Genomic DNA, 115,343 nt, shown 5'->3' on the forward strand with positions numbered 1-115,343 from the left:
ATCGCGGGACAAGCCCGCTCCCACAGAAGCATGTTCCCTGCCATGGGATAAGTGCCGCTGTGGGAGCGGGCTTGTCCCGCGATGGGGCCGGCAGCCTCCCAACAGATGGAAGCAATGACCACCACCCTCCCCCTCGTCCTCGCCGGCCCCGTGCTGCGCCGCCTGGAACCGCAACGCCTGGCCATCTGGCTGGTCGGCTCGCGCCCGCTGAACCCTCGATTCGTGCTGGACGGCGCGCAGGTCAGTACCCACCTGGAGTGTCGGGTCGTTCCGATCGGCCAGCATGCCTTCGTCCATCTGCTGGAAGTGCACATCGACCAGGCACTGCCCGAGGACGTCGCGCTGGGCTACGACCTGCACCTGGACAATGGCCAGGGCATCGCCGACTGGGCACCGCACCTGCTCTACCCAGGTGCCTGCCGCCCGAGCTTCGTTCTGCGCAAACGTATCGATCCGTTGCTGCACGGCTCGTGCCGCAAACCCCATCACCCCGCCGCCGACGGCCTGCTCTGCGCCGACCGCCTGCTGCTCGACAATCCCCCTCCCGAACAACGCCCGGCACTGCTGATGATGACCGGCGACCAGGTCTATGCAGACGATGTCGCCGGCCCCACGCTCAAGGCCATCCACGGGTTGATCGAACGCCTGAAGCTATTCGACGAGCCCCTCGACGGCGCGCTGGTCGACAGCAGCCAGGCGCTCTATCGTCACCCCGCCTGCTACTACCATCGCGCCGACCTGCTGCCCGCCCAGCAGGGCAATGAGCCGCTGCGCCAACGCTTCTTCCGGGGCAAGCGCAAGCCGATCTTCTCGTCGAGCAATGCCGACAACCACCTGGTGACCTTTGCCGAGGTCATGGCCATGTACCTGCTGGTCTGGTCGTCCACGCCCTGGACACTGGTGGAGCTGGAGGCGCCCGAGGGGCTCACTGCCGCGCGCCAGCAGCGCTATCAGAACGAACTGCCGCTGATCGAGGCGTTCCGCGACGGCCTGGGTCAAGTGGCGCGCGCCATGGCCCACCTGCCCTGCCTGATGATCTTCGACGACCACGACATCACCGATGACTGGAACCTGTCGGCGCAATGGGAACAGACCGCCTATGGCCACCCCTTCTCGCGCCGGATCATCGGCAACGCCCTGCTCGGCTACCTGCTGTGCCAAGGCTGGGGCAATGACCCCGAGGGCTGTACGACGCTGGTCGAAGGGTTGCAGGCACTGACTGCAAATGCACCGCAGGGCGCATTGGACGGTGAGGCCCTGGATACACTGATCGGCGACCTGCTGCGTTTCCAGGGCTGGCAGTACGACCTGCCCAGCAACCCACCGTTGCGCGTGCTGGACACCCGCACCCGGCGCTGGCGCAGCGAAAGCAAGCTGGGCAAACCGTCCGGGCTGCTCGACTGGGAGGCGCTGTGCGAACTGCAGCAGGCCCTGCTCGATCATCCATCGGCAATCATCGTGTCACCGGCGCCGATTTTCGGGGTCAAGCTGATCGAGACGGTGCAGCGGGTGTTCACTGCGCTGGGCTACCCGCTGCTGGTGGACGCCGAGAACTGGATGGCCCATCGCGGCTCCGCGCAGGTGATCCTGAATATCTTCCGTCATTCCCGCACGCCAGGGCACTACGTGATTCTGTCCGGGGATGTGCATTATTCATTCGTCTACGAGGTGCTGATCCGCCACCGCCAACGCAGCCCACACCTGTGGCAGGTTACCAGCAGCGGGATCAAGAACACCTTTCCAGTGCGCCTGCTGGATGTGCTCGACCGCCTGAACCGCTGGCTGTACTCACCACGCTCGCCACTCAACTGGTTCACAAAGCGCCGATCGATGGAGGTGGTGCCACGCGTGCCAAGCCGAAGCAAGGCCGGGGAGCGACTGTGGAATGGCGCGGGCCTGGGGCAGGTATTCTTCGACGAGCAGGGGCGGCCGGCGCGGGTTGTCCAGCTGAGTGCCGAAGGAAGTGAAGCGACTGAGTTCGTGCGCAGTCATGAGGTGGAGCGCTAGCGGATACAGGGCGCCATTGGCACCGAATCAGGAGCGCTCCAGTGCACTCACCAGATCACGAAACGCTTCGCGGTTGGAGTCGTTCAGGCCCATGAGGATCTTGTGCGCCTCCAGCACCTTGGAGCGCACCACTTCTTCGTTCTGATCCTGCGATGGCAAGTCGCTCAGGCAATCCGGGCATGGCAGCGGGCGGTCGACGATGTTGAATACCTGGTCGAACCCCATCGACTGCAGCAACCGGGAAATGTCCGGGTTGGTGGTGACCACGGTCGGCAGCAGGCCAACCTTCTGCCGCGACAGGATCGACAGCTTGGCCAGCAGGCCCAGAGTAGTGCTGTCGATGCTCTCGGTTTCGGTCAGGTCAATGACGATGGCCGAGAAGTTCAGTGCGGTGAAGATCTTCTCGATCGTCGCATCCAGCGCCGAACACAGGGTCAGGCGCACTTCACCGACGAATTTCAGTACAAAGGTACCGCTCTGCTCGGCGAACTGGATTCTACCGGTACTCATTGAAGGTTCCTGCTCAACACCAATAGGGCGATATCATCCGGCATCTCCCCAAGCGTAGCCAATCCGAATCGTTGGCGCAGCCCGTCCAGGCTGCCCCCCGCGGTCTTGACGATTTCCGGCAAGGCCGCTTCCTTATCTTTGAGTGTATCCCCGGGCAAAAGGTCCAGAATGCCATCGGACATGAGCGTGAGGCTGAAGCGCGGCGGCAGCTCGAGCACATGGTCCTGGTAGGTGGCTTCATCGAACAGCCCCACCGGCAGGCCACGGCCTTCCAGGTAGCGGGCCTGGCCCGGGGTGTAGAGCACCGGCAGCGGCAGATGGCCGCCAACGCTGTAAGTCATCAGGCCGGTCTCTTCGTCGATCACCCCGCCGACCATGGTCACATGCTTGCCCAGCTTGCAGTTGATCAGGCCACGGTTGATGTGCGCCAACACCTGCGACGGCTTGAACTCGCGCATCTTGCCGTTGCGTTTGAATTCGAACAGCAGGCGGGTGGTCATGAACTTGAGCAGCACGGTGACGAATGCCGAGGACGCCCCATGGCCGGATACGTCGGCCAGGTAGAAGGCGATGCGGCGCTCGTCGACGCGGAAATAATCGGTGAAATCGCCGGAGAGGTAGAGCGAGGGAATGATCTGGTGGTCGAACGACAGGTCGCCCGCGGTCCACGGCTTTTCCGGCAGCATGTTCATCTGCACCTGGCGGCCGGCGGTCTGGTCTTCCTGCAACAGGTGCAGACTGGCCTCCAGCTCCCGGTTGGCAGCTTCGAGCTTGTCGCGGTAGCGCTGGTTCTCGAGCACCAGGCGCGAACGATCGAGCGCACGGCGCACCGAGTGCTCGAGCACGGCAAGGTCTTCCAACGGCTTGATCAGGTAGTCGGCCGCGCCCAGGCGCAAGGCCTCGACCGCATCGCTCATGACGCCGGCACCGGACACCACGATCACGGGCAACTGCGGAGCGTGCTCGGTGATCCGGCGGATCAGTTCGAGGCCGCCCATCTGCGGCATGCGCAGATCGCAAATCACGAGGTCGGGCTGGTGTTCTTCGAAGACCTGGAGCCCCTGCTGGCCATTACCGGCCTGGAGGACGCTGAAGCCACTGTCTTCCAGATAGGCGGCGAGGCTTGCACGAACCACGTCGTCGTCATCGATGATCAGCAGCGTTGCACTGGTTTTCTGCATGTGGGCGAACGGCGCCGATTGGTTGGCGTAGCGGGCATCGGCAAGGGCGACGGACGGCTACTGGAATACTCTGTGACCACTTCTCTTTGAGGTGTAGGACAAGAAAACCTGTCCAGCAAATCGCAGTGGTGCCCTGTAAGGCGCAGACGGTACTCCCATCCGCGGGGCGTTTCAAGCATACGAGGGTCGAGTTCGCTGTGCTAATCACCAGCGGTTATTTGGCGGGGCCGTTTGGCGTACGGTTGGGCATAGAAAAGCCCTTGAGCGGCCAGACAATTACAGGATGTAAATGCCTGGAGCCACTCGAGGGCAAGTCTTGAAAGGATCAGGGTTCAGCGACGACCGATGTTCGACGACACACTCCACAGGTCGACACCACCATCGGTGGCATGACGGTCGATGGCGGCCAGCTCGTCGGCGGTGAACTGCAGATTGCCCACGGCATCGAGGGAGTCGTCGAGTTGCGCCAGTGTGCGAGCGCCGATCAGCGTCGAGGACACCCGCGAGTCACGCAGCACCAAGGCAATCGCCATCTGCGCCAGGGTCTGGCCGCGGGCCTGGGCGATGTCATTGAGGCTGCGGATGCGCGCCAGGTTGTCATCGCCGAGCATGCGCGAGGGCAGCGAGCCGCCACGGGTGGCGCGCGATTCACTCGGCACGCCCTGCAGATACTTGTCGGTGAGCATGCCCTGGGCCAACGGCGAGAAGGCGATGCAACCCACGCCCAGATCGTCGAGCGTGCCGAGCAACCCCTGCGATCATGTCCTGGGCACGGTTGCACCGAAGCGGATACCGGCATCGAAGCCTTCGGCAACGATGTCGAGCATGCGGTCGTCCATCACCAGGTCGAGGTGCACCTGGGGAAAGCGCGACAAAAACTGATCAAGCACCGGCAGGATCAGCAGGCGCCCGGCGTCATGGGGAATGTTCAGACGCAGGCGGCCGACTGGCGCCTTGCGGTAGTCTTCGAGGTTATTGAGGCCGTGGCCGATGGCCTCGAAGCCTTGGGCCAGGGACTGCATGAGATCGCTGCCGGCGGCCGTCAGTGCCACCGAAGGTTGGTACGATTGAGCAGGCGGACTTCAAGGCGATCTTCGAGCTTCTTCATCGTGTGGCTCAACGCCAAGGCGGTCAGCCCGAGTTCGTTGGCGGCATCGACGAAACTGCCGCGGCGAGCAATGGTGAAGAACACGTTCAGGTCCGCCAGATCGGAGCGCTTGAATGCCGCCATGGGGCCAGCCACCCTTGAGAATGAGAACGACCGCCATTGTGCCGCCAATCGGAGAGAAGCTGAACGCACCAGGCGTGAAAAGGATTCAGTGCCCCAATGCCCCATTCTCACATTGCGCCAAAACGAAGAAGGCGACCCTTGCGGTCGCCTTCTTCTGTTCGCCTGACTCAGAAGTCGTCTTCGACTTCGCCGTCCTTGACCTTGAACTCGCGGTTCTGCAGGTAGGCGTTGCGGATGAAAATGTACTTGTCGCCCTGCATCAGCTTCTCTGCCGACAGCAGGCTGGCGCGGGTATCGATCACGTTCAGGGCGAAGATCGAGTTGCGGGTCGGTACATGATCGATATAGCGGTAGGGTTCGGTGAAGGAGTCCGGGTACTTGGACAGGCCGTCACGCACCGTGCTTGGCCCAAGCAGCGGAATGACCACGTATGGCCCGCTGGGCACGCCCCAGTAGCCGAGGGTCTGGCCGAAATCTTCGTCGTTGCGCTGCAGCCCCATGCGGGTGCCGACGTCGATGAAGCCACCCAGGCCGAATGTGGTGTTGACGATCAGCCGCGCCGTGTCGATGCCTGCGGCGCGAGGCTTGAGCTGCAGGACATTGTTGACCAGGTTGCCGACGTCGCCCAGGTTCAGGAAGACATTGTGAATGCCGTCCTCGAGGAACTGCGGGGTGACGGCCTGATAGCCCTGGGCCAACGGCTTGAGGGCGTAGGTATCAATGGTGTCGTTGAACCTGAAGATCGGTCGATTGACCACTTCCCAAGGATCTTCCTCGGTCGCCGCCTGGGTGGCGACCACAGGCGCCAGCAACAGGCTGGCACAGACACAGGCCTGGGTGATTCGCTCGATCACACCGGCACCGATCCTCTGCATAGATGTTTCTCCATCGGATTTCACGGTGGCAGCCGCCTGAAGGCGGTGCTGGATAGTGCGCCAGTATAAAGGCAATCTGGCAGGCAGCCAGCATTACACACCTTTGTTCAACATTTTGTGAACAAGAGTTTCATCTTCCAACTGTCATCCGACCGTCATGAAGGGCGTTTAGCCTGCGGTGTATTTCAGGGATGTTGCCATGCACGAAGCACCTGCCCTCACTGCTGTGCTGTTCGGCCTGCGCGGCTGCCTGGTCCAGACCGCGAACGGCAGCCCCCTGCCCGCCCCTGGCGCCCTGGACACCCTAGAACAGCTGCGGCGCCAGCAAGTACCCTGCATCTGGCTGGACGATCTGCACAACCATCAAGGCGAGCGTCTGGCCAGCGTGCTCCCGGACTGGCTGCCCGGCCAGGTCGCCAACGGTTCGCCATGGCCTTCACCGAATGCCTGCTGGCATGCCTTGATGTCATTGAACAGTGATCGCCTCGACGGCTGCGTACTGGTCAGTGGCGAGCCGCGCCTGTTGCAGTCGGGCCTGAACGCCGGATTGTGGACGGTCGGCCTCGCCGCCTGCAGCCCGTCGTGCGACCAGGCATCGAATCTGTGGCAAGCCATGAGCGTACAGGAGCAGGAGTTGGCCCGCGGCAAAGCCACCCTCGAGCTGTTCGGCCTGGGCGTGCATTCGGTGATCGACCACCTGGAATCACTGGAAACCTGCCTCGCCGACATCGCTCAGCGGCGGCGCAAGGGTGAAAAACCCTGACACAGCGTCGTTGATGCCGGTCATGCAAAGCGCCGGCAAGTGGATTACGCTTGAAGTCAGGCCAGAACCTTTGCCGCTTCGCCGAGGTCCATGGCTTGCCAAGTCATTGATGGAGAACAGCCAATGCCCGCCCGCGAATTGCAAGAGCGCCTCAACAGCCTGCGCGAGCAACTGGATCGAAACGTACCGCTGTCGGAAGAAGAACTCGCCAGCCTGCATGAAGAAGCGCGACAGATCGAAGCGCAACTGAAGCTCGAAGAGGCCACGCCAGACAACAACCTGGTCGATGGCGTGAATCTGGCCATCGAGCGCTTCGAAGCCGATCACCCGGACCTCACGGCGACGCTGCGCAGCATTGCCAACTCGCTGCACAGCATGGGGATCTGATTTCACCGCCCGGCGCCGCCCTGCAGTCAGCGCACGCTCTGCAGGAGCAGCCTCGCGCTGGTTGGGGCGCCAAGCATTGACCTTACTGCCGCACCAACCGCCCGTTGCGCGCACTGATCGGCCCGTTGCTGCGGTACGGGTTGATGTCCAACCCACCCCGGCGCACATAACGCGCATACACCGTCAGATGCTCAGGCTTCAGCAGGCGCAACAGGTCCAGGTAGATCCGCTCGACGCACTGCTCATGGAAGTCGGCATGCTGGCGGAAGCTCACCAGATAGGTCAGCAGGCTGGCATGATCCAGCGCGCTGCCCTTGTACTCGACCACCACACTCCCCCAGTCAGGCTGGCCGGTGACTGGGCAGTTGGACTTGAGCAGGTGGCTGTGCAGCGTTTCTTCGACGATACGCTCCGAGTTGCAGCTCAGCAGCTCAGGCTGGGGTTGCTCGTAGTTGCTGATGCTTACATCCAGCGCATCGATGCACTGGCCCGGCAAGGCCACCACCCCCTGCTGCTCGACTTCACCCAGCGTTCGAACCTGAACACTCACAGGCTTGCCTGCCGCAGCGGACAGGTCCTTCTCCAGGCATGCCTGCAGCTCGCCGATCGATGCGAACACCGTCTGATTCAACGAGTTGAGGTAGAGCTTGAACGACTTGGACTCGATGATGTTCGGCGAGTCGGCCGGAATGGCGAACTCGCCGATGGCCACCACCGGTTTGCCGGAGGGCAGCAACCACGACAGTTCGAAGCAGTTCCAGTAGTCCACGCCCTGCCACGGCAGGGTCTGTGCGGTCACACCCAGCTCGGCCCATTTGGCCGTGCGTGGGATCGGAAACAGCAGCGACGGAGTGTAGGTGGCGATGTATTCGCTGGACTTGCCCAGCGGGGAGTGTTCGGCGGCGGGATGCATGTATCTGACCTGAAAGCGCGGGAATGGCGCCATTCTACCGGTTTTGCAGCCCGCCTTGGGGATGAAGTCACTCGATGATCAACTGACCGACCATGCCCGCCTGATAGTGGCCCGGCACATTGCAGGCGAACTCGATGGGTGCCGACTTGCGGAAGGTCCAGGTCAGCTCGGCGCGCTGCCCGGGCTGGACCAGCACAGTGTTGCCCTGATCATGCCCGTTGCCGCCATGGCCCATCTGGCTGTGGTCCATCCCGGCCATGTTGCCATGGTCCATGCCCGCCATGGCCGCCATCTCCTTCTGGTGCTCGACGTGCATGGCCTTGTCACCCAGGTTGAACTCATGAGCCAGCTTGCCTTCGTTGATCACCACGAAGCGCACCGTCTCGCCGGCCTTGACCTGCAGGCTCTTGGGCTCGAAGGCGATATCCTTGAGCACCACATCGACGGTACGGGTGGCCTTGGAGGCCGGCGCCGGTTCGCCGAAGCCGAAGGTCTTGGCGCCATCGGCGAAGACCGGCAGGCTGACCACGGCGAGGGTAGCGGCGAGAATCAAATGTTTCATGGCAACTCCGGTTTGTGCGCTAGAGATGGACCCACTCTAGGGCCATAGGACTGGCGGCTGGCTGACAGGCAGATTACAAGTTTGTCAGCTTGGGCGCGCTTGCCGATCGTCACGTATCATTTGAGCCAATGCTGCGGCACGACACTCCGGGCTGTTCTATGAAAACTGGAGTGCTTGTGCGCTTACCTTTTTGACAATGGACAGTGCATGAAACTGCTGATCGTCGAAGACCAGGCCAAGACCGGCCAATACCTGCGCCAGGGCCTGAGCGAAGCCGGTTTTGCCACGGAGCTGGCCGGCGACGGCGAAACGGGTCAATTCCTCGCGCTCACCGGCGACCATGACCTGCTGATCCTGGATGTCATGCTGCCGGGCCGGGATGGCTGGCAGATCCTCCAGGCTGTGCGCCAGGCCGGGCTGGACACGCCGGTATTGTTCCTTACCGCGCGTGACGCTGTCGAAGACCGCGTCCATGGCCTGGAGCTGGGTGCCGACGATTATCTGGTCAAACCCTTTGCCTTCTCCGAACTGCTGGCCCGGGTACGTAGCCTGCTGCGCCGCGGTGCCAGCCCCTCCCAGGACACCACCCTGGCCCTGGCCGACCTGCGCCTGGACCTGATCCGTCGCCGCGCCGAGCGCGCCGGCAGCCGCATCGACCTGACCGCCAAGGAATTCGCCCTGCTCGAGTTGCTGCTGCGGCGCCAGGGCGAGGTGCTGCCCAAATCGCTGATCGCTTCGCAGGTGTGGGACATGAATTTCGACAGCGACACCAACGTGATCGAAGTTGCGATCCGTCGCCTGCGCCTGAAGATCGACGACAACCACGCCAACAAGCTGATCCATACCGTGCGCGGCATGGGCTACGTGCTCGAGGAGCGCCACGACTGATGCCCCGACTCTCCCTCGGCGGGCGCCTGGCCCTGCTGTTCGCCGCCTGCACCGCCGCCGTTTCGCTGAGCGCCGGGTTGCTGTTCAGCCATGCCAGTGAGCGCCACTTCGTCGAGCTCGACCAGCAGTTGCTCAGCGCTCGCCTCTCGCAATTGCGTGCGCACCTGGCCGATGTCGACTCCCGCGCAGCCTTGGACGACCACCTGCCGGCGCTGCGCAGCGAGCTCAGCCACCAGTCGGACCTGGCCCTGCGCATTCGCGGCAACGACGGTACGCTGTGGTTCGACAGCCGCGCAGGCTTGCCGCAGGAGCACCGCCAGCCGGGCCTGGCCACCCTGCACAGTGACGGCATGGACTACCGCAGCCTGTGCCAGGCCTTGCCAAACGCTCAGATCACCTTGTTTCTCGACATCACCCACCATCAGCACTTTCTGCAACGCATGCAGCAGCTGATCTGGCTGACCGTCGGGCTCTGCGCGCTGGCCACAGCCCTCCTCGGCGCCTGGGCTGCACGCCGAGGCTTGCGACCGCTGCGCCAGATGGGCGCGGTGGCCGCCAGCGTCAATGCGCGCTCGCTCACCACACGCCTGCCAGTGGCGCAACTGCCTGAAGAACTCGCCGAGCTCGGCCAGACCGTCAACGCCATGCTGCAACGCCTGGATGATGCCTTTCAGCGCCTCTCGGCGTTTTCCGCCGACATCGCCCATGAACTGCGCACGCCGCTGTCAAATCTGCTGACCCACACCCAGGTCACCCTCACCCGCCCCCGCAGCCTGGAGGAATACCGCGAAGCCCTTCACGGCAACCTCGAAGAACTGCAGCACATGGCGCAGATGGTCAACGACATGCTGTTCCTGGCCAAGGCCGACCACGGTCTGCTGATGCCCAGCCGTCAGGCCCTGGACCTGGCGACCGAGACCGACGCACTGCTGGAGTACTACGCGCCACTGGCCGAGGATGCCGGCATCACCCTGCTGCGCCGCGGCGAAGCGCAAACAGCGGGCGACCGGCACATGCTGCGCCGAGCCCTGTCCAACCTGCTGGACAACGCGCTGCGCTTCACCCCGCCTGGTGGGACCATCGAGGTGACGCTGTCACCGGGATTGCACATAGAGATCGCCAATACCGGCCCCGCGATAGCAGCGCAGGCGCTGCCGCGCCTGTTCGACCGCTTCTATCGGGAGGATCCGATGCGCCATGAAGGAAGCAGCGAGCATGCGGGGCTGGGACTTGCGATCACCCGATCCATCGTACTGGCCCATGGCGGGGGGATTCAGGCTCGCTGTGAAGGGGGATGGACGCGCTTCGTGATCGACCTGCCCCAGACAGGCTGAGGCAGGCTGGCGTGGGCCACAGGTCACTCGTAGCGCAATGCCATTGCAGGCTCGATCTGCGACGCGCGATAGGCCGGATACAACGTGGCCAGGAAGCTCATCACCAAGCCCGCGGTACAGATGATCGCGACATCGCCCCACTGCAACTGCGACGGCAGGCTGCTGATGAAGTACATGTCGGAGGTGAAGATATGCTGGCCGCTGGTGCGTTCCAGCCAACCGACGATGGCGCTGACGTTGAGCGCACCGATCACGCCCAACACCCCGCCGATCAGGGTGCCGACGATACCGATCAGGCTGCCCTGGACCATGAAGGTGCCCATGATCTGCGCCGGCGTCGCCCCGATGGTGCGCAGAATCGCGATGTCGGCGCCCTTGTCGTTCACCACCATCACCAGGGTGGCGATGATGTTGAACGCTGCCACGGCAATGATCATCAGCAGCAGCAGTCCGATCATGGTCTTTTCCATCTTCATCGCACTGAACAGGCTGCCCTGGGTGTGCGACCAGTCATCGGCGCGGTAGGCATCGCCCAGGCCCGAAGCGATCGCCTTGGACACCTGCGGTGCAGCGTACAGGTCGTGCAGCTTCAGGCGTACGCCCTGCACCTGGCCCGGCGCCCAGCGTTGCATCTCGCCGGCGTCGGCCATATGGATGTAGGCCTGCGAACCATCCAGCTCGGCACCGACCTTGAAGATGCCGACCACGGTCAGGCGCTGCATGCGCGGGGTGATACCACCAGGCGCACTGCTCACCTCCGGGACGATCAGGGTGACCTTGTCGCCGGTGTTCAGACGAAAGCGACGGGCCGTCAGTTCCCCGAGCACCACGCCATACTCACCCGGCTGCAGGGCTTGCAAGGCCCCCTGGACGATATGCTGGCCGACGATGGAGACCTTGCCCTCCTGCGCCGGGTCGATACCGCTGACCTGGATCGGCTGCATCGCGCCCTTGTAGGAGAGCATGCCTTCCATTTCCGTCAGAGGCGCCGCGGCGATAACCGCCGGATTCTTCAGCGCGGCCTCGGCAACACTTTGCCAGTTATCCAGCGGCTGTACGCCAAGGATGCTGGCATGGGGCACCAGCCCCAGCACGCGCGAGCTCATCTCACGCTGGAAACCGTTCATCACCGACAACACCACGATCATCGCCAGCACGCCCAGGGAAAGGCCGATCATCGAGGTCATGGAGATGAACGAGATGAAGTGATTGCGGCGCTTGGCACGGGTGTAGCGGGCACCGATGAACAAGGGCAAGGGTCTGAACATGTACGCGAACACCCAGTTGAACAGTAGATTGGGGCCGCGCAGGCAGCCCCATGCAATCAGATCGAGACCAGACGACCGTCTTCCAGGCTCAGCACACGGTCCATCTTGCGTGCCAGGCTCAGGTCGTGGGTCACCACCAGGAACGCCGTGCGCGACGCCGTCGACAGTTCCTGCATCAGTTCCTGGATCCCCAGGGCGGTGTGGTGGTCGAGGTTGCCGGTGGGTTCGTCGAGCATCACCAGGCCCGGCTGGTTGACCAGCGCACGGGCAATCGCCACGCGCTGGCGCTCACCGCCGGACAGCTCGGCAGGTTTGTGATTCAGTCGATGGCCAAGGCCTACACGCTTGAGCAGCGCCTCAGCCCGCTGACGTGCTTCCGGGATGGGTGTACGACCGATCAGCAGCGGCATGCAGACGTTTTCCAGTGCCGTGAATTCTGCCAGCAGGTGGTGGAACTGATAGACGAAACCCAGGGCGCGGTTGCGCAGCAAGCCGCGATCACGCTCGCCAAGCGCCGAAAGTTCTTCCCCGGCCAGCCAGACGCTGCCCTGGGTTGGCGTGTCGAGGCCGCCAAGCAGGTTGAGCAGCGTGCTCTTGCCAGAGCCGGAGCTACCGACGATGGCCACCCGCTCACCCGGGTGCAGTTCCAGGCTCAGGCCCGACAACACCTGCACCGACTCCGGGCCCTCGTCATAGGACTTGCCCAGGTTGCGGCAACTCAGTACGGCTTTATCACTCATGCGCGACTCACTCATAACGTAGCGCCTCTGCAGGCTGGGTGCGCGCTGCACGCCAGGCCGGATACAGGGTGGCGAGGAAACTCAGGACCAGCGCCGCACCGCAGACCATCCACACGTCCTGGGCGATGATCTGCGACGGCAGGTAATCGATGAAGTACACATCGGCATTGAGGAACTTGTGCCCGATCAGGGTCTCGACGCCAGCGATCGCCGCACTGACGTTGAGCGCGGCGATGATCCCGACCACCGCGCCGATCAGTGTGCCGACCACGCCGATCACCGTGCCCTGGACCATGAAGATCGCCATGATCTGCCGGGGCGTGGCGCCAAGCGTACGCAGGATGGCAATGTCGCCACGCTTGTCATTGACCACCATCACCAGGGTGGAAATGATGTTGAACGCCGCCACCGCGACGATCAGCAGCAGGAGCAGGCCGATGATCGACTTCTCCATGCGAATCGCCTGGTACAGGTTGCCCTGGGTGCGGGTCCAGTCGCGGGCGTAGTACTGGTGCTCGCCCAGCTGCTGGACGATGCTCCAGGCCTCACGCGGCGCCTTGAACAGGTCATCGAACTTCAGGCGCAGGCCTTGCACCTGGTCGGCCTTCCAGCGGTGCAGGCGCGAAAGGTCGGAGAGGTTGGTCAGCCCCAGGTAGCCGTCGATCTCGCCGGCGCCGACATGGAAGGTGCCGACCACGGTAAAGCGCTTCATGCGCGGGAACATCCCGGCCGGGGTGATGCTCACCTCGGGCGCGACGAACGTGACCTTGTCGCCGACCTTCACACCCAGCTTGGTGGCGGCCTTGTCACCGATGAGGATGCCCCATTCGCCGGGCGCCAATTGGTCGAGGCTGCCCTGCTGCAGGAAGTTGTCGATGATCGACACCTCACGCTCGCGATCCGGCTGGATGCCGTTGAGCAGCATCTTCTGCACCTTGCCGTCATGGGTGAGCAGCCCCTGCATCTGCGTGAAGGGCGCGACCGCCTGCACGTGCGGATTCTGCTTTACTTGTTGAGCAAGGGCCTGCCAGTCGCCGATGGGCTGGTCGCCCTCGATGGTGGCGTGGGGAACCATGCCAAGGACGCGGGTGCGCATCTCGTGATCGAAGCCATTCATCACCGACAGCACCACGATCATCACTACCACGCCCAGGGCAAGGCCGATCATCGAGGTCAGGGAAATGAACGAGACGAAATGGTTGCGTCGCTTGGCACGGGTGTAGCGCGTACCGATGAATACGAAGAGAGGTCTGAACATGTCGGGGCTTGTTCGGATGAAAGGGAACGTCTTGGTGGCGAGGCGCCTACGGCGGCTTTACACTCGGACCACCGCCGCAACCATGGGTTCGCCATGACGACATTAGACGAAGAAGATCGCCGGGAATACTACCGCATCGAAGACAGGATCGCACTGGAAATCAGCCCCTTGAGCGCCGCCGAAGCCCTTGAGCCAGAACTGTTGCAGGATGATTCACCGCTGTTCAACCTGCTCAGCGAGCTGCACCTGTCGGACTTCGAATCCCAGCACTTGCTGCGCCAGCTCAGCGACAAGGACCGTACCCTGGCTGCCTTCCTGCGCGCCCAGAACAAACGCCTCGACCTGCTCAGCGCGGTAGTCGCGCACACGCTGATCGGCGAGATCGGCCAGCCGCAGCGGGTGATCATCTCCGAAGGCGGTGTCGAGTTCGCTCAGGCGCAGCAGATCGCGCCCGGCACCCGGGTCAAGGTGAAGATGGTGCTGATGCCACGCGCCCACGGCCTGTTGCTGCGTGGCCGCGTCACCCACTGCGACCCGCGCCCCGAAGGCGATTTCGAGGTTGGCACCGAGTTCATCGACATGACCGATGCCCAGCGCCAGCTCCTGGCCCGCTACATCCTGCAGCGCCAGCAACAGCAGCGGCGTCAGCAGATCGAACAGAACAATCCGCAATCCTGAGCCTTTTCCCTTTTGACCTGAAGGAACGAACGTGACCCTGATCTACGGCCATCGCGGCGCCAAGGGCGAAGCGCCCGAGAATACCCTGACCAGCTTCCGCCAGTGCCTGTCGCACGGCGTCGACCGTTGCGAGCTGGACCTGCACCTGTCGGCCGACAACGAGCTGATGGTGATCCATGACCCGACCCTCAAGCGCACCACTGGGCGACGCGGCAAGGTCGTCGAACACTCGGCAGCGGACCTGGTCACCTACGACGCACGCAAGGGCGGCCCCGGACATGTGCAGCCCTGTCCTATTCCGCGCCTTGAAGAGCTGTTTGAGAAATGCGCCTTTGCCCACTGGCAGCTGGAGGTCAAGAGTGCTTCGCGCACCCGCGCGGCAAGCACGGTGCTGGCGATTCGCGAACTGGCCCAACAGTATGGCCTGCTCGACAAGGTGACCATCACCTCGAGCTCGCGGGAAGTGCTGGGGGCAGCGCAGGAACTGGTGCCCGACATTGCGCGCGGGCTGGTTGCCGAGTACGCCTGGCTCGACCCGCTGAAAGTCGCACAGAACTATGGCTGCGAGATGCTCGCGCTGAACTGGACACTGTGCACCCCCGAACGCCTGCTCAAGGCGCAGAAGCAGGGTTTGCATGTGTCGGTGTGGACGGTCAACGAGCCGGCGCTGATGCGCCGACTCGCCGATTTTGGCGTGGACAGCCTGATTACAGACTTTCCCGGTTTGGCCAAGACCACCCTCGGGTAGGGCTGAAATCGGTCTCCCCGACCGGCTCAGGCCACCGGCCGGAGCCGCTCAAAAAAGCCGGTTAAGACCGTCGTAGGCAGCTACCCGATAGGCTTCGGCCATGGTCGGGTAGTTGAAGGTGGTGTTGACGAAGTACTTGAGATTGTTCAGCTCACCCGGCTGGTTCATGATCGCCTGGCCGATGTGGACAATCTCCGAAGCCTGGTAACCGAAGCAGTGCACGCCAAGGATTTCCAGGGTTTCGCGGTGGAACAGGATCTTCAGCATGCCCTGCGGCTCGCCGGCGATCTGCGCACGCGCCATGCTCTTGAAGAACGCCTTGCCCACTTCGTATGGCACCTTGGCCTGGGTCAGCTCCTGCTCGTTCTTGCCGATCGAGCTGATCTCCGGAATGGTGTAGATGCCGGTCGGCACGTCGTTGACGAAGCGCCAGCTGCCGTTGTCGACGATGCTGCCGGCCGCCGAACGGCCCTGGTCGTGGGCGGCGCTGGCCAGGCTCGGCCAACCGATCACGTCACCGGCACCGTAGATGTTCGGCACACTGGTGCGGTAGTTCTCGTCGACCTCGATCTGGCCGCGGCTGTTCACCTTGATGCCGATGTTCTCAAGGCCCAGCTTGTCGGTGTTGCCGGTACGGCCGTTGCACCACAGCAAGGCGTCGGCCTTGATCTTCTTGCCCGACTTCAGGTGCAGGATCACCCCGTTGTCCAGGCCCTCGACACGCTCGTACTCCTCGTTATGGCGTACGGTGATGTTGTTGTTGCTGAAGTGGTAGCTCAGCGCCTGGGAGATTTCCGAATCCAGGAAGCTCAGCAGTTGGCCACGGTTGTCGACCAGCTCGACCAGCACACCCAGGCCACTGAAGATCGAGGCGTATTCGCAACCGATCACCCCGGCACCGTAGACGATCAGCTTGCGCGGCGTGTGGCTCAGGCTGAGGATGGTGTCGCTGTCATAGACGCGCGGGTGGTGGAAGTCGATGTCGGCCGGGCGATAAGGGCGCGAGCCGGTGGCGATGATGATGTGCTTGGCGTTGAGCTTCTCGACCACGCCGTTGGGGCAGACCACTTCGACGGTCTGCTCGTCGGCGAAGCTGCCAGTGCCGACGAACACGTCGACGCGGTTGCGCGCGTAGTAGCCGGTGCGCGAGGCAACCTGCTTGGAAATCACCTTCTCGGCGCTCTTGAGCACGTCGGGGAAGGAGAACCAGCGCGGCTCACCAATAGCGCGGAACATCGGGTTGGTGTTGAACTGCATGATCTGCCGCACCGAGTGACGCAGTGCCTTGGACGGGATGGTGCCCAGGTGGGTGCAGTTGCCGCCGACCTGGCGACGGCTGTCGACCATTGCGACCTTGCGCCCCGCTTTGGCGGCGTTCATTGCCGCGCCTTCTCCGGCCGGGCCGGAACCCAGCACCACTACGTCGTAGTTGTAGACAGCCATGCGTACTCCTTCAGAACTGGCCCGCCGGCCGGCTGGCCGCGGGGCTCATCATGCCGCCGGGGCGCCATGAAAAAATTCGGGTGCAGTCTAATCAAGCGTGAACGCCGCGCACATTAACCCTTGGTCGCGTCGTAGGCCATCTTTGCCTGCACTACATGTCATTTCGCCGTTTCCGTGGCCGCGATCATCCGTGCCCTGCCTTTCACCCGCCTTTCAACACCCGCTGGAAACCTGGCGTGGAACGGGAGACGAAACCACCCTCGACCCGGGTCACCAATACGGCAGCGATGCCGTGGGCCACAGCAAAATCCCAGCCGCGCTCGGGCCCGAGAATCAACAGCAGCGTCGAGTAACCGTCGGCGATCAGCGCCGAGCGGTCCAGCACGGTGACCGCAGCCAGATCGTGCACCACCGGACGCCCCAGGCGGGCATCGAAGGTGTGCGAATAGCGCCGGCCATTGTCCTCGAAATAGTTGCGGTAGTCACCCGAGGTCGACACCGACAGGCCATCGATGGCTATCACCTGGCGAGCGATCTGGCGATCCTCGCGCGGCAGCTCCAGTGCAATGCGCCAGGGGCTGCCATCAGGCTTGCGGCCTGCGGCCTGCAATTCCCCGGTGGCTTCGGCGACAAAGCTGTCGATACCCATCGTCCGCAGGCGCTCGGCGATCAGATCGACTGCGTGACCGGCAGCGATACTGTTGAAGTCCAGCTCCAGCGCGACATCCTTGCACAGGCGCTCTCCATCGATGTGCAGGTGACGATAACCTACGCGCTGACGGGCCAAGGCCAGCGCCTGAGGGTCGGGCACCTGCTCCTGACGCGCCTGCGGGCCGAAACCCCACAGGTTGAGCAGTGGCTCGACACTGAGGTCGAACGCCCCCTCGCTCACATCGGCCAGGTGCTGGCCGAAGGTGACCAGCTCGAGCATGCCCTGCGGGATGGTCAGGCATTGATTGGCCGGCAATTGGTTGAAACGGCTGACGACCGAATCATCACGGTAGGTCGAGTAATACGCGTCGATGCCATGCAGGATGGTTTCGACTGCCTCGCGCACCTGGCTCGGCGCCGGGCCGCCGGGGCTGCGAACATACTGGATGCTGTAGCTGCTGCCCATGGTCGGGCCGCCCAGGCGCTCCAGCGTGGGTTGCTGGTCGCAGGCCGATAGCAGCATCAGGATAAGCAGGAAGGCTTTGCGCAAGATTCAGATTCTCGGTTGCCTGTGCCGCCTCTGTGGCGGGACGAACGTTTACCTTTGCCGGGCCGGCACAGACACAACATAAAAAAAACGGGAACCCGAAGGTTCCCGTTTTTTCATCGCCTTACAAGCCTATCAGCGTGGAAACGCTGGCGGGTTCACACCGGCCATTTCTTCCATCACGCGAACGACCTGGCAGCTGTAACCGAATTCGTTGTCGTACCAGACGTACAGGACAACACGGTTATCGTTGCAGATGGTCGCTTCGGCATCGACCACACCGGCGTGGCGCGAGCCGACGAAGTCGGTCGAAACCACTTCCTGGGAGCTGACGTAGTCGATCTGCTTGTGCAGTTCCGAGTGCATGGCGGTCTGGCGCAGGTACTCGTTGAGCTCTTCGCGGTTGGTGGCCTTTTCCAGGTTCAGGTTCAGGATGGCCATCGACACGTTCGGTGTCGGTACGCGAATGGCGTTGCCGGTCAACTTGCCCTTGAGCACTGGCAGTGCCTTGGCTGCGGCAGTGGCGGCGCCGGTTTCGGTGATGACCATGTTCAGCGGCGCGGCACGACCGCGACGGCTGCCCTTGTGGAAGTTGTCGATCAGGTTCTGGTCGTTGGTGAACGAGTGAACGGTCTCGACGTGGCCGTTGACGATGCCGTACTGGTCGTTGATGGCCTTGAGCACCGGCACGATGGCGTTGGTGGTGCAGGACGCCGCGGAGATGATCTTGTCATCGGCGGCGATATCGCCATGGTTGATGCCGTGCACGATGTTCTTCAGCGCACCCTTGCCAGGAGCGGTGAGGATCACACGGGCAGCGCCCGGGCAGGCCAGGTGCTGGCCCAGGCCGTCGGCATCACGCCAGACGCCGGTGTTGTCGACGATCAGTGCGTTTTCGATGCCGTACTGGGTGTAGTCGACTTCGCTCGGGCTCTTGGCGTAGATGACCTGGATCAGGTTGCCGTTGGCGGTGATGGTGTTGTTGGCTTCATCGATGGTGATGGTGCCATCGAACGGGCCGTGGACCGAATCGCGGCGCAGCAGGCTGGCACGCTTGACCAGGTCGTTCTCGGCGCCCTTGCGCACGACGATGGCACGCAGGCGCAGGCCGTCGCCGCCACCGGTCTTCTCGATCAGGATGCGCGCCAGCAGGCGGCCGATGCGGCCGAAGCCGTACAGGACGACGTCGGTGCCCTTGCGCGCCGAAGCGTTCTGCTGGCCAACCACATCAGCCAGCTCTTCACGGACGAACTGCTCGGCAGTGCGACCGTTGCCTTCCTGCTTGAACTTGTTGGCCAGCTTGCCCAGGTCGACCGAGGCGGCGCCCAGTTTCAGCTCGCTCATGGCTTTGAGCAGGGGGAATGTCTCGTGTACGGACAGTTCGGTCTCGTCGGTCTGACGGTGACGTGCAAAGCGATGCGCTTTGAGGATCGAGATAACCGAACGGTTGATCAGGCTGCGGCCATAGATCGAGCTCACCACATTGTTGTTGCGGTAGAGCTGACCGATAAGCGGGATCATCGCTTCAGCCAGGGCTTCACGATCGATCCACTCACCAAGACACTGGTCGGGCTTCTGAGTCACGGGAACCTTCCACATGTAGGGACAGAAAAAAGGGGCTACATTATGACGCCCCGATGCGTATCGGGCAATGAGCGCCTGTCGCTACCCGCAAAGCCAGCCGCCATGGCCTTTCGAGCCTGACAGCGAGCAGCGTCGCCGGTACAATTGACCTCTTTGCCGCAACGCTTGGAGTCGGATCTTCCGTGTCAGTTCTGCGCCTTCCGCAACTGTCGGCCACGGCCGGCAAACAAACCTGGGGCAACCTGCCCGGTGCCGCCCTCAGTCTCGCCATCGCCGAGGCCGCCAGCAGCGCCGGGCGCTTTACCCTGCTGCTGACTGCCGACAGCCAGGCCGCCGACCGCCTGGAACAGGAGCTGCGTTTCTTCGCCCCGCAGCTCCCGGTGCTGCCGTTCCCCGACTGGGAAACGCTGCCCTACGACCTGTTCTCGCCGCATCAGGACATCATCTCCCAGCGCATTGCCAGCCTCTACCGACTGCCTGAGCTGGACCACGGCATTCTCGTAGTGCCGATCACCACCGCCCTGCACCGCCTGGCCCCGACCCGCTTCCTGCTGGGCAGCAGCCTGGTGCTGGACGTGGGCCAGAAGATCGACGTCGAGCAGATGCGCACCCGCCTGGAAGCCAGCGGCTACCGCTGCGTCGACACGGTCTACGAGCATGGTGAATTTGCCGTGCGCGGCGCGCTGATCGACCTGTTCCCCATGGGCAGCAAGGCGCCGTATCGCATCGACTTGTTCGACGACGAGATCGAGACCCTGCGCACCTTCGACCCGGAGACCCAGCGCTCGGTCGACAAGGTCGACTCGATCCGCCTGCTGCCGGCCCGCGAATTCCCTATGCACAAGGATGAGGTGACACGCTTCAAGGCCCGTTTCCGAGAGCGCTTCGACGTCGACTTCCGGCGCAGTGCGATCTTCCAGGACCTGACCAGCGGCATCATCCCGGCCGGCATCGAATACTATCTGCCACTGTTCTTCGAAGAGACCGCGACACTCTTCGACTACCTGCCGGCAGATACCCAGGTATTCTCCCTGCCCGGTGTCGAACAGGCCGCCGAACACTTCTGGAACGACGTACGCGGGCGCTACGAAGAGCGCCGCGGCGACCTCAGCCGCCCCTTGCTGCCACCGGCCGAGCTGTTCATGCCGGTCGAGGACTGCTTCGCCCGCCTCAAGCAATGGCCGCGCGTGGTGGTCAGCGCCGACGAACTCGAGCCAGGCGCGGGCCGCGAGCGCTTCCCGGCCCGCGCCCTGCCCAACCTTGCCATCGAGGCCAAGGCCAACCAGCCGCTGGCTGAGCTGTCGAACTTCCTCGACCAGTTCCCCGGCCGCGTGCTGTTCACCGCCGAATCGGCAGGCCGCCGCGAGGTACTGCTGGAGCTGCTCGAACGCCTGAAGCTGCGCCCGCACACCGTCGAGGGCTGGGACGATTTCATCACTGGCAGCGAGCGCCTGGCGATCACCATCGCCCCGCTCGATGACGGCCTGCTGCTGGATGACCCGAGCCTGGCCCTTGTGGCTGAAAGCCCGTTGTTCGGCCAGCGCGTGATGCAGCGCCGACGTCGCGACAAGCGCGGCGAAGCGGCCAACGACGCAGTGATCAAGAACCTCACCGAGCTGCGCGAAGGCGCCCCTGTGGTGCACATCGATCACGGCGTGGGCCGCTATCTGGGCCTGGCCACCCTGGAAATCGACGGCCAGGCCGCCGAGTTCCTCACCCTGGAATACGCCGAGGGCGCCAAGCTCTATGTGCCGGTGGCCAACCTGCACCTGATCGCCCGCTATACCGGCAGCGACGACGCCCTGGCGCCACTGCACCGACTTGGCTCCGAAGCCTGGCAGAAGGCCAAGCGCAAGGCCGCCGAACAGGTGCGCGACGTGGCCGCCGAGCTGCTCGACATCTATGCCCGCCGTGCTGCGCGCAAGGGCTACGCCTTCGCCGACCCGGCCGCCGACTACGCCACCTTCAGCGCCGGCTTCCCGTTCGAGGAGACGCCCGACCAGCAGGCCGCCATCGAGGCCGTGCGCCTCGACATGCTTGCGGCCAAGCCCATGGACCGACTGGTCTGTGGCGATGTCGGCTTCGGCAAGACTGAAGTGGCCATGCGCGCAGCCTTCATCGCGGTGCACAGCGGTCGCCAGGTCGCGGTCCTGGTCCCCACCACCCTGCTCGCCCAGCAACACTACAACAGCTTCCGCGATCGCTTTGCCGACTGGCCGGTGACAGTCGAAGTGATGAGCCGCTTCAAGTCCGCCAAGGAAGTGGCCGCCGCCGCCGCAGACCTTGCCGAAGGCAAGATCGACATCCTCATCGGCACCCACAAGCTGCTGCAGGACGACGTACGCTTCAAGGACCTGGGCCTGGCGATCATCGACGAAGAGCACCGTTTCGGCGTACGCCAGAAAGAACAGCTCAAGGCGCTGCGCAGCGAGGTGGACATCCTCACCCTCACCGCCACGCCAATCCCGCGCACCCTGAACATGGCCGTGGCCGGCATGCGCGACCTGTCGATCATCGCCACTCCGCCGGCGCGACGCCTGTCGGTGCGCACCTTCGTCATGGAGCAGAACAAGAGCACGGTCAAGGAAGCGCTGCTGCGTGAGCTGCTGCGTGGCGGTCAGGTCTATTACCTGCACAACGATGTGAAGACCATCGAGAAATGCGCCGCCGACCTCGCCGAACTGGTGCCCGAGGCCCGCATCGGCATTGGCCACGGGCAGATGCGCGAGCGCGAACTCGAACAGGTGATGAGCGATTTCTACCACAAGCGCTTCAACGTGCTGATCGCCTCGACCATCATCGAGACCGGTATCGACGTCCCTAGCGCCAACACCATCGTCATCGAACGTGCCGACAAGTTCGGCCTGGCCCAGTTGCACCAGCTGCGCGGCCGGGTCGGACGCAGCCACCACCAGGCCTACGCCTACCTGCTCACCCCGCCCCGCCAACAGATCAGCGGCGATGCCGAAAAGCGCCTGGAGGCGATCGCCAACACCCAGGACCTGGGCGCAGGCTTCGTGCTGGCCACCAACGACCTGGAGATCCGCGGCGCCGGCGAGTTGCTCGGCGAAGGCCAGAGCGGGCAGATCCAGGCGGTGGGCTTCACTCTCTACATGGAAATGCTCGAACGTGCGGTCAAGGCGATCCGCAAGGGCACCCAACCCAATCTCGAGCAACCACTGGGCGGCGGCCCGGAGATCAACCTGCGCTTGCCGGCGCTGATCCCCGAAGACTACCTGCCCGATGTGCACGCCCGCCTGATCCTGTACAAGCGCATCGCCTCGGCGGCCGACGAAGAAGGGCTCAAGGACCTGCAAGTGGAGATGATCGACCGCTTCGGCCTGCTGCCCGAGCCGACCAAGAACCTCATGCGCCTGACGCTGCTCAAGCTGCAGGCCGAGAAGCTTGGCATCAAGAAGGTCGATGCCGGCCCCAATGGCGGCAAGCTTGAGTTCGAGGCCGAAACACCGGTCGATCCGCTGACCCTGATCAAACTGATCCAGGGCCAGCCCAAGCGCTATAAGTTCGAAGGCGCGACCCAGTTCCGCTTCCTGGTGCCGATGGAACGCCCGGAAGAACGCTTCAATACCCTGGAGGCGCTGTTCGAGCGCCTGGCCCCACAGTCAAATTAAGGAAGCTCCATGCGCGCCATTCGTTGCCTGACCTTGTTGCTGACGCTCATCGCGCCAGTAACGGCCTTCGCCGAAGGCCCTTATCAGGTGGAAATCCTCCTCCTGCGGCAGAACGCCGTGCCTGCCGTGACCAGCCCGTTCGCCCCCGAAAACTGGAGCGCCGGCGCGCCGCGCCTGGCCAAGGACGCCGAGCGCCCGCTGGCACTGGCTGACGAAGCCACCCGCCTGCAAGCCACTGCCGACTACACTGTGCTGCTGCACAAGGCCTGGCAGCAGCAGGTGGGCAGCGAGCCCAGCCGCATTGCCGTGGGCGCAGGCGACGAGCAGTTCGGGCACTTCCCCATCGAGGGCAACCTGAGCATCGCCGAGGGCCGCTTCACGCGCATCGAGGCCAACTTCTGGGTCAACGAACTGGACGGCAACGGCAGCGTGCTGCGCAGCGAGCAATTCAAGCAAAGCAACAGCAATGTGAAGAACGGCCAGCTGACCTTCCTCGACGGCGGGCACCTGGCGCTGTTGATCAAGGTTGCACCGGCCGGGATGCGCAAGCTGCCGACACTGGATCCGGAAATGATGGAGCAGTGACACGTGAGTGACGTGCAGAAGCAGGTTGCGGAAAATCCAAGCTGGAAGCGCGAATTCGACGCCGGTGCCCTGCAGCGTGGTGAACGCTATGCCGAGCAAGGCAGGGTAGAGATCCTCTCCCACGGCGATGCGCGCATCGAGGCAACCTGCAGCGGCAGCGGCGACAGCCGTTATCGTCAACGGATCATCATCACCTTCACCTCCGCCGGACACTGCCATGTTCGCGGTCAGTGCACCTGCCCGGTCGGCGAGAATTGCAAGCACTGCGCCGCCGTGCTCTACACGCTCGCCCACCGCCATACGGCACAACCGGCGGCCAGCGATCACCTGCCCCATCACCTGCAACACTGGCTGCAGGGCCTTGAGCAACGCCCCAGCACCCACCAGCCTGGCGAAGACAAACGCGGACGCATGGTCTGCTACCAGCTCATGTTGCTGGGCGATCAGGGCTGCGCCCTGCGCGTTCGCAAGGGCACTCGCAGCGATGACGGCATACGCTACAGCCGGGTGCACTCGCTGTACGAACTGCTCTACGAGCCGCCCAAGTTCGTCAAGGAAGAAGATCTGCGCATCCTGCGCCAGTTGTCGGCACAGAACGCACCCTACGGCCAGGAGCGCGGCTACGTGCTCAAGGGCCAGGAAGGCGGCGAGCTACTGCAACGGGTGCTGGAAACCGGACGCCTGATGTTCATGGAAGAATTGCCGCTGCTGCGCCGCGGCCAGGAGCGCCAGGCGGAATTTCGCTGGGTGCGCCTGGACAGCGGCGAATACCGCGGCATGTGGTACAGCGCCGACAAACCGCTGCTTTGCGTCCTGCCGCTGGTGCCGTTGTTTTACTTCGATGTCATGACCAGAGAAGTCGGTACCGTCGTCCACAGTCTCGACCCGCACACCGCCATCCAGCTGTCGCTCGCACCCGATGTACCGGAACACCTGATCGTGCCACTCAGCCACAAACTCAACGCCCTGAACCACCAACTGCCAACCCCAACAACGGTGAAGCAGGAACTGCTCGACAACATCGAGCCCATCCCCCACCTGACCCTTGGCAGCCTCGAATTCAGCGCCTACATGCCCAAGACCGGACGCATGCAGCGCCAAATGCAACACCGCGCCGCGCTCTCGTTCGACTACGACGGGTTGCGCACCAGCGGCCCCGACGACAAGCCGCTGAGCCGCCTGGTAGACAGCACCAGCCAACGCATTCGCCGCCAGCCGCAGCATGAAAAACGCCTGCGCGACACCCTGCGAAAGCTCGGTTTCAAGCCTGCCACGCGCCAGAGCAAGGCGCTGCCCGACAGCGCCGGCGAGATGTTCCAACTGCCCGACGACGAAACCTGGCTGCGTTTTGCCCGCGAAGAGCTGCTGCGACTACGCGAGGCAGGCTGGAAGGTGGATGTCCACCGCGACTTCGCCTTCAACCTCCACGACGTGGAAGACTGGTACGCCAACATTCAGGAAGCCCCCGGCCACGAATGGTTCGACCTGGAACTGGGCATCGTCGTCGACGGCCAGCGCCACAGCCTGCTGCCGATTGTCCTGCAGTTGCTGCGCAGCAGCCCCGAACTGCTGCGCCCCAGCGAACTTGCGCGGCGCGGCGACGATGAACACCTGTTGATCGACCTCAACCGCGGCCGCCTGGACAGTCCGGCCATGCGTGTCGCCTTGCCCTACGGGCGGATCAAGGCAGTCATGGGCACCCTCGGCGAGCTGTACCTGCACGAGGATGGCACCGGCCCGACGCTGCGCATGGAACGCGCCGATGCCGCACGCCTTAACGATATCGAGCACCTGCCCCTGCAATGGGAAGGTGGCGAACAACTGCGTGACCTGGGTCGACGCCTGCGCGATGCGCGCGATTTGGAGGTCGAGCCACCCAAAGGCCTGGCCGCGACCTTGCGCCCCTACCAGCAGCAGGGCCTGAACTGGCTGCAGGCCCTGCGCGAGATGGGCACCGGCGGCATCCTCGGCGACGACATGGGCCTGGGCAAGACCCTGCAGACCCTTGCCCACCTGCTGCTGGAAAAAGAAGCCGGGCGCCTGGCCCATCCCGCCCTGGCAGTGATGCCCACCAGCCTTGTGCCCAACTGGCTGGACGAAGCCCAGCGCTTCGCACCCGACCTGCGTGTCCTGGCCCTTCACGGCCCGGGCCGCACCCGGTTCTTCGGCGCACTGCACGAGTACGACCTGATCCTGACCACGTACGCCCTGCTGCCACGCGACCTCGAGCAACTGCAGGCCCAAGCCTGGCACGTGCTGGTGCTGGACGAAGCACAGAACATCAAGAGCAGCACCAGCAAGGCCGCCCAGGCCGCCCGGGAGCTGCAGGCCAACCAGCGCCTGTGCCTGACCGGCACGCCCATGGAGAACAACCTGGGTGAGCTATGGTCGATTTTCCACTTCCTGATGCCCGGCTGGCTGGGCGATCAGAAACGTTTCAACCAGGATTACCGCACCCCCATCGAACGTCATGGCGACCGCGAGCGCCTGGCCCACCTGGCCAGCCGGGTCCGCCCTTTCCTGCTGCGCCGCAGCAAGGAGCAGGTGGCCCGCGAGCTGCCGGCCAAGAGCGAGATGGTTCACTGGGTGGACCTCAGCGATGCACAGCGTGACACCTACGAAACCGTGCGCGTGGCGATGGACAAGAAGGTGCGCGATGAAATCGCCCGTAACGGCGCCTCACGCAGCCAGATCGTCATCCTCGATGCCCTGCTCAAGCTTCGCCAGGTGTGCTGCGACCTGCGCCTGGTCAAGGGCGTGGAAGCCAAGGGCAATCAAGCCGACAAGGGCAAGCTGGGCAGCTTGATGGAAATGCTCGAGGAACTGCTCAGTGAAGGCCGCCGAGTGTTGCTGTTCTCCCAGTTCACCTCGATGCTCGCACTGATCGAACAGGAGCTGGAAAAGCGCGACATTCGCTACAGCCTGCTGACCGGAGACACCCGCGACCGCCGCGCGCCGGTTCAACAGTTCCAGAGCGGCGACAGCGAAGTGTTCCTGATCAGCCTCAAGGCCGGCGGTACTGGCCTGAACCTGACCGCTGCCGACACGGTGATTCACTACGATCCCTGGTGGAACCCGGCCAGCGAGAACCAGGCAACCGACCGCGCCTACCGCATCGGTCAGGACAAGCCGGTGTTCGTCTACAAGCTGATCACCCGCGGCACGGTGGAAGAAAAGATCCAGCAGTTGCAGCAAGAGAAAGCCGCCCTCGCGGCCGGCCTGCTCGATGGTGGGCAGGCCGGTCAGTGGCGGCTCGGGGATGACGAGATCGAAGCACTGTTCGCGCCGTTGCCGGGCAAGCGAGGGCGCTGAATACGGGGCGCCTACTTCGCAGACACCCCGGTCAATCCACCAACTGCGCGTCCTTCAAAGCCCCCAGCGCCTCGAGCCAACGCGGCTGCTGCCGGTAGTCGGTGCGCGCAAAGCCCCGCCCGCGCATGCCGGCGATACGTGGCGAAGGCCGCACCTTCAAGCGCTGCGCCGCGCTCAGTGCAAGCTCCGCCGCCGCCCGGTCATTGCACACCAGGCCCATGTCGCAACCGGCGCTCAACGCCGCCTCGATGCGATTGGCCGCATCGCCCACCACATGCGCACCGGCCATGGACAGGTCGTCACTGAAGATCACCCCCTCGAAGCCCAGCTCACCACGCAGGATGTCCTGCAGCCAGCGCCGCGAGAAACCTGCCGGCTGGTTGTCGACCTGGGGGTAGATCACATGGGCCGGCATCACCGCTGCCAGTTGCCCACTGAGGCGGGTGAACGGCACCAGGTCAGCCTCGCGCAATTGCGCCAGGCTGCGCTCATCGGTCGGGATCGCCACGTGCGAGTCGGCCTCGGCCCAACCGTGCCCCGGGAAGTGCTTGCCACAGGCCGCCATGCCTGCGGCGTTCATGCCACGAATAAAAGCACCGGCCAGTTGCGTGGCGCGCTGTGGATCGCCCTCGAAGGCACGACTACCAACCACCGCGCTGCGCTGGTGATCGAGGTCCAGCACCGGCGCAAAGCTCAGGTCCAGGCCGACCGCGAGAACTTCGGTCGCCATCAGCCAACCGCATTGTTCGGCCAGGTAATCGGCGTTGGCGTTGTCGGCGATGGCACGCATGGCGGGCAAACGTACGAAGCCCTGGCGCAGACGCTGGACCCGACCACCTTCCTGATCGACCGCCAGGATCAGGTCAGGACGAATAGCACGGATCGAGGCGCACAGCTCGCGCACCTGGCGTGGGCTATCGATGTTACGGGCAAAGATGATCAGACCGGCCACTTCGGGCTGGCGCAGGAGGTGACGATCCTCGGGGGTCAACCATTGACCGGCGATATCCACCATCAGGGAGCCTTGCAGGCTGGCAGTCATAGGGTGTCCTTCATTAAATATCCAGAGAGGCCCATTGCGGGCAGGCAGCCTCGTCTATGCGCACCGGACAATGGAGCGGTACGCGCTCGAACAGATCCGACAGCTCGCGGTTGCGCAGGCGCACGCAGCCATGGGACAACGGCACGCCCAGCGGTTCGCTGTCCGGCGTGCCGTGCAGGTAAATGTAACGACTAAAGGTATCGACTCGACCCAGGCGGTTGACGCCCGGTTCGCAGCCACTGAGCCAGAGGATTCGGGTGAGGATCCAGTCTCGGCCTGGAAATTGCTCATGCAGAGCGCACGACCAGACTTCGCCGGTCCAGCGTCGGCTGCGGAGCACAGCCCCTTGCGGCAATCCAGCGCCGATCTTCGCCCTGACCTGATGCAGGCCACGCGGTGTGCAGCCGGAACCCTTGAGTTCACCCGCTCCCAGACGCGCAGTGGAAACATCCAGGCGCACGCACAACGTCCCCCGGAAAAATCCGTAAAGACGTTGGTCTGCGAGGGAGATGTGCAGGAAATCAAGGTCGGGCATGGGCGCTAGCTTAGCCGAAGCGCCCTGCTGCGCCCAGTGCTCAAGCCTTGGCTGGCGCAGCGCTGACTGCGCTCTTGCTGCGTGGTCGCAGTTGCGCGGCCGCCATGGCCTCGTCGGTCACCCCGGTATCGGCACGCATGCCGGCGGCGAGGAACGGCACCATCAGGCGCATGACCTGCTCGATCGAAGTGTTGATGCCAAAATCGGTTTCAGCGATGGCGCGCAGCGCCTTGATACCGGACATGCTGAACGCCGCGGCACCCAGCATGAAATGCACGCGCCAGAACAGCTCGATGGGGGGAATACGCGGAGCAGCTTCGTTGACCAACAGCATGTAGCGCCGGAACACCTTGCCGTACATGTCTTCAAGGTAGCGGCGCAGGTGGCCCTGACTCTGACTGAAGGCCAGACCCAGCAGACGCATGAAGATCGACAGGTCGTTGTTGCTGCGCGGTTGCACGGCCAGGGCCTGCTCCACCAGCATCTCCAGCAGCTCTTCGAGCGTCGGCTTCTGCTCCGGGCGCGCCTGGCGGCGCTCGAGCTCACGCTCCAGGCTGGCGCAGAAAGGACCGAGGAAGCGCGAGAATACCGCCTGGATAAGCGCCTTTTTGGAGCCGAAATGGTAATTCACCGCCGCCAGGTTGACCCCGGCCTTGCTGGTGATCAAACGCAACGAAGTTTCCGCGAAACCTCTTTCCGCGAACAGCTGCTCGGCAGCATCGAGAATGCGTTCAACGGTTTCCGATTGGGCCATGACTTATCCGCCTGACAAACAGTTGTTTGAAACATACGTTTCAAGCACGCGCATGTCAAGGTTCGGTGACCCGACGGTCGCCCTTTTTAAAGCGCCGGGGCTCAAGCTGCAAGCCACAAATATCAAGGGCTGGGCACAACGCCTGGCAGATCGCGGCGATTTTCTTGAAGCGTGGCGCTTGCAGCAGCCCCTGTACTGTATATAATCCCAGTCACTGTATAAAAAGACAGAGCCACTCGCCATGCTGAAACTGACGCCACGCCAAGCCGAGATCCTGGCCTTCATCAAACGTTGCCTCGAAGACAACGGTTTCCCGCCTACCCGCGCAGAAATCGCACAAGAGCTAGGGTTCAAGTCGCCCAATGCCGCCGAAGAGCACCTCAAGGCCTTGGCGCGCAAAGGCGCCATCGAGATGACGCCTGGCGCCTCCCGCGGCATTCGCATCCCTGGCCTCGAAGCCAAGCCTGACGACAGCGGCCTGCCGATCATCGGTCGTGTTGCAGCAGGTGCCCCGATCCTCGCCGAGCAGCACATCGAGGAATCCTGCAACATCAATCCAGCCTTCTTCCATCCCCGCGCCGACTACCTGTTGCGCGTCCACGGCATGAGCATGAAGGATATCGGCATCGTCGACGGCGACCTGCTCGCCGTGCACACCTGCCGCGAAGCCCGCAACGGCCAGATCGTGGTCGCCCGCATCGGTGACGAAGTTACCGTCAAGCGCTTCAAGCGCGAGGGCAGCAAGGTCTGGCTGATTGCCGAAAACCCCGAATTCGCCCCCATCGAAGTCGACCTGAAAGATCAGGAGCTGGTGATCGAGGGCTTGAGCGTCGGCGTCATTCGCCGCTGATCCAGGAGGCGTCATGCAGCAGTCCGCCCATTTATCGCAGCCCGCACAATTGCCATTGTTCGAAGCCTTTCTCGCACAGCCGGTACTGCCAGGCCTGAAAAGTCGAGAGGAACCGCGCAAGCCCGGCCAACCTGAACTGTTCAGTGAACTGTCGCTGCGCGGCGCGCCAGGGCACTGCCAGAGCCTTTTGGCCCCTATCCTGCGCGAGCTGAGCGAAGAAGATGATGCGCGCTGGCTGACACTGATCGCACCGCCGGCCAGCCTCACCCAAACCTGGCTGCGTGAGGCGGGCCTGAATCGCGAACGCATCCTGCTGCTGCACCCCGGAAGCAACCAAAGCGCCCTGCAACTGGCCTGCGAAGCGCTACGCCTGGGCCATAGTCACACCGTGGTCAGCTGGCTCGGCAACGTCAATACCAGCATCCGCCAACAGCTCGTTCGTGCCGCCACCTGCGGAAACGCACAAAGCCTGAACATCCGCCTCGGCTGATGTTCAGGCTTTGCCTGTACGATCTGCAATGATGACTCAACTGGCGTGTTCAATGCAGAACACGCGGCCCCTCATCACGCTCGAAGTCGCCTTCGATCAATTTACCTGCCATCTGCACACCAACGCTGAGCATGGCTTTGGCCACTTCTACATGCTGCCCTTGAAGAAATGCCTTGGCATCTTCGGAGAAATCCAGGGTAACCAGCGAACCCTCGTCCTCGGCACGGCGCAGTTCGATCCGGCCATCAGGCAATTCGACAATTTCTAGAAAGGACGTTGACATAAAGGGCCTGCTGTTCACGAAAGGCGAGTAGTGTACCAGCCGCGCAGATTGTCAGCACTCACTCAACGCTTCCCGGAAACGTCTTACAAGCCCTTTGAGGTTCTGCCGCCACTCTTCCAACTGTTCCCGAGACAGCACGATTTCCTCGACTTCATCGAGATTGACGGCCTGAATCAACGGCTGGGTGACATCGGTCTTGGCGACTTTCTTCGCGACCGGTGGTTGGAACAAATCGGCATAAGCCTTGATCAACTGCGCCAGCCAGGTTTGCGGCTGGCGTGCCAGCTCAAGCATCTCGGCCATTTCCGGAATGGCAACGGTCTTCAGCGTTTCATCGTCAAGCAACAGCTCCGCACGGGACGCCTTCGCCTGCGGCAGGCGATAGAAACCAGCAATCTCGTGACACAGCCCGAGCAACGCCCCATACAGATGGAACAACGCCGCTTCGCGCTCAGCTTGGATCAGGCCCTGGGCGTTCATGGCCTGGCTCTGCCCTGCCTTGGCCATGGACTCGAGGGCCAGGCCTGCAAAGAACAGTTTCTGGTTGGTGCGGGTGTAGAGTTCCTGGGCCATTTCGGATGACCTCCCATAGGCAGCAAGGCGAATAGCTGCATCATAAATGATTAGGGCCGCAAAGCGGCCCTGATCAAAACACCGAAGAATCAGCGCTTGTCTTCGACCTTCCACGCCTTGCCGTCGTAGAACGCCTTCCAGCCTGTCGGCTTGCCGTCTACCTCGGATTGCACGTACTGCTCCTTGGTCTTGCGGCTATAGCGGATCACCGCCGGACGACCGTCCGGATCCTTCTGCGGCGCATCGCAGAGGAAATGGTACTTGGGGTCGATCTCGTGCTTGTGCGGGATGATCTCAAGCACCAATGGCGCACGGGTCTCGCGATTCTTCGGGAACTGGCTTGCCGCCAGGAACAAGCCCGAGGCACCGTCACGCAGCACGTAGGTGTCATCGACCTTCTCGCACTTGAGCTCCGGCATCTCCACCTTGTCCATCTTCGGTGGCGCCGCCTCACCGCTCTTGAGCAGCTTGCGGGTGTTCTTGCACGCCGGGTTGGTGCAACCGAAGAACTTGCCGAAGCGGCCGGTTTTGAGCTGCATCTCGCTGCCGCACTTGTCGCACTCAAGGCTCGGCCCTTCGTACCCCTTGATACGGTAGCTGCCTTCCTCGATCTCGTAGCCGGCACAATCCGGGTTGTTACCGCAGATATGCAGCTTGTGCTTCTCGTCGAGCAGATAGGCATCCATCGCCGTCGAACAGATCGGGCAGCGGTGCTTGCCGCGCAGCACCAACGACTCGGACTCACCTTCGTCATCCGCCGCGATTTCGTCGCCCGGCACCAGGTTCACAGTAGCCTTGCAGCGCTCTTTCGGTGGCAGGCTATAGCCCGAACAGCCGAGGAACACTCCGGTGGACGCGGTACGGATCATCATGGGGCGACCACATTCCTTGCATGGAATGTTGGTCAGGGTCGGCTGGTTGGCACGCATGCCATTCTCGGCGGACTCGGCCGCCAGCAGCTTTCTGCTGAAATCGCCGTAGAACTCATCGAGCACGTTCTTCCAGTCACGCTCACCCTGGGCCACATCATCGAGGTTCTCCTCCATGCCGGCGGTGAAACCGTAGTCCATCAGATCAGAGAAGCTTTCCGACAAACGCTCGGTGACGATGTCGCCCATCTTTTCGGAGTAGAAGCGGCGGTTGTGCAGGGTCACGTAACCGCGGTCCTGGATGGTGGAAATGATCGCTGCATAGGTCGACGGACGACCGATACCGCGCTTTTCCATTTCCTTGACCAGGCTCGCTTCAGTGAAGCGCGCTGGCGGCTTGGTGAAATGCTGGCTCGGATCGAGCTGGATCAACTTGAGCGTCTCGCCCTGCCCCATTTCCGGTAGCACGTCGTCCTCGCCCGGCTTGGCCTGCTGAGGCAATACGCGGGTGTAACCGTCGAACTTGAGAATACGCCCCTTGGCACGCAACTCGAAGTTGCCAGCCGCCACGGTGACGCTCGTGGACAGGTACTGCGCCGGTGGCATCTGGCAGGCCAGGAACTGGCGCCAGATCAGCTCGTACAGGCGCTCGGCATCGCGTTCCATGCCGCTGAGTTTGGTCGGATGGGTGTTGACGTCGGACGGACGAATCGCTTCGTGCGCCTCCTGTGCCCCTTCCTTGCTGCCGTAGACGACCGGAGCGGCCGGCAGGTACTGCTTGCCAAACTCGCTTTCGATGTAGCTGCGCGCCATTTCAACGGCATCGGTCGACAGGTTGGTCGAGTCGGTACGCATATAGGTGATGTAACCGGCTTCATACAGACGCTGGGCCATCATCATGGTCTTCTTTACCCCGAAGCCCAGGCGATTGCTTGCCGCCTGCTGCAAGGTCGAGGTGATGAAGGGCGCCGACGGCTTGCTGCTGGTCGGGCGATCCTCACGCTTGATCACGCTGTAGCTGGAAGCCTTGAGCTTCTCCAGCGCCGCCATGGCCTGCGCTTCGTTCAACGGCTTGAAGGCTTCGCCGTTCTCGCGCGCCACTTCGAAGCGCACCTTGGCGTTCTTCGCAGTACCCAGGTCAGCATGGACCTCCCAATACTCCTCGGGATTGAACGCACGGATCTCGCGCTCACGCTCGACCACCAGTTTCACTGCTACCGATTGCACACGACCGGCAGACAGGCCACGGGCGATCTTGGACCACAGCAGCGGCGAAACCATGTAGCCCACCACGCGATCGAGGAAGCGCCGCGCCTGCTGGGCGTTGACCCGAGCGATATCCAGGTCGCCAGGCTGCGAAAAAGCCTCCTGGATGGCCTTCTTGGTGATTTCGTTGAACACCACGCGCTTGTAACGGCTGTCATCTCCCCCGATGGCTTCGCGCAGGTGCCAGGCAATGGCTTCCCCCTCGCGATCCAAGTCGGTTGCGAGATAGATGGTGTCGGCATCCTTGGCCAGGCGGCGCAGCTCATCGATCACCTTCTCCTTGCCGGGAAGGATCTCGTACTTGGCTTTCCAGCCGGCCTCCGGGTCGACTCCCATGCGCGCCACCAACTGGCGCCGGGCTTTCTCCTTTGGCGTCAGCGCCGGAGCCTCACCCGCGGTCTTGCCGCGCTTGGCCGCCGGTTCCTTGGCCGTACTGGCCGAACCGCTGGTGGGGAGGTCTCGGATGTGGCCGATACTCGACTTCACCACGTACTGGCTGCCCAGGTACTTGTTGATGGTCTTGGCCTTGGCCGGGGATTCCACAATGACCAGCGATTTGCCCATGGATCGGAGTATTCCTGAATCTGAAGATGAAAAACGCGTCAGGTGCCGGACGCGGCACCGCTATATATAGTGGCAAAAGAGTGAGGTCAAGCGCGGTCGATCACTCGCAGGGCTTCCCGGCCAGTGCCGCAAGCCCCTCTTCGGCCTTGACCAAAGCAAAGCGTGGCACCTGCTCGCCGTCAACCTCGACCGACTCCTGGAACATCGAAAGTGGACGTACCCAGAACCCATAGTCACCATACAGGCATTGGTAGAACACCATCCACTCTTCGCTCTCCGAGTGCCGCGCAACGCTGAAGACACGGTACTCAGGCCCTTTGTAATGCCGGTATACGCCTGGTTGTATCTGCATGCTGCTCACCCTCTTGAACAAATCCTGTAAAAAACAAAAAACCGGGGCACAAGGCCCCGGCTGCTGTCCCGCGAAGCGATCAGACGCGTTCGAAGACAGTGGTGATGCCCTGACCCAGGCCGACACACATGGTCGCTACACCCAGCGTACCGCCATTCTGCTTCATGACGTTGAGCAGGGTGCCGGAAATCCGTGCACCGGAGCAACCAAACGGGTGGCCCAGGGCGATGGCGCCGCCGTGCAGGTTAACCTTCTCATCCATCTTGTCGAGCACTTTCAGATCCTTCAGCACTGGCAGGGCCTGTGCGGCGAAGGCTTCGTTGAGCTCGAAGAAATCGATGTCGGCGATGGTCAGACCCGCGCGCTTGAGGGCTTTCTGAGTCGAAGGCACCGGGCCATAACCCATGATCGCCGGATCCACACCGGCTACTGCCATCGAACGAATCACGGCCAATGGCTGGATACCGAGGTCCATGGCACGCTGGCCGGACATGACGATCATGCACGAGGCACCGTCGGTGATCTGCGACGAGGTACCGGCGGTGACAGTGCCACCCTTGGGGTTGAACGCCGGCTTGAGCGCAGCGAGGCCCTCGAGGGTGGTCTCGGGACGAATGGTTTCGTCGTAGTCAAAGACCTTGAGGAAGCCGTTCTCGTCATAGCCCTGCATCGGGATGATCTCATCCTTGAACTTGCCTTCGACGGTGGCCTTGTGAGCCAACTGGTGCGAACGCAGACCGAACAGGTCCTGCTGCTCACGGGTGATGCCGTGCATCTTGCCGAGCATCTCCGCAGTCAGGCCCATCATCCCGGAAGCCTTGGCGGCGTGCAAGGACAGGTGCGGGTTCGGGTCGACGCCGTGCATCATGCTGACGTGCCCCATGTGCTCGACACCACCGACCACGAATACATCGCCGTTGCCGGTCATGATCGCCTGGGCAGCGGTGTGCAGCGCGCTCATCGACGAGCCGCACAGGCGGCTGACGGTCTGGGCGGCGGAGGTGTGCGGGATCGGGGTCATCAGCGACGCCATGCGCGCGATGTTCCAACCCTGCTCCAGGGTCTGGTTGACGCAGCCCCAGATCACATCCTCGACTTCCTTCGGATCGACCTTGTCGTTGCGCTCCAGCAGCTTGCTGATCAGGTGCGCCGACATGTCTTCGGCGCGGGTGTTGCGGTGCATGCCACCCTTGGAACGGCCCATCGGCGTGCGACCGAAGTCGACAATCACCACGTCTCTTGGATTCAGGCTCATATCAATAATCTCGCTCTAGCTCGTGGCCGTTCAGTTGAAGAAGCGCTGGCCGTTCTTGGCCATTTCACGCAGCTTCGCAGTCGGGTGGTACAGCGGACCCAGATCGGCGTACTTGTCGGCCAGGGCAACGAACTCGGCAACACCGATCGAATCGATGTAGCGCAGCGCACCACCGCGGAAGGGAGGGAAACCGATGCCGTAGACCAGGCCCATGTCCGCCTCGGCTGCAGTTTCGACGATGCCATCTTCCAGGCAGCGCACGGTCTCCAGGCACAGCGGCACCATCATCCAGTTGATGATGTCCTCGTCACTGACTTCACGCTGCTCGAAGATCACCGGCTTGAGCACGTCCAGCACGGACGCGTCGGCGACTTTCTTCGGTTTGCCGCGCTTGTCGGTTTCGTAGGCATAGAAGCCCTTGCCGTTCTTCTGTCCCAGGCGATTGGCTTCGTACAGGGCGTCGACGGCGGAGCGGCGATCGTCCTTCATGCGATCCGGGAAGCCTTCAGCCATCACGTCGCGACCATGGTGGCCGGTGTCGATGCCGACCACGTCCATCAGGTAGGCCGGGCCCATCGGCCAGCCGAACTTCTCCATGACCTTGTCGATGCGCACGAAATCGACGCCTGCGCTGACCAGCTTGGCGAAGCCGCCGAAGTACGGGAACAGTACGCGGTTGACCAGAAAGCCCGGGCAGTCGTTGACCACGATCGGGTTCTTGCCCATCTTCTTGGCGTAGGCCACGGTGGTGGCGACCGCCACTTCACTGGACTTCTCGCCACGAATGACTTCGACCAGCGGCATCATGTGCACCGGGTTGAAGAAGTGCATGCCAACGAAGTTTTCCGGACGCCTGAGGGCCTTGGCCAGCAGGTTGATCGAAATGGTCGAGGTGTTCGACGCCAGAATCGCGTCTTCCTTGACCTGCCCTTCCACCTCGGCCAGCACCGCCTGCTTGACCTTCGGGTTCTCGACCACGGCCTCGACGACGATGTCGACGTTGGCGAAATCGCCATACGACAAGGTCGGGCGAATGGCGTTGAGTGCCTCGGCCATCTTCGCCGGGGTCAGGCGACCTTTCTCGACGCGCTTGCCAAGCAGCTTGGACGCTTCGTTCAGGCCCAGCTGGATGGCTTCTTCACGGATATCCTTCATCAGGATCGGCGTGCCCTTGACCGCCGACTGGTAGGCGATACCGCCACCCATGATGCCGGCGCCGAGTACGGCAGCCTGCTTCACGTCACGGGCGATCTCGTCATGGGCCTTGGCTTTGCGCTTGAGCTCCTGATCGTTCAGGAACAGGCCGATCAGGCTCTCGGCGACCGAAGTCTTGGCCAGCTTGGCAAAGCCTGCGGCTTCGACTTCCAGGGCCTTGTCACGGCCAAAGTTGGCGGCCTTCTGGATGGTCTTGATGGCTTCGACCGGAGCCGGGTAGTTCGGGCCGGCTTGACCGGCGACAAAGCCCTTGGCGGTTTCGAAGGCCATCATCTGCTCGATGGCGTTGAGCTTGAGCTTCTCGAGCTTGGGCTGACGCTTGGCCTTGTAGTCCAGCTCTCCGCTGATGGCGCGCTTGACCAGGTCCAGGGCACCGGCCTGCAGCAGCTCAGGGGCGACCACGGCATCGACGGCGCCCACTTTCAGGGCGTCTTCGGCGCGGTTTTCCTTGCCCGAGGCGATCCACTCGATGGCATTGTCCGAGCCGATCAGACGCGGCAGGCGAACGGTGCCGCCAAAGCCCGGGTAGATGCCCAGCTTGACTTCCGGCAGGCCGATCTTGGCGCTGCTGGACATGACGCGGTAATCCGCCGCCAGGCACATTTCCAGGCCGCCGCCCAGGGCGATGCCGTTGATGGCCACGACGGTTGGCACCGCGAGGTCTTCGAAGTCGCTGAAGATACGGTTGGCTTCCAGGTTGCCGGCCACCAGCTCGGCTTCGGGCAGCTTGAAATTGTCGACGAATTCGGTGATGTCGGCACCGACGATGAACACGTCCTTGCCGCTGCTGACGATCACACCCTTGATGGAGGCGTCGGCCTTGATGGTGTCTACGGCCTGACGCAGCTCGTTCAGGGTAAGGCGGTTGAATTTGTTGACGGACTCACCCTTGAGGTCGAACTTCAGTTCGACGATGCCGCTTTCAAGAGCCTTAACCGTGATGGCTTTACCTTCGTAAATCATCAACTGATCTCCACGATATGGAAGCTGAACTGTACACGCCGATCACTGGCAGGAAGGCCGGCTTTACGCCCCTCCCCCAGGCACACCCGTCAGCGCGCTAGTCGGGATTCTGTACGAGCGATGTGAACATACAAACGCTCAATTCATACGCCCGTTTGATTTGGGTACGCACACATTCTCCGAAAAGGTCGGCGTTGTCAAATGCTCGAAAGCACCCGGAAAACGCGACTTTCCAGTCATTTTGTAACACCAGGGGATAAAACATGATGACAGTGATTGTCGATCATTCATGTCGACGATCGGCCAATGGCTGGGGGTCAGTTGCGCTGCCAGCCTGCTGATTTTTCATGCGCACATTGGAGACAAGGGTCTACACTGCCCTCGAATCGAATGTTTTCCCGGCCTGCCTGGCCAGCTTCACCACTGTGGGATCAGGGTTGCCCTGCTCCCACTTTTTTTTTGCGCATGCCTCAGGCGAGGGTTTCGAGGGTGTGGGCAATATCCTGCAATACAGATTTTTCGCCGCGCTCGCTCCAGTACAAGGCGATCATGCGGGTATCGGCCTCCACCTTGTAGACACTGGCCGGCAACCGCGCAAAACACTCCGCCAGACGTGGCTCCTGGCAGGGTTCGCGCCATTTGTTCCACCACACGCCCGGGCTGACCTGCCAGTAGCACCAGCTATCCTCTCGCCCCTTGCGCCGCCCGCGGTGGTACTGTGGGCACGGGCTTGGCGGTTGGTTTTCCAGCCAGTGCGGCCACTCCTGGGGCGCCAGCTGCATGGCCAGACCCATGCGCAGCCCCTCCAGGCGCAGGCTCATCTGTTCGCTCTGCTTGCGCGACGGTCGCAACCAGGCCAGCGGGCTGAGAATCAGCGCAAGGATTGACACCACCAGCCATACCGTCATATCTGTAGTTCCTATAAAGCGTTGCAAATGAGCGGGTTAGTCTTTTTCACGCAAGGCCTGCCAGAAAGCGACCATACTTTCACTATTGCGATTGTCAGGAGTGCCGCTCATGTCCTACGAACATCTTCTGGTTGCCGTCGACCTGACCGAAGAATGCGACCCAGTGATCAAACGTGCCATGGCACTGGCGAAACCGTCGAACGCCAAGGTCTCGCTGGTGCATATCGTCGAGCCGATGGCCATGGCATTTGGTGGCGACGTGCCGATGGACCTGTCGCAACTGCAGCAACAGCAGTTCGACCAGGCCAAGGAACGCATGGATCGCCTGTTCAACAAATATCCAGACATCAATCGCGGCGATTCGCACCTGACCTACGGCCAGCCGCGCCAGGAAATCCACCAACTGGCCAAGGATCAGAAGTGCGACCTGATCGTGGTCGGCAGCCATGGCCGCCATGGCCTGGCGCTGCTACTGGGCTCCACGGCCAATGACGTCCTGCATGGAGCACCGTGCGATGTGCTGGCGGTGCGGTTGCAGAAGAAAGAATGATATAGCCCGAGCCGGCCCTATCGCTGCGACTTGTCCCGCGATAGGGCCGGCTCGATCGACTCAACCTTCCAGCTCGGCCCAGCGCTCGACCAGCACATCCAGCTCAGCCTGCAACGTCTCGAGCTTGGCCAGCACGTCCGACGTTTCGCCAATCGGCCGCTGATAGAAGCCAGGCGCATTCACCTCTTCCTGCAGCACCGCCATCTTCTGCTCCAGCGCATCGATCTGCCCAGGCAGCATCTCCAGCTCACGCTGCAGTTTGTAGCTCAGCTTTTTCTTGCTGCTGTCGGCCACCACAGGCGCCACGGGCTCCGGGGCGACCTCTACCGCAACCTTCTCGACCACCGCACTGTTGAGCTCGGACTTGCCGCCCTTGCTCTCGGTCACGCCCAGCAGCTTCGGCGAGCCCCCCTGGCGGATCCAGTCTTCATAGCCACCCACGTACTCACGCACCTTGCCCTCACCCTCGAACACCAGGGTGCTGGTGACCACGTTGTCGAGGAAGGCCCGGTCGTGGCTGACCATCAGTACCGTACCCTTGAAGTTGGACAGCACTTCCTCAAGCAGCTCGAGCGTCTCGACGTCCAGGTCGTTGGTCGGCTCGTCCAGCACCAGCAAGTTGGCCGGTTTGCTGAACAGCTTGGCCAGCAACAGACGCGCACGTTCACCACCAGACAGCGCCTTGACCGGCGTGCGTGCACGCTGGGGGCTGAACAGGAAGTCTCCGAGGTAACTCAACACGTGGCGATTCTGACCATCGATCTCGATGAAGTCGCGACCTTCGGCGAGGTTGTCGATCACCGTCTTCTCGAGGTCGAGCTGGTGACGCATCTGGTCGAAGTAGGCCACCTCCAGCTTGGTGCCGCGATCGACCTTGCCGGCGGTCGGCTCCAGGTCACCCAGCATGAGCTTGAGCAGGGTGGTCTTGCCGGTGCCGTTGGCGCCGAGCAGGCCGATGCGGTCCTGGCGCTGCAGGACCATGGAGAAATCCTTGACCAGCTTCGGCCCCTGAGGGTGCGCGAAGCTGACGTTTTCCAGTACCATCACCTGCTTGCCGGACTTGTCGGCGACCTCGATCTGGATGTTCGCCCTGCCCTGGCGCTCGCGACGCTCGCTGCGCTCCACGCGCAGGGCCTTGAGGGCACGCACACGACCTTCATTACGGGTACGCCGGGCCTTGATGCCCTGGCGGATCCAGACCTCTTCCTGGGCCAGGCGCTTGTCGAACAGCGCATTGGCGGTTTCCTCGGCGGCCAGCGCAGCCTCCTTGTGCACCAGGAAGCTGGCGTAGTCGCCGTTCCAGTCAATCAGCCCGCCGCGGTCCAGCTCGAGGATCCGCGTGGCCAGGTTCTGCAGGAACGAGCGGTCGTGAGTGATGAACAACACGGCGCCGTTGAAGCCGCTCAGGGCCTCTTCGAGCCAGGCGATGGCACCGATGTCCAGGTGGTTGGTCGGTTCGTCGAGCAGCAGCAGGTCAGGCTCGGACACCAGGGCCTGAGCCAGCAGCACGCGACGGCGCCAGCCGCCGGACAGCTCGGCGAGGGTCTTGTCGGCCGGCAACTGCAGGCGGCTCAGGGTGCTCTCCACGACCTGCTGCAGACGCCAGCCGTCGCGGGCCTCCAGCTCGTGCTGGACATGCATCAGCTTGTCCAGGTCGGCATCATTCTGGATGTTCTGGCTCAGGTGGTGATATTCGGCGAGCAGCGCACCGACGCCGTCGAGGCCCTCGGCGACCACATCGAACACACTGCGATCGTCGGCCACCGGCAACTCCTGCGGAAGCTCACCGATCTTCAGTGCCGGCGCACGCCAGATTTCCCCTTCGTCGGGTTTCTGCTCACCCTTGACCAGGCGCAGCATGCTCGACTTGCCGGTGCCGTTGCGGCCGATGATGCACACCCGCTCGCCACGGGCGATCTGCCAGGACACTTTGTCCAGCAGCGGCATGGCGCCGAACGCGAGGGACACATCGCTGAATTTGAGCAGGGTCATGATCATCTCCAAAAACCGGGCGCGCATTCTACCTGACTTTCACGCCTACTTCGCCCCTGCGTGACATTCCAGATGCGATGACGGCGCGCGCTTGGCGACGCGTGGTCGGCGTTAACGATTCGATACAAGCCCAATGCTTTCATCCACCGCAGGCAAACGGCTAAGCTAAGGAAACAAGATTTCAACAGTGCTGGCTTCGCCGTCACTTTTCATGGTTCAACTGCCCGGACGTATCATGCGCAGCCGCCTGTTCCAATTCGTTTCCTGCCTGGTGCTCACCGCCACGACCGCGAGTGCTGCACAGGCCATCGACATCACCCAGCAGCGCCAGTACTACGACGAGGCCAAGCGTGCCCTCGCCAAAGGCGACAAGGGCCCCTACCTGCGCTATGCCCAAGCGCTCAGCGACTATCCGCTCACACCCTACCTGGCCTACGACGAACTCACCGCGCGGCTGAAGACTGCCAGCAACGAGGAAATCGAAGGTTTCCTCGCCAAGCACGGCGACCTGCCCCAGGCCAACTGGATGAAACTGCGCTGGTTGCGCTGGCAGGCCGAACGCGGCGACTGGAAGACCTTCGCCAAATACTATGACCCGAAGCTGAACTTCACAGAACTGGACTGCCTCAACGGCCAGTACCAGTTGACCAACGGGCTGCGCGCCGAAGGCTTCGCCACCGCCGAAAAACTGTGGAACGTCGGCAAGTCGCAACCTGCGGCCTGCGATACCCTGTTCGGCCTGTGGGCCGCAGAAGGCCAGCTCACCGAGGCTCGCCGCTGGCAGCGCGCCAAACTGGCGGCCGAGGCGCGCAACTACAGCCTGGCCAACAACCTGGTGCAAACGCTCACCACACTCGGCCCACAGGGCAAGCTGCTGGTCGACGTGGCGCAAAAGCCCGAGCTGCTCAAGCAGCCTTCGCGCTTCACCCCGGTCAACGAGGCGATGTCCGATGTGGTCAGCCTCGGCCTGCGCCGCCTGGCGCGGCAGGATCCCGAGCAAGCCATGGCACTGCTCGACGACTACGCACAACGCATGCATTTCTCCCGCGACGAGAAGGTCGCCATCGCCCGCGAAATCGGCCTCACGCTGGCGCGGCGCTACGATCCGCGCGCCCTCGACCTGATGACCCGCTACGACCCGGAACTGCGCGACAACACCGTCAGCGAATGGCGCATGCGCCTGCTCCTGCGTCTCGGGCGCTGGGAAGAAGCCTACGAACTGAGCCGCCGCCTGCCCCAGGATCTGGCCGACAGCAGCCGTTGGCGTTACTGGCAGGCGCGCAGCCTGGAGCTGGCACAACCGAACAACCCGCAGATCCCACTGCTCTACAAGAATGTCTCGCGTGAGCGCGACTTCTATGGCTTCCTTGCTGCCGACCGCGCGCAGACACCTTACCAGCTCAACAACAAGCCTCTGGTGCTAAGCCAGCAGTTGATCAACAAGGTGCGCAACACCCCCGGCGTGCGCCGCGCCCTGGAGTTCCACGCCCGTGGCCAGATCGTCGAAGGGCGCCGCGAGTGGTACCACGTCAGCCGCCACTTCAACCGTGACGAAATGGTCGCCCAGGCCCGCCTGGCCTACGACCTGCGCTGGTACTTCCCGGCCATTCGCACCATCAGCCAGGCCAAGTACTGGGACGACCTGGACATCCGCTTCCCGATGGCTCACCGCGATACCCTGGTACGTGAAGCCAAGGTCCGCGGCCTGCACTCCAGCTGGGTGTTCGCCATCACCCGCCAGGAAAGTGCCTTCATGGACGATGCCCGCTCGCCGGTGGGCGCCAGCGGCCTGATGCAACTGATGCCAGGAACCGCCAAGGAGACCGCGCGCAAGTTCAGCATCCCCCTGGCCTCACCTGCGCAGGTGCTCGATCCGGACAAGAACATCCAGCTCGGCGCCGCCTACCTGAGCCAGGTACACGGCCAGTTCAACGGCAACCGCGTGCTGGCGTCGGCCGCCTACAACGCAGGCCCCGGTCGCGTACGTCAGTGGCTCAAGGGCGCCAAGCACCTGAGCTTCGATGTCTGGGTCGAGTCGATTCCGTTCGACGAGACACGTCAGTATGTGCAGAACGTGCTGTCCTACTCGGTGATCTATGGCCAGAAACTGAACGCACCACAACCGTTGGTGGACTGGCACGAGCGCTACTTCGACGACATGTGACCCGACCAAGGCCCTGCCGGAACAACCGGCAGGGCCTCATGTCGAACCGGGTTAACTTTCGGTTAATCAGCCTGCTCCAGCATGGTGCACTCAATGCACTGCCAAGGCGTCGACATGCGTGTTCTCCTGCTCTTCCTGACATTCCTGCTCGCCGGCCCGCTCCAGGCCAATCCCTTCGCTCCCAAGTCGGATTTCCTGCCGGTGAACCAGGCTTTCGTCCTGAGTCAGGATCGCCTGCCCTCCGGGCAGATGCGCCTTTATTTCCAGATCAAGGACGGCTACTACCTCTACCAGAAGCGCCTCAAATTCGACGGCATTCCCGTCGATCAGCAACCGCAACTGCCTCCTGCCCTCAACCATCACGATGAGTTCTTCGGTGATAGCGCCGTCTACCGCACCGAACTCCAATTGCTGCTGCCCGCCAATGCCACTGGAGAACTGCGACTGGGCTGGCAGGGCTGCGCCGATGCCGGGCTGTGCTATCCACCGCAAACTACGGTGATCGACCTGGGCGGCCAGCCTGCGCTCTCTGCGCCAGCCGCAGCCGACAGCGGACAAGCCAGCGACCAGGCCCTGGCCAGCGGCCTGCAACACAGCAGCCTGGCCTGGAGCCTGCTGGCCTTCTTCGGCCTGGGACTGCTGCTGGCGTTCACCCCCTGCTCCCTGCCGATGCTGCCCATCCTCGCCGGACTGGTCATGGGCAATGGCGCAAGTGCCCGACGCGGCTGGGTGCTGGCCGGGGTCTATGTATTGAGCATGGCGCTGGTGTACGCCGCCTTGGGTGTGGTCGCGGCATTGCTCGGCGCGGGCCTCCAGGCGTGGCTGCAACAACCTTGGCTGTTGGGCAGCCTGGCGGGTCTGTTCGTGTTGCTCGCCCTGCCGATGTTCGGCGCCTTCGAACTGCAACTGCCCGCCGCCGTGCGTGATCGCCTCGATCGTGCAGGTCAGGGAACACGTGGCGGCAACCTGTATGGCGCAGCGTTGCTTGGCGCGCTCTCTGGCCTGCTGATGGGGCCGTGCATGACCGCGCCACTGGCCGGTGCCCTGCTCTATATCGCCCAGAGCGGCGATGTGGTGCAAGGCGCACTGGTGCTGTTCAGCCTGGGGCTGGGCATGGGCGTACCGCTGCTGCTGTTGGTCACCCTGGGCAACCGCTACCTGCCACGCCCCGGAGCCTGGATGAACCTGGTCAAGGGCGTGTTCGGCTTCGTCTTCCTGGCCATGGCCCTGTACACCTTACGCAGCCTGCTGCCCGAGCCGCTGCTGCTGGCACTGGTCGGCGCCTGGCTGATTTCCCTGGCCTGGGCGGCCTGGCCTGCCCTGAAGCGTCTACCGGCGCTGCGCGCCCTACCGTTACTCGGTAGCCTCTGGGGTGGCCTGCTGCTGGTCGGTGCCGCCGCAGGAGGCAACGATCTCTGGCAACCGCTGCAGCCCTTCACCGGCGGTGGCACGACAACCGCCGGAAATGTCCACGATGCACGGGTCATCACCGTCAACACCCCACAGGACCTGCAGCGTGAACTGGATGCCGCCAAGGCACGCAACCAGTGGGTGCTGGTCGACTACTACGCCGACTGGTGCGTATCGTGCAAAGTGATGGAGAAACAGGTGTTCGCCCGCGGCGATGTCCAGGCCAGCCTCGACGGCGTGCAAATGCTGCGCCTGGACGTCACCGCCGACACCCCTGCCAGCCGCGAATTGCTGCAGCGCTACCAGGTTCCAGGCCCGCCCAGCCTGATCTGGATCGGCCCGGAAGGTGACGAGCGGCGCGCCCGACGCATCACTGGTGAAATCGACGCCGCTGCATTCCTGCAACACTGGGCCCAGACCAGGAGTCAAGGCTGATGCTGACGGTAACCTTGGGGCCGCTGACCATGGCCTTGAACCACCTGCTGTTGCTTGCAGCGTTGGGCATCGCCTGCCTGGTCGGCTGGTGGGTCGCTCGCCGTGGCGGCGAGAGCCCCGAATCGGCGCTGTTCAACCTGTTTCTGGTCGGGCTCCTCTGCGCCCGTGCGGGCTTCGTCCTGGAGTACTGGGCGATGTACCGCGATGACCCTGTGCAGATCATCGACATTCGCGATGGCGGCTTCCAGCTCTGGAGTGGCCTGGCGGGACTCATCGCTGCTGCCTTGTGGCAGGGTCGCCGCCGACCGGGGCTGCGCCGCCCGCTGGGCTGGGCGCTGTTCAGCGGCGCACTGTTCTGGGGGCTGGCGAGCCTGGGCAGCCACCTGTACAGCAAAGGCACAGAGCTGCCCGAACTGAGCCTGCAAAACGCCAGCGGCGAATCGGTGGCCCTGCACAGCTACCGCGGCACACCACTGGTCATCAACATCTGGGCCACCTGGTGCCCACCGTGCAGGCGTGAGATGCCTGTGCTGCAACAGGCCCAGAGCGACTACCCCGACGTGACCTTCCTGTTCGTCAACCAAGGCGAAACACCAGAGAGCGTCAGTACCTTCCTGGCCACGACCGGCCTGAGCCTTAATCACGTGCTGTTCGACGGCAGCGGGCAACTGGCGCAACGGGTCGGCTCCATGGCCCTGCCCACCACCCTGTTCTACAACGCCGAGGGACGCCTGGTCGGCAGCCACCTCGGCGAGCTATCCCGCGCCAGCCTGCACAACGCCCTGGAGCCTTTAGAGCGAGCCGTAGCGCCCGCCCCCGCCGTACAAGGAAAATGACATGCGACTGACTGCTCTCCTGCCCCTCTCCCTGGCCCTGCTCGTCGCGCCCCTGGCGCAGGCCGAGCCCTGGCCAAAGGCGATCCAGCAGATGGAAGCCAAGGGCGCGGTAATCAAGGGTACTTTCGACGCGCCCAATGGCCTGCGCGGTTATGCCGCCGAGTACCACAACAACGGCATCGCCCTGTACTTGACGCCCGACGGCAAGCACGTGCTGGTTGGCAGCCTGTTCGATGAACAAGGCCAGGACCTGAGCGCCGAACCGTTGGACAAGTTGGTCTACACACCGATGAGCAAGGAAATCTGGGCGAAGATGGAAAAGACCGCCTGGATCCAGGACGGCAAGACCGATGCGCCACGTATCGTCTACCTGTTCAGCGACCCCAACTGCCCGTACTGCAACATGTTCTGGCAACAGGCGCGGCCCTGGGTCGAGTCGGGCAAGGTGCAACTGCGCCATATCATGGTCGGCATCATCCGCCCGGACAGCCCGGGCAAATCCGCAGCGCTGTTGTCGGCAAAAGACCCTGCCAAGGCACTGCAAGACCACGAAAGCGCCGGCAAGGCCAGCACGCTCAAGGCACTGGACACAATTCCCGAAGCCACACAGAAGCAACTCGCAGCCAACCAGGCGTTGATGGAAGAAATGGGGTTGGGCGCGACGCCCGCGATCTTCTACCAGGATGAACACGGACAACTGCAGAGCCAACAGGGCGCGCCGCGCCCGGAAATGCTCGGCAAGATTCTGGGCAAGCGTTAACCTGATAAATCTGTCAGGTGCAAGACCGACGCAGCCTCCCTAGACTCGCCTTATCGAACGCTCGCGTCTGCGCGATCGGTGAACTGGAGGCGATGAGACGAGGGATTGCCGATGCCTGCCATCAACGCTGCGCGCTACCATGCCGAAACTCCGGACGTAACGGTGCTGTCCAGTGCCGCAGGCGCTACGGTGACGCTGCGCCTGCTGCGCTCCCCACAGGATGGAGCAGACATACCCGCAGCAAAACTGCTGCGTAACCGCACCCATGCAGACCCACTGACCCGCACCGTCCGCCAGTTCGGTGCCCGAGCGCTGCAGGTATCGGCAGGCGCACCGACGCTGGCCGATGCTACGACGGTAACCAGCCTCGGCGGCCAACAATTGAAGCTGCATACGACCGACGGCGATACCTCACTGTCGCTTGATGATGCCACTGGTCGGCCGCTGTGGACCTGCAACGCTCAGGGCACCCACCACAGACATACCTACGAAGCCCCTGAACAAGGCGGGCGCAAAAGCGCGATCTTCGAACATCCGGCCGCTGGCATCGCCCGTATGCGCGAGCGCCTGGTGTATGCACCCGCCACTGCCCCCGAACGCCAGCGCAACCTGGCAGGCGCGACGCTCAAGCATTTCGACAACGCAGGCCTGACTCTCACAGCCTTGCTATCACTGACCAGCGCACCTCTCGAAACCCGGCAACAACTGCTGCAGCCTCAAGCTGAACAACCCGATTGGGCGGGCAGCAGTGAAGATGATCTGGAAGAGGACGTACTGATTACCCTTAACCGATACAACGCAGCGGGCGATATGCTGGTACGCACCAACGCGGCCGGGGTAACGAGCTCGAAGACACTGGACGTCAGTGGCGCAGTACGCCAGATGCATTTGCGTCAGGGTGCCAAGGAGGCCGTGGCGCTCGCGGCTGTCACACGCAGGGCCGATGGCTTGGTCGTGGCGCAGATGTCTGGCAATGGTGTGGTCGACCTCTACGACTACTCGCCCACCAGTCAGCGCCTGATTCAACATCGCACGGAGCGCCCAAGTAACCATGCGCTGGGCTATCTGCTGATCAGCGACCTGCACTATGGCTACGATCCCGCAGGCAACATCCTCGCCCTCGATGACCAAGGTGCCGACCCTCAGTGGCATGACAACCAGCAGGCCGACGGCCTGCGCAAATACACCTACGACACCCTCTACCGCCTGATCGAGGCAAGCGGGCGCGAGCGCAGCCCGGTCGGCACCTACTGGTCCCCCTCCTTCGGACCGTCCGACCGCCAGGGCGGCAAAGTCTGGACACCCTACAGCGAACGCTATGAATACGACGACGGTGACAACCTGGTCACCTTGAGTCACAACGGTGGTGCCGGCCAGCGCACCCAGCACCTGCGTGTGTCGACCCAGAGCAACCGCGCAATGCCCCAGAGCCACGGACTGACACCAGAAAACGGCTTCCTGCCTGGCGGCCTGCAGAAACAATTGGTCGATGGCCGGGCACTGGCTTGGTTGGCCGATCACCAGTTGGGCCAGGTGCCGCTGGTCAAACGCGCCAGCGGTGCGGCAGATGATATCGAGCAATACCGATACGCCAATGGCGGCACCCGACGTCGCAAGATCAGTACTGTGCACACGGCCAACGGAATTCAGACCACCCTGACGACCTACGTCGATGACGGCGAAGTACGCCTGCGCACGCTCGAAGGCCAGCCCCTGGCACTCAAGCATGTGGTAATTATCGAAATAGAGCAGGTGCGTTGGATTGAAAATCGCCTGAATACCGATGTTAACCTGCGCTATGGGTTTAGCGACCATCTGGGCAGCAGTGCGGGAGAAACGGACGAGGTGGGAAACATCGTCTCGCGTGAGGAATACACCCCCTATGGCGAAACAGCTGGCCTGGATGAGCAAGCAGCGGAAGTCGACGGATTAACCCAACGTACGTCGCGTCATGCCGGCAAGGAGCTCGATGCCAGCGGTCTTTACTACTACGGCTGGCGATACTATCAGACGGGGTTGGGCCGATGGCTGAGTGCCGATCCCGGTGGGCTTATTGATGGCCCGAATCTGTATCGGACGAATAGAAATAATCCCCTGCGCTTTCGTGACGCTACGGGGATGTCTCCAGCAGAGACCCTTATGACTGTATTCTTAGAAATATTTGCCATCTGGCTGCTTCTGCTGAACATAGCGACGCTTATTACGAACAACCAACCCCTCTACTACCAACTCAAAGATGCAGAGAGAAACGGAACATCACTGACAGCTCCCTTATGGAAGCACTGGAGAGAATCGGGTGGCCGCCTCCATGTTGCATCCAGCGGACTAAGGGTGCTTAACATCTTTATTGTGATTACTTTAATGTTCTTGGGCTGGATCTCCCCCAATGATTCCTCCGTGCAATATTTAACCATGTTTTCCTCCATGACATCGGTCGGGACCCAACAATTTGCACAATATCGGCTGTTTAAGAAACAACGTGAAGCTGAACAAATTCGCCGTACTCAGTTGGAATCTGACGAGGCTCCCCCGTTCGAAAATGATGCTCAATCACCCGATAATCAAAACCCCGCGGGGGGCGAAAACTTCGTTCACCAGAACGCCATTAGCAGACCACACTCTCCCAGACATGGGGAACAGCGCCCGAATACGCACGACGCTATAGAGATGGCCGCCCTGCCTGCTCCATCGGCACATACCAACGCAGAAGAGGACTTCTCTGCACCGCAGCACCTCGCCATCAATATTGACGACCCCGATACAAATGATACTCAACAAGGGACGACACTGGCTCGCACGCACAGCACATCGAGCGAAGAGAATACTCTCAACCTGGAGACACTATTTCCTGACACCCCCAACGATGATTCAAACTCCAGTCGGCGCTCAAGCCTATCCAGTAGCTCTTCAACGCTGTCAAGTAACTCTTCGACGGTAAGAAAAAGACTGGGCGATTCCAGGCGTAGCATGCGTAGAAATAGCATCAACAACGCATAGCGTTAAATACAGCACGACACCAGCGCGGCTTGCCCGCGCTGGTGTCGTGGCCTGTTACGAACCTTCCAACTCCGCCATCAGATCACTCAACCGATCCACCTTATCCTCATCCAGCGCACTGCCCTGCAACCCTTCGACATACACCGCCAGCTCTTCCACGGTGCTGCACTCGAACATCGCCCGCAGCGGCACATTCAGTTGCAGACGCTTCTGCACGCGTGAGGCAATCTGCGTGGCCAGCAACGAATGCCCGCCTAGTTCGAAGAAGTTGTCGCGCACCCCGACCCGCTCAGCCTTGAGCACCTCGCCCCAGATAGCGGCCAGGGTCTCTTCCAGCTCGCTGCGCGGCGCCAGGTAGTCCTGGCTGTGCTGGCCACCGATCTCGATGACCGGCAGCGCCTTGCGATCGAGCTTGCCATTGGCATTGTGCGGCAGGTTATCGAACCAGGCCCAGTGCAGCGGCACCATGTACTCCGGCAACTCGGCACGCAGACGCTGCTTGATCTGCTCGAGCAGACCCGCATCGGCCACCACGCCCTGGTGGGCGACCAGGTAGCCAACCAGATGCTTGCCATTGGCGCCCTCCTGGACACCGACTGCCGCATCGCGAATCTGCGGCTGCTCATGCAGGCGCGCTTCGATTTCGCCAAGCTCGATACGGTAGCCGCGGATCTTCACTTGGTGGTCAATACGCCCGACATATTCGAGCACACCATCGGCACGGCGCCGCGCCAGGTCGCCGGTGCGATACAGGCGCTCGCCCGGCGCGCCATGCGGATGCGGGATGAAGGCCAGGGCCGTACGCACCGGATCGCCAACATAACCACGACCGACACCCGTGCCGGCCACGCACAGCTCGCCTACCGCGCCCAACGGTACCAGCGTCTGCTCTTCGCCGTAGAGGTACAAGCGGTTGTTGTCGGTCGGGGTGCCGATGGGCAGGTAGCTGCCGCGGGTCGAGTCGGCATCGACACGGAAGAACGCCACATCGTCCGAACATTCGGCCGGACCATAGGCGTTGACCAGGCCGATCTGCGGATAGCGCTCCAACCACTGGGCGGCCAGCTCCGGTGGCATCGCCTCGCCGGTCGGCAGCATCCAGCGCAGGCCATCCAGCGCCTGGTGGTCGTTGGCCAGCATGCCCTGGATCAACGAAGGCACGCTTTCCAGCACAGTGATGCCACGGGCCTGGACATGCGCCAGCAAGCCCTGTGGATCGTGGGCAATGGCATTCGGCACGATCTCGACACTGGCCCCGAACAGCGGTGCTGCCAGGAATTGCCACACCGAGATGTCAAAGCTCTGCGAGGCGGTCTGGGCGATCACGTCGTGTTCGTCCAGCGCCAGGTACGGCACCTTGCTCAGCTGGTTGTTGAGCATGCCGCGCTGCTCGACCATCACGCCCTTGGGCAGCCCGGTGGAGCCTGAGGTATAGATCACATAGGCCAGGTTGTCCGGCCCGCTGTAGATACCGGGGTTGTGGCCCGCGACCTGGCTGGCCTGGATATCCTCCCACACCAGCAGCTTCGGCCGTACCGCCCCGCTCAGCTCGTCGAGCAACTGACCCGCCTGCTCGGCACAGGCGGCGCTGCACACCAGTACTGGCGTGCGGCTGAGCTCGACGATACGCTGCAGACGCGCCGAGGGCAGGCCCGGATCCAGCGGCAGGTACCCCGCACCGGCCTTGAAGCTGCCAACGATCATCCCCAGCAGCGGCAGGCCACGCTCGGCCAGCAAGGCGACGGGCTGATCGATGTTCACACCGGCCGCGACCAGGGCATGCCCCAGGCGGTTGGCGGCCAGGTTGAGCCCGGCATAGTCGTAGGACGCCTCCAGGCAACGGGCAGCGATACGCTCGGGGTGCGCTGCGACGCGCGCCTCGAACAGCTCGACGTAACTCTGCTCCAGGGTATAGGCGTGCTCGGTACGGTTGCAGTCCTCGAGCAGGAAGCGCTGCTCCTCGGCCCCCAGCAGTGGCAGTGCCTGCACCTCACCCTCGAAACCTTCGACCAGCGCCAGCAACAGGCGCTTGAACTCGGCCAGCAGGCGCTCGACGGTCGGGTAGTCGAAGTAACGCTGGTCGAACGACAGGTGCAGGCCCAGGTCATCGCCCGGGTAGCACACCGCCGTCAGCGGGAAGTTGGTGTGGGTACGGCCCGAGTCGGAGCTGGCGTTCAGGTGTTGGGCGTGGTCGAGCACATTGCTCTCGACCGGCGCGTTTTCAAAAACGAACAGGCTGTCGAACAGCGCCTGCCCCTTGGGCAGCTCGCTGCATTCCTGGATCGCCACCAGCGGCAGGTACTCGTATTCGCGCAACTGCATGTTGCGATCGAGCAAGCCCTGCAGCCACTGACGCACGCTCTGGCGCTCGCCGGCCGCTGGCAGTTGCACGCGCAAGGCGATGCTGTTGATGAACAGCCCGACCGTGCGTTGCATCTGCGGCATGCTCACCGGGCGCCCGGCAACGGTCACCCCGAACACCACGTCGCGCTCGCCGCTGTAGCGGGCCAGTACCAGTGCCCAGGCCGCCTGGGCAAAGGTGTTGACGGTCAGTTGATGAGCCTGCGCCAGTTCACGCAGACGCGCCCCCTCGCTCACCTCGAGGCGGGTGTAGCAATCGCCGACGATCATGCCGTCCCCGGCGTGGTCATGGCGCAGCGGGCGGTCGCTGGGGATCGCCGTGGCGCGTTCGAAGCCGGCCAGGTTGGCCTGCCACCACTGGCGTGCTTCGTCCAGGTCCTGGCGCTGCAGCCAGCCGATGTAGTCGCGATAGCGCGGCGGCACCGGCAGCTGCGCGGCACGACCTTCGCCCAGCGCCTGGTAGATCTCGAAGAAATCGTTCATCAGCAACGAGCGGCACCAGGCATCGATGAGGATGTGATGGTTGCTCATCATGAACCAGTAGCGCTCATCGGCCACGCGCACCAGGCGCAGGTGGAACGGTGCCTCGCGCAGCAACTCGAATCCGGCTTCGCGCTCCTGCTTGTGCAGGGCCTGCAGGCGTTGCTCCTGGCTGGCGTCGTCCAGCTCGCGCCAGTCCTGGTAGTCCACCTGGGTCTTGCCCGCCTTGTGGATGATCTGCAGCATCGCTTCACCCGCGTTCCAGCTGAACGATGCGCGCAGCGCCTCATGGCGTGCGACCACCGCCTGCCAGGCCTGGGCGAAGCGCTCGGGGTCCAGCGCACTGTTGATGCGGTAGCGGTCCTGCATGTAGTAGATGCCGGTGCCCGGTTCTAGCAGGGTGTGCAGCAGCAGCCCCTCCTGCATCGGCGTCAGCGGGTAGACATCCTCGATTTCGGCTGCCGGCACCGGCAAGGTATCGATCTGCTCCTGGGTCAGTTGGGCCAGCGGGAAGTCCGACGGCGTGAAGCTACCGTTGCCCTCGCCCAGACAGTGGGCGACCAGCGCCAGCAGTTCCTGGCGATAGGCTTCGGCCAGCTCGGCGATGGTCGTTTCGTCGTAGCGCTCGGCACTGAAGGTCCAGCGCAGTTGCAAGGCACCACCATAGACCTGGCCATCCACGCTCAGCCAGTTGGGCAGTGGAGCATCCAGGTCATGGGCCAGGCCCGCCGGGGTATCCAGCGGCTGGAACACGGCATTGGTGTCGAACTGCTGATCGAACTGCCCCAGGTAGTTGAAGGTGATGCGTGCCTGTGGCAACGCCGCCATGCGCTCACGCCCCGCAGTATCGGCCAGGTAGCGCAGCACGCCATACCCCAGCCCTTTGTGCGGCACCTGGCGCAGTTGTTCCTTGATGCCCTTGATCGAAGCACTGCGCGCGGCATCGTCGTTACCGGCTGCCGGGCTCAGGCTCAGCGGATAGGCGTTGGTGAACCAGCCGACGCTGCGGGTCAGGTCGATGTCTTCGAACAGCCCTTCGCGACCATGCCCCTCAAGCTGTACCAGCACCTGCTCATCGCCGCTCCAGTGGCTCAGGGTGCGGGCCAGGGCGGTCAGCAGCAAGTCGTTGACCTGGGTGTGATAGGCCGCTGGTGCCTGCTGCAGCAGTTGGCGGGTCTGCTCGGTGTCGAGCTCGATAGCCAGGGTGCGGGCATGGCGGTGCAGGTTGCCGCCCTGCGGGTGATCGCACGGCAGTTCGCGGCGCACACGTCCCAGTTGCCCCTCCCACCAGTCCAGCTCGTCACGCAGCGAGTCGCTGCCGGCATAGCTGGCCAGGCGCGCCGACCAGTCGCCCATGGCATGGGTCTTGGCCGCCAGGGTTTCACCGCGATACAGCGCCTGCAGGTCTTCGAGCAACACACGCCAGGACACGCCGTCGACCACCAGGTGGTGGATGGCCAGCAGCAAGCGTTGCTCGCCTGCGCCATCGGTCAGCAGCAGGCCGCGCAACAGGGGCCCTTGCTGCAGGTCGAGGCTGCGCTGCACGTCGGTATAGAGCGCCTGGCAATCACTGAAGTCAGCGACTGTCGCCGTCCACAGCAGCGGCTGGGCACTCGCCTGGTCGTATTCGCCCTGCCAGCGATCTGCGGCCTGGAGGAAGCGCAGGCGCAGACTGTCGTGATGCTGCACCAGCGCCGCCAGTGCAGTCTCCAGCCGTTCGGCGTGCAGCGGCTTGCGTGCTTGCAGCAGCACCGCCTGGTTCCAGTGCTGTGGCTGCGGCACCTCGCTGTCGAAGAACCAATGCTGGATCGGGGTCAGACCGATACGGCCCTGACGCGCCCCCTGCTCCACATGCGTCGGCGCCGCGCCATGGGTGACCACGGCTGCCAGGGTCTGGATGGTCTGGTGCTGGAACAGGTCGCGCGGGGTGAACTGCAGGCCCAACTGACGGGCGCGGCTGACCACCTGGATCGACAGGATCGAGTCACCGCCCAGTTCGAAGAAGTTGTCCTGTACCCCCACGCGGGAAACGTTGAGCACCTCACACCAGATCTGCGCCAACTGTGTCTCCAGCTCATTGGTCGGCGCCTGGTAAAGCTGGTGTGCCTGCGCGAGGTCCGGCGCTGGCAGCGCCCGCCGGTCGAGCTTGCCATTGCCCATCAGCGGCAGGCGCTCGAGCAGCACCAGGTGCGCAGGCACCATGTAGTCAGGCAGGTGCTGGCGGGCATGGGCCTTCACCGCCTCGCGCAGGTGCGCCTGGGCCTCGCTGCCACCTTTGGCCTGATCACAGACCAGGTAGCCCACCAGTTGCTTGCCGCCCGGCAGGTCGAGGGCCAGGACCACGGCCTCCTCGACATCGGCGTGCTCCTGCAGGCGGCTTTCGATCTCGCCCAGCTCGATGCGGAAACCACGGATCTTCACCTGCTGGTCAGCCCGGCCGATGTACTCGACCAGCCCGTCGGCGCGCAGGCGCACCAGGTCGCCGGTGCGATACAGCCGGCCACCGTCATGGCTGAAGGGGTCGGCGACGAAGCGTTCGGCCGACAGCCCCGGACGGTCGTGATACCCCTGGGCGAGGCCCGCGCCACCGACATACAGCTCACCAATGCCACCCTGGGGCAACAGCGCCAGGTCCTCGTCGAGAATGTAGCCGGTGCGCGCCCCGATCATGCGGCCAATCGGCACGCTGCCCGCATCGGCTGACGAGGTTTCGGGTGCCAGGCATGCCAGCGGCATGACCACGGTTTCGGTCGGGCCGTAGGCATTGAAGAACTGCTGCGGAGCAAAGGCCTGACGGATGCGCTGCAGGTGTTCGCCCGTCAGCGCCTCGCCGCCGGTGATCACCAGACGCACCGGCAGTTGCTCGCCACGCGCGGCCAGGAACTGCGCCAACTGGCTACCGTAGCTCGGGGTGAAACCGAGAATGCTCACCTGCTGCTCGCGCACCAGGTCGCAGATCTCTTCTGCGCCCCATTGCCCCTGGGCACGCAGCACCACCCGTGCACCGCACAGCAGCGGCGTGAGCAGGCGTTCGCTGGCAGCATCGAAGTTGATCGAATAGAAATGCAGCTCGCAATCGTCGCTGCGCATGCCGAAGTCGGCGATCACCGCCTGGCAGTGCATGGCGATCTCGCCATGGCTGACCATCACGCCCTTGGGCTTGCCGGTGGAGCCGGAGGTGTAGATCAGGTACGCCTGGTGCTGCGGCAGGTTGAGGTTGTCCAGTGGCGCATCGCTGTAGGCGGACAGCGATGCGGCGTCGTCCTCCAGGCTCCAGGTGAGTACACCGGCCGGCAGCTCGCCGAGGGTCGCGAGCAAGTCGCGTTGGCCGATCAGCAGGCCCAGGCGGCTGTCCTCGATCATGTAGTGCAGGCGCTCGAGCGGGTATTCCGGATCGAGCGGCACATAGGCACCACCGGCCTTGAGGATCGCCAGCAGGCCGACCACCATCTGCGTCGAGCGCTCCAGCGCCAGGCCCACCCGCACCTGCGGGCCGACACCCCGCTCACGCAGGGCACGGGCCAGGCGGTTGGCCTGCTGATCGAGTTCGGCGTAGCTCAGGTGCTGGCCGGCAAAGGTCAGCGCCAGTGCCTGGGGCGTGCGCTCGACCTGGGCGGCGAACAGCCCGTGCAGGGTCTGGTCGAGGTCGAAGTCCTGCTCGCCCTGAAGTTGACCGACCAGCTCCTGCTGCTCGGCGCCCGACAGCATCGGCAGTTCGCACAAGCGCTGCTGCGGATCGTCCAGCATCGCAGCCAGCAACTGCTGCAAGTGTTCGGCCATGCGCGCGATGCGCGGCTCATCGAACAGGTCGCGGCTGTAGGTCAGGCAGCAGCCCAGTCGGCCGTCCAGGTCGGTGACTTCCAGGTACAGGTCGAACTTGGTGGCGCTGGCGTCGTTGACCAGGTAATCCACCTGCATGCCCGCCAGTGTGCGGCTTTGCTGGAAAACCCAGCGCTGCACGTTGCACATCACCTGGAACAACGGGTTGTAGGCACTGCTGCGCGGCGGCTGCAGGGCTTCGACCAATTGTTCGAACGGCAAGTCCTGGTGCGACTGGCCGTCGATGATGGTCTGGCGCATCTGCTCGAGCAACGCGGCGGCGCTCATCTGCCCATCCAGTTCGCAACGCAGCACCTGGGTGTTGAGGAAGGCACCGATCAGCCCCTCGCTTTCCGGACGGATGCGATTGGCCACCGGCGCGCCGATACGCAGGTCGCGCTGGCCGCTGTAGCGGTGCAGCAGGGCGGCCAGCGAGGCGGTCATGGTCATGAACAGGGTCAGCCCACGCTGGCTGTTGAACGCATGCACACGCTCGACCAGCGCCGGGTCGAGGTCGAAGCGGTACAGCTCGCCGCGATGGCTCTGCACCGCCGGGCGCGGGCGGTCGGTCGGCAGTGCCAGCACCGGGTGCTCGTCGCCCAGGCGTGCTTTCCAGTAGTCGAGCTGGCGCGCGCCCTCGCCGCCTTCAAGCCACTGGCGCTGCCAGACGCTGTAGTCCAGGTACTGCACTGGCAGCGGAGGCAGCGGCGATTCGCGTTCGTCGACGAAGGCTTCGTAGAGCTCGCCCAGCTCGCGGGCGAAGATGTCCATCGCCCAACCCTCGGTGACGATATGGTGCAGGGTCAGGACCAAATAGTGCTCACGCTCCTGCACCTTGACCAGGCAGGCGCGCAGCAACGGACCACGCTCCAGGTCGAACGGCTGGTGCGCCTGTTCGTCAGCCAGTTGCTGCAGGCGTTGCTGGCGATTGTCGGCCGGCAGCGTGCTGAAGTCCTGCCAGTCCAGGTGCAGGCTGCTGTCGTCGGCCACGCACTGGTAGGGCTTGCCGTCGATGCTGGGGAAGGTGGTGCGCAGGGTTTCGTGGCGTACGATCAACGCCTGCAGGGCGCGCTCGAAGGCGTCCACATGCAGCGCGCCGCGTAGACGCGCCATGCCGCCGACGTTGTATGCGGGGCTGTCCGGTTCCATCTGCCAGAGGAACCACATGCGCTGCTGCGAGTACGACAGCGGCACGGCCTGACGGCGGTCGACTCGGGCGATCTCGCCCTGCAGGTTGCACCCACCGCTGGCGCGGATCCGCGCGATCTCGGCGCAGAAGGCGCCCAGCTCACTGGCCTCGAACAGCGCCTTGAGCGGCAGTTCGACGTCGCAGGCCTGACGGCAGCGCGAAACGATCTGGGTGGCCAGCAGCGAGTGGCCACCAAGGGCGAAGAAGTCGTCCTGCAGGCCTACCCGGGGCAGGTTCAGCACCTCGCGCCAGATCGCCGCCACCTGCTGCTCCAGCGCGGACTGCGGTTCGACGTGTTGGCGTTGCTGCCAGACCGGCGTCGGCAACGCCTTGCGATCGACCTTGCCGCTCGGGCCCAGTGGCATCTGCGCCAGGTGAACCAACTGCGCCGGCACCATGTAGGCGGGCAGTTGCGCGCCGAGGGTAGCGAGCAAGGCGGCACTCTGCTCGACACCGCTGTAGTAGCCGACCAACTGCGCGCCGACGGCGTCCCGGTGGATCAGCACCAGCGCCTGCTCGACACCTGGCTGGGCCAGCAGCACCGCCTGGACCTCTTCAGGCTCAACGCGGAAGCCGCGCACCTTGACCTGCTGGTCGAGACGCCCGAGGTATTCCAGCGCAGCGTTCTGCACCAGCCAGCGCGCGCGGTCGCCGCTGCGGTACAGGCGCTGGCCGTCGCCGTCGGGCTGCGGCACGAAGCGCTCGGCGGTCAGGCCTGGGCGCCCGAGGTAGCCACGGGCCAGGCCTGCGCCACCGAGGCACAGCTCGCCCGGCACGCCCGGTGCGGTCAGTTCGAATTCATCATCCAGCACACGGCACAGCACATTGGCCAGCGGACGGCCGATGGGCGAGCGCTCGCCATCCTCGCGCTGGCTGTGCCAGTGGGTGACGTTGATCGCGGTCTCGGTCGGACCATAACGATTGTGCAACTGCACCTGGGGCAGCAACGCCAGGGCTCGGTCGCGCAGGCTGGCAGGCAACGCCTCGCCACCGGAGAACAGCCGACGCAGGCTGGTGCAACCCGCGGCCAGCGGCTCCTGGACAAACACCTGCAACAGCGGCGGCACGAAGTGCAGCGTGGTCACCCCATGCTGCTGCACCAGCGCGGCGATGCGCTGTGGATCGCGATGTTCACCGGGGCCGGCCAGCACCAGGCGGCAGCCGATGACCAGCGGCCAGAAGCATTCCCACACCGACACGTCGAAGCTGATCGGTGCCTTCTGCATCAGCACGTCGTGCTCGTCCAGCGCATAGGTGGCCTGCATCCATTGCAGGCGTTCGGCCAGGGCCGCGTGGGTGTTGCCCACGCCCTTGGGCTGGCCGGTGGAGCCGGAGGTATAGATCACATAGGCCAGGTGCTCGCCTTCCAGGTGCAGGCCTGGGGCCTGGCTGGGCCAGGTGTCCAGGTGCAACTGGTCCAGCGCGATGGTACTGACGCCCTCGACCTGGGGCAGGCGCTCGAGCAAGTTACTTTGGCTCAGCAGCAGGCCCGCGCCACAGTCGGCGAGCATGTAGGCCAGGCGTTCGGCCGGGTAGTCGACGTCCAGCGGCACATAGGCGCCGCCCGCCTTGAGGATCGCCAGCAGGCCGACCAGCAGTTGCGGCGAGCGTTCTACAGCGATGGCCACGCATGTGTCCGGGCCGACACCCTTGTCACGCAGGTAGTGGGCCAGACGGTTGGCCTGCTGGTGCAGGCTGGCGTAGTCGAGCTGACCGCCCTCCCACACCAGGGCGATGCGCTCCGGTGTCAGGCGTGCCTGTTCGTTGAGCTGCTCGACCAGCAAGGTCTTGGCGGGCTCGACCGGCGCCTGGCCCCAGGCGAGCAGTTGTGCGCGGGCTGGCTCATCCAGCAGTTGTATCTCGCCCACAGCCAGTTGCGGCTGCGCGCAGACCTGCTCGAGCAGCGCCAGCAGGTGCTGGGCCAGACGCTTGACCGTGCTGGCTTCGAACAGCTCGGCGGCGTAGTCGAAGGCCAGTGTCAGCCGGCCCTGGTGATCTTCCTCACTGTGCAGTTGCAGGTCGAACTTGGCCTCGCGACTGTGCCAGGGCAGTTCTTCGGCAAGCAGGCCGGGCAGGCGGCGCAGCGCGGACAGGTCGCGTTGCTGGTGGTTGAACATGACCTGGAACAGGCCCTGCTCGCGAGCCTGTGGCAGCGCTTCGAGCAGTTGTTCGAATGGCAGGTCCTGGTGCGCCTGGGCGCCAAGGGTGCGTTCGCGCACCTGGGCCAGCAACTGGTCGAACGGCGTACGGCCGTCGAACTCGGCACGCATGACCTGGGTGTTGATGAAGAAGCCGACCATGGCCTGGGTCTCCAGGCGCGGGCGGTTGGCGTTGGGGACGCCGACGCGGATGTCGGACTGGCCGCTGTAGCGCTGCAGCAAGGCTTGCCAGCCCGCCAGCAGGACCATGAACAGGCTCGCCTGCTGGTCACGGGCCAGGCCCTTGAGCGCTTCGCCGAGCTTGGCTGGCACTTTCATGTTCAGGCGCGCGGCACGCTGCTCGCGCAGTGCCGAGCGCGGATGGTCGGTGCACAGGTCGAGCACCGGCAAGTCGTCGCCCAGTTGCGCCGTCCAGTATTCCAACTGGCGCGCAGCCTCGCCCTCTGCCAGCCACTGGCGCTGCCAGGTGCCGTAGTCGGCGTAACCCAGCGCCAGCGGCGCAAGGCTGGCCTGCTGGCCCTGGCAGTGTGCGGCGTAGAGCCGGGCGAACTCTTCGAGCAGGATATTCAGCGACCAACCGTCGGCGACGATGTGATGCAGGGTCACCCACAGTTGGTGCTCCTCATCGCCCAGGTGTGCCAGGGTCACGCGCAGCAGCGGGCCCTCGCGCAAGTCGAACGGCTGGCGGGCCTCATGTTCGCGACGGTTGGCGATCTCGCTGGCGTCCAGCCCCTCGAGATCGGCACGCTGCAAGGTAAATTCGGCGTGCGCCAGCACATGCTGCAGGGCCTCGCCAGCCACTTCGCTGAAACGCGTGCGCAGGGACTCGTGGCGCTCGACCAGCGCCTGGAAGCTCGCCTGCAGCGCCGCCTCGTCCAACTCGCCACGCAGGTGCAGGCCGGCTGGAATGTTGTAGGCAGCGGACTGGTGCTCAAGTTGCCACAGCAACCACAAGCGGTTCTGCGCCAGCGACTGCGGCAATGCCTTGGCGCGGTCGAGGGTGGCGATGGCACCGGTGCCCTGCCCGCCCTGCTCCAGCACGCAAGCCACCGCGGCACTGTAGTCGGCCAATACCGGCGCCTCGAACAAGGTACGCAGGCTGAGCGTGATGCCCAGCTCGTCGGACAGCCGCGCGGTGACCTGGGTGGCGGCGATGGAGTTGCCGCCCAGCAGCAGGAAGTGATCGTCCGCCGCCACCGCCTCCACCTTGAGCAGTTCGCGCCACACTGTCGCGATGCGCGCCTGCAGGGCATCGCGTGAGGTGCCTTGCTCGGCGGATGCTTCATCGGCCGGGAAGCGGGCGTAGCAATCGAGGCTGCCGTCGTTCATGCGCAGGCGGCAAGCCGAGCGCTGCAGCTTGCCGCTGGAGGTCTTGGGCAGTGCCCCCGGATTGAGCAGCAACACCACCGCCGGCGCCTGGCGGCAGGCGTCGGCGATGACCTGGCGCAGGGTCTTGATCAGCGCCTCGGGGAGCATTGCCTTCTGCACGTTGCGGCTGACTTCCACCGCCACGCCGATGCCTTCTTCGCCCCGATCGTCCACGGCGAACACCGCCACACGCCCCTTGCGCAAAACATCCACCTCACGCTCAAGGGTCTTCTCCAGATCCTGCGGATAGAGGTTCTGGCCACGCACGATCAGCATGTCCTTCAGCCGCCCGGTGACGAACACCTCGCCATCGCGCATGAAGCCCAGGTCGCCGGTGCGCAGCCAGGTCTGGCCGTCCATCTCGACAAAGGTACGCGCCGTGGCCTCGGGGTTGCGCCAGTAGCCCAGCGCAATGCTTGGGCCACCGGCCCAGATTTCACCCACCCGGTTATCGCCCAGCACAGCGAGTTGCTGCGGTTCGACGATACGCACCGCATGGCCCGGCTGCGGATAGCCGCAGCTCATCAGCACGCTGCCCTTGCCAGACTCGGCGCGGTTGGCGGCGAAGGCCTCGGCATCGAGCTCCAGCGCGCCGATGCCCTGGCCGCGTCGGCTGCCGCTGACGAACAGCGTGGCTTCGGCCAGCCCGTAGCTGGCGAAGAAGCTGCTCGCCTGGAAGCCGCAGGCGGCGAACTTGCTGGCGAAGGTTTCGAGGCTGTCCTGGCGGATCGGCTCGGAACCAGAGTAGGCCACGCGCCAGCGGCTCAGATCGAGCCCGGCCAAGGCCGCTTCGCTGACCCGCTCGCTGCACAGGCGATAGGCGAAATCCGGGCCGCCGCTGATGGTGCCGCCGTATTCGCTGATCGCCTGCAACCAACGCAGGGGCCGGGCAAGGAAGTAGCCCGGCGACATCAGCACACAGGGCACGCCGCTGAAGATCGGTTGCAGCAAGCCGCCGATCAGGCCCATGTCGTGGTACAGCGGCAGCCAGCTGACGATCACGTCGTCGGGGTTGAGGTCGATGCCGAAGCCCTGGCGGATCAACTGCTCGTTAGCCACCAGATTGCCATGGCTGACCTGCACCCCCTTGGGCAGTGCGGTGGAGCCGGAGGTGTACTGCAGGAAGGCGATGTGCTCGCCGGCCAGCGCCGGTTCACGCCAGTCGTCGGCCAATTCCGGGGCCAGGCGGTCCACCGCCAGCAGGCCTGGGGCTGCGTCCGTCGCCAGGGCGTCGAGGCCCTGCAAACTGTCATGAAGCGCTTCTACCGTCAGCAGCAGACGCGGCTGGGCATCGTCGATGATCGACAGCAGGCGCTCCTGATGGTGCTGGCGCGAAGACTCCGGCGGATAGGCCGGCACTGCGATCACGCCGGCATACAGGCAGCCGAAGAACGCCGCGACATAGTCCGGACCACTGGGGAACAGCAGGATCGCGCGGTCGCCGAATGCGGCACGGGCCTGCAGGGCGGCGGCGATGGTACGGGCGCGCTGGTCCAGCTCGCGGTAGCTGAGCACCGCCTGTTCGCGGGGATCGTCGGCCAGAAAGCGCAAGGCGATCCGGTCCGGGGTCGCCGCGGCGCGTTGCGCCAGGGCCTGGACCAGCGTGAGCGGGAGTTCGAAGGCGTCCGTCATGGAGTGTTCCTGCCAGTGTCTGGGTAAGTCGGGCCGGGGCCGGGCCAGGTGCGCAAGGCACGCAGGGCGGGCGGCAGTCGGCGGCCGGATGTACACAGGGGAACGGATGGGCCGGAGAAATAATTAGAAACGTCGCTGGCCTGCGGACGACGTTCACACAGTGGTCATGGAGGGGGTGGAGCTTAGACCGCAATCGAATAGAGACTCACTTACTTCTGTATTTGACAATCATTATCATTCTGAATAGTTTGTCGCACGTCGTAGGAAGCATCGCCAAACGGTGTGCTCCCTTTCCCCACAGAGACAAGGTGATTTCCATGGCGGAACAACTATCCACAAGTAAGTGCGATTCACCATTACTCCAGGCGTTCGTCGACAATCGCAGCATCCTCGTCAAGATTGCCGCCCGTATCACGGGCTGTCGGTCGCGCGCCGAGGATGTGGTGCAGGATGCCTTCTTCCGGCTCGGTTCCGCGCCGCAGATCACGTCCTCGTTCAAGGCCCAGCTCAGCTATCTGTTCCAGATCGTGCGCAACCTGGCCATCGATCACTACCGCAAGCAGGCGATGGAGCTGAAGTACTCGGGTAGCGAGGAAGAAGGCATGAATGTGGTAATCCAGAATGCCTCGCCAGAATCCACCCACATCAACCTTGCGACCCTCGAACACATCGCCGAAGCGCTCAACGAGCTGCCCCAGCGCACGCGCTACGCGTTCGAGATGTACCGCCTGCACGGCGTGCCGCAAAAAGACATCGCCAAGGAGCTCGGGGTCTCGCCGACGCTGGTCAACTTCATGATCCGCGACGCGCTGATCCACTGCCGCAAGAACAGCCGCCAGGCCGAGGGCTGACCGCCTCACAGGTACAGCGTACAGCACCTGCCCAGCGTGGTCGGGCCGCCCAGCGGCCCACGCCCTGCGTGCCGCTAGACCAGCGCGCAGCGATCGAAGAAGCGCTCACGCCCCAGGATCATCAACGCCGCCCGCTTGTGCGGGAAATCGAACTCTTTCTCGCAGTGGAAGCACTGATCGTGCATGTAGCCGATCATCTTGCCGTTGTCGGCGCGCGGCTCGGCGACCACCTGCTGGGTGCGCGGGTCGTCGAGGAACAGGTAGTGCACCAGCGCCGACATCCAGCTCGCCACCTTGTGCGGGCCACGGTGCGCCTGTTCGCCCACGAGCATGTGGATACCGCGGTCGTAATCATCGGCCGGATAGAACGGCGCGATGCGGTCTTCCTTGGCCCAATAGGCTTCGAAGTAGGCGAACGGCTCATCGTCGAAACAGCCGATGAGCGTCAGGGTGTGCGGGTCTGCCTCGAGCTTGCTCAGGTATTCGCGGTGCTGCTCCAGGCTGCCCTGTTCCTGCCAGAAGTGCGCGACCCGCGGCTCGTTCTGCCAACGGTTGAAGCGGGCCAGGTCCTGCTCGACTTCCAGGGTGCGCAGCGACACCCACGCCCCCAGGCGCGCATCGAAACGGCGATACACCTCGCCCCGGGGCTTGGGCGCGCGGCGCGGATGGCGCTTGCCGTTGCTGATCTGCATCTGCTGCGGGTAGACACCGCTCTGTACCTCGCCAAGCCAGGGCTGCGGCAACTGCCAGAACAGCGCCCGCTCGCAGATCAATACGTCCACTTGCTCGCTGGCGACCAGCAAGCCGCTCGCCAGCAGCGCCGGCAGCCACGCTGGCGTCTTCGGCAAATGCCAGGCCAGGCGCTGGCAGGCGGGATCGCGCGACAGCAGCCAGTAGCAGGCGGCCCACAGGGCCTGGGCGCCGCGATCCGGGCAGACGGTTTCCAGGTGAACCTGCACGGGGTCGGCGGGCACCAGGCGCACCTGGATCAGCGGGCGGCCCTCCAGGGTCAGACTCAACCGGGAAGCGGTCTCGTCGCCTTGCAGGCTGTGCCATCGCGGAAGGGAAAGCGGCGTCGAAGCGGCATCGAAAGGCATGGTCATGGCTCACGGAAAAATGGGATCACACTCAAGTGTCTGAACGTGATCGCAGCCCGGGAATTTAATTGCGCGGCGTTTGCACGGTGATCCGATAAGGGCCGAAAAGCGCCGCCAGCTCACCGCTGTCGCGCAGGCGCTGCATCAGTTGGGCGAAGGCTTCGGCGCGGATCGGCGCGTCAGGGCGCAGCAGTGCGTAGTGATGGTAGACCTGATCGACCCGCTCCGAGGCCAGCAGCTCGCTGTCCTTGGTCGGGTTGCGCTTGAGGTAGTCACTCAGGTACGAGCGGGTCACCAGGGCAATGTCCGCGCGCTCGCGTTGCACCATCGACAGGTTGCTGTCGTGGGAGTACGAGAGGATGGCCCGGAAGGTCTTCTTCAGGTACTCGGGGTCGGGATTGAAATCGGCAAACGCGTAGTGATAGCCGTTGAACAACGCCAGGCGCTTGCCTTTGAGGTCATCGAAATAATGCTGGTCACGCCCGGCCTGACGATGGGCGACGAAGATCTCGGCATCTTCCAGGCCCATGTCGACCGCCGTGTGCGGGATCTGCTGCCAACCCCATTGCGGGTTCTCGAAGATCGCCATGTCGGTGCGCGCTTGCTGGAAATCACCGAAGCGGCGCGGGATCGAGGTTGGCACCAGAACGAAACGGTAACCAGCCTGGAGCTGGTTCAGCGCCTCGGCGAACTGCGGCAGCAACCCTGTATCGGCACCCTGCTCCGGACGCACCGTGTAAGGCGGGAAATGCGCGGCCCCGATCCGCACCTCCACCACGTCGGCGGCACAGGCCGGCCCGGCCAGCCACAGTGCAGCGAGCATCATCAGGGATGACAGGGCCTTGAGGGCGGGCGGTGGCGTCAAGTGAGGCACTCAAATCACGGGTTTGGACCTTGATGCGCCTAAGCTAGGCGTTTTCCTGTCAGGGCACAACCGCTGGTTATGCCAAAATAGCGGCATTCTGCCAGGGGATGCCGTAAGGGTTCTGGATTGGCTACGCTCTAGGGGCCCGCGGCCCTGCTCTCTCGTCCGACGCCGCGGACCACAGCGTCTTGCAAGGGAGCCTGGTATGGGCCATTGGCTGGTCATCGACCTGGAAGCCACCACCGACGACGGTGGCTGGCCGGTCACCGAGATGGAAATCATTGAAATCGGCGCAAGCCTGGTCACCCGCGAAGGTCGCGAGGTCGATCACTTCCAGCGCTTCGTCAAGCCGCGGCGGCGTCCGCAACTGACACCCTTCTGCCGTGAGCTGACGCACATCGGCCAGGCCAGTATCGACAGCGCGGCGTCGTTCGCCGAGATCTGGGAGCAGTTCGAGCGCTGGTTGGGCCATCATCGGGCGCAGTTGCAGGCCTGGGTCAGTTGGGGCGACTACGACCGCCAGCAGTTGCTGCAGGAATGGCAGCAGCACCAGGTCAACAGCCTGCTGGCGCAATTGCCGCACATCAATCTCAAGCAGCGCTTCGCCAAGGCCCGTCACCTGCAGCGTCCCACCGGCCTGAACGGTGCACTGCAACTGGCCGGCATGCAGTTCGTCGGGCAACAGCACCGGGCGCTGGAGGATGCACGCAATACCGCACGGTTGCTGCCCTTGAGCCTCACCTGAAAGCAGATGACGACCGCGCAGGGCTTGGGCATACTGGCCAGCCTTTTTTCAGCCCTTCTGTTCAGGAGTCGCCCATGTTCCAGGTCAACGAGTACTTCAACGGCACCGTCAAGTCGATTGCCTTCGCAGGCGAAGAAGGTCCGGCCACCGTGGGCGTGATGGCCCCGGGCGAATACGAGTTCGGCACCGCCAAGCGCGAGATCATGCACGTGGTGTCCGGCGCCCTGATCGTCAAGCTGCCGGGCAGCGACAACTGGGAAACCTTCAACGCAGGCGACAAGTTCAATGTGCCGGCCGACAGCAAGTTCCAGCTGCAGGTGAAGGTCGATACCGCTTACCTGTGCGAGTATCGCGACTAAGCATCAGGCTCTTCGCGGGCTTGCCCGCGAAGAATCCAGCGCTAACCCTTCAGAAACCCCGCCACCTTCTCAGCCGCCGCCTGCAGATGCTGCTCATGGCTGAACCCTGAAGCTTTCAGCGGCTTCAGATCATGATCCCCCGCCACCAGCCAGTTCACCTCGATCGCCGTTGACAGTTCATACCCCTGAACCGCCTCGCGATTGCCCAGCGCATCCCGCTCGCCCTGGACGATGAGCGTGGGCGTCTTCAGCCCGGCCAGATGCTCGACCCGCGGTTTCTCCGGCTTGCCCACGGCATAGAACGGATACCCCAGGCACACCAGCGCATCCGCCTCCAACTCATCGGCCAGCAAACTGGCCATGCGCCCGCCCATGGACTTGCCGCCAATGGCCAAGATACCCGTGACCAATGGTCGCACCTGCCCATACACCTCGCGCCAGCACTCGAGCAGCACCTTCTGCGGGTTGGGCGGACGCTTGCCGCCGTTTATGCGGCGCTCGGCCATGTAGGGAAATTCGAAGCGGATCACCCCGACCCCAAGCCCCGCCAGCCTTTGCGCAATCTCGTCCATGAACGCGCTGTCCATCGGCGCCCCCGCGCCGTGGGCCAGGATCAGTGTGCAGGAACGCCCCTGATCGCCCCGGATTTGCGGAGGATCGACGCGCAAGCCTGGGACATTTCCCACTTGGGCCCATTGATCCCCGTCAATACCGGCACATTGCCCATCTTTCATGCTTGCCTCGCTGTTTAGCCTGCCTATAACCGTGGATGGGAACCCATACATGAACACAACCAGCAGTACCGCCTACAACTACAAGGTGGTCCGCCAATTCGCCATCATGACGGTGGTGTGGGGCATCGTCGGCATGGGGCTCGGTGTCTTCATCGCCGCGCAACTCGTGTGGCCGAGCCTCAACTTCGACCTCCCCTGGACCAGCTTCGGCCGTCTGCGACCGCTGCACACCAACGCAGTGATCTTCGCCTTCGGTGGCTGTGCCCTGTTCGCCACCTCCTATTATTCGGTGCAGCGCACCTGCCAGACCATCCTCTTCGCGCCTAAATTGGCCGCATTCACCTTCTGGGGCTGGCAACTGGTGATCCTGCTGGCAGCGATCAGCCTGCCACTGGGCTACACCAGCTCCAAGGAATACGCCGAACTGGAATGGCCGATCGACATCCTGATCACCATCGTCTGGGTCTGCTACGCCATCGTGTTCTTCGGCACGCTGATGAAGCGCACCACCAAGCACATCTACGTGGGCAACTGGTTCTTCGGTGCCTTCATCCTCACCGTGGCGATCCTGCACATCGTCAACAACCTGGAGATGCCGGTCAGCCTGACCAAGTCGTACTCGGTCTACGCCGGAGCCACCGATGCCATGGTGCAGTGGTGGTACGGCCACAACGCCGTAGGTTTCTTCCTGACCGCAGGCTTCCTGGGGATGATGTACTACTACGTGCCCAAGCAGGCCGAGCGACCTGTGTATTCCTATCGCCTGTCCATCGTGCACTTCTGGGCGCTGATCACCCTGTACATCTGGGCCGGCCCTCATCACCTGCACTACACCGCCCTGCCCGACTGGGCCCAGTCACTGGGCATGATCATGTCGCTGATCCTGCTCGCACCGAGCTGGGGCGGGATGATCAACGGCATGATGACCCTCTCCGGTGCCTGGCACAAACTGCGCAGCGACCCGATCCTGCGCTTCCTCGTGGTGTCGCTGGCGTTCTACGGCATGTCGACCTTCGAAGGCCCGATGATGGCGATCAAGACCGTCAACGCCCTCTCCCACTACACCGACTGGACCATCGGCCACGTCCACGCCGGCGCCCTGGGCTGGGTGGCGATGATCTCCATCGGCGCGCTGTACCACACCATTCCCAAGGTGTTCGGCAAGCAGCAGATGCACAGCGTCGGCCTGATCAACGCGCACTTCTGGCTGGCGACCATCGGCACCGTGCTCTACATCGCCTCGATGTGGGTCAACGGCATCGCCCAGGGCCTGATGTGGCGCGCGGTCAACAGCGACGGCACGCTCACCTACTCGTTCGTCGAAACCCTGGTGGCCAGCCACCCCGGCTTCATCGTGCGCTTCGTCGGCGGGGCGATCTTCCTCAGCGGCATGTTCCTGATGGCCTGGAACACCTGGCGCACCGTGCGTTCGCCAGCGCTCGACGCCGCCCCTGCGAACGCCCAGCTGGCTTGAGGAGACACGCCTGATGAAACATGAAGTCATCGAGAAAAACGTCGGCCTGCTGGCCTTGCTGATGGTGTTCGCCGTCAGCATCGGCGGCCTCACGCAGATCGTCCCGCTGTTCTTCCAGGACGTCACCAACAAGCCGGTCGAGGGCATGAGGCCCTACACCGCGCTGCAACTGGAAGGCCGTGACATCTACATCCGCGAAGGCTGCGTGGGCTGCCACTCGCAGATGATCCGCCCGTTCCGCGCCGAGACCGAACGCTATGGCCACTACTCGGTGGCCGGTGAAAGCGTGTGGGACCACCCCTTCCTCTGGGGTTCCAAGCGCACCGGCCCGGACCTGGCCCGCGTCGGTGGACGCTACTCGGACGACTGGCACCGCGCGCACCTGTACAACCCGCGCAACGTGGTACCGGAATCGAAGATGCCGGCCTACCCGTGGCTGGTCGCACAACCGGTCGACAACAGCCACACCGACACCAAGCTGCGTGTACTGCGCACCCTCGGCGTGCCCTACACCGACGAGGACATCGCCAGCGCCCGCGACGCGGTCAAGGGCAAGACCGAGATGGATGCGTTGGTCGCCTACCTGCAGGTGCTGGGCACCTCGATCAAGAATAAGAGGTAAGCACGATGGAATTCGACATCGGCATGATCCGCGGCCTCGGCACCCTGGTGGTGATGATCGCCTTCATCGGCCTGTCGCTCTGGGTGTTCAACCGCCGCCGCGACCGTGATTTCGCCGAAGCGCGCCTGCTGCCCTTCGACGACGACCGCCTGCCCCCTGCCGGGCAGGAACCTGCCATGAGGAGTAACGGGCAATGACCACCTTCTGGAGTACGTACATCAGCGTACTGACCATCGGCAGCCTGATCGGCCTGACCTGGTTGCTGCTCGCCACGCGCAAGGGCCAGAGCCACGACACCACCGACCAGACCATGGGCCACAGCTTCGACGGGATCGAGGAATACGACAACCCGCTGCCCAAATGGTGGTTCTGGCTGTTCGTCGGCACCCTGGTGTTCTCGGTGGGCTACCTGATCCTCTACCCGGGCCTGGGTAACTGGAAAGGCATCCTGCCCGGCTACGAGAACGGCTGGACCCAGGTCAACGAATGGCAGAAAGAAATGGACAAGGCCGATGCCCGCTTCGGGCCGATCTTCGCCAAGTTCGCCGCCATGCCGGTGGAGGAAGTGGCCAAGGATCCGCAGGCATTGAAGATGGGCGCACGCCTGTTCGCCTCCAACTGCTCGGTGTGCCATGGCTCGGACGCCAAAGGGGCCTATGGTTTCCCCAACCTGACTGACAAGGACTGGCGCTGGGGCGGTGAACCCGAGACCATCAAGGCCTCGATCATGAACGGCCGCCATGGCGTGATGCCAGCCTGGGCCGAGGTGATCGGCGAGCAGGGCGTGGCGGATGTGGCCGCCTTCGTGTTGAGCAACCTGGACGGGCGCAGCTTGCCTGAAGGGATCAAAGCCGACGTGGCCAAGGGCAAGGAAATTTTCGCCAGCAACTGCGTGGCCTGCCATGGGCCGGAAGGCAAAGGCACCCCGGCCATGGGCGCCCCCGACCTGACCCACCCGCAGGCGTTCATCTACGGTTCGAGCTTCGCCCAGTTGCAGCAGACCATCCGCTATGGTCGCCAGGGCCAGATGCCGGCTCAGGCCGAGATCCAGGGCAACGACAAGGTGCACCTGCTGGCGGCTTATGTGTATAGCCTGTCGCACGACCAGGTCCCAGAGACAGTAACCGCCAAGTAACACCCACCGGTGCGGCAGCACGCCGCTGCGGCTTGCCCCGCGATGTGTCTTGTTTGCCAAGGCCATTGCGGGGGCAAACCGTCCCCACGCTTCAGAAGCTGCTGGAGCGACGCCTCCTACATCAATCTAGGAATCTACTGACAATACTTCCCCGGACTCATCTTTTACGGTCTCTCCCCGAGCTCAACAGGTTCAAGCGCGCTGCATGGCACTTCGAACAACACCGGACAGGGAGTTCCATGCCGTACCAATCCGACATTCATTACACCTTCTCGCCAATACTTGGCGACACCCAATTCGAGGTGGTGTCATTCACCCTGAATGAAGCAGTCAGCACACCTCACCAACTGCTGCTGGAACTGGTCAGCCACGACAACGACGTCGACTTCGGTCACTTGCTCGACAAGCCCGTGCTGTTCACCCTCTGGAAAGGCGAACGGCCGGTACGCCACGTTCACGGCCTGGTCAGCAGCTTCAGCCAAGGCGAGAAGCCGCCTCCGACCAGGGCACGCACTACCAGCACACCGCTCAAGTCGACCGCCGAGGGCCGCAGCCTGATCCCCATGGAGGGTGCCTGATGCTCAGCCCGTTCATCCAGTCAATCGTCACGACACTGCGAAAGTCCAACAGCTATCGGCTCAGCGGCATTATCGACATAGCCTCCCTCACCCCCTCTGCGCGCGACAAGGTTCAGGAACACGTCTCGACGTACTGCTGGCCGCTGCTGCAACAGGCACAGTTCGCCAACCTGCAGGCAGCAGGGCCCTGGCTGTTCTCGGCCAGGCCAGGTGCCGACGTGTCCGCACAGTACGATTTTCTGGGAGCACTCGATGAATGTGCCGAGCGCGCGGTTTGCGGCTGGATCATCAGCGCACTTGCACCCGAACAACTGGCCAGGCACCTCAGCCAGGCCGCGGTAGTGACAGGGCCGGACGGGCATCGCTACCTGCTTCGCTATCACACCGCCACGGTGCTGAAGGTGCTGGACAACCGCCGAGACCTGCCCGGCGTCAGGCAACTGTTCGCACCCATTCACCGCTGGTGGTTCCCGGAACCTACCCTCAATCCAAATGAACAGCGCTGGAGGTCGCTTACTGGCGCCGATCAGCCAGAATCACTCGCGGTGCCTGCGATACACCTCGATGCCGATAGCTGGGCTGCGCTGACCGGGGACCCGCTGAGCTATCACCTGGCCAAACTGCTGCGCAAGGAAAACACCGCTCCGGCATTCGATCGGGCCTGCCCCGGCACACAGATCGGCCTCATCGACCTCTACCTGCGCCAAGCCCGCGAACATGGTCTGACGCGGAACAAGGACCTGATCACCTACGTGCTGATGCTCGCGTGCAACGGTGACAACCTCGCCGACACACCTGCCTGGCAGCAAGCCCTGAGCGCGACCTGTGAGCAACAGACCGCGCTTGTCGACAACCTGCAGACCCTCCTGCCTGCATCCACGCGCTGAGGCCAATTGATGAGCACCCTGCTGGAAACACTCGAACTCTGCAAACAGGTCAATGCCACGTACAAACCTGCTCTGAGCAACAGCCCGGTGGCCTCATGCACGCGCAGCTTCCAACTGCTGCCGCTACGCTTCGCAGCAGTCGGTGGCGAAGCTGCGCAACGCAGCCGGCTACCCACGCTTACAGCGCCGCTGACCCCTTACCCCGACGTACAACCTCTCAGTCATTCCAGCTACGCGCTGCGCCCGTTGCGCGAAGGGTTTCTGTACCTGTTGCTCAAGCGCTATGGCGACCCGGCCTATCACTGGCACAGCCAGTATCGCGTCTTGGCCAACGGATCGCTGCGCGCGATCAGCGCTGACGCCCCCTGGGAGGTCCTGCCCAGCGCGACCCTCGATGATCTGATCAAGAGTTTTGGCTGGACGATAACCCTGTACGACCTCGACAGCATGCAGGAGCTGCGCCCACTCTACAGCCCCACCCCGCTGACACCACGCATGCTCGACAATTACCGCTTGATCGAGGATGGTTACCGCGACAGCTTGCCGAGCATCGACGTCGAGACTCTCGTTCAGCCGGTGGAGCTACCCTCACCACCGTCAGTGCTCAAGTACGACCAGTTGGAGTGCATCGCCGACTTCAAGGCTCAACAAGACCCTCAACTGCGGGCGCTGCTGAAGCAGCAGCCGTTCAACCAGGACCAGCTACTGTCGTTGCAGGCCACGCGCCAGGCCTTCGCCCCGTCACCTAACCGCAACAACCCCCGCGGCGCCGCCATCGTGGTCGATGACATTATCGGTATCACCCAGGAACTCAACGCCTGGCGCAATGCAGCAGTCGACTAGGTGCGCAGCGATTGGCTGCAGCGCAGCGTGGAGCCGGGCGTCGACAATGAGCGCCGGCTGTTGGTGGCGCAGTCGTTTCTAAAAATCGAAAAGCTCTATCCCGAAATGCGCGCCGAACAGATTGTCAAACGCGAGGTCATGGCAGAAACCCTGCGTCTTCAACCGGTAATGCCTGCGGAGTACCACGGTTTCACGGAGCAGGCGAGAAAAGACGCGGATGCCCACGATGCCCAGCTCAAGCCCCTTCTCGAAAAATTCGAGCGAGACACCCGAGCCCGGGTAAACGCCCGCCAGCAAGCGGGCGAGTTCAACCGGCAGTTCGATGAGAAGTACGGCCCCCTGGTGGACCGCGCCGCCATGCGCCTTCAGCTCGAACACTTCCACAAGGTCACGCAGTCGGCCAAGCACGCCGCCGAGGCACGCGCATTGGACCACCTGCGCTGGGTGATCAACGAGCGTTTTCTCCAGGCCCTGGACCGTTACGACGACGCAGACCCTACAGACGGCCTGGCTTTCGCCGAACAGACCGGGCAGTGCGTGGTCGGCATGGAACTCAGCGAGCTCGGCACCAAGGTATTGGACCACTGGTGGCGCAGCGACCCCACCGAGCGAGACAACCTGGCCATGCGCAGCATCGCCTTCAACCAACAGACCCTGCGCGAGGAGCTGGCACAGTTGCGCGACGCCGCCAAGGCCGCATCCGGTTCAGAGACCTCCTTCGACCTGCCGGAAGCCCTCGCCCGCCAGGCCCATGCAGCGGCCAACGCCTTTACCCGACTGAACACACTGTACGAACAGCGCCAGGCACAAAACGGCAGGGCTAGCGTTGGCTTGTATGCCTGGTATGTCGCGCTCGGGCGCCAAGTGCTGCGCACCGCGGCGCCGAACAATCTGGACCGCGCCTTGCACCAAGGGCTGCGAGTCACGCTATTTGCCTCCGTGCACGAAGCCGCCGTAAATGTGCGCCTCGCGCAAGCAGCGGAGCTCAACCAGACCATCAACCCACAACGCAGTGCCGGCCAGATCACCCGCTACCTCGATCAGGCCTGGGCCGAAGGGCTGATGCAGGCGCACAAGAGTGACTTCTACAAGGTTCGGGTATCCGGGGTCATCACCCTGATCGAGGGGATGTTGATGGCCTTCAAGGCGCGACAGCTACCAGATAGCGACATGCGCCTGAAAACCGAGCTACTGGCAGCAGCGATGAGCACGGCGGCTGCCGGGTTCGAGATCGGGGTTAGTTATTTGGAAATGGTCATGACACGCTATGGCGCACAAAGCGTGACTGGCGGCGGGGCAACGGTGGCGTTGGGGCGGTTGAAGTTGTGGGGGGCAGGGTTAGCGGGGATGGGGGGGTTGGTGTTGGCCTGGTGGGATTTTGCGGATGGGATTGAGCACTCTAAGTCTATAGAACCTTCAAATACTTCCAGAAGCAGTAGCCAAATATTAGCTACTGCATACCTTACGCGCGCTTTCGCCGTCGTGGGTTTATCGTTAGCTGAGATGGGCACAGCCATAGCCATTGCCCAACCGCTGTTCCAACATCTAGCCAGAACCACCTCCAACACACTTTTAAGCAGCGTAGCCAGTTCATTTAGCGCGCTTTCCGCAAGGCTAGGAACTCAAGCCGCTCGCCTCATATTGGCCAGACTCGTACTCGGCACATTCTGGATTGGCATTGCAATTACAGTGATCATTTTTATTTTTGACGATGATGCACTGGAGAAATGGTGCAAAAAAAGCGTCTACCGACGGGATAGACAAAAAAAACCTTTCGATAGCACCCATGAACTTTCAGAACTCTACAAAGCGCTCAATGAGGTCATGTAATGCACCTAATTGAATGGATGTTCTGGAGAATGCACATCGAGTCATCGGCGGACCGCGAAATGGCGGAATCAATCCAAACGCGCACCCAATTGCGAGCTGCCAAAGATAATTACGAAGAGGATTTTACATCTGACTTACATCTTAGACCCGTCAGTGATAATCCGAGCAGCCGCGGGCCGGTATTCGAGTTCGACGACAACATCATGGAAATGCGCTGCGGCGGATCAGAGGAAAAACGTGGCTTAATAACCATGGCTACATTAGGAATGTTGGCACCTGCAGCTTGGGCATGGTCAATAATAACCTTCGGATTCATATCACTCATCATCACACAGCTCCCAGACTTCAGCGTACTGACGCTATCACTGACTACGTTTCTACTAGCACTGGGTGGCAGCACAGGATATTTTTACGCTCGGTACGGCTTTCGACTGACTCGCCTGGAAATGCTGACAAGCCGCCACTTACTAATACGGTTCAACCGTAAAACTCAGCAAGTTCATTTGCACCGCCCTGGCTACTGCGGCGGCATTGTTACATTTGCCTGGAAAACAACAGGAAGCACCGCCACTAACCCAAAGGATGATCGTCTTAGCATGGGTATGCGACTCGTTCTGGCTTGGCACCCTCATTTGACAGGACTACCTCACATGGAAATGGCCCTGCTAGGCAAACAAGGCCAAGGCGGCAGCGAACTGCGGGACGAATGGGAGTTCATCCGCCGCTACATGGAAGAAGGCCCCGACTCCGTCCCGCGCCCGCGCCTGAGCACACGCTTCCCATCGCCCATCCAGGCCTTCAGTGCCCAGTTCGAAGGCATGGGCCGTTTCTTTCGCAATAGCAGGTGGCCCTTCAAGGTTGCCCTGCTGCTGGTCTGGCCTGCCTTCGTGATCATCGGTACCTCACACTGGCTCAGCCTGATGCTCTGCTGGCGTCCACGCTGGCCGAAGATCATCCGCGAGGCCGGGCTACCGGGTAAACCGGTGCCCCCGCTCACCACATTGAGTGACTACCCGCCTGACATTCAGCAGCGCCTGCTCGCCAACGCCGACCGCTGGCACCTGAAGCCGGGCAAGCGCCCGGAGCAGAAACCCCGCAAGGCCAAAACAGCCCCTGAATAAGGGAACTGCACCCAATGGGGCGCTACTGTCGCTAATCGGTCTATACGGGTACGTGGGGGCGAGCCCTGCCATGCTGGCTACTTGATGGATGGCACCGACTACGCGAGTGTTCGCGAGCAAGCCCCCACAGCCATCGCACCCGCGCTCGAAAACAACAATGCTTACGCAGACTCTAACGCCCCTACCCCACTCCCCCTCCCTTGCACCCCCTCCGAACGGAACTAAGCTTGTTGCCAAAGTGGCCTCGCGTTGCAGCGATGCCATCGACGCGGCGCATTGCCTGACGCTGCGCGCCAAAAAGGCATCCGAAAAAAGCTTGACCGATCGATCAGAAAAAGGTGAAAAACGGTACACATTACAGATATTTATTTGTGTACAATCGTTCGACCCGAAACGCCACGGGACGGTGGTGGGCAGGGTATGGACACGGGTCGGCGCAGGGTACCTTGCGTTGCCATAGCCATTGCGGCTATCGAGACTGGCGCCGATTTTTCCACCAACAAGAACACCTAAACCGTGGAACCTTAGCATGAGCACAGCAATCAGTCCGACTGCTTATAACTATAAGGTCGTCCGCCAGTTCGCCATCATGACGGTGGTCTGGGGGATCCTTGGCATGGGCCTCGGCGTCTTCATTGCATCGCAACTGGTGTGGCCGCAGCTCAACTTCGACCTGCCCTGGACCAGCTTCGGACGCCTGCGCCCGCTGCACACCAACCTGGTGATCTTCGCCTTCGGCGGCTGTGCCCTGTTCGGCACCAGCTACTACGTGGTGCAGCGCACCTGCCAGACCCGGCTGATCTCCGACGGCATGGCCGCCTTCACCTTCTGGGGCTGGCAGGCGGTGATCCTCGGCGCGCTGATCACCCTGCCGATGGGCTACACCACCACCAAGGAATACGCTGAGCTCGAATGGCCCATCGCAATCCTGCTGGCCATCGTCTGGGTCACCTATGCCGTGGTGTTCTTCGGCACCATCGTCAAGCGCAAGACCAAGCACATCTACGTGGGCAACTGGTTCTACGGCGCCTTCATCGTGGTCACCGCGATGCTGCACATCGTCAACCACATCTCGCTGCCGGTCAGCCTGTTCAAATCGTACTCAGCCTACGCCGGTGCCACCGACGCGATGATCCAGTGGTGGTATGGCCACAACGCCGTGGGCTTCTTCCTCACCACCGGCTTCCTGGGGATGATGTACTACTTCGTGCCCAAGCAGGCGGAGCGGCCGATCTACTCCTACCGCCTGTCGATCGTGCACTTCTGGGCGCTGATCACCCTGTACATCTGGGCCGGCCCGCACCACCTGCACTACACCGCCCTGCCCGACTGGGCGCAGTCGCTGGGCATGGTGATGTCGATCATCCTCCTGGCCCCGAGCTGGGGCGGCATGATCAACGGCATGATGACCCTCTCCGGTGCCTGGCACAAACTGCGCACCGACCCGATCCTGCGCTTCCTGGTGGTCTCCCTGGCCTTCTACGGCATGTCGACCTTCGAAGGGCCGATGATGGCGATCAAGACGGTCAACTCGCTGTCGCACTACACCGACTGGACCATCGGCCACGTCCACGCCGGCGCCCTGGGCTGGGTGGCGATGATCTCCATCGGCGCGGTGTACCACATGATTCCGAAGCTGTACGGCCGCGAGCAGATGCACAGCGTCGGCCTGATCAACGCGCACTTCTGGCTGGCAACCATCGGCACCGTGCTGTACATCGCCTCGATGTGGGTCAACGGCATCACCCAGGGCCTGATGTGGCGTGCGATCAACGATGACGGCACCCTCACCTATTCCTTCGTCGAAGCGCTGCAGGCCAGCCATCCGGGCTATATCGTCCGCGCACTGGGCGGCGCCTTCTTCGCCTCGGGCATGTTGCTGATGGCCTACAACGTGCTGCGCACGGTACGCGCTGCCAATCCGGCGCAGGCCGATGAAGCCGCCAAGATCGTCGTCGTGGGAGCGCACTGATGAAGCATGAAGCAGTCGAGAAGAACATAGGCCTGCTGGCCTTCTTCATGGTCATTGCCGTGAGCATCGGCGGCCTGACGCAAATCGTCCCGCTGTTCTTCCAGGACGTCACCAACAAGCCGGTCGAAGGCATGAAGCCGCGCACCGCGCTGGAAGTCGAAGGCCGCGACATCTATATCCGCGAAGGCTGTGTAGGTTGCCACTCGCAGATGATCCGCCCGTTCCGCGCCGAGACCGAACGCTATGGCCACTACTCGGTGGCCGGTGAAAGCGTGTGGGACCACCCCTTCCTCTGGGGCTCCAAGCGTACCGGCCCGGACCTGGCCCGCGTCGGTGGGCGCTACTCGGACGACTGGCACCGCGCGCACCTGTACAACCCGCGCAACGTGGTGCCGGAGTCGAAGATGCCCGCCTACCCGTGGCTGGTGGAAAACCACCTCGATGGCAAGGATACGGCCAAGAAGCTCGAAGTGCTGCGCACCCTCGGCACGCCCTACACCGACGAAGACATCGCCGGTGCCCGCGACGCGGTCAAGGGCAAGACCGAGATGGACGCCCTGGTGGCGTACCTGCAAGGCCTTGGCACCCTCATCAAGAGCAAACGGTGACGCTGATGGATATCGGGATGATTCGCGGCCTGGGCACCGTCGTCGTGCTGGTGGCCTTCGTGGGCCTGGCGCTGTGGGTGTTCAGCCCGCGGCGCAAGAAGGATTTCGACGAGGCCACGCAGTTGCCCTTCGCGGATGATCCCGAGGCCAGCCGGCATGTCGAGCACGCGCAAAAGAATGCTTCTGGGAGCAAACAACAATGACAACCTTCTGGAGTCTGTACGTCACCGTCCTGACCCTGGGCACCATCTTCGCCTTGACCTGGCTACTGCTGTCGACCCGCAAGGGCCAGCGCGAAGAGATCACCGACGAAACCGTCGGCCATGCGTTCGACGGTATCGAGGAGTACGACAACCCGCTGCCCAAATGGTGGTTCTGGCTGTTCGTCGGCACCATCGTCTTCGCCCTCGGCTACCTGGCGCTGTACCCGGGCCTGGGCAACTGGAAAGGCATCCTGCCAGGCTACAGCTACCTGGATAACGACAAGCAGACCGAGTTCAGCAATGGCCAGTCTGGCTGGACCGGCGTGCACGAATGGGAAAAGGAAATGGCCAAGGCCGATGCCCGCTTCGGGCCGATCTTCGCCAAGTTCGCCGCCATGCCGCTGGAAGACGTCGCCAAGGATCCGCAGGCCCTCAAGATGGGCGCACGCCTGTTCGCCTCCAACTGCTCGGTGTGCCATGGCTCGGACGCCAAGGGGGCCTACGGCTTCCCCAACCTGACCGACAGCGACTGGCGCTGGGGCGGCGAGCCGGAAACCATCAAGACCACCATCATGAATGGCCGTCATGGTGTGATGCCGGCCTGGGCCGAGGTGATCGGCGAGCAGGGCGTGGCGGATGTCGCCGCCTTCGTGCTGACCAACCTGGACGGGCGCAGCCTGCCCGAGGGCATCAAGGCCGACGCGGCCAACGGACAGAAGATCTTTGCCGCCAACTGCGTGGCCTGCCACGGCCCTGAAGGCAAGGGCACCCCCGCCATGGGCGCACCCAACCTGACTCACCCGCAGGCGTTCATCTACGGCTCGAGCTTCGCCCAATTGCAGCAGACCATTCGTTACGGCCGTCAGGGGCAGATGCCAGCGCAGGCTGAAATCCAGGGCAACGACAAGGTGCACCTGCTGGCGGCTTATGTGTACAGCCTGTCGCAGCAGGCGGAGCCGGCTCAACCGGCTGAGTAAGCCTGGGCTGGCCTCATCGCGGGACAAGCCCGCTCCCACAAGGCGGGTGCGGTACTTGTAGGAGCGGGCTTGCCCGCGATGAGGCCGGCAAATGCACCACTGACTGACCTGGATCAATTGACACTCGCCATAACACGATTCAAACGACCACCCAACGCGACTAAACGTCGCAGCCAAGCCCTACCCTGCCATCACAGGCGTATCATGGGCCGCAGAGCGCCAACACAGGCGCGCGACCACGGCCGGCATGCACTGGCCCTGGCATTTCTCCACTGCCGTGGGACTTGATGATGAGCAAGCAGATTCCGGTACATGACGTCACCCCGCCTGCCAACAAAGGAAAGGATTCCGTCGACCTCTACGCCTCTCGAGAGAAAATCTACACCCGCGCCTTCACCGGCGTGTTCCGCAGGTTGCGCATGGTCGGTGGTGCCCTGCTATTCCTGCTCTACTTCGGCACCGTGTGGCTGAACTGGGGCGGGCACCAGGCCGTCTGGTGGAATCTGCCCGAACGCAAGTTCTACATCTTTGGCGCCACCATCTGGCCGCAGGACTTCATCCTGCTGTCGGGCATCCTCATCGTCGCCGCTTTCGGGCTGTTCTTCATCACCGTGTATGCCGGCCGCGTCTGGTGCGGCTATACCTGCCCGCAGAGCGTGTGGACCTGGATCTTCATGTGGTGCGAAAAAGTCACCGAGGGCGACCGCAACCAGCGCATGAAGCTGGACAAGGCCCCCATGAGCGGCAACAAGTTCCTGCGCAAGCTGGCCAAGCACAGCCTGTGGCTGCTGATCGGCTTCGTCACCGGCCTGACCTTCGTGGGCTACTTCTCGCCGATCCGCGAACTGGTCATCGAGTTCTTCACCGGCCAGGCCGATGGCTGGGCCTATTTCTGGGTCGGCTTCTTCACCCTCGCCACCTATGGCAACGCCGGCTGGCTGCGCGAACAGGTGTGCGTGTACATGTGCCCCTATGCACGCTTCCAGAGCGTGATGTTCGACAAGGACACGCTGATCGTCTCCTACGACCCACGCCGCGGCGAAGCCCGTGGTCCGCGCAAGAAAGGCGTCGACTACAAGGCCCAGGGCCTGGGCGACTGCATCGACTGCACGATGTGTGTGCAGGTCTGCCCCACCGGCATCGACATCCGCGACGGCCTGCAGATCGAATGTATCGGCTGCGCCGCGTGCATCGACGCCTGCGACGGCATCATGGACAAGATGGACTACCCGCGCGGGCTGATCAGCTACACCACCGAACACAACCTTTCCGGGCAGAAGACCCACATGCTGCGCCCGCGCCTGATTGGCTACGCCCTGGTGCTGCTGGTGATGATCGGCGCCCTGGCCACTGCCTTCGCCACCCGTTCGCTGGTGGGCTTCGACGTCAGCAAGGACCGCGTGCTGTACCGCGAGAACGCCCAGGGCTGGATCGAGAACGTCTACAGCCTCAAGGTGATGAACAAGGACCAGCGCGACCACGTCTACGTGCTCGACGCCGCCGGCCTGCCTGGCCTGCAACTGTCCGGGCAACGCGAGATCCGCGTGGCCGCCGGCGATATCGTCAGCCTGCCGGTACAGCTGTCGGTCGCACCCGAGAAATTGCCCTCGAGCACCAACGACATCACCTTCATCCTCAAGGATGCCGACGACAACGGCACACAGGTTGAAGCCAAGAGCCGCTTCATCGGCCCACAGATCCGCTGAGAGAGACGTTCGACAATGACTGCCGCCACCGCCAACAGCCCCTGGTACAAGCACCTCTGGCCCTGGATCATCATCGGCATCCTCACCACCTCGGTGTGCCTGAGCCTGACCATGGTGAGCATCGCCGTGCGCAACCCGGACAACCTGGTCAACGACAACTACTACGAGGCTGGCAAAGGCATCAACCGCTCGCTGGACCGCGAACTGCTGGCCCAGACGCTGAATCTCAAGGCCAGCGTGCACCTGGACGAGCTGACCGGCGAGGTGGCATTGCGCCTGACCGGCAACAGCGATCCGCAGACCCTGGAGCTGAACCTGATCTCGCCGACCCAGCCGGACAAGGACTGCAAGGTCCAGCTCGCCCGTGCCGAGGCCGGGCGCTATGTCGGTCAGCTCGAAGACAAGGTCGAGGGCCGGCGCTTCGTCGAGCTGCTCGGCAACGAGAAGGGCCAAGTGTGGCGGTTGTTCGAGGAAGAGAAGGTCGAGCACGGCGTGCCCCTGGAGTTGGGCGATGAAGCCCTGCAGGGCGCCGAGCACCAAGAATGAAACGCCATATCAGTTCCGACCCCGTGGGAGCGGGCTTGCCCCGCGATGGCGGTCGCCCGGACAACAGCATTGCCTGGGCTGACGCTATCGCGGGGCAAGCCCGCTCCCACAGGTTTTGCACTGCTGCCCAAGGTCAGGTATGACACCAATGACCCAACCCACCCCCTGCTACCACTGCGCCCTGCCCGTCCCCGCCGGCAACCGCTTCAGCGCCGTGGTGCTTGGCCAGCCCCGGCAGTTCTGCTGCCCTGGCTGCCAGGCGGTGGCCGAGGCCATCGTCGCAGGTGGGCTCGAGCACTACTACCAGCACCGCAGCGAGACCAGCGCCAATCCCGAGGCACTGCCACGGCAATTGCAGGACGAACTGGCGTTGTACGACCGCGCCGACGTCCAGCAGAACTTCGTGCAGCACCAGGGCACCCTGGCCGAAACCACCTTGATGATCGAAGGCATCAGTTGCGCCGCCTGCGGCTGGCTGATCGAGAAGCATCTGCGCAATCTCGAAGGCGTTGGCGAGGCGCGCCTGAACCTGTCCAATCACCGTCTGCACGTCAGTTGGAACGACGGGCAACTGCCGCTCTCGCGGCTGATCGCCGAACTGCGCGGCATCGGCTACGCCGCCCACCCCTATCAACCCGACCAGGCCGCCGAACAACTGGCCCGGGAAAACCGCACGGCGCTGCGCCGGCTCGGCGTGGCTGGCCTGTTGTGGTTCCAGGCGATGATGGCGACCATGGCCACCTGGCCGGAATTCAACATCGACCTGTCGCCCGAACTGCACACCATCCTGCGCTGGGTCGCGCTGTTCCTGACCACGCCGATCGTGTTCTACAGCTGTGCACCGTTCTTCAAAGGCGCTGCTCGTGACCTGCGTATCCGCCACCTGACGATGGACGTCTCGGTATCGCTGGCCATCGGCCTGGCCTACGGCGCCGGGATCTGGACCGCGATCACCGGCAGCGGCGAGCTGTACTTCGACACCGTGGGCATGTTCGCCCTGTTCCTGCTCACCGGCCGCTACCTGGAGCGGCGCGCCCGCGAGCGCACGGCAGCGGCCACTGCGCAACTGGTCAACCTGCTACCGGCCTCGTGCCTGCGCCTCGACGCGCAGGGCCGTGCGGAACGTATCCTGCTGGCAGAGCTGGCCTGCGGCGATCGCGTGCAGGTCCTGCCGGGCACCGTGATTCCCGCTGACGGCCGCATCCTCGAAGGCCGCTCGAGCATCGACGAATCGCTGCTCACCGGTGAATACCTGCCCCAGGCCCGACGGGCTGGCGACCGGGTCACCGGCGGCACGCTCAACGTCGAGAGCGCCTTGACCGTAGAGGTCGACGCCCTCGGCCAGGATTCGCGCCTGTCGGCCATCGTGCGCCTGCTCGAGCGCGCGCAATCGGAAAAGCCACGCCTGGCACAGATCGCCGACCGCGCCTCGCAGTGGTTCCTGCTGTTCAGCCTGGCTGCCGCGCTGACCATCGGTCTGTGGTGGTGGCACCTGGATGCCGAGCGCGCATTCTGGATCGTCCTGGCGATGCTGGTCGCGACCTGCCCCTGCGCACTCTCGCTCGCCACTCCGACGGCACTGACCACGGCCACCGGCACCCTGCACAAACTGGGCCTGCTGGTGACCCGCGGCCATGTGCTCGAAGGGTTGAACCAGATCGACACCGTGGTGTTCGACAAGACCGGCACCCTGACCGAAGGACGCCTGGCCCTGCGCAGTATCCGCCCGCTGGGCAGCCTTGCACCCGAACGCTGCCTGGCCCTGGCCGCCGCCCTGGAGAACCGCTCGGAACACCCGATCGCGCGTGCTTTCGGGCGCAGTGCCGAACCTGCCGACGATGTCCAGGCTGTACCTGGCCTGGGCCTTGAAGGTCAGGTCGGGCAGCAGCGCCTGCGCATCGGGCAGGCCGCCTTCGTCTGCGCCCTGAGCGGCGCCGAAGTGCCGGCCGTACCCGAGCCACGCGGGCAGTGGCTGCTGCTGGGTGACCGGATGGGCCCGCTGGCCTGGTTCAGCCTTGACGATCGCCTGCGTGACGATGCCAGCGAGTTGCTGGCCGTGTGCAGGGCGCGCGGGTGGCAGACCTTGCTGCTGTCGGGCGACAGTTCACCGATGGTCGCAGAAGTCGCCGCGCAACTGGGCATCGACCAGGCCATCGGCGGCCTGCGCCCGGACGACAAGCTGGCGCGGGTCAAGGCTCTGCAGGCGCAAGGACGCAAGGTGCTGATGCTCGGCGATGGCGTCAACGACGTCCCGGTACTGGCGGCGGCCGACATCAGCATCGCCATGGGCTCGGCCACCGACCTGGCCAAGACCTGCGCTGACGCGGTGCTGCTGTCCAACCGCCTGCAGGCCCTGGCGCAAGCCTTCGAACTCGCGCGCCGGACCCGGCGCAACATCCTCGAGAACCTGCTATGGGCAACGCTGTACAATGGGCTCATGCTGCCCTTCGCCGCGCTGGGCTGGATCACCCCGGTGTGGGCGGCGATCGGCATGTCGGTGAGCTCGCTGATCGTGGTGCTCAATGCCCTGCGCCTGACGCGTATGCCGACAGTGCAGGCGGCCAATGCTGCCCCCAGTCCGGTCATGGCCTGAGCAGGAGTTCGATCGTGCATGACATGGCTTTTGCAGTCTGAAGAGGACACCCCAATGCCCGCCCTCTACGTGATGATCCCCGCGGCCCTGCTGCTCGTCGGCGTGGCGGTATACATCTTCTTCTGGGCCGTGGACAGCGGCCAGTACGACGACCTCGAAGGCCCTGCCCACAGCATCCTGTTCGACGACCAGGATCCGCGCCACCAGGCCGCGGTGAAACCCGAAGCGACCACACCCGAGCAACCCGACGACAAGGATCCCGCCCCGCGTGCCTGACCTGCTCCCCTTGCTCGGTTCTGCCCTGGTGCTCGGCCTGCTCGGCGGCGGCCACTGCCTGGGCATGTGCGGCGGCCTGATGGGTGCCCTGACCCTGGCCATCCCGCCCGAACAACGCGCCCGCCGCCTGCGCCTGCTGATCGCCTACAACCTCGGCCGCGTGCTCAGCTACGCGGCCGCCGGCCTGCTGCTGGGCCTGGCCGGCTGGGCCCTGGCCAGCAGCCCGGTGGCGCAGGTGCTGCGTGTGGCGGCGGCCCTGCTATTGATCGCCATGGGTCTGTACCTGGCTGGCTGGTGGAGCGGGCTGACCCGTATCGAGGCCTTGGGCAGGGGCCTGTGGCGGCACATCCAGCCGGTGGCGTCGCGCCTGCTCCCGGTCTCGAGCCTGCCCAGGGCCCTGCTGCTGGGTGCCTTGTGGGGCTGGCTGCCCTGCGGGCTGGTCTACAGCACACTGCTGTGGGCAGCGAGCCAGGGCAATGCGGCACACAGTGCGGCGTTGATGCTGGCATTTGGTGTCGGCACCTGGCCGGTGTTGCTGGCCACAGGCCTGGCTGCCGAACGCGTCAGCACCCTGCTGCGCCGACGCAGCGTGCGCATGACGGGCGGGGTGATGGTGATGCTGTTCGGCCTGTGGACCTTGCCGGGGCCACACCAGCATTGGCTGATGGGGCATTGACCGCGACAGCTTGATACAAGTCAACACGGTACCCCGCGCCCTTCCCTAGACTCCGGGCACTGCTGCTCTATCCGGGGACTGCCCACATGCTCGACGACCTACGTTGGGACGCCGACCTGATCCGTCGCTACGATCTGGCCGGACCACGCTACACCTCCTATCCGACCGCTGTGCAACTGCATGGCGAAGTGGGCTCGTTCGACCTGCTGCACGCCCTGCGCGAGAGCCGCCGTGCGGTGCGCCCGCTGTCGTTGTACGTGCACGTGCCGTTCTGCGCCAACATCTGCTACTACTGCGCCTGCAACAAGGTCATCACCAAGGACCGCGCCCGCGCCGCCCCCTACCTGCAACGCCTGGAGCAGGAAATCCAGCTGGTCGCCTGCCACCTCGACCCCAAGCAACGCGTCGAACAACTGCATTTCGGCGGCGGCACCCCCACCTTCCTCAGCCATGTGGAACTGCGCCAACTGATGACCAGCCTGCGCCAGCACTTCAACCTGCTGGACGATGACTCCGGCGACTACGGGATCGAACTCGACCCGCGCGAGGCCGACTGGTCGACCATGGGGCTGCTGCGCGAGCTGGGCTTCAACCGCGTCAGCCTCGGCGTGCAGGACCTCGACCCGGCCGTGCAACGAGCGATCAACCGCCTGCAGAGCCTGGAACAGACTCGCACCCTGGTCGAAGCTGCACGCACCCTGCAATTCCGCTCGGTGAACCTCGACCTGATCTACGGCCTGCCGCGCCAGACCCCGGAAGGTTTCGCACGCACCGTCGAGGAGGTGATTCGCCTGCAGCCAGACCGCCTGTCGGTGTTCAACTACGCGCACCTGCCCGAACGCTTCATGCCCCAGCGACGCATCGACGCCACCGAGCTGCCGGCCCCGGCCGTCAAGCTGGAGATGCTGCACAACACCATCGAGCAACTCACCGCCGCCGGCTATCGCTATATCGGCATGGACCACTTCGCCCTGCCCGACGATGAACTGGCCATCGCCCAGGAAGAAGGCACCCTGCAGCGCAACTTCCAGGGCTACACCACCCACGGTCATTGCGACCTGGTGGGGCTGGGCGTTTCGGCCATCAGTCAGATCGGTGACCTCTACTGCCAGAACAGCAGCGACCTGAACACCTACCAGGACGCCCTCTCCAGCGCCCAACTGGCGACCCAGCGCGGCCTGTTGTGCAACCAGGATGATCGTGTGCGCAGGGCCGTGATCCAGCAGTTGATTTGCCACTTCGAACTGGATTTCGAGCAGATCGAGCAGGCATTCACCCTGGACTTTCGCGGATATTTCCATGAGGTCTGGCCGCAACTGCAGGCCATGCAGCGAGATGGCCTGATTACGCTGGACACGCGAGGCATCAAGGTCTTGCCGGCCGGCCGCCTGCTGGTGCGCTCGGTATGCATGGTGTTCGATGCCTACCTGGCACTGCAGAATCGCCAGCGATTTTCCCGGGTCATCTAGTCGATTTGCCGGGACGTTACACCGCATGGACAGCTCGCCTTTGTCAGGCACACCATGGATGGTCGAAGGCATCCGCGCCCACCTGCGCAGATCGCCGCCGAGCCGCACCAAAAAAGTGCAGGCTGGCCTCTAATCCAGCTGTAGGTTACCCTTACAGCTTATGTGTGCTTTATCACAAGGATCGAAAGAAATGTCCGAGCCAGTCAAACTGCGCCCCCACAGCCAGGCCCATTGCAAGGATTGCAGCCTGGCCCCCCTGTGCCTGCCCCTGTCGCTCAATCTTGAAGACATGGACGCACTGGATGAAATCGTCAAACGCGGCCGCCCACTTAAGAAGGGCGAGTTCCTGTTCCGCCAGGGTGACAATTTCGGCTCGGTCTACGCTGTACGCTCCGGCGCCCTCAAGACCTTCAGCCTCAGCGATGCGGGCGAAGAACAGATCACCGGCTTCCACCTGCCCAGCGAACTGGTCGGGCTTTCGGGCATGGACACCGAAGCCTATCCGGTATCGGCCCAGGCCCAGGAAACCACCTCGGTCTGCGAAATCCCCTTCGAACGCCTCGACGAGCTCTCCGTGCAACTGCCACAACTGCGCCGCCAACTGATGCGGGTGATGAGCCGCGAGATCCGTGACGACCAGCAGATGATGCTGCTGTTGTCGAAAAAGACCGCCGACGAACGCATCGCCACCTTTCTGGTCAACCTCTCGGCACGCTTCCGCGCTCGTGGCTACTCGGCCAACCAGTTCCGCCTGAGCATGTCGCGCAACGAAATCGGCAACTATCTGGGCCTGGCGGTGGAAACCGTGTCGCGCGTGTTCACCCGCTTCCAGCAGAACGGCCTGCTCAAGGCCGAAGGCAAGGAAGTGCACATCCTCGACCCGATCCAGCTCTGCGCGCTGGCCGGTGGTGCGATGGAAGCTTGAGCTCATTGACTTCAGCCCCTGGAGCACAAAGCCAAGCGGGCTTCAACTGATATTTTTGTCAGTTGAAGCCCGCTTGATGGAAACACATACTTATTGCTCCTCAATGCGATCAGGGAGCAGATCATGACCACGCCAAAATCGAGCGACAATTTTGAAAGTGCCAGTCTCGAAACCTTTAAGCTGAAAAATCAGTACAAAAGCAGCAAGTACTCAAAGCATCATTTCGAGCTTATCGAGCAGGGTGACAGCAAGTATTCATCGGGGTTCTCAAAAGCAATCAGCACAGGCTTAGGCAATCAGGTGCTTGTTGTTGGACAAGGTAGTTGCGTTCGTATCGTTTTCGGTGAGCCGGTCAAGGATGTTGCCTGGGTGTATCACCTTGATAACCCCGAGAACGTGTTCAATGTCACTACTGAATTGGGCGGCGATAAGCAAACCTTTGGCGCTGGCACGATCACTCCGCTGGTAACGGTAGGGCTAGGTGAAAGCAAGGTAGAGGCCATCGAAATTCAGGCCACCAGCGCAGGTTCACTGCATATCGACTCACTGACCTGGAACAAGGTCTGACCAGACAGGATCTTGGGCATCATCCAACAAGGTATACTGGACCAATTGATCATCCAGGATATCCCAGATGCACAGCGACACCTTCGACCTCAAAGCCCTGATCCGCCCGGTAGTGGACTTTCCCAAGCCGGGTGTGATCTTTCGTGACATCACCCCGCTGTTCCAGTCGCCACGCGGACTGCGCTATGTCGCCGACCAGTTCATCGAGCGCTATGTCGAAGCCGAGTTCAGCCACATCGGGGCCATGGACGCACGCGGTTTCCTCATCGGTTCGATCATCGCCCACCAGTTGAACAAGCCACTGATCCTGTTCCGCAAGCAGGGCAAACTGCCAGCCAACGTGCTGTCGGAGCCCTATCAAACCGAATACGGCGAAGCCTTCCTGGAAGTGCATGCCGACAGCCTATGCGATGGCGATTCGGTGCTGATCTTCGATGACCTGATCGCTACCGGCGGCACCCTGCTGGCGGCCGCCAACCTGGTGCGACGTACCGGGGCCAAGGTGTTCGAGGCCGCAGCGATCATCGACCTGCCCGAACTCGAAGGCTCGCGCCGCCTGCAAGCTGCCGGCGTTCCAACCTTCTGCCTGACCGAGTTTTCGCTGTCCGAATACTGATCGCCATCGGGCCGAACCCGACCCCCTCGGGTTCAGCCCAGCTGGCGGAACACCAGCGCCTTCAACCCGCCCTGCGGGTCCGCATCGGGAAACTCCGGCGGGTTCTCCAGGCGCTCGACAAAGACCAGCTGCGGCGCCTGCTGCGCCATGCCGTCGATGAGAAACTCCGGGCCGATCGCTGGATCGTTCACGCAAGCCAGCACCGTCCCGCCTTCACTCAACAGCTCAGGTAGACGACGCAGGATCTTGGCGTAGTCCTGGGTGAGCACGAAGCTGCCACGCTGGAAGGTCGGCGGGTCGATGATGATCAGGTCGTAGGGTCCGTACTTGCGCACCTTGCCCCATGACTTGAACAACTCGTGCCCGAGATAAGCGACACATGAAGCATCGTGGCCATTGAGGCGATGGTTCTCACGCCCACGCGACAACGCCGACTTGGCCATGTCCAGGTTCACCACCTGCTGCGCGCCACCGGCAATGGCCGCCACAGAGAACCCGCAGGTGTAGGCGAAGAGGTTCAGCACCCGCTTGCCCGCCGCCTGCTCACGCACCCAGCGGCGGCCGTAGCGCATGTCCAGGAACAGGCCGTTGTTCTGCCGCACCCCCAGGTCCAGCAGGTACTTCAAGCCGTCCTCGATCACCTCGCGCTGCTGGCAGGGCTCGCCGAGCAGCCACTGGCCCGGGCTGTCGGGCAGGTAGCGATGCTGCAGCAGGATCGCCTGGCCGCTCCATTGCGGGCGCTCGGCGAGGGCATGCAGCATCGCCTCGAGCTCGGCCAACTGGCCATCGGGCGGCTCGCGGAACAGCGCGACCAGCAGCACCCCGTCGAGCCAGTCGACGGTGATCTGCTCCAGGCCCGGCCAGCAGCGGCCACGGCCGTGGAACAAACGACGGGTTTCGACAGGCGCGGGGTCGAGGGCGGTGAGCAGGTGCTGCTCCAGGGTGTGAATCGGGGAGGTCATGGCGGGCCGCATAGCGAAAAACCGCCATTCTACCTGCTTTGTCAGGCCGGGGCCGCCCTGCGCCACCTGAACCACCACCCCTGCTGCATCCCTGCCGCCGCCAGCAGGATCAGCGCCACGCCCAACCACTGCAGCGGCGCCAAGCGATGACCGAACGCCACCCAGTCCACCAGGATCGCGGCGATCGGGTAGATGAACGACAGGGCGCCGGTCAGCGCCGTGGGCAGGCGTTGGATGGCGCTGTACAGCAGCACGTACATCAACCCGGTATGCACCACCCCCAGTGTCACCAGGCTACCCAGCGCGGCAGGCGCTGCCGGCAGACCGCCGAACCCGACCCAGGGCGCCAGCAGCAGTGCCCCGGTGCTTACCTGGATCAAGGCAATCAGGTGCGGCGGTGTCCCGCTCAAGCGCTTGATGATCAAAGCCGCCAGGGCGTAGAGCAACGCCGCCCCCAATGCTAACCCAATGCCCAGCAGGTACTCATCGCCGCCCTGCCCTTGCCCGTGAGCGCTGACGATCGCCAGCATGCCGACAAAGGCCAGCCCCAGCCAGGTCAGCTTGGCTGCGGTGATCCGCTCACCGAGAAACACCGCCGCCAGGCCCACCAGCATGAACGGCTGGACGTTGTACACGGCGGTGCCGATAGCGATCGAGGCCCGTGAATAGGAGGCGAACAGCAGTAACCAGTTGCCAACGATGGCGACCCCGCTGAGCACCGCCAGCAGAAAAGTGGTGCGGGTCAGGATGCCGGGCTTGAGAAAGCCCATGAACGCGCAGATCAGCAGCAAGGTGCCAGCGCCCAGGACACAACGCCAGAACACCACATCCAGCACCGGCTGCCCGGACACCAGCACGAACCAGCCGATGGTGCCGGATATCAGCATGGCGGCGACCATTTCCAGTGAGCCGCGACGAATCGAACTGTCCATCTCATGCCTCCTGTCGAAGATGGCAACAGTATGCTGGCGCGGATATTGGCACTCCAGCGGATAAACAAGGCCAGAATCACCAATCGCCTTTACTATCAAGGCAGTTTTGCACTTTTACCTCACGAGGCAAGTATGACCGACGATATCGACCAACTGCTGATCAATGCCCTGATGGAGGATTCGCGCCGCTCGCTCAAGGCCCTGGCGCAGATCAGCGGCCTCTCCGCCCCCAGCGTCAGCGAGCGGCTGCGCCGCCTGGAAGAACGCGGCGTGCTGCGCGGCTACACCGTGGAAATCGACCCACGCTGTTTCGGTTACCAGTTACAGGCCATTGTGCGAATCCGGCCGCTGCCGGGGCAATTGCAGGAAGTCGAGCGGCAGATCGTTGCCATTCCCGAGTTCACCGAATGCGACAAGGTTACCGGCGAGGACTGCTTCATCGCCCGCCTGCATGTGCGCTCGATGGAACAGCTGGACACCCTTCTTGACCGGCTCAACACCCTCGCCGAGACCAACACCGCGATCATCAAGAAGACACCGGTCAAGCGGCGCCTGCCGCCGATGGCTTGACCCAAGACTTGTACACAAGAATGTCACCTAGAGTGCCATTTTTGTGTGCACTGGTTACGGACATGCCCCAACACGTTACACCGGGAAGCCGATAAAAATTGACTATAAAATCAACTAATAAGCGAATGCAAAATAAATACTGATCAAATGGTCAACTTATAGTTCTTTATTTTCATGACGTTATAAAACAAAAGGAGAAAGTCAAAGTAATAGCAACTCTGAAACTGTGCCCTCTCTGGCATGGAACTGGCTTGAGTGAACTTGTGTTTTGTATACAACTTGAGCAAAACATAAATACACAAGAACACGCAGCGCCTGCCCCGCAGGCCGCTAGCGCCCAGAACCCAGTGATGCCAATGCTGCACAGACGAGAAGGCGAGCCCGTGCGCAAGCCCGCCTCATCGCAGTCCTAGCGCATCAGGAGCCGCCGGAATGAGTAGCAGTCTCGACCTTGCCCCTGAACTTTCCGTTGCCAGCACCAGCCCCACCGCCACCACGCTGGAAAATCCCGCCGGGCCGTACGAGCTGAGCCCACGTCTGCACAACCGGGACCTGGCGCCCACCCGTATCGAGGGCCGCCGCTGGGGTGGCTACAGCATCTTCGCGCTGTGGACCAACGATGTGCACAACATCGCCAACTACTCCTTCGCCATGGGGCTGTTCGCCCTGGGCCTTGGCGGCTGGCAGATTCTCGTCTCCCTGGCGATCGGTGCCGTGCTGGTGTACTTCTTCATGAACCTCTCCGGCTACATGGGCCAGAAGACCGGCGTGCCGTTCCCGGTCATGAGCCGCATCGCCTTTGGCATCCATGGCGCACAGATTCCCGCGCTGATCCGTGCGGTGATCGCCATCGCGTGGTTCGGCATCCAGACTTACCTGGCCTCGGTGGTGCTGCGCGTGCTGCTCACCGCCGTGTGGCCACAGGTTGCCGCCTATGACCACGACAGTATTCTCGGGTTGTCGAGCCTGGGCTGGGTGTGCTTCGTGGCAATCTGGATCGTGCAACTGGTGATCCTCGCCTACGGCATGGAGATGGTGCGCCGCTACGAAGGTTTCGCCGGGCCGGTGATCCTGCTGACCGTGGCGAGCCTGGCCGCCTGGATGTTCTTCAAGAACGATGCGCGCATCGCCTGGTCGGTGGCCGATCCACTGACCGGCTACGAGATGTGGCGCAACATCTTTGCCGGCGGCGCGCTGTGGCTGGCAATCTACGGCACCCTGGTGCTCAACTTCTGCGATTTCGCCCGTTCCTCGCCGTGCCGGCGGACCATCCGCGTCGGCAACTTCTGGGGCCTGCCGGTGAACATCCTGGTATTTGCGGTGATCACTGTGGTGCTGTGTGGCGCACAGTTCCAGATCAACGGCCAGGTAATCGACAGCCCGACGCAGATCGTCGCCACCATCCCCAACACACTGTTCCTGGTGCTGGGTTGCCTGGCCTTCCTGATCGTCACCGTCGCGGTGAACATCATGGCCAACTTCGTCGCCCCGGCCTTCGTGCTCAGCAACCTGGCGCCACGCCACCTGAACTTCCGTCGTGCCGGGCTGATCAGCGCCACCGTGGCGGTGCTGATCCTGCCATGGAACCTGTACAACAGCCCGCTGGTGATCGTGTACTTCCTGTCTGGCCTGGGCGCCCTGCTCGGCCCGCTGTACGGGGTGATCATGTCCGACTACTGGCTGCTGCGCAAAGGCCGGATCAACGTGCCGGAGCTGTACAGCGAGAACCCGGCCGCTGCCTATCACTACTCCCGCGGCGTCAACCTGCGCGCGGTCGCGGCCTTCATTCCATCGGCCCTGCTGGCCATCGTCCTGGCACTGGTACCGCACTTCCACAGTGTCGCGCCGTTCTCCTGGTTGATCGGCGCAGGGACCGCGGCCGCACTCTACCTGCTCATCGCGCCGCGCAATCGCCAATACCTCGACGTCAGCGGCGAAGCCATCGCCGTCGACCACAGCAGCCATTGATCAAGGGACATTCGTTCATGCGTATTCTGATCGCCAACGTCAACACCACCGAAGCCATCACCGAGGCCATCGCCGAACAGGCACGCAGCGTTGCAGCGCCTGGTACCGAGATCGTCGGGCTGACGCCCTGGTTCGGCGCGGAGTCGGTGGAGGGGAACTTCGAGAGCTATCTGGCCGCCATCGCCGTGATGGATCGGGTGCTGGCCTACGACCAGCCCTACGACGCCGTGATCCAGGCCGGCTATGGCGAGCATGGGCGCGAAGGTTTGCAGGAGCTGCTCAATGTCCCGGTGGTGGACATCACCGATGCCGCCGCCAGCACCGCGATGTACCTGGGCCATGCCTATTCGGTGGTCACCACGCTGGACCGCACCGTGCCGCTGATCGAGGATCGCCTGAAGCTGTCAGGGCTGTATGACCGCTGCGCCTCGGTACGGGCCAGCGGCCTGGCGGTGCTGGAACTGGAAGCTGATCCGAAGCGCGCCGTGGAGGCCATCGTCGAACAGGCCGAGCGCGCCGTGCGTGACGACAAGGCCGAGGTGATCTGCCTGGGCTGCGGCGGCATGGCCGGGCTTGACGAGCAGATTCGCCAGCGTACCGGCGTGCCGGTGGTCGATGGCGTGAGTGCGGCGGTGACCATCGCCGAATCGCTGGTGCGACTGGGGTTGAGCACGTCGAAGGTGCGCACCTATGCGACGCCACGGGTGAAGAAGGTGGTGGGCTGGCCGATGCGGCTGGGGCGATAAATTCAGCTCGAGGCCGCCGTATCGTCATCCTGAAGGCGCGGCGGCCTTGTCACAAGCTGACCCACTCTCCCAGTGATGCTTACGACTTGTCGACATGCCGGTTGCTGCGCAGCATGAGAAAAATGCCGATAGATACAGCGGTTGACTTCCACATGATTATTTCGTGACCAAAAACTCTCCACATTTCGGTCCAGAAAAAGCTGGCCAAGCCACCCGCTAGAAGGGCCAGCCCTACCCATCCGCGCCAGGGTGATACGGTCCAGCGATCCAGGGTCCACCAGATGATCATGATCAAAATCGGCTGCAGCAGATCATCGAACGACATGTTCAACCCCAGCTTTCAGTAACAGGGAAGTAGAACTGCGTTGCGGACCAATACCGCCCTGGACCTTGGCCTCGACTGATACCAAGACATCCCCCGCGTGAAACGTTGGCAGACGGTCGGAGACAAAAGCGAATGTGCCCATCTTTGCCGCACCAACTACCAACGCCGGGGCGAACGTCCCGGTGACTGCAGCCCCCCCTGCCGACACCAGAGCAGCGACTGTCCAGCGCTGTGAGTTCAGAGCATCCCCCTGCTCGCGCGTCAACGGCAATGAAACCGCCACCGCCATCACACAGGGCAACTGCCCGGCCTGCATCCGTTCGTACACCTCCTTCACCTTGCCGACCACGCGATATTGATGTCGGCCCGTTGTCGGAATATGCAGCGTATTGAGCCAGCAGCAGTTATCGGCCCTGACAGTGAACTCGATGACATCGAAGGTCACGCCGCGATGACCGATAAACCGATAAGCTCGATCGATTTCCATGCAACCTCGCACTCCCCACGCCCGAAATCGGATTTCCGGAAACCCGTGGACAGTGCCTTGTCGTCATCTGGAAATAAGTCAGCCCGGATACCGCGAGCGAGTCAAAAACATCTGAATCAAGTCGGGCAAACTTCGGATCCGCCATCGAGCTCCTGGCGTACGTTGCGACTGAGCATCGTGGCCTTACCGTCATGCCAGGTCAGGGTGATCACATAGAGGGTGTCGAAGTCGTCGCCGTCCCAGTCCGAGGTGATGACGCGCTTCTCGCCCAGGGCCTTCCCGGCCACGGCGTTGATCAGGTCTGGCAGGTAGCCGTGGGACCACGCGGTGTAGACCGTGGCGTTGCGGTACTTGGCGCGTAGCAGTTCTTCGGCGAGGTCGTCATAGTCGTTGGCGCCGAAGTCGATATTGACCGGCAACCCGAGGCGGATGGCGCTGGGGCTGATGGTCATGAGCGGGCGGATGTAGCTGTAGCGTTTATCCTCGCTGCCCTCCTCGACATGTCGGCCGGGGTCGGCGGCGAACACGTAATCGGCAGCGCCGAATCGCTCAGGCAGCAACGTGGCCAGGTCGATGGCGCGGTTGAGGCCCTGGCAGTTCAGTTGCCCCAGCCCCTCGCCGGGCTTCTCGGCATGGCGCAGGAACACCAGTGTCTGGGTTCCGTCACCGTGCTGGTCGCGGCTTTGCACCACATCGAGGGTCAGCGGTATCAGCACCGCAGCGAGGGTGAGACCGAGAAACAGGTGACGGCGTCGCAGGTATTGCATCCACTTCATGGCAGGGCTCGTTCGGCTAAGGACGGGGAGCATCCTTGCCTGTGCACCATCCTTGCCGGCGGCGGTGCAAGGCACCGGCCGCCTGATGGGCTCTTCCATGCTGGCCCTCCCTGGCAGCAGCCATGTTGGACCATCGATGTTGCCGAATTACGTCACCCTCGCAACAACTGGACATCAATCATCCCGCGTCAGCACCTCAAGCAGCTCGATCTCGAAGGTCAGGTCCGAGTTCGGCGGAATGCTGCCCACGGAGCGCTCGCCATAGCCCAGGTGCGCAGGTACTTGCAGCCTGCGCTTGCCGCCCACGCGCATGCCCATCAGCCCCTGGTCCCAGCCCTTGATCACCCGGCCGGTGCCGATCACGCACTGGAACGGCTTGCCGCGCGACCAGGACGAGTCGAACTCGCTGCCGTCGGCCAGCCAGCCGGTGTACTGGGTGGTGATCAGGGCGCCTTTGACCACGGCCTTGCCCTCGCCTTCCTGGATCTCGGTGATGTGCAGTTCCTGAGTCACGGTCATTTCCTTGCGGCAGATTTCGAGGCCGCCCTTTTCTCAGGAATGCAAAGGTTTGGCAAGTCCGGGAGTGACGTCGTGCTGGCACATCGACCACCGGACGCCACCGATCACCTTCACGATGGCTGCCGTCTCCAGCCAGGTAGGGGCAGTCCGGCATAAAGTCCCACGGCTTCGCCGAGTTGTTGCGACACAGGCTTAGCTGAACAGCTGCATGACCTGCTCGCCGGTGAGGTCTTGGGTCTCATTGGAGAAGCAATACCAGCTCGGACGCTGTTCAACGTAGATCTGCATCGTGAACTGCCAGTCATCGCCTTTGAGCAGGCCGACCGGCAAGGCGTACTCATTCTTGTCGATCAGCCGGTAATAGAGGTGGGTGCCACACTGCCCGCAAAAGCCCCGCTCGGCCCATTCCGAGGAACGGTAGACACTGGGATCAGCACCTTCGAAACGGGGCGGCTGGGAGCAGTGCACCGCGAGCATCGGGCCTCCGGCCCAGGTGCGGCACATGCTGCAGTGGCAAGCGTTGACTTCGAGGTTGTCGACCGTGGCGGTCAGGCGGATGGCGCCGCAGAGGCAGGCGCCGTGCTTGGTGTGAGACATGGGGGGGCTCCTGACGGGTGGGGAAGCTGCAAAGTATAGCGGTGCAGCTACAGACCTCTTGGCGGGCAAGTCGCAGCGGCGAACCGCCGCACAAGAGGCCCGCAAAGCCATCCTCGCCTCAGATGAACACTGTCCCTCGCATATACAGTGCCCCACGCCCGCTGATGATCACCCGGCCATTCCCCGGCACCTCGCACTGCAACTGCCCCTTGCGCACCCCGCCCTGCTCGCAGCTGAGGCTGCGCTTGCCGAGGCGCTCGGACCAGTAAGGCGCCAGCGTCGTGTGCGCCGAACCGGTCACCGGATCCTCGTTGACCCCTACGCGTGGGCCGAACCAGCGGGTAACGAAGTCGAAGCCACGGCCCGGCGCGGTCACGGCAATGCCACGCACATCGAAGGCCGACAGCGCGACGAAATCGGGCTTGAGCGGATCGATCAAGGCTGCGTCGTCGATTACCACCACGAAGTCGTCCGAGCGGTACAGCGCGCGGGCGCTCGGCAGGCCCAAGGCCTTGAGCAGGCCATCGGGGAAATCCACCTCCACCGGTTGCTTGGCCGGGAAGTCCATGGCCAGCAGGCCATCAGCACCGCGCCTGACCCGCAACTCGCCACTGCGGGTATTGAAACGTAGCACTTCGGCCTGTTCGCCCAGTTGCTCGAACAACACCCAGGCCGAAGCCAGCGTGGCGTGGCCGCACAGGTCGACCTCCACGGCCGGGGTGAACCAGCGCAGGTCATAGCCTTCGCCGTTGCGCACGAAGTAGGCCGTCTCGGACAGGTTGTTCTCTTCGGCGATGCGCTGCAGCACATCGTCCGGCAGCCAGCTCTCCAGCGGGATCACCGCCGCCGGGTTGCCGCCAAAAGGTTTGGCCGAAAAAGCATCGACCTGGAAGATCTCAAGTTGCATGCACACACTCCTTGTCAGGCGGGATCGAAAGCTGGGGGTTACGACAGTACTGGCGTGAGCACCGGCTCGCCAGCGAAGAATGCCTGGAGATTGCGCAGCACCAGGGTCACGGTATCGCGCGCCGCTTCCGGCGACTGGCCGGCGACATGCGGGGTCAGCACGGTATTGCCCAACACCTTGAGTGCCTCGGGCACGGCAGGCTCGTCATCGAAGACGTCCAATGCGGCACCAGCGATGATGCCCGCCTGCAATGCCTGCACGAGCGCCTGGGTATCGACCACGCTCGCGCGGGCGATATTGACCAGATACCCCTCGCCCCCCAGCGCCGCGAGCACCGGGGCATCGACCAGGTGCAAGGTACCGGCACCACCCGGGGTGGCGATCACCAGGATGTCCACGGCCTGGGCCAGTTGCAACGGGCTGTCGTACCAGGTGTAGGGCACATCGGCACGCGGCGTTCGACTGTGGTAGCTGACGCTCATGTCGAAGCCCTGCGCCGCACGCTTGGCGATGGCCTGGCCGATGGCACCAAGGCCGATGATGCCAAGGCGCTTGCCGCTCACCGAGGGGCTGATGACCCGGTTCCATTCACCGCGCCGGGTGCTGGCATCGGCCCGGGGAATGTCGCGCAACATCGCCAGCAACAGGGCCATGGCGTGATCGGCGACCGGGCCTGCGTTGGCGCCAGCACCGTTGGTGACGGTAATGCCACGGGCCTTGGCGGCGGCCAGGTCGACCTGCTCATAGCCTGCGCCGATCACGCAGATGATTTCGAGTTTGGGCAGTGCCTGGATTTCCGCACCGGTCAGGCCCAGCGGGCCACGGGTGAGGACAGCGTCGATCTGTTCGGCATGCTCGGCGATGGCTTGCGCACGCCGTTGCGCGGATGGGGCACGAATCAGGTGGTAACCGGCCTGCTCCAGCAGCGGCAGGTAATCGTCGACGGTTTCCACCAGTACCAGGACTGTCTTGCTCATGCCACCCTCCGGTTCGATTCAGAGGGGGATTATGCCAGTTCGGTTGGAGACTGCGAGGGCCTCTATCGCGGGGACGCGCCCACGACAGAGGCGTGAAGGATACTTACTGCGCGAAGGCCCTGCCCAACCCACCCGGCACACCGCTGCTGTCGGTCTCCTGCCAGGGGCCATTGGGGCTCAGCGACCAGCTCCAGCCATTGTCATAACGGTAGTAAGTGCGCTGACGATAGAAGGTGTTGGGCTGCTTCTCCAGCACATAGACGCCAAGCTTCGGATCCCAATGGCTGGCACCGCCCGGCGGCGGCGCGAAGCTCGCGGAGGTGCGTGGCATCGGCTTGGGAATACCGGACGGCGCACCAGGCTGCGGTGCGGGCTGGCCGCCCGGCAGCGGCTTGACCACCGGCCCCTGGTGCGGTGGAGGGGTGGTCTCGATCGGTGGCAGCGACTCGCGCTCGCCTGGCTGATGCACCGTACAGGCGGAAAGCCCCAGGGCCAGGGTGATCAAGGTCAGGCGTACGCTGCGGTTCATGGCGGCAATCTCTTATCGGTCGGGGCGGTCGATGGTCAGCTGCTGGGTTGGCTGGCCACGGGTAGCCAGCGGCGCGCTCTGGCCGATCCACTCGCCCTGGGTCGGCTGGCCGGCACGCGATACGCGCGCAACCAGTTGGACTTCAGCGAAGTCCGACAGTTTCATCTGCGGCATCATCGCGTCGGCATCCGACAACTGCACTTCGATCGGCAACTGCGCCACCGTCACTCGCTTGGCCGCCAGCGGCATCGGCGGGCCGTTACTGGCGCGGGCGAAGATGAACACGGTGTCGTCCGGCTTGACCTTGTCCTTGAGCGCTGCGGCCAGCTCGACGCGCACGGTCAGGCTCGCAGTCTGCACCGGCTTGCCGCCGTCAGCCTTGAGCTTGTCGGCAGCGCGGTCGATCCCACCCTGCAGGGCGGCGCGCGAGGCATCGCCTTCGGGCAGTTGCGCCAGCAGGCGCTGCCAGTAGTCGATCGCTTCCTGATAGCGCTCGCCCTCGAAGGCAGCGATGCCGCGCAGCCCCAGGCTGGTGACCTCGTTCGGGTCGGCCTTGAGCGCTTCGTCGGTCAGGCTCTGCAGTTGTGGGCTCCAGTGCTTGTCGGCAGCGAAGTACTGCGCCTGGGCCCACTGCCCGAGCAGCTCGGGCTCACGACCAGCCAGGGCGACCGCACGTTCGAAGGCCTTGGCGGCATCGGCAGGACGCTGGTCGGCCATGTAGGCGCGGCCCAGGAAATACAGGCCCTCGGCAGAGTCCGGCTGGGCCTGCACGGCACGCTCCAGGCGCGTGGTCATCTCCTGCATGGTTTTCGGCGCGTCGGCGAACTCACGGGTCAGCTCGACCTTGTCGGCGGCGCCGAAATGCAGGTACAACCCCAACGCCATCACCGGTACCAGCACGGCAGCCACCAGGGGCAGGGTCTTGCCCAGATGCCCCTGACGCGGCGCCTCGCTCCCTTCGGTGTCGGACAGCAGTTCACGGGCTGCCTCATCGCGACCCTTGGCCAGTTGCCCGGCGTCGAGCACCCCGGCCTCCTGCTGTGCAGTCAACTCGGCGACCCGCTCCTGGTACAGGGCCACGTTGAGCGCGGTGCGGTCTTCTTCGGCCTGCTGGCGGCGGCCACGCAGGATCGGGATCATCAGGAAAGCCAGGGCGGCGAGCAACAGCAGGCCCGCACTCAGCCAGAATTCAGTCATGGGTCTGTTCTTTATCCAGCAGTTTGGCGAGACGTTCGCGTTCGTCCACGGAGAGTTCGCAGGTGCCTTGCGCCACCGGGCTGCGGCGCCGACGGACGATCACCGCCAGCACCACGAAGCCGCCAGCCAGCAACACGCCAGGGCCGAACCAGAGCAGCCAGGTACGCGCCGTCAGCGCTGGCTTGTAGCGTACGAAGTCGCCATAGCGATCGACCATGAAGTCGATGATCTGCTGGTTGCTCTGGTTTTCGCCGAGCATACGGAAGATCTCCCGGCGCAGGTCGGCGGCGATCGGTGCATTGGAGTCGGCAATGTCCTGGTTCTGGCACTTGGGGCAGCGCAGTTCCTTGGTCAGTTGCTGGTAGCGCTCGCGCTCGGCATCGTCGCGAAACTGATAGGTATCGATAGCCGCCCTGGCCATGCCGGCCAGGCTCAAGCCGAGTACGGCGGCGGCAAGCCAACGCTTCATGGCTGCCCCTCATCGACCAGCCCCTGGTACAGCGGCGCCAGTTGCTCGCGCCAGACCGTGGCATCGACCACGCCGACATGCTTGTAACGAATGATGCCCTTGGCGTCGATCAGGAAGGTTTCCGGCGCGCCGTACACGCCCAGGTCCAGGCCCAGGGTGCCCTGCTCGTCGCGGATATCGAGCTGGTAAGGGTTGTGGAATTCGGCCAGCCATTTGAGCGCGGCGGCGTTGTCATCCTTGTAGTTGATCCCGTGGATCACCACCCCTTGCTCGGCCAGTTGGTTCAGATAAGGGTGCTCGACCTTGCACGACGGGCACCAGGTGCCCCAGACGTTGACCAGCGCCGGCCGTCCCTGCAGGTCGGCCTGGGTCAGGGTCCGGTCGCCCTGCACGCTCTGCAGCGAAAATGCCGGGAAGGGCTTGCCGATCATCGCCGACGGCAGTTCGTCGGGCTTGAGGAACAGCCCCTTGTACAGAAACACGGCCATCAGCAGGAACACCGCCAATGGCACTACCATGATCCAACGCTTCATGCCGCCGCTCCAGACAGGCCCAATGTTTCGCGCACCCGCGCCGTGACCTTGATCCGATAACGCCGGTCCAGCGCCGCGAGCAGACCGCCCAGCGCGGTCAGCAGGCCGCCCAGCCAGATCCAGCGCACGTAGGGCTTGATGTGTACCCGTACTGCCCAGGCACCGTTCTCCAATGGCTCGCCCAGGGCGACATAGAGGTCGCGGGTAAAGCCTGCATCGATACCGGCCTCGGTCATCATCGATTGCTGCACGGTGTACAGGCGTTTTTCCGGGTGCAACACCGTCACTTCACGCCCCTCACGCGACACACGGATGGTGCCCCTGTCAGAAATGAAGTTCGGCCCCTCGAAGTGCTTGGCGCCCTCGAACAGGAAGTGGTAACCGCCCAGCTCGACGCTTTCGCCCGGCGCCATGCGCAGGTCGCGCTCGGCGCTGTTGTTGCTCGACAACACCACGCCCAGGGCACACACCACCAGCCCCAGGTGGGCCAGGTGCATGCCCCAGTAGCTGCGGTGCAGGCCGCGCAGGCCCTTGAGCAGGCCTTTGTGACGGGTCTTGTCGAGGATGTCGCGCACACCGCCGAGCACCACCCAGGCGGCCAGGGCGAAGACGCTGAGCGCCGGCCAGTCGAAGTCGTCGACGATCAGCCCGGCGACCGGCGCCAGGATCGCGCTGCCGATCAGCACCGGCGTCAGCATGCCGAACAGCCATTTGCCAGGCGTATCCTTCCAGCGCACCAGTACACCGATTGCCAGCACCACCATCAGCAGCGCCATCAACGGCAGGAACAACGCATCGAAGTAAGGTGGGCCGACCGACAGCTTGGCGCCGGTCAGGGCGTCGAGCACCAGCGGGTAGAGCGTGCCCAGCAGGATCATCGAGGCGGCCACCACCAGCACCAGGTTGTTGGCCAGCAGCAGCGTCTCGCGCGACCACAGGCCAAAGCCCACGTGGCTCTTGACCACCGGAGCGCGCAGGGCGAACAGGGTCAGCGAGCCGCCGACCACGAACAGCAGGAAGATCAGGATGAACACACCGCGCGACGGGTCGGCGGCGAAGGCGTGCACCGAGGTCAGTACCCCGGAACGCACCAGGAAGGTACCCAGCAGGCTCAGCGAGAATGCCGCGATGGCCAGCAGCACGGTCCAGCTCTTGAACACCCCGCGCTTTTCGGTCACCGCCAGCGAATGGATCAGCGCAGTACCGACCAGCCATGGCATGAACGAGGCATTTTCCACCGGATCCCAGAACCACCAGCCGCCCCAGCCCAGCTCATAGTAGGCCCACCAGGAGCCGAGGGTGATGCCGATGCCGAGGAAGGCCCAGGCGACAATGGTCCAGGGCCGCGACCAGCGTGCCCAGGCCGCATCCAGGCGGCCACCGAGCAGCGCCGCGATGGCGAAGGCGAAGGCCACCGAGAAGCCCACGTAGCCCATGTAAAGCATCGGCGGATGGACGATCAGGCCGAAGTCCTGCAGCAGCGGATTGAGGTCGCGACCGTCGGTGGGCACCTGCGGCAGCAGGCGGGTGAAGGGATTGGAGGTGATGATCAGGAACGACAGGAAACCTGTGCTGATCATGCCCATCACCGCCAGCACCCGCGCCAGCATCACCTGCGGCAACTGCCGCGAGAACACCGACACGGCGAAGGTCCAGCCCCCCAGGATCAACGCCCAGAGCAGCAGTGAGCCTTCGTGGGCACCCCACACGGCGCTGAACTTGTAGTACCAGGGCAGTGCGGTGTTGGAGTTGTGGGCGACATAGGCGACCGAGAAGTTGTCGGTCATGAAGGCATGGGTCAGGCAGGCGAAGGCAAAGGCGAGGAAGGCGAACTGGCCCCAGGCCGCGGGGCGCGCCAGGCCCATCCAGAGGCGGTCGCCGCGCCAGGCACCGAGCAGCGGCACGCTGGCCTGCACCACGGCAAAACAGATCGCCAGGATCATCGCCAACTGGCCAAGCTCGGGTATCACCAGGGCAGCGTTCATGGCTTGACCTCGCCGGCAGTGGCGGCCTGGCCGCTTTCCTTGAGCGCCTTGGTCACCTCGGGCGGCATGTACTTCTCGTCGTGCTTGGCCAGCACTTCGTCAGCCACCACCACACCCTCGGCGTTGAGCTTGCCCAGGGCAACGATGCCCTGCCCTTCGCGGAACAGGTCCGGAAGGATACCGCGGTAGGTGATCGGCACCGACTTGTTGAAGTCGGTGACCACGAAGCGTACGTCGAGCGAGTCGGCCGAGCGCTGCACCGAGCCCTTCTCGACCATGCCGCCGGCGCGAATGCGTGTGTCCTGCGGCGCCTCGCCATTGGCGATCTGGGTAGGGGTGTAGAACAGGTTGATGTTCTGCTGCAGGGCGCTCAAGGCAAAGCCCAGGGCCACGGCGACGCCGAGCAGCAGGCCGAGGATGAGCAACAGGCGTTTCTTGCGCTGCGGATTCACTGGTGGTTCTCCCGGCGCAGACGGCGCGCCTCTTCTTGCAGGTAGCGGCGGCGGGCCTGCAGCGGCAGGGCGACATTGATTGCCAGTACCGTCAGGCAAATGCCATAGGCCGACCACACGTACAGGCCGTGATGGCCCATGGCGAGGAAATCACTGAAAGAGGCGAAACTCATCGCACGGTCTCCCGGCCCAGGCTGTTCAGCACTTCGTCGCGCACCCAACTGGCACGCGCTTCGCGCTTGAGCACTTCAAGACGCATGCGCAGCAGCAGCACGGCGCCGAAGAAGCAGTAGAAGCCCAGCACCGTCAGCAACAGCGGCAGCCACATCTCGGCAGGCATGGCCGGCTTTTCGGTGAGGGTGAAGGTGGCGCCCTGGTGCAGGGTGTTCCACCACTCCACCGAGTACTTGATGATCGGGATGTTGACCACGCCGACGATGGCCAGCACCGCGCACGCCTTGGCGGCGCTGTCGCGGTTACTGATGGCCTGGCCCAGGGCGATGATGCCGAAGTACAGGAACAGCAGGATCAGCATCGAGGTCAGGCGCGCGTCCCACACCCACCAGCTACCCCAGGTCGGCTTGCCCCAGATGGCCCCGGTGACCAGCGCCACTGCGGTCATCCAGGCGCCGATGGGAGCGGCGCACTGCAGGGCGACGTCGGCCAGCTTCATCTTCCACACCAGCCCCACCACACCGGCAACGGCCAGCAGCACATAGCAGGACTGCGCCAGCATCGCCGCCGGCACGTGGATGTAGATGATCCGGAAACTGTTGCCCTGCTGGTAGTCCTGTGGCGCGAAAGCGAGGCCCCAGGCGATGCCCACCAGCAACAGGAGCACGGCAGCGATGGTCAGCCACGGCAGCATGCGCCCGCTGATGGCATAGAACCATTTTGGGGAACCCAGTTTGTGGAACCACGTCCAGCTCATTTTCATCAGGGTACATCCAGGGTCTTTGCCGGGCTTCGGTGCCCGGGACTCGTTATTCGCCGACGCTGATCTTCAGGCCGGCCGCTATCGCAAAGGGTGCCAATGTCACGGCCAGGGCGGTCAGGCTGGCCAGCCAGAGCAGGTGTCCGGTCGCGGGCATATTCTGCAACGCCGCCTGCAACGCACCACTGCCCAGGATCAATACAGGGATATACAACGGCAGAATCAGCAACGCCAGCAGCAAACCACCGCGCTTGAGCCCGACCGTCAGCGCCGCCCCCACCGCTCCCAGCAAGCTCAGCACCGGGGTGCCGAGCAGCAGCGAGCCTAGCAGCACCGGCAGGCAGGCGACCGGCAGCCCCAGCATCAGCGCCAGCAGTGGCGCCAACAATACCAGCGCCAGCCCGGAAAAGGTCCAATGCGCCAGCACCTTGGCCAGCACCAGCAATGGCAGTGGATGCGGTGACAGCACCCATTGCTCCAGCGAACCGTCCTCGAAATCGCTGCGGAACAGGCCGTCCAGCGACAGCAATACCGCCAGCAAGGCCGCGACCCAGACCAGTCCCGGCGACAAGGTTTGCAACAATTGTGTCTCGGGGCCGACCGCCAGCGGGAACAGCGCCACGACGATGGCAAAGAACACCAGCGGGTTGGCCAACTCCGCCGGGCGACGGAACAACAGGCGTGCTTCGCGGCGCAGCAACAGAAGGAATACGCTCATGCCGCCCACTGCCCCAGGTTGAGTTCGCGGTAGCCCGACGGCCTGCGCTCGAGGTTGTGATGGGTGGTCAGCACCACCGTGCCCCCCTGCTCGCAGTGCGCGGCCAGGTGCGCTTCGAGCTGGGCCACCCCTTGTTTGTCGAGGGCGGTGAAGGGTTCGTCGAGGATCCACAGCGGCGGGCAGTCCAGGTACAGGCGGGCCAGGGCGACACGGCGCTGCTGGCCGGCCGAGAGCGTGTGACAAGGCACGTCCTCGAACCCGCGCAGGCCGACTGCCTCGAGTGCCGTCCAGATGCCCTCGCGGGTCGCGGGGCGATGCAGGGCACAGAGCCAGGCAAGGTTCTCTTCGGCCGTCAGCAGTTCCTTGATCCCGGCAGCATGCCCAATCCACAGCAGGATGCTGGCCAGGGCATGGCGCTGGTCGCCCAGCGCACGGCCGTCAAGCAGGATCTGCCCGGCAGTCGGCTGCATCAACCCGGCCAGCAGGCGCAGCAGGCTGGTCTTGCCGCTGCCATTGGGTCCGCTGACCTGCAGCATGTCGCCGGGGCGCAGTTCGAAGTCCAGGTGCTCGAAGAGCAGTCGCCAGTCGCGCTCGCAGGCAAGGTTCGCGGCTTGGAGGTGGAGGGTCACGGTTTCGCCTTATGCTGTTCGTGGCGTGTCGAGCGGTGGCGCCTTCTTCGCGGGCAAGCCCACCCCCACAGAGGCCCTGTGGGAGCGGGCTTGCCCGCGAATGAAACACCGCAGATCAACACCCTTGTCTCAAGTCGCCCCGCCCCTGGCCGTTATACTGGCAGTGGCAGCGCGCCCGGCATTATTACATGTGCCACCCCGCTGCCAAGAGGGCTGGCTCGACAGGTTGTATACAATCATGACGGAAATCAATAGTCTCGGCGCACAAAGCGCATTCGCGGCGCAGGTGGCCAAGGCCAGCCTGACCGGCGAGCTGCTGCGCCTGAGTCAACCGCAACCCGGCCTGATCCCCCCGGGCCAGACTGCCCAGGCCGAAGTGCTGAACCTGCGCCAGGTGGGCCAGGACTTCATGATGCTGTTGCGCCTGAGCCTGCCCAACGGCAACCAGGCCCAGGTGCAGGCCAGCGCCAACCAGCCGCTGCCCCCTGGCAGCCACATCACCCTCGGCCAAGCCGACGGCAACCGCCTGGCGGTCGTCTTGCAGCAGGCCAGCGCCAGCAACATCGCTACCCTCACGCAGCTCGACACCGGCAAGATACCGATCGGCACCCTGCTGCAGGGCAAGGTCCTGACCAGCCAGGCGCTGCCGGGCGCCACAGCGTTCCGCTCATTGGTGAGCCTGCTCAACAGCAGCCAGGCCGGCGCCACCCTGACCCTCGACAGCCCACGCCCGTTGGCGGTCGGCAGCCTGCTCAGCGCGCTGGTGCAAGGCGACCAGTCGCTGCGCTTCGTGCCCCTGAGTGGCCGTCAGGATCAACTGACCATCGCCCAACAACTGCTGACCCAACAAAGCCGCCAGGCTTCGCTGCCAACCTTGCTCAATGCCTTGCAGCAGATCGCCAGTGCCCCTGCCGGCAACAGCGAGCTGAGTGCCACGGCGGCACGCCTGCTGGCCAGCCTGCCTGACCCTACGCAACTGGGCGATGCCAAGAGCATCGCCCAGGCGCTGAACAACAGCGGTGCGTTTCTCGAAGCCAAGCTGCTCGGCGGGCTGGGCGCCGCTGTCACGCCGGACCTCAAGGCACAACTGGTGCGCCTGGTGGCGCAGATCCTGCCAGGTGTTCCGAGCAACCCGACCTTCAACCCGGCCCTGGCCGCCACCGCCCTGGCTCAGGTCCTGCCGGGCATGGCCCGCAGTGCCCTGGGCATGCTCGACCAGGTCAGCAGCCGACCTCAACCTGGTGCCTTCCCCCTGCCCTCGCGACTGCTGCAGAGCCTGGAAGAAAAAGGCGACCTGCAGCAATTGCTGCGCCTGGCCGCCGCCGCCATCTCGCGCGTACAAAGCCATCAACTGGCCAGCCTGCAGCAGACCGGCACCACCGAGAGCGGCAACCAGCAGACCACCTGGCAAACCGAGATCCCCTTGCGCCACGGCCAGGAGTTCATCCCGCTGCAGGCCAAGCTGCAACGCGAGGACACCCCACAGCAGCAGGCCGACCCGCAGCGCGAGCAGCGTGATCCGCTGCAGTCGCTGTGGCGCATCGAACTGGCCTTCGACCTGCCACCACTGGGCCCGCTGCAAGTACAGGCACAACTGAGCCAGGGCCGCCTCAGCGGCCAGCTGTGGGCCGAGCGTCCACAGACCGCACAACTGATCGACAGCCAGCTCGGCAGCCTGCGCGAACGCCTGCTCGCCCGTGGCCTCGATGTGGGTGACCTTGCCTGTCACCCCGGCACCCCGCCGCAAGGCCCGCGCACACGACTGGAACAACGCTGGGTGGACGAAACCGCATGAACAACAAAGCCCCCCGTAAAGCCATCGCCCTGAGTTACGACGGTGCACAGGCACCGACCTTGAGCGCCAAAGGCGAGGATGAACTGGCCGAGGCGATTCTCGCCCTGGCCCGCGAACATGAAGTGCCGATCTACGAAAACGCCGAACTGGTGCGCCTGCTGGCTCGGCTGGAACTGGGCGAACAGATCCCCGAGGCCCTGTACCTGACCATCGCCGAGATCATCGCCTTCGCCTGGCAGTTGCGCGGCAAACTACCGGCGAATTTCGACGACACGCCCCCAGGCGAGCGCGATATCCCCCCCGGACCGCACCTGCCCCTTCCCGACGCCAGCAGTATCTAACACCCCGCCCATTACCGAACCGCTGTTCGATGAACTTGCCAAGCGCCAGCAGCAAAGGTCATACGCCGATGCCGACAGCCAGATCGTCAGCAATCACCAGATCGACAAGGCGCGCTGGAGCAGCTACCTCAATGCCGCCATGACCCTGCTCGCCCCCGTGGCCATGGTGGTTCCAGCACTCACCCCGCTGCTGGCCGCAGGAGGGCTGGCCCAGTTCGGCCTGGGGCTGGACAAGGCAATCAACGGCAACACGCTCGCGGACAAGGCCGCTGGCGTGACGGCGCAAGCCTTTGGTCTGTTCAATGCGCTGCCATTGCTGGGCAACGCCCGTTTCCGGCCCGATGCACTGTTCAGCTAATGTCGGCCAGGCTTCGTCACCTTTGGCCAGATGCTGCAGCCCGTGGAAGAAGCCAGCGAGGCCCTCGCCCTGCGACCGTTGGCGCCAAAGCGCTGCCCACCTGCGGATGGCATGCCCGTCCACAGGCAGGGTCGCAGATATCTACCACTGCCGTCGCCACGAAAGCGCCACGCTGGGTCTCCCCGTGCCCAAAAGGTGATGTCATGCTTTCGACTCGAATCAACCCCGCCGGCGTGCAGTACGTACGCGACCATCTGGCTAACCTTCCGCGTCCCGACCATGAAGTCGGCCGCAGCATACAGACCTGGCTGCGCGCCCAAGGCGTGCAACTGGCGCCCGATCAGATCGAGGTCGTGACCCTGCATGTCCGTGAACCAGGTTCCGGCATACCCCTGGCCCAGGTGATCCAGCGCGTCAGTCTGATCGAAGCGGTGCTGATGAATTGGCAGGGTGAGTCAAACAACAATGTGTTCGACGCGCTGTTCGAGCACCCATGGGCCGGAACCTTGCCTGCAGGCAAGATCCGCATCGTCGACACCTTGCCTTCTCCACCGATTGGCCACAACGGTGACTGGTACCGCGTCTTCAATGGCCTGTTCCGCCGCACCGATGATTCGCGCTTCGACTCCACGACGCTGCTGACAATCTCCGCCGAAACCCTGCAAAGCCATATCGAGGCCCTGGATTACCACACGCAGTACAAGGCATTGCTCGACACCTATTGGGCCGCCCATCTGCAAACCTATGGCCAATCCTGCAAGCTCAACTTCATCGCCGCCTGCAACAAGCAGGTCAGCGAAGGCAGCCTAAGCGATCCGGCAAGACGGCTGATCTGGCGCGCAGCCAAGTTGCTACCGCGCGGCAGGCTGCGCCTGAGCACCCTGAGCATCTATGGCTATGCTTCCACCGACCTGTTGTACATCAATGATGTGGCAAGCGACCTCACCGTGCTGTACATGCCTGGCAACAGCTCGCCGCTGCTCGAATTCGCCAGCGAAGAGGCGATGAAGGACTGGATCGGCGAACAGTGCAAGGACGCTGGTAAACGTAACGCACTCAAGCGCCACTTCCGCCTCGCCGATGGCCCTCAGGGCATTGATTTCAGCGGTCTGGACACTGCCCTGGAAGGGCTTGGCGCCTACCCCGCCAGACACAACCTGCCACCGGAGCATGGTTTTTTCAACGACGACGGAACCTGGCCGCCACGGACCTACGTCAATTACCGACCCGGCAAGTACAATCCCAAGATCAAGGGCGACCTGTTCCAGGCCCTGGCCAAGCGCCAACGCCAGCGTACCTACGACGATGCGAACTTCCTCATCACCAGCGACAGCGAGGTGACGAAGAAAAGGTGGCAAGGCTATCTGAACACCACCCTGAATCTGGTCGCCCCCCTGACCCTGGTGGTTCCCGGACTGGCACCTTTGATCGCCATCGGCGGGCTGGCACAGGCAGGGTTGGGCCTGGACCAGGTCATCAACGGCAAGCATCTTCAGGACCAGCAAGCAGGCGTTAGCAACCTTGCCTGGGGCCTGTTCAATGCCCTGCCGCTGGTTGCCCAGGGTGTGGCCAAGAGCACGACCTTGTTCGAGGTCAAGAGCGAAAGCTTCGTCCCTCCTCGGCGCCTGAACGAGCAGATCGGCTACCCACTGAGCCCGATCACCCCGCCACGCCTGCCGGAACTGGATGCCGCCCCCTACTTCCACAACCACAGCTCGGTCACGCCACTGCCGGGGGCCGATCAGACCGTCGCCGACTCGGTGATCCGCGTTCCCAAGTACGACGGTTCGCTGGACGACCTGGACGCCAGCATAGGCGGCTACAACGTGCGCATGATCTATGACATGGAAAAGAATGCCTTCATCATCGAAGGCGATGAGAACAGCATTGAACCGATCCGCCATGTTGCCCTGCCCCACAGCAAAGACCTGGAGCCCGTCGAAGGTCCGCGCGAGGTCACCGACGCCATGCGCACCAGCACCTTGCGCGCACTGGGTATCGACCTTCCCTTGCCGGTGCAACTTCCGACCCTTGCCGAGAATCGCCTGCCCATTCCCAAGACCTTCTCTTCACTATGGGTCGGCGGCAACGTGATGGACCAGGACCTGATTCGCAACCTGGCCAACAACGCCAGCCACCTGCAGAACAGCGAATATCGGCTACGCCTGTTCCTGTCCAATGCGTCCCCTGCGGCCTTCGAGGAAAATCTGCGCCTGCTCAACGAACAAGCTCCCGACGTACAGGTTCTGCCGCTGGAAGAGCAAGCGTTCTTCCGCAGCTTCAGCCAGAGCAAGTACCACGCGCAGTACCAGGCGGCCCTCGACGGCAATGGCGGCGTGGCGCGCAACTATGCCTCGGCCGCTGATGTGCTGCGCTACCAGATGCTCTATCACGAAGGTGGCGTATACATTGACGTGGACGATACGCTATTCACGCCCGGCGAGATCGTCGATGGCAAGCCTGCACCAGCCGTCGATCAAGTCGAGCTGCGCACCACCCCCGACGGCCTGTTGCTGGCCCCTGCGATGTCCAACGAAAAGATGGGCATGAACTGCCTCTTCAACAACAGCTTGATCGGCAGCCATCCGGGCAACCCGACGCTGGAAGCGATCAGCGAAGAGATGCACACCCGCTACCTGGCCCGCCCCGATTTCTACGACAGCAAACCCAGCGTGGCCGAAGACCCTCTCGGCTTTTACCGCTACGCCCAGCAGTTGAGCGAGCTCACCGGCCCCGCCCTGCTCACCCAAGTCGTCGACCAACGCCTGCCGGGATTGGCAACCTTGCGCCAGATCAACAACTTGTGCGGTATCCCGCGGGTCAACTCGTACCTGTTCGTCGACCTGCCGCAGGCTCAGAAACTGACCGACGAACTGCTGCCACTGGGTCGTGTGGCGAAGGTGGGAGGCAGCAACTCGTGGGCACGAACGTGAAATGAAACAAGGCGATCGATTGATCGCCTTGTTTTACCGTTATTCCCGACGATGCAACTTGCTCATCAACTCAGCCTCCGCCTGGGTCAGCCCGCAGCTTTCGGTGAGTTCGGAAACGCTCGCGCCCATCCCCACCAGCTTGGCGGCCTGGGAGAAGGTGACATTGTTGGGATCGCGCTGCTCCAGTTGCAGCAGCCTGTCAGGCAGCGGCGAGACCGCCGCGCGCAGTTCGTGAATGGCCTCGCCCATGCGCACGGTGACGTTCTGGTAATCATCCAGACGTTTGGCCAGGTCCTTGATGCGCTGGTCACGCAGCGCATCGCCCTGGGCCTGCTGGCTGGCCATCTCGCGCTGGCGCTTGCTGTAGTTGAGGAAAAACCACAGGCTCAGCGCCCACAGCAGCGCCAGAAGGATTACCGCAGCCTCGAAGATCACCTCAGATGTTCTCCAGCTCCGACCACTCTTCCTCGGTCATCATCTTGTCCAGCTCGACCAGGATCAGCAGCTCGCCGTTCTTGTTGCAGACGCCCTGGATGAACTTGGCCGACTCTTCGTTACCGACATTCGGCGCCGTCTCGATCTCCGACTGGCGCAAATAGACCACTTCGGCCACGCTGTCGACCAGGATGCCAACGACCTGCTTGTCCGCCTCGATGATCACGATACGGGTATTGTCGGTGACATCGGACGGCATCAGGCCGAAACGCTGACGGGTGTCGATCACGGTGACCACGTTGCCGCGCAGGTTGATGATACCGAGCACATAGCTCGGCGCACCCGGCACCGGAGCGATCTCGGTATAGCGCAGGACTTCCTGCACCTGCATGACGTTGATGCCGTAGGACTCGTTGTCCAGACGGAAGGTGACCCACTGCAGGATCGGATCTTCGGAACCCTGTGCAGACGACTTTTTCATTCCCCTAGCCCTCTCAATCCGCCGTTGGCGGTGTGCTCGTTGTCGCCGCGGCAGCTGCGGCGCCGATTCAGTTGTGTTTGGTATTCATCTGCTTGACCGCACCGCTGGCGATCAATTCGGCCAGCTCGGCAACGTCGAGCAAGGCACACATGTGTTCGATCACCGTACCGGCCAGCCACGGGCGCTGGCCACGCTGGCTGCGCCACTTGATCTCGGCCGGATCCAGGCGCAGCGAGCGGCTGACCTGATGCACCGCCAGCCCCCACTCGTAGCCCTGCACGGAAATCACGTACTGCAGGCCTTGACGGAAATCGTCACGGTAGCGGTCTGGCATGACCCAACGCGCGGTGTCCAGCACCTTCAGGTTGCCGGCCTGGCAACTGAGGATGCCGAGGAACCAGTCCGGTTGGCCGAACAGCGGCGTGAGCTCCTGGCCGGCCAGGCTGTAGATCGAGCCCAGGCACACCAGCGGCACCGCCAGGGTCAGCCCGGCCACGTCGAACAGCAGGCATTCGAAAGGCTCCGCCGCCCAGGCCGGACGACCATCGGCGGTGGCCGGTGGAACCGGTGCAGCAGGCGCCGGCTGGTGAACTTCGACCAGCGGTGCGACCGGCTCGATGGCCTGTGCTTCGGTCAGCACCGGGATGGCCGCCTCGGCCAGCACCTGGTCGTCGACCACGCTGACCACCGGCTGCACCGGCGGCAACACCGTGGGCAGTACATTGGCCACAGGCTCGGCGAACGGCTTGAGCGCTACCACCGACGCGGGTTCGCGGCGCGCATCACGGGCCTGCTCTTCGCGCACGGCCGCGGCGAATTCGTCGCTGGGCTCAGGTGCCTCTGCCTGCGCAACCGGCAGCGGCGCCTCGGGCACCGAGGCCGGTTCAGTGGCTTCCTGCAACAGACCGTCGAGGTAGGACTGCAGGGCGAGTTGCGGCTTGCTGGTGATCTGCGGAGCGCGGTTCATCAGGCCACCTGCAATGCGTTGCGGTACGTCAGCAGGTGCTTGAGCAGCGCCCGGTAGGCGGTCACACCGCGGCTCTTGCCGTCGAACTGCGAGGGTGTGACACCGTTGCGGCTGGCATCGCGCAGGCGCGTGTCGACCGGAATATAACCTTGCCAGACCTGCTCGCCGTAGGTGTCGCGCAGCACTTTGAGCGTGCCGAGCGAGGCCTGGGTGCGGCGGTCGAACAAGGTCGGGACGATCTGGAAGGGCAGTGCCTGCTTGCGTGAACGGTTGATCATCGCCAGGGTGCCGACCATGCGCTCCAGGCCCTTGACCGCGAGGAACTCGGTCTGCACCGGGATCACCAGTTGCTGGCTGGCCGCCAGGGCGTTGACCATCAGTACGCCCAGCAAGGGCGGGCTGTCGATCAGGGCAAAGTCGAAATCCTGCCACAGCTGCGCCAGACTCTTGGCGATTACCAGGCCCAGGCCATTCTGGCCCGGCGACTGGCGCTCCAGCACCGCCAGTGCAGTGCTCGAAGGCAGCAGCGAAATGCGCTCATGGCTGGTCGGCAGCAGCAATTGCCCCGGCAGCCCTTCGGGCACCACGCCCTTGTGCAGGAACAGGTCGTAGCAGCTGTGCTCCAGAGCGTCGGGATTGTGCCCGAAATAGCTGGTCATCGAGCCGTGCGGGTCGAGGTCGACGACGACCACGCGCTTGCCCGCCTCGGCCAGCAGGCCGGCCAGGGCGATGGTAGTGGTGGTCTTGCCGACGCCACCTTTTTGATTGGCTACTGCCCAGACTCTCATCGTGCGTTGCTTCCTCCCAGCATGGGCGAAATGTCCCGCCGGGAACGGTTTTATAGATTCGGTGACGGAGATTTGACGGGATTGCTCCCGACCGTCGTGGCTGGCGTAGCTGGTGCACTTTGTGTGCCAGCACGGCGCAACGCCGCGTCCGGGGTGGCATTGGCACTGCCGGAGCCAGTCAGGCTGCGGCGCACCTCGAGGTTGCGCGAAATCACCAGCACGACCCGGCGGTTGCGCGCCCGGCCGTCAGCGGTATCGTTGCTGGCGACCGGCTGATACTCGCCGTAACCCACCGAGGCCATGCGCGCCGGGTTCACCCCTTCCATCGCCAGCAGCCGCACGATGCTCGCGGCCCGCGCCGAGGACAGTTCCCAGTTGGTCGGGTACTGGGCGGTACGGATCGGCAGATTGTCGGTGAAGCCTTCGACATGCACCGGGTTGGCGAAGGGTTTGAGAATCCTGGCCACCTTCTCGATGATCTCGAAGGCGATATCGCTGGGCATGGCGTCGCCGCTGCCGAACAACAAGGCCGAGTTGAGCTCGATCTCCACCCACAGCTCATTGCCACGCACGGTCATCTGGTTCGACTT

General features: G+C 63.5%; 100 protein-coding genes and 2 pseudogenes (1 of these 102 running past the window's edge). 49 read left to right on the forward strand and 53 right to left on the reverse strand.

The window, feature by feature from the left end:
• Positions 1-114: 114 nt before the first annotated feature.
• Positions 115-2,007, forward strand: coding sequence for an alkaline phosphatase D family protein (locus tag ACPZMI_RS18380; protein WP_426352780.1), 1,893 nt, complete (start codon positions 115-117; stop codon positions 2,005-2,007).
• Between the two features lie 27 nt (positions 2,008-2,034).
• Here the strand turns inward: ACPZMI_RS18380 and rssC are convergent, their stop codons facing one another.
• From rssC to ACPZMI_RS18410, 6 genes are all read right to left on the reverse strand, one after another.
• Positions 2,035-2,517, reverse strand: coding sequence for an anti-sigma factor antagonist RssC (gene rssC, locus ACPZMI_RS18385; protein ID WP_054894422.1), 483 nt, complete (start codon positions 2,515-2,517; stop codon positions 2,035-2,037).
• Complete coding sequence (gene rssB / locus ACPZMI_RS18390; RefSeq protein WP_186666280.1) at positions 2,514-3,698, reverse strand: two-component system response regulator RssB; 1,185 nt, start codon at positions 3,696-3,698, stop codon at positions 2,514-2,516. The genes rssC and rssB overlap by 4 nt, the downstream gene beginning before the upstream one ends.
• A gap of 332 nt (positions 3,699-4,030) precedes the next feature.
• Entirely contained in the window at positions 4,031-4,447 is a 417-nt protein-coding gene (locus ACPZMI_RS18395; protein WP_426352781.1) for an aldo/keto reductase, read from the reverse strand.
• Between the two features lie 9 nt (positions 4,448-4,456).
• Positions 4,457-4,720: a LysR substrate-binding domain-containing protein gene (locus ACPZMI_RS18400; RefSeq protein ID WP_426352782.1), complete on the reverse strand. Its 264-nt coding sequence runs from the start codon at positions 4,718-4,720 to the stop codon at positions 4,457-4,459.
• 20 nt (positions 4,721-4,740) lie between these two features.
• Positions 4,741-4,929, reverse strand: coding sequence for a LysR family transcriptional regulator (locus ACPZMI_RS18405; protein ID WP_426352783.1), 189 nt, complete (start codon positions 4,927-4,929; stop codon positions 4,741-4,743).
• A gap of 167 nt (positions 4,930-5,096) precedes the next feature.
• Entirely contained in the window at positions 5,097-5,804 is a 708-nt protein-coding gene (locus ACPZMI_RS18410) for an MlaA family lipoprotein (RefSeq protein ID WP_426352784.1), read from the reverse strand.
• 199 nt (positions 5,805-6,003) lie between these two features.
• Between ACPZMI_RS18410 and pcrP the strand changes: the two genes are divergently transcribed.
• Together pcrP and ACPZMI_RS18420 are read left to right on the forward strand one after the other, a co-directional pair.
• Positions 6,004-6,567 (forward strand): HAD superfamily inactivated hydrolase PcrP, encoded by a 564-nt coding sequence (gene pcrP / locus ACPZMI_RS18415; protein WP_186666286.1) that lies wholly within the window; start codon positions 6,004-6,006, stop codon positions 6,565-6,567.
• Between the two features lie 123 nt (positions 6,568-6,690).
• Entirely contained in the window at positions 6,691-6,954 is a 264-nt protein-coding gene (locus ACPZMI_RS18420) for a DUF4404 family protein (protein WP_063545619.1), read from the forward strand.
• 82 nt (positions 6,955-7,036) lie between these two features.
• Here the strand turns inward: ACPZMI_RS18420 and queF are convergent, their stop codons facing one another.
• Positions 7,037-7,867, reverse strand: coding sequence for an NADPH-dependent 7-cyano-7-deazaguanine reductase QueF (gene queF / locus ACPZMI_RS18425; protein ID WP_186666287.1), 831 nt, complete (start codon positions 7,865-7,867; stop codon positions 7,037-7,039).
• Positions 7,868-7,934: 67 nt separating this feature from the next.
• On the reverse strand, positions 7,935-8,429 hold the full coding sequence (locus ACPZMI_RS18430) for a cupredoxin domain-containing protein (RefSeq protein WP_426352785.1): 495 nt from the start codon (positions 8,427-8,429) through the stop codon (positions 7,935-7,937).
• Positions 8,430-8,636: 207 nt separating this feature from the next.
• Here ACPZMI_RS18430 and cinR point away from each other — a divergent pair, with 207 nt between their 5' ends.
• Both cinR and ACPZMI_RS18440 read left to right on the forward strand, forming a co-directional pair.
• Positions 8,637-9,317 (forward strand): two-component system response regulator CinR, encoded by a 681-nt coding sequence (cinR, locus tag ACPZMI_RS18435; protein ID WP_186666289.1) that lies wholly within the window; start codon positions 8,637-8,639, stop codon positions 9,315-9,317.
• Complete coding sequence (locus ACPZMI_RS18440) at positions 9,314-10,651, forward strand: heavy metal sensor histidine kinase (protein WP_426352810.1); 1,338 nt, start codon at positions 9,314-9,316, stop codon at positions 10,649-10,651. Before cinR ends, ACPZMI_RS18440 begins: the two co-directional genes overlap by 4 nt.
• Before the next feature lie 23 nt (positions 10,652-10,674).
• On the opposite strand, the gene ACPZMI_RS18445 is transcribed toward ACPZMI_RS18440, so the two are convergent.
• Genes ACPZMI_RS18445 through ACPZMI_RS18455 form a run of 3 tightly spaced genes read right to left on the reverse strand, consistent with a single transcriptional unit; the run spans position 10,675 to position 13,917 of the window.
• Positions 10,675-11,919, reverse strand: coding sequence for a lipoprotein-releasing ABC transporter permease subunit (locus ACPZMI_RS18445; protein WP_426352786.1), 1,245 nt, complete (start codon positions 11,917-11,919; stop codon positions 10,675-10,677).
• 56 nt (positions 11,920-11,975) lie between these two features.
• Positions 11,976-12,659 carry a lipoprotein-releasing ABC transporter ATP-binding protein LolD gene (gene lolD, locus ACPZMI_RS18450; RefSeq protein WP_186666292.1) on the reverse strand — a complete coding sequence of 228 codons (684 nt, stop codon included), beginning with the start codon at positions 12,657-12,659 and terminating at the stop codon, positions 11,976-11,978.
• Between the two features lie 7 nt (positions 12,660-12,666).
• Positions 12,667-13,917, reverse strand: coding sequence for a lipoprotein-releasing ABC transporter permease subunit (locus ACPZMI_RS18455; RefSeq protein ID WP_065861986.1), 1,251 nt, complete (start codon positions 13,915-13,917; stop codon positions 12,667-12,669).
• A gap of 93 nt (positions 13,918-14,010) precedes the next feature.
• On the opposite strand from ACPZMI_RS18455, the gene ACPZMI_RS18460 reads away from it, so the two are divergent.
• Both ACPZMI_RS18460 and ACPZMI_RS18465 read left to right on the forward strand, forming a co-directional pair.
• Positions 14,011-14,595 carry a PilZ domain-containing protein gene (locus ACPZMI_RS18460; RefSeq protein WP_186666294.1) on the forward strand — a complete coding sequence of 195 codons (585 nt, stop codon included), beginning with the start codon at positions 14,011-14,013 and terminating at the stop codon, positions 14,593-14,595.
• Positions 14,596-14,626: 31 nt separating this feature from the next.
• A complete protein-coding gene (locus ACPZMI_RS18465; protein WP_125929357.1) occupies positions 14,627-15,343 on the forward strand; it encodes a glycerophosphodiester phosphodiesterase in 717 nt (238 codons plus the stop codon).
• A gap of 48 nt (positions 15,344-15,391) precedes the next feature.
• Here ACPZMI_RS18465 and sthA read toward each other — a convergent pair whose 3' ends face one another.
• From sthA to ACPZMI_RS18480, 3 genes are all read right to left on the reverse strand, one after another.
• Positions 15,392-16,786 carry a Si-specific NAD(P)(+) transhydrogenase gene (gene sthA, locus ACPZMI_RS18470; protein WP_186666298.1) on the reverse strand — a complete coding sequence of 465 codons (1,395 nt, stop codon included), beginning with the start codon at positions 16,784-16,786 and terminating at the stop codon, positions 15,392-15,394.
• A gap of 202 nt (positions 16,787-16,988) precedes the next feature.
• Positions 16,989-17,987 carry an FAD:protein FMN transferase gene (locus ACPZMI_RS18475; RefSeq protein ID WP_411382954.1) on the reverse strand — a complete coding sequence of 333 codons (999 nt, stop codon included), beginning with the start codon at positions 17,985-17,987 and terminating at the stop codon, positions 16,989-16,991.
• A 132-nt stretch (positions 17,988-18,119) separates the two neighbouring features.
• The gene (locus ACPZMI_RS18480; RefSeq protein ID WP_186666302.1) at positions 18,120-19,583 is read right to left on the reverse strand and encodes a glyceraldehyde-3-phosphate dehydrogenase; all 1,464 of its coding nucleotides are present in this window, start codon (positions 19,581-19,583) and stop codon (positions 18,120-18,122) included.
• A 167-nt stretch (positions 19,584-19,750) separates the two neighbouring features.
• Between ACPZMI_RS18480 and mfd the strand changes: the two genes are divergently transcribed.
• The 3 genes from mfd to ACPZMI_RS18495 are packed head-to-tail and all read left to right on the forward strand — an operon-like array spanning position 19,751 to position 27,097.
• A complete protein-coding gene (mfd, locus tag ACPZMI_RS18485; protein ID WP_186666304.1) occupies positions 19,751-23,200 on the forward strand; it encodes a transcription-repair coupling factor in 3,450 nt (1,149 codons plus the stop codon).
• A 9-nt stretch (positions 23,201-23,209) separates the two neighbouring features.
• Positions 23,210-23,785, forward strand: coding sequence for a CsiV family protein (locus ACPZMI_RS18490; RefSeq protein ID WP_186708374.1), 576 nt, complete (start codon positions 23,210-23,212; stop codon positions 23,783-23,785).
• A gap of 3 nt (positions 23,786-23,788) precedes the next feature.
• Positions 23,789-27,097: a DEAD/DEAH box helicase gene (locus ACPZMI_RS18495; RefSeq protein ID WP_483407405.1), complete on the forward strand. Its 3,309-nt coding sequence runs from the start codon at positions 23,789-23,791 to the stop codon at positions 27,095-27,097.
• A 31-nt stretch (positions 27,098-27,128) separates the two neighbouring features.
• On the opposite strand, the gene nagZ is transcribed toward ACPZMI_RS18495, so the two are convergent.
• The 3 genes from nagZ to ACPZMI_RS18510 are packed head-to-tail and all read right to left on the reverse strand — an operon-like array spanning position 27,129 to position 29,428.
• Positions 27,129-28,127: a beta-N-acetylhexosaminidase gene (gene nagZ / locus ACPZMI_RS18500; protein WP_426352812.1), complete on the reverse strand. Its 999-nt coding sequence runs from the start codon at positions 28,125-28,127 to the stop codon at positions 27,129-27,131.
• 25 nt (positions 28,128-28,152) lie between these two features.
• On the reverse strand, positions 28,153-28,674 hold the full coding sequence (locus tag ACPZMI_RS18505; protein ID WP_186719916.1) for a L,D-transpeptidase: 522 nt from the start codon (positions 28,672-28,674) through the stop codon (positions 28,153-28,155).
• 40 nt (positions 28,675-28,714) lie between these two features.
• On the reverse strand, positions 28,715-29,428 hold the full coding sequence (locus ACPZMI_RS18510) for a TetR/AcrR family transcriptional regulator (protein ID WP_426352787.1): 714 nt from the start codon (positions 29,426-29,428) through the stop codon (positions 28,715-28,717).
• Between the two features lie 241 nt (positions 29,429-29,669).
• On the opposite strand from ACPZMI_RS18510, the gene lexA reads away from it, so the two are divergent.
• Together lexA and sulA are read left to right on the forward strand one after the other, a co-directional pair.
• On the forward strand, positions 29,670-30,278 hold the full coding sequence (gene lexA / locus ACPZMI_RS18515) for a transcriptional repressor LexA (RefSeq protein ID WP_054894445.1): 609 nt from the start codon (positions 29,670-29,672) through the stop codon (positions 30,276-30,278).
• A 13-nt stretch (positions 30,279-30,291) separates the two neighbouring features.
• Positions 30,292-30,768: an SOS-induced cell division inhibitor SulA gene (gene sulA, locus ACPZMI_RS18520; protein ID WP_186666312.1), complete on the forward strand. Its 477-nt coding sequence runs from the start codon at positions 30,292-30,294 to the stop codon at positions 30,766-30,768.
• A gap of 49 nt (positions 30,769-30,817) precedes the next feature.
• Here the strand turns inward: sulA and ACPZMI_RS18525 are convergent, their stop codons facing one another.
• From ACPZMI_RS18525 to ACPZMI_RS18555, 7 genes are all read right to left on the reverse strand, one after another.
• Positions 30,818-31,051, reverse strand: a complete 234-nt coding sequence (locus ACPZMI_RS18525; RefSeq protein ID WP_186666313.1) for a hypothetical protein — start codon at positions 31,049-31,051, stop codon at positions 30,818-30,820.
• Positions 31,052-31,102: 51 nt separating this feature from the next.
• A complete protein-coding gene (locus ACPZMI_RS18530; RefSeq protein ID WP_186666314.1) occupies positions 31,103-31,624 on the reverse strand; it encodes a DUF6586 family protein in 522 nt (173 codons plus the stop codon).
• A gap of 89 nt (positions 31,625-31,713) precedes the next feature.
• A complete protein-coding gene (topA, locus tag ACPZMI_RS18535; protein ID WP_186708382.1) occupies positions 31,714-34,323 on the reverse strand; it encodes a type I DNA topoisomerase in 2,610 nt (869 codons plus the stop codon).
• Positions 34,324-34,423: 100 nt separating this feature from the next.
• A complete protein-coding gene (locus ACPZMI_RS18540; RefSeq protein WP_186708384.1) occupies positions 34,424-34,675 on the reverse strand; it encodes a DUF1653 domain-containing protein in 252 nt (83 codons plus the stop codon).
• A gap of 79 nt (positions 34,676-34,754) precedes the next feature.
• Positions 34,755-35,930 (reverse strand): acetyl-CoA C-acyltransferase FadA, encoded by a 1,176-nt coding sequence (gene fadA / locus ACPZMI_RS18545; RefSeq protein WP_186708386.1) that lies wholly within the window; start codon positions 35,928-35,930, stop codon positions 34,755-34,757.
• A gap of 30 nt (positions 35,931-35,960) precedes the next feature.
• On the reverse strand, positions 35,961-38,108 hold the full coding sequence (fadB, locus tag ACPZMI_RS18550; RefSeq protein ID WP_426352788.1) for a fatty acid oxidation complex subunit alpha FadB: 2,148 nt from the start codon (positions 38,106-38,108) through the stop codon (positions 35,961-35,963).
• Positions 38,109-38,578: 470 nt separating this feature from the next.
• Entirely contained in the window at positions 38,579-39,016 is a 438-nt protein-coding gene (locus tag ACPZMI_RS18555) for a hypothetical protein (RefSeq protein ID WP_426352789.1), read from the reverse strand.
• A 109-nt stretch (positions 39,017-39,125) separates the two neighbouring features.
• Between ACPZMI_RS18555 and ACPZMI_RS18560 the strand changes: the two genes are divergently transcribed.
• Positions 39,126-39,566 carry a universal stress protein gene (locus ACPZMI_RS18560; protein WP_186666323.1) on the forward strand — a complete coding sequence of 147 codons (441 nt, stop codon included), beginning with the start codon at positions 39,126-39,128 and terminating at the stop codon, positions 39,564-39,566.
• A gap of 60 nt (positions 39,567-39,626) precedes the next feature.
• Here the strand turns inward: ACPZMI_RS18560 and ACPZMI_RS18565 are convergent, their stop codons facing one another.
• Entirely contained in the window at positions 39,627-41,558 is a 1,932-nt protein-coding gene (locus ACPZMI_RS18565; protein WP_186666325.1) for an ATP-binding cassette domain-containing protein, read from the reverse strand.
• A 235-nt stretch (positions 41,559-41,793) separates the two neighbouring features.
• Here ACPZMI_RS18565 and ACPZMI_RS18570 point away from each other — a divergent pair, with 235 nt between their 5' ends.
• The 5 genes from ACPZMI_RS18570 (at position 41,794) to ACPZMI_RS18590 (ending at position 50,160) form a co-directional block, all read left to right on the forward strand.
• Positions 41,794-43,722 (forward strand): transglycosylase SLT domain-containing protein, encoded by a 1,929-nt coding sequence (locus tag ACPZMI_RS18570; protein ID WP_186708388.1) that lies wholly within the window; start codon positions 41,794-41,796, stop codon positions 43,720-43,722.
• A gap of 114 nt (positions 43,723-43,836) precedes the next feature.
• Positions 43,837-45,567 (forward strand): protein-disulfide reductase DsbD, encoded by a 1,731-nt coding sequence (dsbD, locus tag ACPZMI_RS18575; RefSeq protein ID WP_426352790.1) that lies wholly within the window; start codon positions 43,837-43,839, stop codon positions 45,565-45,567.
• Positions 45,567-46,403, forward strand: coding sequence for a TlpA disulfide reductase family protein (locus tag ACPZMI_RS18580; protein WP_186708392.1), 837 nt, complete (start codon positions 45,567-45,569; stop codon positions 46,401-46,403). Before dsbD ends, ACPZMI_RS18580 begins: the two co-directional genes overlap by 1 nt.
• Position 46,404: 1 nt before the next feature.
• Positions 46,405-47,163 carry a thiol:disulfide interchange protein DsbG gene (dsbG, locus tag ACPZMI_RS18585; RefSeq protein ID WP_411382959.1) on the forward strand — a complete coding sequence of 253 codons (759 nt, stop codon included), beginning with the start codon at positions 46,405-46,407 and terminating at the stop codon, positions 47,161-47,163.
• Positions 47,164-47,274: 111 nt separating this feature from the next.
• A complete protein-coding gene (locus ACPZMI_RS18590; protein ID WP_426352791.1) occupies positions 47,275-50,160 on the forward strand; it encodes an RHS repeat-associated core domain-containing protein in 2,886 nt (961 codons plus the stop codon).
• Positions 50,161-50,214: 54 nt separating this feature from the next.
• Here ACPZMI_RS18590 and ACPZMI_RS18595 read toward each other — a convergent pair whose 3' ends face one another.
• On the reverse strand, positions 50,215-63,168 hold the full coding sequence (locus ACPZMI_RS18595) for a non-ribosomal peptide synthetase (protein WP_426352792.1): 12,954 nt from the start codon (positions 63,166-63,168) through the stop codon (positions 50,215-50,217).
• 317 nt (positions 63,169-63,485) lie between these two features.
• On the opposite strand from ACPZMI_RS18595, the gene ACPZMI_RS18600 reads away from it, so the two are divergent.
• On the forward strand, positions 63,486-64,019 hold the full coding sequence (locus tag ACPZMI_RS18600; RefSeq protein ID WP_186666333.1) for an RNA polymerase factor sigma-70: 534 nt from the start codon (positions 63,486-63,488) through the stop codon (positions 64,017-64,019).
• A 74-nt stretch (positions 64,020-64,093) separates the two neighbouring features.
• On the opposite strand, the gene ACPZMI_RS18605 is transcribed toward ACPZMI_RS18600, so the two are convergent.
• Together ACPZMI_RS18605 and ACPZMI_RS18610 are read right to left on the reverse strand one after the other, a co-directional pair.
• Positions 64,094-65,116, reverse strand: coding sequence for a GNAT family N-acetyltransferase (locus ACPZMI_RS18605; RefSeq protein WP_426352793.1), 1,023 nt, complete (start codon positions 65,114-65,116; stop codon positions 64,094-64,096).
• A gap of 64 nt (positions 65,117-65,180) precedes the next feature.
• Positions 65,181-65,981, reverse strand: coding sequence for a substrate-binding periplasmic protein (locus ACPZMI_RS18610; protein ID WP_186666337.1), 801 nt, complete (start codon positions 65,979-65,981; stop codon positions 65,181-65,183).
• 205 nt (positions 65,982-66,186) lie between these two features.
• Here ACPZMI_RS18610 and ACPZMI_RS18615 point away from each other — a divergent pair, with 205 nt between their 5' ends.
• Entirely contained in the window at positions 66,187-66,726 is a 540-nt protein-coding gene (locus ACPZMI_RS18615; RefSeq protein ID WP_186666339.1) for a 3'-5' exonuclease, read from the forward strand.
• A 74-nt stretch (positions 66,727-66,800) separates the two neighbouring features.
• Positions 66,801-67,085: a pyrimidine/purine nucleoside phosphorylase gene (gene ppnP / locus ACPZMI_RS18620; RefSeq protein WP_054894773.1), complete on the forward strand. Its 285-nt coding sequence runs from the start codon at positions 66,801-66,803 to the stop codon at positions 67,083-67,085.
• A 41-nt stretch (positions 67,086-67,126) separates the two neighbouring features.
• Here ppnP and ACPZMI_RS18625 read toward each other — a convergent pair whose 3' ends face one another.
• On the reverse strand, positions 67,127-67,819 hold the full coding sequence (locus ACPZMI_RS18625; RefSeq protein WP_288376058.1) for an alpha/beta family hydrolase: 693 nt from the start codon (positions 67,817-67,819) through the stop codon (positions 67,127-67,129).
• Between the two features lie 49 nt (positions 67,820-67,868).
• Between ACPZMI_RS18625 and ccoN (ACPZMI_RS18630) the strand changes: the two genes are divergently transcribed.
• The 21 genes and pseudogenes from ccoN (ACPZMI_RS18630) (at position 67,869) to ACPZMI_RS18730 (ending at position 89,443) form a co-directional block, all read left to right on the forward strand.
• A complete protein-coding gene (ccoN, locus tag ACPZMI_RS18630) occupies positions 67,869-69,293 on the forward strand; it encodes a cytochrome-c oxidase, cbb3-type subunit I (RefSeq protein WP_186666341.1) in 1,425 nt (474 codons plus the stop codon).
• Positions 69,294-69,306: 13 nt separating this feature from the next.
• Complete coding sequence (gene ccoO / locus ACPZMI_RS18635) at positions 69,307-69,915, forward strand: cytochrome-c oxidase, cbb3-type subunit II (protein WP_426352794.1); 609 nt, start codon at positions 69,307-69,309, stop codon at positions 69,913-69,915.
• Between the two features lie 5 nt (positions 69,916-69,920).
• Positions 69,921-70,112: a cbb3-type cytochrome oxidase subunit 3 gene (locus tag ACPZMI_RS18640; RefSeq protein ID WP_054894769.1), complete on the forward strand. Its 192-nt coding sequence runs from the start codon at positions 69,921-69,923 to the stop codon at positions 70,110-70,112.
• Positions 70,109-71,050, forward strand: a complete 942-nt coding sequence (gene ccoP, locus ACPZMI_RS18645) for a cytochrome-c oxidase, cbb3-type subunit III (RefSeq protein ID WP_186666345.1) — start codon at positions 70,109-70,111, stop codon at positions 71,048-71,050. Before ACPZMI_RS18640 ends, ccoP (ACPZMI_RS18645) begins: the two co-directional genes overlap by 4 nt.
• 239 nt (positions 71,051-71,289) lie before the next feature.
• Positions 71,290-71,538, forward strand: a pseudogene (locus tag ACPZMI_RS18650) (contractile injection system protein, VgrG/Pvc8 family); the annotation flags it as partial.
• An 89-nt stretch (positions 71,539-71,627) separates the two neighbouring features.
• A complete protein-coding gene (locus tag ACPZMI_RS18655) occupies positions 71,628-72,515 on the forward strand; it encodes a DUF4123 domain-containing protein (RefSeq protein ID WP_426352795.1) in 888 nt (295 codons plus the stop codon).
• A gap of 9 nt (positions 72,516-72,524) precedes the next feature.
• A pseudogene (locus ACPZMI_RS18660) lies at positions 72,525-75,188 on the forward strand (T6SS effector BTH_I2691 family protein).
• Positions 75,188-76,309 (forward strand): DUF6708 domain-containing protein, encoded by a 1,122-nt coding sequence (locus ACPZMI_RS18665; RefSeq protein ID WP_186666350.1) that lies wholly within the window; start codon positions 75,188-75,190, stop codon positions 76,307-76,309. Before ACPZMI_RS18660 ends, ACPZMI_RS18665 begins: the two are co-directional and overlap by 1 nt.
• 529 nt (positions 76,310-76,838) lie before the next feature.
• Positions 76,839-78,281, forward strand: coding sequence for a cytochrome-c oxidase, cbb3-type subunit I (gene ccoN / locus ACPZMI_RS18670; protein ID WP_054894767.1), 1,443 nt, complete (start codon positions 76,839-76,841; stop codon positions 78,279-78,281).
• Positions 78,281-78,889, forward strand: coding sequence for a cytochrome-c oxidase, cbb3-type subunit II (ccoO, locus tag ACPZMI_RS18675; protein WP_054894766.1), 609 nt, complete (start codon positions 78,281-78,283; stop codon positions 78,887-78,889). Before ccoN (ACPZMI_RS18670) ends, ccoO (ACPZMI_RS18675) begins: the two co-directional genes overlap by 1 nt.
• A 5-nt stretch (positions 78,890-78,894) precedes the next feature.
• Complete coding sequence (locus tag ACPZMI_RS18680) at positions 78,895-79,092, forward strand: CcoQ/FixQ family Cbb3-type cytochrome c oxidase assembly chaperone (RefSeq protein ID WP_054894780.1); 198 nt, start codon at positions 78,895-78,897, stop codon at positions 79,090-79,092.
• Positions 79,089-80,069, forward strand: coding sequence for a cytochrome-c oxidase, cbb3-type subunit III (ccoP, locus tag ACPZMI_RS18685; protein WP_186666351.1), 981 nt, complete (start codon positions 79,089-79,091; stop codon positions 80,067-80,069). Before ACPZMI_RS18680 ends, ccoP (ACPZMI_RS18685) begins: the two co-directional genes overlap by 4 nt.
• Before the next feature lie 290 nt (positions 80,070-80,359).
• A complete protein-coding gene (ccoG, locus tag ACPZMI_RS18690; RefSeq protein WP_186666352.1) occupies positions 80,360-81,775 on the forward strand; it encodes a cytochrome c oxidase accessory protein CcoG in 1,416 nt (471 codons plus the stop codon).
• Between the two features lie 15 nt (positions 81,776-81,790).
• A complete protein-coding gene (locus tag ACPZMI_RS18695; RefSeq protein WP_426352796.1) occupies positions 81,791-82,321 on the forward strand; it encodes a FixH family protein in 531 nt (176 codons plus the stop codon).
• 148 nt (positions 82,322-82,469) lie between these two features.
• Positions 82,470-84,914 (forward strand): heavy metal translocating P-type ATPase, encoded by a 2,445-nt coding sequence (locus ACPZMI_RS18700; RefSeq protein WP_426352797.1) that lies wholly within the window; start codon positions 82,470-82,472, stop codon positions 84,912-84,914.
• Positions 84,915-84,968: 54 nt separating this feature from the next.
• Positions 84,969-85,190: a cbb3-type cytochrome oxidase assembly protein CcoS gene (gene ccoS, locus ACPZMI_RS18705; RefSeq protein ID WP_186666356.1), complete on the forward strand. Its 222-nt coding sequence runs from the start codon at positions 84,969-84,971 to the stop codon at positions 85,188-85,190.
• Positions 85,183-85,866 carry a sulfite exporter TauE/SafE family protein gene (locus tag ACPZMI_RS18710; protein ID WP_426352798.1) on the forward strand — a complete coding sequence of 228 codons (684 nt, stop codon included), beginning with the start codon at positions 85,183-85,185 and terminating at the stop codon, positions 85,864-85,866. Before ccoS ends, ACPZMI_RS18710 begins: the two co-directional genes overlap by 8 nt.
• Positions 85,867-85,952: 86 nt before the next feature.
• Entirely contained in the window at positions 85,953-87,335 is a 1,383-nt protein-coding gene (gene hemN / locus ACPZMI_RS18715) for an oxygen-independent coproporphyrinogen III oxidase (protein WP_186666358.1), read from the forward strand.
• Between the two features lie 190 nt (positions 87,336-87,525).
• Positions 87,526-88,260 carry a Crp/Fnr family transcriptional regulator FnrA gene (gene fnrA, locus ACPZMI_RS18720; protein WP_186666359.1) on the forward strand — a complete coding sequence of 245 codons (735 nt, stop codon included), beginning with the start codon at positions 87,526-87,528 and terminating at the stop codon, positions 88,258-88,260.
• Positions 88,261-88,383: 123 nt separating this feature from the next.
• On the forward strand, positions 88,384-88,827 hold the full coding sequence (locus ACPZMI_RS18725) for a hypothetical protein (RefSeq protein WP_186666360.1): 444 nt from the start codon (positions 88,384-88,386) through the stop codon (positions 88,825-88,827).
• Between the two features lie 67 nt (positions 88,828-88,894).
• Complete coding sequence (locus ACPZMI_RS18730; RefSeq protein ID WP_186666361.1) at positions 88,895-89,443, forward strand: adenine phosphoribosyltransferase; 549 nt, start codon at positions 88,895-88,897, stop codon at positions 89,441-89,443.
• Between the two features lie 32 nt (positions 89,444-89,475).
• Here the strand turns inward: ACPZMI_RS18730 and ACPZMI_RS18735 are convergent, their stop codons facing one another.
• Both ACPZMI_RS18735 and ACPZMI_RS18740 read right to left on the reverse strand, forming a co-directional pair.
• Positions 89,476-90,405 (reverse strand): class I SAM-dependent methyltransferase, encoded by a 930-nt coding sequence (locus tag ACPZMI_RS18735; protein WP_186719890.1) that lies wholly within the window; start codon positions 90,403-90,405, stop codon positions 89,476-89,478.
• A 41-nt stretch (positions 90,406-90,446) separates the two neighbouring features.
• Entirely contained in the window at positions 90,447-91,337 is an 891-nt protein-coding gene (locus ACPZMI_RS18740; protein ID WP_426352799.1) for a DMT family transporter, read from the reverse strand.
• A 132-nt stretch (positions 91,338-91,469) separates the two neighbouring features.
• Here ACPZMI_RS18740 and ACPZMI_RS18745 point away from each other — a divergent pair, with 132 nt between their 5' ends.
• From ACPZMI_RS18745 to ACPZMI_RS18755, 3 genes are all read left to right on the forward strand, one after another.
• Positions 91,470-91,907 carry an Lrp/AsnC family transcriptional regulator gene (locus tag ACPZMI_RS18745; protein ID WP_063545655.1) on the forward strand — a complete coding sequence of 146 codons (438 nt, stop codon included), beginning with the start codon at positions 91,470-91,472 and terminating at the stop codon, positions 91,905-91,907.
• A 432-nt stretch (positions 91,908-92,339) separates the two neighbouring features.
• On the forward strand, positions 92,340-93,875 hold the full coding sequence (locus ACPZMI_RS18750; protein WP_186719888.1) for an NCS1 family nucleobase:cation symporter-1: 1,536 nt from the start codon (positions 92,340-92,342) through the stop codon (positions 93,873-93,875).
• Between the two features lie 17 nt (positions 93,876-93,892).
• Complete coding sequence (locus ACPZMI_RS18755; protein WP_426352800.1) at positions 93,893-94,621, forward strand: aspartate/glutamate racemase family protein; 729 nt, start codon at positions 93,893-93,895, stop codon at positions 94,619-94,621.
• Positions 94,622-94,700: 79 nt separating this feature from the next.
• On the opposite strand, the gene ACPZMI_RS18760 is transcribed toward ACPZMI_RS18755, so the two are convergent.
• The 17 genes from ACPZMI_RS18760 to ccmA form a co-directional block, all read right to left on the reverse strand.
• On the reverse strand, positions 94,701-94,946 hold the full coding sequence (locus ACPZMI_RS18760) for a hypothetical protein (RefSeq protein ID WP_186666367.1): 246 nt from the start codon (positions 94,944-94,946) through the stop codon (positions 94,701-94,703).
• Positions 94,933-95,433 (reverse strand): hypothetical protein, encoded by a 501-nt coding sequence (locus tag ACPZMI_RS18765; RefSeq protein ID WP_186710971.1) that lies wholly within the window; start codon positions 95,431-95,433, stop codon positions 94,933-94,935. The genes ACPZMI_RS18760 and ACPZMI_RS18765 overlap by 14 nt, the downstream gene beginning before the upstream one ends.
• 116 nt (positions 95,434-95,549) lie before the next feature.
• The gene (locus ACPZMI_RS18770) at positions 95,550-96,209 is read right to left on the reverse strand and encodes a hypothetical protein (RefSeq protein ID WP_054894750.1); all 660 of its coding nucleotides are present in this window, start codon (positions 96,207-96,209) and stop codon (positions 95,550-95,552) included.
• 174 nt (positions 96,210-96,383) lie between these two features.
• A complete protein-coding gene (locus ACPZMI_RS18775; protein WP_186666370.1) occupies positions 96,384-96,722 on the reverse strand; it encodes an FKBP-type peptidyl-prolyl cis-trans isomerase in 339 nt (112 codons plus the stop codon).
• Between the two features lie 198 nt (positions 96,723-96,920).
• A complete protein-coding gene (locus tag ACPZMI_RS18780; RefSeq protein ID WP_186666372.1) occupies positions 96,921-97,325 on the reverse strand; it encodes a GFA family protein in 405 nt (134 codons plus the stop codon).
• Between the two features lie 118 nt (positions 97,326-97,443).
• The gene (locus ACPZMI_RS18785; RefSeq protein ID WP_426352801.1) at positions 97,444-98,232 is read right to left on the reverse strand and encodes a PhzF family phenazine biosynthesis protein; all 789 of its coding nucleotides are present in this window, start codon (positions 98,230-98,232) and stop codon (positions 97,444-97,446) included.
• Between the two features lie 38 nt (positions 98,233-98,270).
• Complete coding sequence (locus ACPZMI_RS18790) at positions 98,271-99,209, reverse strand: 2-hydroxyacid dehydrogenase (RefSeq protein WP_186666376.1); 939 nt, start codon at positions 99,207-99,209, stop codon at positions 98,271-98,273.
• Between the two features lie 103 nt (positions 99,210-99,312).
• Positions 99,313-99,738 carry a hypothetical protein gene (locus ACPZMI_RS18795; protein WP_426352802.1) on the reverse strand — a complete coding sequence of 142 codons (426 nt, stop codon included), beginning with the start codon at positions 99,736-99,738 and terminating at the stop codon, positions 99,313-99,315.
• A 12-nt stretch (positions 99,739-99,750) separates the two neighbouring features.
• Positions 99,751-100,935, reverse strand: coding sequence for a c-type cytochrome biogenesis protein CcmI (ccmI, locus tag ACPZMI_RS18800; protein ID WP_186710968.1), 1,185 nt, complete (start codon positions 100,933-100,935; stop codon positions 99,751-99,753).
• Positions 100,928-101,404, reverse strand: a complete 477-nt coding sequence (locus tag ACPZMI_RS18805) for a cytochrome c-type biogenesis protein (RefSeq protein WP_186666379.1) — start codon at positions 101,402-101,404, stop codon at positions 100,928-100,930. Before ACPZMI_RS18805 ends, ccmI begins: the two co-directional genes overlap by 8 nt.
• Positions 101,401-101,937, reverse strand: a complete 537-nt coding sequence (locus tag ACPZMI_RS18810) for a DsbE family thiol:disulfide interchange protein (RefSeq protein ID WP_288376089.1) — start codon at positions 101,935-101,937, stop codon at positions 101,401-101,403. Before ACPZMI_RS18810 ends, ACPZMI_RS18805 begins: the two co-directional genes overlap by 4 nt.
• A complete protein-coding gene (locus tag ACPZMI_RS18815) occupies positions 101,934-103,907 on the reverse strand; it encodes a heme lyase CcmF/NrfE family subunit (protein ID WP_426352813.1) in 1,974 nt (657 codons plus the stop codon). The genes ACPZMI_RS18810 and ACPZMI_RS18815 overlap by 4 nt, the downstream gene beginning before the upstream one ends.
• An 11-nt stretch (positions 103,908-103,918) precedes the next feature.
• Positions 103,919-104,374 (reverse strand): cytochrome c maturation protein CcmE, encoded by a 456-nt coding sequence (ccmE, locus tag ACPZMI_RS18820; RefSeq protein WP_186666381.1) that lies wholly within the window; start codon positions 104,372-104,374, stop codon positions 103,919-103,921.
• The gene (gene ccmD / locus ACPZMI_RS18825; RefSeq protein WP_054895614.1) at positions 104,371-104,547 is read right to left on the reverse strand and encodes a heme exporter protein CcmD; all 177 of its coding nucleotides are present in this window, start codon (positions 104,545-104,547) and stop codon (positions 104,371-104,373) included. The genes ccmE and ccmD overlap by 4 nt, the downstream gene beginning before the upstream one ends.
• The gene (locus tag ACPZMI_RS18830; RefSeq protein WP_186666382.1) at positions 104,544-105,311 is read right to left on the reverse strand and encodes a heme ABC transporter permease; all 768 of its coding nucleotides are present in this window, start codon (positions 105,309-105,311) and stop codon (positions 104,544-104,546) included. Before ACPZMI_RS18830 ends, ccmD begins: the two co-directional genes overlap by 4 nt.
• Before the next feature lie 46 nt (positions 105,312-105,357).
• A complete protein-coding gene (gene ccmB / locus ACPZMI_RS18835) occupies positions 105,358-106,026 on the reverse strand; it encodes a heme exporter protein CcmB (protein WP_186666383.1) in 669 nt (222 codons plus the stop codon).
• The gene (gene ccmA, locus ACPZMI_RS18840; protein WP_186666384.1) at positions 106,023-106,655 is read right to left on the reverse strand and encodes a cytochrome c biogenesis heme-transporting ATPase CcmA; all 633 of its coding nucleotides are present in this window, start codon (positions 106,653-106,655) and stop codon (positions 106,023-106,025) included. The genes ccmB and ccmA overlap by 4 nt, the downstream gene beginning before the upstream one ends.
• A 238-nt stretch (positions 106,656-106,893) precedes the next feature.
• On the opposite strand from ccmA, the gene fliK reads away from it, so the two are divergent.
• From fliK to ACPZMI_RS18860, 4 genes are all read left to right on the forward strand, one after another.
• Positions 106,894-108,450 (forward strand): flagellar hook-length control protein FliK, encoded by a 1,557-nt coding sequence (gene fliK / locus ACPZMI_RS18845; protein ID WP_426352803.1) that lies wholly within the window; start codon positions 106,894-106,896, stop codon positions 108,448-108,450.
• The gene (locus ACPZMI_RS18850) at positions 108,447-108,791 is read left to right on the forward strand and encodes an EscU/YscU/HrcU family type III secretion system export apparatus switch protein (protein WP_426352804.1); all 345 of its coding nucleotides are present in this window, start codon (positions 108,447-108,449) and stop codon (positions 108,789-108,791) included. Before fliK ends, ACPZMI_RS18850 begins: the two co-directional genes overlap by 4 nt.
• Before the next feature lie 139 nt (positions 108,792-108,930).
• Positions 108,931-109,149 (forward strand): hypothetical protein, encoded by a 219-nt coding sequence (locus tag ACPZMI_RS18855; RefSeq protein WP_426352805.1) that lies wholly within the window; start codon positions 108,931-108,933, stop codon positions 109,147-109,149.
• A 203-nt stretch (positions 109,150-109,352) separates the two neighbouring features.
• Complete coding sequence (locus tag ACPZMI_RS18860; RefSeq protein WP_426352806.1) at positions 109,353-112,082, forward strand: dermonecrotic toxin domain-containing protein; 2,730 nt, start codon at positions 109,353-109,355, stop codon at positions 112,080-112,082.
• Between the two features lie 39 nt (positions 112,083-112,121).
• On the opposite strand, the gene ACPZMI_RS18865 is transcribed toward ACPZMI_RS18860, so the two are convergent.
• From ACPZMI_RS18865 to motD, 5 genes are all read right to left on the reverse strand, one after another.
• Positions 112,122-112,517, reverse strand: coding sequence for a DUF2802 domain-containing protein (locus tag ACPZMI_RS18865; protein WP_186709803.1), 396 nt, complete (start codon positions 112,515-112,517; stop codon positions 112,122-112,124).
• Between the two features lies 1 nt (position 112,518).
• Positions 112,519-112,998 carry a chemotaxis protein CheW gene (locus ACPZMI_RS18870; protein ID WP_016393802.1) on the reverse strand — a complete coding sequence of 160 codons (480 nt, stop codon included), beginning with the start codon at positions 112,996-112,998 and terminating at the stop codon, positions 112,519-112,521.
• A 67-nt stretch (positions 112,999-113,065) separates the two neighbouring features.
• Positions 113,066-113,965: a CheW domain-containing protein gene (locus ACPZMI_RS18875; RefSeq protein ID WP_426352807.1), complete on the reverse strand. Its 900-nt coding sequence runs from the start codon at positions 113,963-113,965 to the stop codon at positions 113,066-113,068.
• Positions 113,965-114,753 (reverse strand): ParA family protein, encoded by a 789-nt coding sequence (locus ACPZMI_RS18880; RefSeq protein WP_186666398.1) that lies wholly within the window; start codon positions 114,751-114,753, stop codon positions 113,965-113,967. Before ACPZMI_RS18880 ends, ACPZMI_RS18875 begins: the two co-directional genes overlap by 1 nt.
• 50 nt (positions 114,754-114,803) lie before the next feature.
• Positions 114,804-115,343: the 3' portion of a flagellar motor protein MotD gene (motD, locus tag ACPZMI_RS18885; protein WP_054895566.1), read on the reverse strand. Its footprint extends 348 nt past the window's final position; the window shows 540 of its 888 coding nt (coding positions 349-888); its start codon lies beyond the right edge, outside the window — the gene reads right to left on this strand; it ends in the stop codon at positions 114,804-114,806.

Origin of the sequence: Pseudomonas wayambapalatensis, from assembly GCF_049942315.1 — a bacterium.
Lineage (GTDB): Bacteria > Pseudomonadota > Gammaproteobacteria > Pseudomonadales > Pseudomonadaceae > Aquipseudomonas > Aquipseudomonas wayambapalatensis.

Excerpts from the sequence above, each read along its gene's own strand:
- ccoS (WP_186666356.1), top strand. The coding sequence starts at position 84,969 with ATGCCCGCCCTCTACGTGATGATCCCCGCGGCCCTGCTGCTCGTCGGC.
- ACPZMI_RS18640 (WP_054894769.1), top strand. The coding sequence starts at position 69,921 with ATGGAATTCGACATCGGCATGATCCGCGGCCTCGGCACCCTGGTGGTG.
- ACPZMI_RS18855 (WP_426352805.1), top strand. The coding sequence starts at position 108,931 with ATGACCCTGCTCGCCCCCGTGGCCATGGTGGTTCCAGCACTCACCCCG.
- ACPZMI_RS18555 (WP_426352789.1), bottom strand. The coding sequence starts at position 39,016 with ATGACGGTATGGCTGGTGGTGTCAATCCTTGCGCTGATTCTCAGCCCG.
- ACPZMI_RS18750 (WP_186719888.1), top strand. The coding sequence starts at position 92,340 with ATGAGTAGCAGTCTCGACCTTGCCCCTGAACTTTCCGTTGCCAGCACC.
- ccmI (WP_186710968.1), bottom strand. The coding sequence starts at position 100,935 with ATGACTGAATTCTGGCTGAGTGCGGGCCTGCTGTTGCTCGCCGCCCTG.
- ccoO (WP_054894766.1), top strand. The coding sequence starts at position 78,281 with ATGAAGCATGAAGCAGTCGAGAAGAACATAGGCCTGCTGGCCTTCTTC.
- ACPZMI_RS18565 (WP_186666325.1), bottom strand. The coding sequence starts at position 41,558 with ATGACCCTGCTCAAATTCAGCGATGTGTCCCTCGCGTTCGGCGCCATG.
- dsbG (WP_411382959.1), top strand. The coding sequence starts at position 46,405 with ATGCGACTGACTGCTCTCCTGCCCCTCTCCCTGGCCCTGCTCGTCGCG.
- ACPZMI_RS18870 (WP_016393802.1), bottom strand. The coding sequence starts at position 112,998 with ATGAAAAAGTCGTCTGCACAGGGTTCCGAAGATCCGATCCTGCAGTGG.
- ACPZMI_RS18590 (WP_426352791.1), top strand. The coding sequence starts at position 47,275 with ATGCCTGCCATCAACGCTGCGCGCTACCATGCCGAAACTCCGGACGTA.
- ACPZMI_RS18625 (WP_288376058.1), bottom strand. The coding sequence starts at position 67,819 with ATGAAAGATGGGCAATGTGCCGGTATTGACGGGGATCAATGGGCCCAA.
- ACPZMI_RS18780 (WP_186666372.1), bottom strand. The coding sequence starts at position 97,325 with ATGTCTCACACCAAGCACGGCGCCTGCCTCTGCGGCGCCATCCGCCTG.
- ACPZMI_RS18505 (WP_186719916.1), bottom strand. The coding sequence starts at position 28,674 with ATGCCCGACCTTGATTTCCTGCACATCTCCCTCGCAGACCAACGTCTT.
- ccoN (WP_054894767.1), top strand. The coding sequence starts at position 76,839 with ATGAGCACAGCAATCAGTCCGACTGCTTATAACTATAAGGTCGTCCGC.
- ccoN (WP_186666341.1), top strand. The coding sequence starts at position 67,869 with ATGAACACAACCAGCAGTACCGCCTACAACTACAAGGTGGTCCGCCAA.
- sthA (WP_186666298.1), bottom strand. The coding sequence starts at position 16,786 with ATGGCTGTCTACAACTACGACGTAGTGGTGCTGGGTTCCGGCCCGGCC.
- ACPZMI_RS18420 (WP_063545619.1), top strand. The coding sequence starts at position 6,691 with ATGCCCGCCCGCGAATTGCAAGAGCGCCTCAACAGCCTGCGCGAGCAA.
- cinR (WP_186666289.1), top strand. The coding sequence starts at position 8,637 with ATGAAACTGCTGATCGTCGAAGACCAGGCCAAGACCGGCCAATACCTG.
- ACPZMI_RS18795 (WP_426352802.1), bottom strand. The coding sequence starts at position 99,738 with ATGAACCGCAGCGTACGCCTGACCTTGATCACCCTGGCCCTGGGGCTT.
- ACPZMI_RS18770 (WP_054894750.1), bottom strand. The coding sequence starts at position 96,209 with ATGAAGTGGATGCAATACCTGCGACGCCGTCACCTGTTTCTCGGTCTC.
- topA (WP_186708382.1), bottom strand. The coding sequence starts at position 34,323 with ATGGGCAAATCGCTGGTCATTGTGGAATCCCCGGCCAAGGCCAAGACC.
- ACPZMI_RS18730 (WP_186666361.1), top strand. The coding sequence starts at position 88,895 with ATGCACAGCGACACCTTCGACCTCAAAGCCCTGATCCGCCCGGTAGTG.
- ACPZMI_RS18765 (WP_186710971.1), bottom strand. The coding sequence starts at position 95,433 with ATGGAAATCGATCGAGCTTATCGGTTTATCGGTCATCGCGGCGTGACC.
- ACPZMI_RS18740 (WP_426352799.1), bottom strand. The coding sequence starts at position 91,337 with ATGGACAGTTCGATTCGTCGCGGCTCACTGGAAATGGTCGCCGCCATG.
- ACPZMI_RS18875 (WP_426352807.1), bottom strand. The coding sequence starts at position 113,965 with ATGAACCGCGCTCCGCAGATCACCAGCAAGCCGCAACTCGCCCTGCAG.
- pcrP (WP_186666286.1), top strand. The coding sequence starts at position 6,004 with ATGCACGAAGCACCTGCCCTCACTGCTGTGCTGTTCGGCCTGCGCGGC.
- ACPZMI_RS18540 (WP_186708384.1), bottom strand. The coding sequence starts at position 34,675 with ATGCAGATACAACCAGGCGTATACCGGCATTACAAAGGGCCTGAGTAC.
- ACPZMI_RS18410 (WP_426352784.1), bottom strand. The coding sequence starts at position 5,804 with ATGCAGAGGATCGGTGCCGGTGTGATCGAGCGAATCACCCAGGCCTGT.
- ACPZMI_RS18745 (WP_063545655.1), top strand. The coding sequence starts at position 91,470 with ATGACCGACGATATCGACCAACTGCTGATCAATGCCCTGATGGAGGAT.
- lolD (WP_186666292.1), bottom strand. The coding sequence starts at position 12,659 with ATGAGTGATAAAGCCGTACTGAGTTGCCGCAACCTGGGCAAGTCCTAT.
- ACPZMI_RS18790 (WP_186666376.1), bottom strand. The coding sequence starts at position 99,209 with ATGAGCAAGACAGTCCTGGTACTGGTGGAAACCGTCGACGATTACCTG.
- dsbD (WP_426352790.1), top strand. The coding sequence starts at position 43,837 with ATGCGTGTTCTCCTGCTCTTCCTGACATTCCTGCTCGCCGGCCCGCTC.
- ACPZMI_RS18785 (WP_426352801.1), bottom strand. The coding sequence starts at position 98,232 with ATGCAACTTGAGATCTTCCAGGTCGATGCTTTTTCGGCCAAACCTTTT.
- ACPZMI_RS18525 (WP_186666313.1), bottom strand. The coding sequence starts at position 31,051 with ATGTCAACGTCCTTTCTAGAAATTGTCGAATTGCCTGATGGCCGGATC.
- queF (WP_186666287.1), bottom strand. The coding sequence starts at position 7,867 with ATGCATCCCGCCGCCGAACACTCCCCGCTGGGCAAGTCCAGCGAATAC.
- ACPZMI_RS18810 (WP_288376089.1), bottom strand. The coding sequence starts at position 101,937 with ATGAAGCGTTGGATCATGGTAGTGCCATTGGCGGTGTTCCTGCTGATG.
- ACPZMI_RS18430 (WP_426352785.1), bottom strand. The coding sequence starts at position 8,429 with ATGAAACATTTGATTCTCGCCGCTACCCTCGCCGTGGTCAGCCTGCCG.
- ccmB (WP_186666383.1), bottom strand. The coding sequence starts at position 106,026 with ATGAGCGTATTCCTTCTGTTGCTGCGCCGCGAAGCACGCCTGTTGTTC.
- ACPZMI_RS18445 (WP_426352786.1), bottom strand. The coding sequence starts at position 11,919 with ATGTTCAGACCCTTGCCCTTGTTCATCGGTGCCCGCTACACCCGTGCC.
- ACPZMI_RS18725 (WP_186666360.1), top strand. The coding sequence starts at position 88,384 with ATGACCACGCCAAAATCGAGCGACAATTTTGAAAGTGCCAGTCTCGAA.
- hemN (WP_186666358.1), top strand. The coding sequence starts at position 85,953 with ATGCTCGACGACCTACGTTGGGACGCCGACCTGATCCGTCGCTACGAT.
- ccmD (WP_054895614.1), bottom strand. The coding sequence starts at position 104,547 with ATGAGTTTCGCCTCTTTCAGTGATTTCCTCGCCATGGGCCATCACGGC.
- fliK (WP_426352803.1), top strand. The coding sequence starts at position 106,894 with ATGACGGAAATCAATAGTCTCGGCGCACAAAGCGCATTCGCGGCGCAG.
- ppnP (WP_054894773.1), top strand. The coding sequence starts at position 66,801 with ATGTTCCAGGTCAACGAGTACTTCAACGGCACCGTCAAGTCGATTGCC.
- ACPZMI_RS18665 (WP_186666350.1), top strand. The coding sequence starts at position 75,188 with ATGCACCTAATTGAATGGATGTTCTGGAGAATGCACATCGAGTCATCG.
- ACPZMI_RS18460 (WP_186666294.1), top strand. The coding sequence starts at position 14,011 with ATGACGACATTAGACGAAGAAGATCGCCGGGAATACTACCGCATCGAA.
- ACPZMI_RS18400 (WP_426352782.1), bottom strand. The coding sequence starts at position 4,720 with ATGCAGTCCCTGGCCCAAGGCTTCGAGGCCATCGGCCACGGCCTCAAT.
- ACPZMI_RS18860 (WP_426352806.1), top strand. The coding sequence starts at position 109,353 with ATGCTTTCGACTCGAATCAACCCCGCCGGCGTGCAGTACGTACGCGAC.
- ACPZMI_RS18735 (WP_186719890.1), bottom strand. The coding sequence starts at position 90,405 with ATGACCTCCCCGATTCACACCCTGGAGCAGCACCTGCTCACCGCCCTC.
- ACPZMI_RS18700 (WP_426352797.1), top strand. The coding sequence starts at position 82,470 with ATGACCCAACCCACCCCCTGCTACCACTGCGCCCTGCCCGTCCCCGCC.
- sulA (WP_186666312.1), top strand. The coding sequence starts at position 30,292 with ATGCAGCAGTCCGCCCATTTATCGCAGCCCGCACAATTGCCATTGTTC.
- ccoP (WP_186666351.1), top strand. The coding sequence starts at position 79,089 with ATGACAACCTTCTGGAGTCTGTACGTCACCGTCCTGACCCTGGGCACC.
- ACPZMI_RS18490 (WP_186708374.1), top strand. The coding sequence starts at position 23,210 with ATGCGCGCCATTCGTTGCCTGACCTTGTTGCTGACGCTCATCGCGCCA.
- ACPZMI_RS18600 (WP_186666333.1), top strand. The coding sequence starts at position 63,486 with ATGGCGGAACAACTATCCACAAGTAAGTGCGATTCACCATTACTCCAG.
- ACPZMI_RS18695 (WP_426352796.1), top strand. The coding sequence starts at position 81,791 with ATGACTGCCGCCACCGCCAACAGCCCCTGGTACAAGCACCTCTGGCCC.
- ACPZMI_RS18830 (WP_186666382.1), bottom strand. The coding sequence starts at position 105,311 with ATGAAAATGAGCTGGACGTGGTTCCACAAACTGGGTTCCCCAAAATGG.
- ACPZMI_RS18560 (WP_186666323.1), top strand. The coding sequence starts at position 39,126 with ATGTCCTACGAACATCTTCTGGTTGCCGTCGACCTGACCGAAGAATGC.
- fadA (WP_186708386.1), bottom strand. The coding sequence starts at position 35,930 with ATGAGCCTGAATCCAAGAGACGTGGTGATTGTCGACTTCGGTCGCACG.
- ACPZMI_RS18805 (WP_186666379.1), bottom strand. The coding sequence starts at position 101,404 with ATGAAGCGTTGGCTTGCCGCCGCCGTACTCGGCTTGAGCCTGGCCGGC.
- ACPZMI_RS18580 (WP_186708392.1), top strand. The coding sequence starts at position 45,567 with ATGCTGACGGTAACCTTGGGGCCGCTGACCATGGCCTTGAACCACCTG.
- ACPZMI_RS18760 (WP_186666367.1), bottom strand. The coding sequence starts at position 94,946 with ATGTCGTTCGATGATCTGCTGCAGCCGATTTTGATCATGATCATCTGG.
- rssB (WP_186666280.1), bottom strand. The coding sequence starts at position 3,698 with ATGCAGAAAACCAGTGCAACGCTGCTGATCATCGATGACGACGACGTG.
- ACPZMI_RS18605 (WP_426352793.1), bottom strand. The coding sequence starts at position 65,116 with ATGCCTTTCGATGCCGCTTCGACGCCGCTTTCCCTTCCGCGATGGCAC.
- ACPZMI_RS18455 (WP_065861986.1), bottom strand. The coding sequence starts at position 13,917 with ATGTTCAGACCTCTCTTCGTATTCATCGGTACGCGCTACACCCGTGCC.
- ACPZMI_RS18680 (WP_054894780.1), top strand. The coding sequence starts at position 78,895 with ATGGATATCGGGATGATTCGCGGCCTGGGCACCGTCGTCGTGCTGGTG.
- ACPZMI_RS18755 (WP_426352800.1), top strand. The coding sequence starts at position 93,893 with ATGCGTATTCTGATCGCCAACGTCAACACCACCGAAGCCATCACCGAG.
- ACPZMI_RS18530 (WP_186666314.1), bottom strand. The coding sequence starts at position 31,624 with ATGGCCCAGGAACTCTACACCCGCACCAACCAGAAACTGTTCTTTGCA.
- lexA (WP_054894445.1), top strand. The coding sequence starts at position 29,670 with ATGCTGAAACTGACGCCACGCCAAGCCGAGATCCTGGCCTTCATCAAA.
- ACPZMI_RS18880 (WP_186666398.1), bottom strand. The coding sequence starts at position 114,753 with ATGAGAGTCTGGGCAGTAGCCAATCAAAAAGGTGGCGTCGGCAAGACC.
- ACPZMI_RS18380 (WP_426352780.1), top strand. The coding sequence starts at position 115 with ATGACCACCACCCTCCCCCTCGTCCTCGCCGGCCCCGTGCTGCGCCGC.
- ACPZMI_RS18480 (WP_186666302.1), bottom strand. The coding sequence starts at position 19,583 with ATGTGGAAGGTTCCCGTGACTCAGAAGCCCGACCAGTGTCTTGGTGAG.
- ccoG (WP_186666352.1), top strand. The coding sequence starts at position 80,360 with ATGAGCAAGCAGATTCCGGTACATGACGTCACCCCGCCTGCCAACAAA.
- fnrA (WP_186666359.1), top strand. The coding sequence starts at position 87,526 with ATGTCCGAGCCAGTCAAACTGCGCCCCCACAGCCAGGCCCATTGCAAG.
- ACPZMI_RS18510 (WP_426352787.1), bottom strand. The coding sequence starts at position 29,428 with ATGGCCCAATCGGAAACCGTTGAACGCATTCTCGATGCTGCCGAGCAG.
- ACPZMI_RS18595 (WP_426352792.1), bottom strand. The coding sequence starts at position 63,168 with ATGACGGACGCCTTCGAACTCCCGCTCACGCTGGTCCAGGCCCTGGCG.
- ccoO (WP_426352794.1), top strand. The coding sequence starts at position 69,307 with ATGAAACATGAAGTCATCGAGAAAAACGTCGGCCTGCTGGCCTTGCTG.
- ccoP (WP_186666345.1), top strand. The coding sequence starts at position 70,109 with ATGACCACCTTCTGGAGTACGTACATCAGCGTACTGACCATCGGCAGC.
- ACPZMI_RS18405 (WP_426352783.1), bottom strand. The coding sequence starts at position 4,929 with ATGGCGGCATTCAAGCGCTCCGATCTGGCGGACCTGAACGTGTTCTTC.
- ACPZMI_RS18850 (WP_426352804.1), top strand. The coding sequence starts at position 108,447 with ATGAACAACAAAGCCCCCCGTAAAGCCATCGCCCTGAGTTACGACGGT.
- rssC (WP_054894422.1), bottom strand. The coding sequence starts at position 2,517 with ATGAGTACCGGTAGAATCCAGTTCGCCGAGCAGAGCGGTACCTTTGTA.
- ACPZMI_RS18655 (WP_426352795.1), top strand. The coding sequence starts at position 71,628 with ATGCTCAGCCCGTTCATCCAGTCAATCGTCACGACACTGCGAAAGTCC.
- ACPZMI_RS18615 (WP_186666339.1), top strand. The coding sequence starts at position 66,187 with ATGGGCCATTGGCTGGTCATCGACCTGGAAGCCACCACCGACGACGGT.
- fadB (WP_426352788.1), bottom strand. The coding sequence starts at position 38,108 with ATGATTTACGAAGGTAAAGCCATCACGGTTAAGGCTCTTGAAAGCGGC.
- ACPZMI_RS18570 (WP_186708388.1), top strand. The coding sequence starts at position 41,794 with ATGCGCAGCCGCCTGTTCCAATTCGTTTCCTGCCTGGTGCTCACCGCC.